Origin of the sequence: Massilia sp. LC238, from assembly GCF_000735635.1 — a bacterium.
GTDB classification, from domain to species: Bacteria; Pseudomonadota; Gammaproteobacteria; order Burkholderiales; family Burkholderiaceae_D; genus Telluria; species Telluria varians.
Map to the genome: position 1 here is coordinate 1 of NZ_JNNN01000037.1, position 110,781 is coordinate 110,781.

Here is a 110,781-nt window from a genome sequence, read left to right on the forward strand (position 1 = left end):
TGGCGTGGCTGGACTGCTGGGTTCGACAGGATTGCTGATTTGATGCTTTCGGCTGTGCATGTTGGGGACCTACCGTTGTACTCTAAATTAATCGGGTAGGTGTCTCAAGTTATATTGGCACAGGGGGATCGCGCATGCTGTCGAGAATCTCGTCTGGAATGTCGTCGTCGTATGGCCCGGGAGTGCCGGCCTGTGTCAGGACTTGTTGAACCTCATGCCTTCCTGAGTATCCGCACGCGAGCGCGAATGCGTCTTGGGTTTTTTGTAGAGGCAGCTCGAGCACCAAAGACAATTTCTTGGCACGGCGGTTGAAGTCGAGAATGTCTGCCGGGCGGAACTTCGCCCAGGCGCGTAGAGGTTCGGGCAGTTCGCCCAACTTATAGGTGCTCATCACGGTTCTCCGTTGTACCGCTTGGTCAAGTTTCGAAGTCCTCCACGCCTGGTGCCGGATTGCCGGGTCATGAGGATTCGAAGCGTCCTTGCGGCACGATTGAGAATGCGTGTCGTCAGGATTACTGCTGGTGCTGCTGGTTCTACATATCGCTCCTGAACTCAGGTTCTGCACGCTACTCGACAAGCGAGCTCCGACGTCAACGAGGGCGTTCCCGTAGCCGGAATTATATGTTGTCTTCTGCCAGCACAGCCGGGAATTTCCGCTACACCTGATAAGAGATGAGGGACGCTATTTCAGTGGCCTGCTTTTTAGGAGATAGACATGCCGGAGAACTTTAATCCTGTACGCGACGCCCAGCCGGGGCCATATGTTCAAAGTCTCTTGAGTTTCCTCGAGGAGCATACAGCCGGACCGAACTTCAAGCTCTACGACTGGCTCCGGACTCTTGACTTCGACATGCTCGCGGCGACAGACAGCCTTATGTGCAGTATCTTCGATATCCTCATTAGTCGAGCGACGCTCACTGCACCGGTACGGGACTTTATCGACGCAGCCTGTCTGGCAGCTGGTGCTGAACGCCCGGCAGCATCACCGGAATCGATCGTAGATCAACTTGCGCAGCTTCTTGAACAGTTCAACAATGCCACGCACACCGAGCTCGATGCACGTGCGGGGTATGTAATCGTCACCGAGCGGATCGGCATCTGGCCAAGCGAGCAAAGAGGCTACCAGGTCACCCAGCGAGGTCGAGCAGAGGCCCAAATGAGTGACTAGCTCAGTGTGAAGGTGCCCTCTGGCTCGCGTTAGTTAAGAAGGCGGCCGGCGCTGCGGACAGGCGTTGCAAGAAGCCTGAAAGTGCGATGCCCGGCGCCTTCCAACTGCACGGGTGGTATGCGCGAAGCGTTCCATATAGAGGCTCTAGCCGGAAGCGGGTGGGTCATCGTTACGGGGCGAATGAGCATCTAGCCGGGTAATCAGGGGCGGTATCAGGTGAGACAGCGGGGTCGGACCGAGGGGGAGGCCGTGAATTGCCCTCGAACACGCGCACTGCTGGGCATGCTGCCAAAGCCGAGGCCTGCGTCAACGCCCCAAAATTGACAAGCTAACAAGCTGGCCAGATACTGTCTGAGTACATAACGACAGACAGAATCTCATGACCATTAAAATCGTAGCCGACATGCGGGAGTCGAGGTCCACAATCATCGCGCTGCTGCAGCGCATGCCGGGCTACGAAATAGCTGTACAGGAGCTGGACTGCGGCGACTACCTGTTGCACGGCGATTTTCCAGTAGAGCGCAAGGCAGCGGTCGACTTCGTGGCCAGCATCCAGGACAGGCGCCTTTTCGAGCAGCTCGCGAAGATGAAGGCTGAGTATGGTCGCGCCACGTTCATTATCGAGGGCGATGTGTATGGCACTCGCAGCCAGATGAAGCCCGAAGCCATTTGCGGTGCTATCTCTTACCTGACCGCGATCGAGGACGCGCGGGTGCTGACGACCCGAAATGCGGCCGACAGTGCCACGCTCATGGCTACCCTAGCACGCCATTTGCAGGAGGGGATTTCGTATGATGTGCCCCTGCGCGCGAACAAACCCAAGGATCTTCGTGTGCAGGCCCAGTTCGTAGTGGAAGGGTTCGTTGGTGTCGGCCCTGGGGCCGCAAAGTCACTTTTGAATCACTTCGGCACGATCGACGCGCTGGTGCAAGCGGACGTCGCGCAGCTGCGCAAGGTGCCAGGAATAGGGGAAAAGACCGCCAAGCAAATTCGCACAATACTGGAAACCGACTATCGAACCCTGGCAGGGTAGCAGCGCGCAACTGCAACATCGGAACCCAAAAGATTTAACTCTGTTGTCAACTCGACATTACATTTTCTAATGTCGAGTTGGCGATCGGTGTAGGTTCTCAGCGTCCACGTGATCGAATAAGGTCAGACAATACCACCGGCTTGCCGCCAGGGACGCCGGCAAGCTGCTGCAGGTCTGCGGCTTCGTCCAGCGCGCACTCGACCGGAAACACCGACGCGCCGTTAGCGAGAAGCCATATCGTTCGCGTGATACCGTCCGTAAAACCCAACCATGGAAGACCCTTCTGGGCGATGATCACCTCCTTCGTAAAAAACAGAAAGTGTCGGCGCTTTTCGATCAGGTCGCTCGTAGAGCGGCCGCAACTTACTTCCGCTAACGGGACCGGATTTTCCGCTCCGCTTGCGAACCCATCTTCAGCCCACTTGTACTTGTAGTCGCTTGGCCACGATGTGGGGTCGCCCAATGCGATATCGCGATGCGAGCTAAGTGGCTGCCGCCACAGTGCTAGAAATCGCGCAGCGACGACCTCGACAATAGCCTTCCGGTCAGCGTTATAGTTAGGCCGTTCAGCGCGCATAAACACGTCGCCCCTCTTGGCCGTCGGGATGCGAAAAACCGCACATTGCTGAAAGTAGATTTCACGATTCTCAGAAAATGTTTGCATGTATTTTATCGATCAGGTTTCAAGAAATTGGCACCATTCAGCGCCCTCTCCGATCGATTGTAGCCACGACTTGGGCACTCGCAAGCTAACGCCGCCAGCCCATCCGTAAGCGAACTTCTTGCTCGACCGCAAGAAAAGTGCCATACTTCGCTGTCGCCATGCGGCATATTTGTTCCCGAAACCCCGCAAATTCCATCCAACGCGTACTTCCGCGTGTCGGCCATCACCTAGCAGTCACCAACTCGTCCGAGCGTTGCTCCAGCGAGTCGTTCACCGGCTCCCCACTTTTTATCGTCGAACATCGACATGAGGGAGAACCCATGCACAGCATCCATGAAACCGCGATTCAAGCGGCACAGCAGCCTGCCCTGGCTGCGCCACAAACCCCAGAGCTTGTCGAGCAGGCAAGTAGCGAACTCAGCCTGGCCGATAAGCTCGGCATCCAGTACGTCACTTCGTTTCCGTTTGCGCCGGACGCCCGGGTTGCCGGGTATCTGATCAAAGCCGACATCGGGCCGACCAGCTACGGCTTCCTGTACGGCACGGACCTACCACCAGGTCGGAACTTCGTTACCTTCGAAGCCATCGGTGTGGACTCACGCGGAGGCTACGACATGGTGCGCGCCGCGGCTGGCGTCGCCTACGTCATTGTGACCTATGCCTCCCACGCTCGTGAGCGCGGCCTGAGTCACTTGAAGGATCACATCGGGGCCAACCCTGACCACTACGCGGCGCGTTCGCTCATCCTGGCCAACCCGTGGCCACATACGCAAGAAATGATCGACCAGCTCGAAGCTGGCTGGAAGCGTCGCCTCGCGCCTGCACAGGCCGAGCAACGCATCGAAACGCTCCATAAGGCTCTGGCCGAAGTGAAGCGTGTCTAACGCAACCCCGCGCTGACTGGTCACCCAGTCAGCGCCCTTCCCTTCTTCTACCGGTTCACCGACTCAACGAGTTCCGTGAGCCTTTTGGCTCCTTCCATTTGTCACGCCGACCTCGGCATCTATTGGAAAGAGACACTATGAAACGACACACGATGGCCACCCTGAAAGCATTCCTGCTCGGCATGCGCGAATTCCGCAGCGACTTCACGACCAACTGTCCTGGTGAAGAAGAAGCGTATGACTGGGGCCGGGAAATCGCGCACCGCCTGACGCTGCGCCGCTTCGAACGCGCCTGATGGAGATCCATAAATCCGGCTTAGGCAGCACTGCCTGGCGCTTCGACGAGCCCGACGCACCGGGATTGTTCGCCCTGGTGTACGACGCCCGAGCCATGACGATCGCAGATAAACCTGAGACTGACCGGCTGACCTTCGTGCTATTTGAAGAAAGCGTCAACAACCCTGTCGGCGATATCGAAATCGATGGCCGGGCTGGACTGAATCTCTGGTACCAGACCCATGTTGGCCACGCACCAGATAAGGAACCTGACGGGCTTCTCCCGATCATGGAGCTCATCGAGAATGTCGCCGCGCACTTGCTGCTGCGGTACTTCGAAGGAGGGCTTCGGCCAGATGAAGAATAACCCTGCAAAGTAACTTGAGCGATCAGGACGTCCACGAAAGTGGGCGTCCTGATGAGTCCCCTTCCCTCCCCTTTCGGTTCACGACATCCGCGATGTCGCAAGCCCTCCCCGGCCGCGCCATTTAGACGCCGATCCTCGGCAATGACTGGAGCGCTTCATGACTGCAACTTCCACGCAACACCAATCCAACGACGCACAGCAGCAACACAACCTCGCTTTCGACCAGGCTGCCAGCGAAGCGTGCGCGAATTCCCCAAACCGTGACCGCATCGATACCAGTTTGCTCGCGGCGAAGCTGTATGCCGCCCGTAGTGCGGACGAAACCATGCTCCCGCAGACGATCTTCCGCACGCCCGATACGTCCGGCTGGTGGCATACCCACTGCCACGCGCGGGTACTGGAAAAGGCCGAGGTCTTCGCCACCGTTCTGCCCGCCCGCTACTTCCAATAAACCTGCAATCGGGGGATCGCTTTCGATCCCCTTCCCATCATCTAGGAGAAGCACATGCAAAACACACCGCCAGCCGACAACGCGCTGGTTGCAGACACGCCGCTTTATGCTCGCGAATTCCCTGGCTTTGAACTCGACTTCAAGCTGCCGGAAGGGTTCGAAGACTCGTCGTGGCACAACAATGAAACGCCCTCCTTCGACAAGGTGCAGCCGGACGGAACGATCCTGAAATTGTGGGTCGATTACGCCGACCGCAGTAAGTCGACTCTGCCTGAGGACGAACCGTACTTCCGTTTCTCGCTCGCGCGCTATAGCGCGGACCAGGACTGGATCGGCCAACTCGCGTTCGCCAGCACGCCTCAAGAGGCGCTGGATATGGTCGCGATGTATGACGGCGTTTAGGAGGTGACGATGAGCCACGGTTTCACTGCAATTCGCGCGGATCACGTAGGCGGCCACGTCGCCATGGCGTCGGTTCCCTATGTTCCGCACTGGGCTGTACCAGTTGCAGCCAGAAAGCGATTCCAGCCTTGGGCCTGCACCTTCCATACGGGCGATAGCGCCCCGAGCCAGTTCATAGCATTCGGAGGCCAAGCCGGAATGATCGACGCCGTGTACGCCCTTCTAGGGCCTCTGCTGCTCAGGATGCACGGTGGTCTCGTTGAGACGTTGGCCGAGCGGGTGGAATTTGACCTCGACAACACCCCGTTGCAGAGCGCACGGCTGGCGCTGGTCGCCGACGCGCTCGAGGCCTTCATCGCTTCACCATCATTCGTCGTCGACTGCTACCTGGTCGGCGCAGATCCCCACAAGGCGCGGCTCCACCTGGAGACTATGCGAACATCCGTCAAGAACCATCGAAGCCTCGTGCTTTGAGGGTCTAAACAAGCACATGCGTCCGGCCTACAGGCTGGACGCCCTCCCCTGCTGCTCTCCCTGGAACAGCACCACGGTTTACCTCACCTCGTGAGGCAAGCCCGTACGGCACTCCATTTATCCCGCCGGCTTCCGGCATTAACCTGGAACGTACATGAACAATCAAACGGTAGCGAAAGTCACCCTGCACAACAACACCGGCAACAGCGACAAGATCTACGAATGCGTGGTGGTCCGCTCGGGCGACCTTTACCTGGTCAACACGCAGAACGGTCGCCGTGGCGGCTCGATGACCCCACGGACCAAAACGAAGACCCCAGTCTCGCTCGAGGCCGCGATGAAAATCTTCGACGGCCTTGTGAAAGAGAAGAAGGCAGACAACTACTATGTGCTTGAAGGCGACAACGCTGTAGCTACACCGGCCGCCTCCAACGACCCAACTGGCGCCTTCCATCAACCCCAGCTGCTGAACGATATCGATCGTGATGCAGCGCTGGCGCTGATCGAAGACGACGACTGGGTGATGGAAGAAAAGATGGACGGCAAGCGTATCGCCGTGGCCATCAGCCCATCCGAGGTTCGCATCTCCAACAAGTCGGCCAGGGCATGCAGCATGCCAGCGTCGATCGTAACTGCAATCCAGTCGCTGACAAGCGTTGAGTATTTTGGGCCTGTACTGTACGTTGAAGCAGATGGCGAGCTGGTCGGCGGGAAGTACCATGTGTTCGACATCTTTGCGATCGACGGTTCGGACTTGCGGCATTTGCCATATGAGACTCGCGCAGCGCATTACGCCAAGCTGATCAAGCGGAACAAGGCGCTCGCTGGAGGTAATAGCGTGCTCGACGCCATCGAGGCCGTGGAAACCTTTTACGGGACCGCGGCTAAGCGTGCGGCATTCGAGCGCATCGAAGGCAGGAATGGCGAAGGCGTGGTGTTCAAGCGCCGCGATATGGTGTACGCGCCTGGACGTCCAAACAGCGGCGGGCCGGCGCTCAAGTTCAAGTTCAAGGAAAGCTCGACCGCGATTTGCCTGGGCGACAGCAGCGACGGAAAGCGCAGCATCAGGCTGGGTCTGTTGTCAAGCGAAGGCGAGATGGTCAACGTCGGGAAGGTAACTGTCCCGCCGAATCAACCTGTTCCGCAGCCGAATGATCTTGTGGAAGTCCAGTACCTCTATAAGTACCAGGATGGTGCCCTCTTCCAGCCAGTGCTACTCGGCATCAGGGACGACCAAAATCGTTCAGACTGCACTCTCGCTCAAGTGAAGCGCATCAAGACGAAAGTCGACTCCGACATGGACGACGACAAGTAACTCAAGCAAGGGCCGGACACGAAAGTAGCTTTCGTGTCCGGCGCACCCGCCACCGCGGCGGGTATCTGGCCTCTGCGGTCATAGCTATTCGCAGCATGTTGCACCGCTCAGTCCTTCCGGACTGAGCACCTCCCCTCGGATTCCCTTCGCCAGCCGATCGACCACCCTGCTCTATTGCCTCACTGCCTTAGCGCAGCCCGACGGTGCACGTTCTCACGTGATCATGACGCACAGCTACGGTCACCGGGCACCGTCCCAATGGTCTCACTAAGTCCCGCTAAGTCCCGATTAGGCCCGAATAGACCCGGAACGACCCTTAAAGACCTTGAAAGACCCTCCGTTTTGCGATAAAGTTTGCGCGTAGTCAATATCGTTATCCGCGCACGTAGGCGGCAATCTTCATCACGAGGGATCGGCACATGGGCAACAATTCGCAGAAAGAAACGCAACTGGTAGTCGGGCTTGACGATGGCCACGACACGAACAAGGTATGTTACGGCTGGGACGATACCGCCAAGAGCTGGCGCTACGGGTACCACAAGTCCCGTGCGGTCGAAGGTCTCCAGCAGGTGATGTCGATGGGCAGTGCCGACACCGCCGGCGGCGCATACGAAACGGCTGGAAAACGCTTCACCGTTGCCGGGTCTCAAAACCTCCTGCAGGCCCTGGATACTCGTATGGCTGGGTATCCCCTGTCCGATCTGAACCGGACTCTCGTCACGCACTCACTGGCCGCGTGCGGCTTGGGCGACACTCCGGTCTACCTGATCACCGGCCTGCCGGTCGACCAGTATTACAAGAACGGGGCCCCGAACCAAGAGCTGATCGCGAAGAAGATCGACAGCCTGGCCACTCCCGTTGCCCGTATTGGAAAAGGCCCATCGCTGGCCCTGATCGGCGGCCAGAGCGTCGTGAGCGAAGCAACCGCAGCGTTCTATGACGCCCTCATCCAGCACGACGGTGAATACGATGCCGGGATCGAGGCAATCATCACACGCCGCCCTGTGGCGGTCATGGACCTGGGTGGTAAGACCACTGATCTGGTTGTGGTTGCCGAGAACGTCAGCTCGGTCTACAAAGATCAGAGCGGCACAAAGGACATCGGCGTCCTCCAACTGCTCGACCAGGTGGCCGAACAGATCAAGTCCGAGTTCGGCCTGAATGACAACCCGCCGCTGCCATATGTCGAAGAAGCCTGCCGCACGAAGAAGTACGAGCTGTTCGGCGAGAACGTCGATGTCTCCCATATCGTCGTGACCGCGTGCGAAGCGTACCTGGACAGGGTGAAGAACTTCTTCGTCTCCAAGCTGCGTGACGGTTCAACTGTCGGCGCCGTGATCTTCGTTGGCGGCGGCACGGCCCTCATTAAAAGCGCATTGGGCGATGATGCGTTCGCATGCATCTACAAGGGCAAGCGTTTCATTGCCAAAGACCCGGAATTCGCAAACGCACGCGGCATGTGGAAGTTCGGGATGTACGTTCTGGATCCGGCAGAGCGTACAATTCAGGTCCCGGCCGCAACGAAAGGCGCGCAACCAAAGGCTGCGCGTGCCAGCACGGTCGAACCTGTTTAAGAGGATGAGTTAATGGCGAAGGGTGATCCGAAAAGCGTGACGGTACAGTACAAGGTGCATCTCAAGCCGACTGAGATCGGACGGCTCGTGATCGAGAGGTTGGCGCGTCCACATCTCGACGTAAGTCCCGAGCTGCGCCGCTTCATCGAACTCGGATACGCGGCCGAACGGGCAGGGTTCATCCTTGACGGTACGGTCCTTCGCCACGCTGGACGCGCATGGGAAACTCAACCGGACGTTACCGTTCAGCCACAGCCCGAGGCCGCCCCCCCCGATGCTAAACCTGCTGGCGCACCTGAGCGTTCGCCGGCTCCACGGGTGCGGAAAGCTGATTCCGACACAGCAGAACCTGGTGGGAATCAGGTCCAGCCTAACGCGGCGTCCGAGATCTCAGAAGTTACTACGACCACCACTCCGTCATTGAAAGATAAGCTGCGTGGACTATCAGGATGACGTCTATTGCAGATGCACACAGGGCGGCCTACGGGCCGCTTTTTTGTTCGGGTTCCACTGCGGCGCCGTTCGTGCGAAAAATTCATATTATGAATTTTTGAGTCCGTGGCCAGTGTGGAGTTGGTCGCCCCCCGAGATACACATGGGAAAATTCATAATATGAATTTTTTGGCACGCAGCACGCTGGCGTTGGTGTGGCGGCCAGGATGCAGGTCGACGTTCATAATATGAATTTTTGGCACGGGACTGTTGCCAACTGCGCACAGGCTAGGCCTGGCCTATGCTCACGATCGACACGATTAGCGAACCCGTTTGGTACCGGCCAAGCTCGTCGCTAGCACGACTACTGACAGCAGATACATCCCGTGGATTTCTGGAATCAAACCTCCACGAGGTTGCCAGCAGCGACGCCCTTGTACAGTCCTTCCATGTGACAGGCCGGATACGTTTCGCGTACTGCACCGCGAGTGACTTCTGCGAAGCCGTCGTAGAATCGAACGGTCATGTCGCGGCTGACATGCCGGAACGTCTTGAACCGGCATGCATTGGCGATAGCCGCTAAGCGGTCGCTAGCGGCGATTGAAGACGCATTTGGCTGCATCTTCATGCCACTAGGCTGTCGCGCCGTAGGGCGCGATTCAACGCTTCCAGCAGCGTTCTTCAGCTTACGCGCTACATACGCAAAATCATCCCCAGAGTTCAGCAAGGAACGCAGATACTTCACGGCTCGGCCACCAGTGATTCCAGAGTTCACCAAGAGGTGACGTTTTGCGATCCAGACGTCCTGGAGGCGTTGGCCAACTTGCTTTGCTAAAGCCATCAACGAGAAGATGCCGAAGAGATCGATGCCGAGTTCCCGCTGCAATGGCCGGAGATCGGCTGGTAGGCCTTTTGGTTTTTCAGCTTCGTTGTTAAAAGAAGCTTCTTTTTTAGAAAGGCAGTTGTTAACCCCTATACCGTGAGACATTTCGGTCTCTGATTCAGCTGCAGGGCTGGCTTTTGCTGGAGGTGGCGCCGGCGGATCTTCGGCGTCCGACGACGGTCCCTGATCATCGACAATTGGCAGCCCGATAAGCTGACGCAGCGGCGTTGCGACCAGGTAGCGCCTGGCTGAGAACTTGCCCCAGCGGTTACGACCGTCGTGGAGTGGGTCTGGATCGAACCAGCCGCAGTCGAGGCAGAGCGAGATCGTACGCGTCACTGTTTTCGTGCTAACGCCTAGTTCGGACGCCACCTTCTGCACGCTGACGCTGATCTCCTTCGCTGGCTTCCGAATCCGGGTCCTCGCCACCAGGTCAATAAACACCCGCATGAATGACTTGGTAAGCCGTGCGCGGATATCGGGGTGAGTCTCAGCTCGAAGAAGATAAGGGCGTATTGGGGCAGGGTACTCCGCATACGCGCTAAGCATGTCGTTATAGGTGAGCTTAAGCATGCGAACCTCCACTTAGGTGTCCACATACCAGTGCTTTTGGAAATACGGGGTCCTCCGAAGGGACCGGATAGTTAAAAATCAAGCGCACAGCCGCTCCTGTGGTGCTTTGCACCGCAAAAGTGTTTGACTACCGTGCTGGAGGGGGCTAAGATGAAGTTCTCTAGGCGTCACCTTAGTCCACACTGCAAGCGCGGGACTAGAAAAGAAAAACCCCAGCTCAGCTGGGGTTTTTTATTTAGCTCATCACATTCCGAGCTCCTTTGTTTGTTGAAGGCGTTCCGGTCTTCTGGGCGCGAGTCGGGCCCGATCGCATTACATTCGGTTCAGGTAATTGCGAGTTCGAAAAATTCATAATATGAATTTCTTGCGGCCTGTTCTGATCGGAGACAAGAAAATTCATAATATGAACGTGCTTCTGAGCAAAAGCCTCAAGTGCGTTCATATTATGAATTTTTTTGTAAGCTGCCAAAGTCGTGCGGGCAGCACGAATCACCAGGCGCTGACGCGATTGTCTAAAAGAAAACGAAAAAGCCCTACCGACTGCCGGCATCGGCAGGGTAGGGCACGTATATTCGGTGTGCTTAGGGGTCATTGGGTGGCGCCACCGGTTTCGTCAGCTGCTGAGCTGCTCACTTCTTTGGCCTGAACTTCAAGCCATGCCTGGAGGTGCTTTTCGAACGCTGCAATATCCAGATCAGGCACCTTGCAGTTCACGACGACCGAGCGCTGATCGGCGCTGATTTTCGTCGTGAAAATTAGCCGACGTCCGTTCGTGATCAGGTTTGGTTCCGCGCCCCCGCGCTCAGCCTGCCCTTTGATCGCCTGGAGCACCCACGACTTCAAAGAGTTTTGGGCGGCGCCTTCCGTCAGGCGCTGCACGCCACGCTCGATGTCGGCGAGGTTGTCTGGGTAGTCGGCACAAAGTTTTTTGATCACCGCACCAGTTTGATACCCGAACAGGTCAGGCTTAGCGTCCAGCATCCGGACGATCTTCGGTGGAAGTTTCAGCATATCCAGGCAACCGCTAACCTTCACGGTGCTCTGCCCAAAGTAACTTGCAACTTCACGCTGCGTTTTGCACAAGCCCTCCTTGAGTGCTGTTGCGAACATCAAGGCATACTCGTAATCGGCGAGGCCGACGCTTCCGACAGCTAACAGCAAGGTTTTCGCTTGCGCTTCTCGATCGGTCAATTCCTCTACATACGCGTCGATCTCCGTCCAGCCTAGCGAACGCGCAGCGCGAATACGACGGTGTCCACTGATGAGCTCGTACTTTCCGTTGACCATACGGACCTTGATCGGGTCCGCATGAGCCGCCGTATCCATCGTTTCAGCCAGGCGATCGATTTCCTCGGGGTCGTACTTGAGGCGAGGCTGATACGGAGAGTCGACAATATCTGCTACAGGAATCTTACGCGCATCTTCACGTGCGGCCGCAGGGCGATCCGCACTGCGCGATGGGGAAGGGGCGCCATCATGCGAAGGTTCGTCGCGAGTCGGCAAATCAACAACCGACGGCGCCGCCGCTGGCCGTGCGGCTACCAACGGCTTGCGCTGGTCTTCGCCGTCTCGAGCTGCGACCTTCCCCGCAGCGACCAGGCCGCTAACTTTAATACCCGCACGAGTCATGCGGCCCTCCCTACGCTTGCGAGGGGAGCCAGGCTGTTGACGTCTGCGAGCTTGATGTCGTACATGCGGATAAGCGACTTGGTAAGGTCCAGCACGTCGCGAGCGCCGACCGAGTTTGGCTCTTTCTCAAGCACCGGGCCGTTGTTCTTCTCATCGAACGCATCGTTCTGACGAACGAAGCCGATGAAGTCGCGCACGATCGTGTCGTTAATCTGGGTAGGATAGGTGCTGACCAGCTTCGACAACGCGTCGTTGTGAGGCTTCTTCGTCTGATTATAGCGGTTGACGATGACGTGATAGTCGAGGTTGAGACCAGCATCAGCGAAAGCCGAGTTCAGTTCGTGGACGTTCGAGTCCAAGATCTCGAGGGCCTTGGTACTTGGGCCCTCGGGCACAACAACCGCCAGCAAAGTCTTGCACGCAGTCATTAGCGTATTCGTCAGCAGCGAGGTCGACGGTGCCGAGTCGATAAGGATGACGTCGTACTGTGCGAAGACTTCGACATAGCGTTTGAGCAGCCGCGAGAAAACGAACTCGCGATTTGTCGCGCCCATCAACCAGGAGTCGGTGTCCGCGAGCGTGATGTCGGCAGGGATAATGTCCAACATGCCGCCAGCGTAGATAGGCCAAATCGCAGCCTTGACATCGACGAAGTCCTTTTCCTTTTTCTCGTTCCGGTTCATCAAATCACCGATATGGGTGATGCTTTCCGAAACCCAGTCGATGCCAAACAGACCAGTCAGAGACGCCTGCGGGTCGCCATCGATCATCAAGACCTTGTGGCCCATCATCGCAAGGGCCGAGGCGACATTTCCACAGATGGTGGTCTTCCCCGTGCCACCTTTAGCCATACGAAAATTCAGGATCGGCGGGACAGTCTTTTCCCGCGATGAATCTTCAGAAAGCGACAGCATACTCATCCGAATCCGGCGAATGTCCTCCGCGGTATAGATGCGATGGTACTGGCCCTTGTCGGCGACGTTGTACTTCTCCCTGAATGCCTTGGGCGAACCGGTAAAGCCGCACAACTCTTGTGCCAAGCGGGCCTTCACGCCGAATGCGCGAGCAGACATGAAACCTCCTGAATATAGTGTCAACTCATCATACAGCCGGCAAGGGAACATTGCAAACGAAAACCAAGGAAAATGTACCGAGCGGCCATCAATGTGATTACGGGTGAATGTCGATGCGGGAGGTAGGATTGCGCTTGGCCGTCGCAGAAGTGACGGGAAGCGCGACGAAAAAAGGAAGGTATCACCTCCTGACCAAGCGTTCTGTTCAAATACTGACAAAAAAACGCGACTATTCGTGCGGCGGGGCGTACACGAGCGGAGCCGTGGCCGCTTGTAGCTTTACGGCCACACCGCGCGCTTCAACGAATGGAAGTCATGGACGCCATCCGTGCAACGAGCGAACGGATATCCGCGATTTGTAGATGTGGTTCATTGGCGAGCATTTGCCGATAGAGCAGGGCGACGATCTGGATGGTGTCCACCGCTCGGAGCGGCAGCGCCACCGCTGGACGGCCGCGCTGGAATACGCGCACGAAGTAGTGCGAGTCCTGGAAGTCGATGTGAAGGGACTTGTCGTGCGCGCGGCCGTGGCCATCGAACTTCACGCTCGGGATCAGGTTCTCGAACAGGGCCAGGCACAGGTACGCCTCCTGCACCGTCAACTGGACGATGATCTTGTTCCGCCAGTCGAATTCCCGGCGAGCGCCGCCACCACCCAGCGCCAGCGCCCCTTCGATCTGGATCGTGTGCTGGTTAGTCGAGCGTGTGCGCGCCTCGCTCACACACAGCGCCGCCGAGCTGCCGAATATCTTGAAGCTGTAGTAGGGCGGCTCGACTGGTGCGGCCGGTGCCGGTGTTGGCGCCGCGGTGCGGGTGGCCACCTGCAGTCCAGCGCCCTGGAGGTAAGCGACAGCCCGGGCCCGGTTGGCGGGGTTTGCATTCGCAGACTGGATGGTGTCGAACGGCGTCGATCCGTCGCGCTTGCCGGCTGCGATCAGCGCAGCCAGGTCGAACCGGAAGCCCAGCTGCTCGACCGTGCCGCGCACGGCTGGCGCCAGCGCGTGCACGACGGCGGCCAGCTGCTCGCGGCGTCCAGTCTCGCCGGCAGCGAACCATTTCAGATCGTCCGCAAACGCTTTCCCCTCGGCGGTGCCGACCAGGTGCCGCAGCTGCTCGCTGGTGACGGATGGCAGCCGTGCGGCGGCGAGTGTTTCGAGGATGGTGGACAGCTTCATTGCGGATCGTCTTTGATGCGGGTGAACTTGTAGTCGGCGGCGGAACGCTCGAGCGCCAGGCCGAGCACGTCCTTCAACTCGTCGGGTCTGGCGCCGGCGTCCAATTGTGCCTTCGCGAACGTGTTGCGCAAGGTGCGACCGCCAGCCCGGGAAGTGTCCAGGCCTGCGCGGGCGAACGTCGCTTTGATCTGCTTGTAGACCGTTTTCTTCGTCATCTTCGCGCCCTCGAGGTTGGCCGGGAAAACGAAGTCGCCCTTCATGGCCAACTCCAGCACCATCCGACTGCGCTCGTCCAGCCACGGCCGCAGCTCGGCCACGCCTTCGCGGGGCAGGGGAGCGATGTGCTCATAGCTGGTGTCGTGCTTTTCTTCTGGCGTGATGGTCAGGTCGATCGAGCCGTCCAGCGCCACCTGGTTGCCGACCTCGTGCACGAGAAGTCCGATCGCCTCAGACACGGTAAGGCCTGCCCGGGCGATCACGACCTGCATCGCCCGGTCGCGCCGGTGATTCCAGCCGGAGAATTGGACGACGCGCTTGCCCCGCGGTGGATCCGCCGGCAGCGCGTCGAAGAACCGCTGCAGCTGCTCGGGGGAGAGTGCCCGGCCGGGATCGTCCTTCGGCAGTTCCGCTCGGTCCTGGGCCAGAATTGCCTGCTTCGCTGGATTGGGGGTGATGCCCAAGTGCTGGTAGCAGCGTTCCAGCAGGCGCAGGTAGCGGTACCCGATCTTGCTGTTCAGGACCGGCTTGCCGCCATCGACGCGGCTGACGAAGCGCACCAGGTCGCCGGAGGTTACGGTCGTGAGCGTCTTCCCCTGCTCGGTGATCCAAGCCACGACGTTGGCGAACATGAAGACGTACGTCTTGGCCGACTCCTTCGACACGGACTTGAGCGTGCCGTCGGCGCGCAGGCGCTGGGCGGTTTTCGCAAAAGAGTCGGTGACGACGAATTCCTTGAAGGCCTGGACCGGGTCGGTGTCCCACGAAGTCAGGTTTTTCATGAGGGGGAAAGGAGCGTGGAGTTGTCGCCAAGTATAGCATATTGGGTAACTAACCCACCTGTGCTTAGCGCTACCCCAAGGGTGTTCTACCGCCGCCGTCTCCGGTGGGGGCCGGGGACTCTCTCTGCTCTCTTTTTGCTCTTTTTGCTCTCTAGGCTCTTTTAGCACTGGGGCCGGTCGAGCCGCCACGGACGTTCGGACGTAGAGCAGCCCGAGGCGTATCTGGAGGGAATGGTTGGGTCGTCTAACGGTGGATTAGTTACCCATATTGCAGCGTGCTGCCCTGCTCTATATGGAGGGCGAGCGAATATTGCCCGGGTCGGTCTTGGTCAGTGGGATGAATGGGGAGGGAAATGCGGCACGATTCGTTAGGCCGCTGGCAGGGGGCGCTTCCATACTCTCGGCTTTGGTTTCTACGGCGTCGTGCGACGTCGACCTGGAGCGCCTATGTTGAAACGAAGACAGGCAGCGGACATCGCTGCCGAGATTGCCGCAGCGATTCGGCTGCACCGGTTGAGTCCTTCCGCAGCTGGTCGCCACCGGCGGCTCAGCATCTACTATCAGTGCGATGAGATTCGATCGCTTTCGCCGGACATGCACGGGGAAATTTACAGCCAGGCGCTGGCCAACCTCCGCGGCACGCACGCCTACAATCAACTTCTTGTTGCCGCGCTAATCTCGGTGGCGGCTGTATGCCTGCTCACCCCTATGGACTTCGCGAGCACGCTCGCCCTGGCCGCCATTACCTTGGCTACCTGCACAGCGACTCTGCTTTTCTGCGTCGTATATCTGCGCCGGGCTATGAAGCTCATCGCAGCTGAACTGGCGAAGCTGGGGTGCTGATGGCCACGCTCTCACACCGAAGGCACTACATGCGTAGGCCGGTCCTGCTGACCGGCGCCATCTTCGCCGTCCTGGCCGGCCTGCTGCTGCTCAACCATTACGGTGCGCGGTTCGTTTTCGATCATGCTGCTGCCTATCAGGGCGCCGGAAGCTGCCTGGTGCTGGTCTGCTCGCCCTACGTCTTGCTGCGCATGAAGCGGTCGCAGGTGTTCGCGGCTGAGTTCGGCCGGCGCTACCCGACGTCTTGGCTCCGCCGCTGGGTAGCCATGCCGCTGTCGGCAGTCGCGATCGTCGCGGCGCTTGTTGCTGCCCCGCTCGGCTGGCTTTTTGCGGTGGCGGCATGGGCCGGTGGCGACGCCGAGAGGGTAGGGGCAGTGGCGCTCGAGGTCGAGCCTGCGGTTGAGCGTAAAGGCTGCAATCAGCCAGCAGTGTTGGAATTAGAGTCAGTTGAGAAGGAAACCTGCCTCGATAACCTGAATCCGCCCCGGTCGTGCGCGCTGGCCAGCAGCTCGGCGTCGGGATCGAGCGCTTCTCGTTCGGCTTCTTGATCCTATCGATCGCGCCGAAGGGCAGGGAAGAACGGCCAACGATGGACACGGCGTCCATCGGCCAAGAACAATAGGCCGTTGATTTCTAGGAGATTTTGAGATCCGGCCTGCAAAAACGAAACCCTGTTTTTGCCGTTCGCGAGGCGCGCAACTCAACGCAGTTAATGCTAGACACCAAAGATAAGTTGCTGTAAATTAACGCTGTCGGCCTCCGGCATATTTGTACCCCTGCAGAAAAGCTCCTTTGTCTATGCCCTGCATTGACAAGTGACGCTGCCACTTACTCCTTTTTTAACCCGCCATGCGGAATTTATTAGGAGTAGTGTATGAAAACCATCTTGAACCAATCGGCAATCGCAGCTCACCAGGCCATCCTGGATCAACCACAAGACGGTCAGCGCTACTCCCTCTACCCGGTCCATGAGCTCGAGTTTTGGCAGCGCCTGTTCGCCTTCGCAAAAAACCCCGCCACCGCCCAGCAAGTGCTGGACGAAATTGGCGAGATCGAAAATGAACCTTGCATCGAGAATGATCGCGTCTTCCGCAACGTGCAGCAAGCACGGAAGATGGCAAAGCTCGCTTTGCTGAACTGATCAGTGCAGGTCAAGCACTAAGCATTTGGCGACAGGAACCTGGGAACCCAGGGTCTTGTCGGCCATTGCCAACGCCATGTTGGCCACGTCCACAAAGCCCTTGGCCTTCGCCAGAGGGTCTGTCTCCCGCATCGTCTCGCTGAACAGCCTTACGATGTTTTCCTCGTTCGGCGTGGTCGTGTCGAGATCGATTCCCATCTGCTCCGCCCACCGCGCGTAAGCCTCGTCGCCCATCGCGTTCAAATCTGCTGCCATATAGTTCCCTCAAGTAATAATGTCCCCATTGTAGGCGCCCGTCAGCGCCGCGCAAGTCTCCTTCTCGCATCTCACGTATCTGCCCTGCGCAAGCGCAGATCCTTCTCAGGACACCTCTTTCTATTGCCGCCCTGCGGCATTTACTGGAGGTTCTATGTACCCAACAAACCCAGTCGCCTCTAAAGGGCTGGCTGTGGTCCTGCAGGCAAACATCTTCGGCGGTGTCGATGAAATTCCTATCAACCCACCGAAAGCCAGCAAGGCAACGCCACCTGGCCCGGCACCGCTGCACGACGCTCCTGCGTCGCCAGCAAAAGCTGTCAAGCCTGTCAAACCTGGACTGGTCAACCAGCCCAAGCCAACCCTCTCGGCTTCCGCGCAAGCGCTGCCGGCCGCCGACGAGCTGCTTGTCGATCCCGACGAGCCTATCTCAGTGGATCTGGAAGCAATCGAGGCGAGCGACACGCCGGAAACCATCCTGGCAAAGCGCATGTTCCTGCGAATGATGTGGGACATCGAGGGCAAGTCCGAAGACGTCGAGCCTGACCTGTTCGGGCAAACTTCCATCGCCAGCGACAAGACCAGCCAGTCGGACCTGAACAGGCTTGACGCGCTGATCTGGCTCTACAGCCTCAATCCAGACGGAGGCCTCGTAACCATCGAGTGGGTGTGCGATGTGCTCGGGTTCGACCCGCACCGCGTGCGCCGCATCGTGGGGCGCAGCCTTCGCAAGGAGCTCAAGCGCCTGGTGCACCTTCTATCCACGATCGTCGGCGCCCAGCATGCGCAGGTATGCGAAGACAAGATCTCCGACTACCTCGACATCTCCAACTGGAGCTTTAACTGAAACAGGCGTCCTGCCCCAAACCCGGACCTACCCACCCCATCCCCCTGAAAGCTACCCATGACCACGATCCTCTCGGCGTTGTTCGCCCAAGCTCCCGGCCTGGCCGACTCGTTCAACGACATCTTCAAAGCAGCGCCAGCTGCGCCCTCGGCGCCTCCGATCCCAGCGCCTCTGCCAACGCCAACCGACGTGTGGCCAACCACCTTTTAAGCGAGTTCATACCATGCAAGCATACGGACACAAACGCAGCTACCGCATCGAAGCCGACGCAATCCACGCTGGCCAGCCCGAGCCGCGCAAGCAAGCCCCGAAAGGCTGCGACAGCGCACGTCGCAAAGCTGCCCGCCAGGCCGCGCGCAGCGACATCAAAACGGCGATCTTCCACTGATCCGCTGACTTTCGAATTCACGGCCGCCCCCAACCGGGGCGGCGGCAGCACCCAACGTTCATCCGTGCCACCTGCATCGATGAGCCTTCGCGCTCTCCCCATTTACACGCCGAGCTTCGGCATATTTGGGAGAATCTATGTTGAAAATCCTGCACGCCTCGGACCTGCACTACTCCCCAGGCAATCTGGTTGAAGCGGATCGATGCTTCGGCCATGCAGTTGAACAGGCAATCGCCCAGAACGTCGCTGTTGCGATGATCACGGGCGACTCTACAGACCACGCGCTGGACGGCCACTCGCCGGCATTGCTGGCGCTGGCAAAACGCATCAAGCAGCTGGCGGATCACTGCCCGGTGTTCCTGCTGCAGGGGACCTTCTCGCACGAGCCGGTTGGCCTGCTCAAGATGCTGGAGATGATCGGTGCGCGTCATCCGATTATCGTTTCGGACAAGATCGGCATGATCGGTCTGTCGGAAGGGAAGTGGCTTGAATACGACCCGACCTACACCGACGTGAAATACGACCTGGTTATTACCAGCGTGCCGACCGTGAACAAGGCTGAACTGGCCTTGGTCGTCGGCGCCGACAACGCAAGTGTCGAAATGGGGAATCACATCGCGGCGCTTCTCGGGCTGTTCGGACCAGCTAATGCTGCGCTGCGCCGCCGAGGTATTCCCACGGTACTTGCAAGTCACGGCACCGTCGACGGTTCGCTCAACGAAAACGGCGTGCCGATGGCAGGCCTCGACCACGAGTTCTCGATTGGTGCGCTGTTCTCGGCCAACACCTGCGCGACGATGCTCGGCCACATTCACATGCACCAGCAATGGACGCGTGAACATGATGGTCGCACGCAGCGCATCGCGTATCCGGGCTCGATCGGGCGCTATCACTATGGGGAGCTGGGGGAGAAATACTGCCTCATCTGGGAAGTCTCAGCCGACACGGCCGACTTCACCCCGGTGCAAACGCCGTCGAAACGCATGATCGAGATCGCCTTCGAAGGGGTGCCGAACCTGGAGCAGCTGGCCACCGTCGCGGAGCAGTGCCGCGGTGCCTTTGTTCGGGTCAAGTACTCGGTCGATGAAGAGTTCGTGAAGACCGTCGATCGGCAAGCCATCAAGCAGATCCTGGGCACGGCCGCCGAAGTCAAGATCGAGGGCGAAGTGCTCACGATCCAGCGCCAGCGCTGCGCCGGCATCTCGACGCTAACCTCGGTCGAGGAACGCTTCATGAAATGGTGCGATTTCACGAGCACGCCAAAAGATGGATTGGCCGAACGGCTCTCCATGCTACAGACGATGGCGCCGGAAGATATCGCAAGCGCCTTCGCCCTCACAAACAAACGCCCCGGGCTCCCGGCACCTGAACCATCAGGCCAGCCAGCCCCAGCAATCCAGCCGGAACCGGAACTCGAAGATATCGGGTTCTAGAACCTCACCCCAATGCAATTTATGACGCGGCCGCCTCGAGCGGCCGTTCGTTCATCAGGAGAAAAATTATGGTAACGCACCGACTTACGTTTGAACACGAAATCGACGCCGATAGCCCGGAAGATGCGGCTCTCAAGCTGGCCAGCCTTCTGCGAAGCGGCAAGCTGGCGCCAACGGTGATAGTCGATGTCGCGGGCGGCAAGGTTGCAGTCGAAACCGAAGAGGGCAACGAAAGCGTCATCCGCGACGACCGCAAGCGCATCGGCCCTGTGGTCATGCGCCGAGAGGGCCCGACCGGTGTGATGACCTCGCCCATCATGGCCGAGTTCTGCGAACACGACAGCATCGACAGCAGATCCGATCTCGAGCAGATCGACGGTAAGTGGTTGCGTCTGCGGGGTTTTGGCCCCGAAGCCTACTACGTGATGGTCGACGCGGACGGAACTGAAAGTGAGCCGTTCGCGGTCATCACGGTCAACCGCCTGTTCGCGTCGAACGACACGCATCCGTCCACGCATCTCGCGCTGGCCGCCTACGCACAAAACGCACAACACTAAAAGCCGCACTGCGGCATCTACGAGGAAATCATGATCCAAGCAATTATCGAAGCATTCAAGCGCGAGATCGCCAAGTACAACCTGGAGTTGCTGCAGCGCCACCCGAAGGATCTGGAAATCGACATGGCGATGCTGGAACGCTTCGCCACGCCGGGACTGAAATATGCCTGGATGGTCGGCGATAGCCACACCCACGCGGCGCCACTCGGCATCCATCAGACGCTCAACGAGCTTCCGACCTACGTGACGCGGCTCGCCAACAACGACCGCTTCTACCTGCTGTCGGTCGGTAACGGCCCGGAGCAGTTCACCCTGAAAGAAGTGGATCGCGTAGCGTTCGCAGCGTTGGTCAATACGCCGATTCCTTACCGGATGGTCGGACCGATTGATTCGTTCTGGCTGTACCGAAACGAGTCGCGCGTCGGCACCTGTGTCATCACCCGCGAGGGAACGTTTGAAAAGCCGATCTACAAAATCGCGCTCACGCCGATGGCTGGCATCAGCAAGATCGATCGCGAAGCCCTGCAGGAATGGGGGCAGCAAGCGGTGACCAAGAAAGCTGGCTCGCTCTTCGCATACAGCCGGGTTGAATGGCTGGAACCGATCACGCTGGCGCTCGCCGCCTAAAACACGCCACCCGACACCTCTCCCTCATGGGATTGGTGCTCGGGCGTCGTCTTCAAAGTTACTTGCTTTTCGATGCCGCGCATCGATGAGCACAGCTCAAGCTTTTTCCCCGCCGGCTCTCGGCATCCATCCCACGCCTCGCGCGTTTCCCATCCTGCAACTCGCCGTTCTACGGCAGAAACTTGGAGCAACTCATGTTCGACAAAAACGACATCGACCTCATCGCTGCTGTTATTGGCATGCTCACTACGATCTTCACCGCGCTCGCTGGCCACGCAATCATGGGTCGCAAGCGGCTGCAAGAACAACTGGACATCGCTCATGCGGACATCGCCTATCTGCTCGCCGTTGAGCAGGCGCATTGCGAGAAACACAAAGAGCTCAACCGTGCCAGTTTCAAGCTCCGCATCCGCAAGGAAGTGAACGCGTCGGGCCTGGCCTGGAGCGGCCGCTTCACTCCGGGGCGGGTTCGCTCGAACCGTGGTGGCCGCGCACTGTCGACGACGATCAGCGCACGCGTCATCGTGCTGACGAAGTTGGTCTTGCGCGCCGTGCTGCATGCGATCGCCTACCTGGTGGACCGCGTGCCGCGTTGGTTCGACGTGGCCTTGGTCACCGTCGAGAACGGCGTCACGAAAACGCTCGCTGACCGCCTCGCCGCAATGCGTAAGGCCTGATAGTCCTGCAACAGATTGACCCTGCAACGGCCCGCCTCGCGCGGGCCGATTTCATTCACCGTACTCACGGAAACAACAAGATGAACAACGCCCTTCAACTCGCAGCGCCCGCCGGCGCAACCCTGCAAACCGCAGCACCTGCCGTTGAGCCGCCGGTCGAGATCTTCGACCGTTATGCGGACTCGATCATCGGCTGCTACGCGCACCAATACGATGCCGTGGAAGTTCATGGCGTGCGCAATTTCGCATCCGGTACCGACAACGGAACCTGCTACGAAATCGACAACATCACACCGACGTCGTTCTCGGTCTATGTCCACCTGAAAGAGGGCGGCCTGGACTGCGTCGGCGACTTCGGCAAGTACGACGATGCCGTCCAGTACGGCGCTGAAGTGAGTGCCGGATACGGGTGGCCTGTACGGAACTACGTGCTCGACCAGCATCGCATTACTCGCTTCCCGAAACTGCAATAAGCCGCCCACCCGCCGACGCCATGTCGGCGGGTGCAGCGGTCTTCCCTTGATTTGATGCAATAAGCTGCTATCATGGCGCTGTCGCCCTGCGGCATTGTTGTACCTTCCACTCTCTGCTTCCCGATGCATCCATCGGCAAGCTGTTCGCCAGCTGACTCCATTACTAACACCGCAATGCGGGATGGAGCTCAATTGAAACCACTGAAACTATCACTGCAAGGCTTTACCGGCATCTTCGCTGCCTTTGGCCGTGACAGCTTGGTACTCGATCTTCAAACAATCCCTCAAGACGCAGCACTCGTCGCCCTGGTCGGCCCCAACGGCGCCGGCAAAAGCACGATCCTCGACTCGCTCCACCCATACCGCGTCATGCCTTCGCGCTCGAGCACGTTGGGCCCGGGCGGTTTCTCGTACTGGACGCAGATTCACGGCGCCACAGCGATGAAGGAACTGCTTTGGGAAAACGATGGCATCCGCTATCGGACGCTCTTGTCGTTCAAGACCACCGGCAAGACCCAGAAGTCCGACTGCTACCTGTACCAGTGGGATGCGGGGAAGGGCGACTGGACACCGGTACAGCTCGCTGATGGCACGCTGTCCGATGGGAAGTCGTCCACCTACGATCACCTGGTGGACGCGATCCTGGGGCCGCCTGAGAAGTTCTTCACGGCGCATTTCAGCGCGCAGGGACGCAAGACCATTGCATCTTATGGGGCTGGAGACATCAAGTCGATTCTGGCTTCGGTGCTGAACCTGCAGGGCTACCGGGAACTGGCTGCGAAAGCAGGGCAGGTTGGCAAGTATCTGCGCCAGCAGCTCGATGGACTCAACAGCGAACTGGCTGAAGCCCGGGACCACGACAACACTGCCGCTGTGCTTGAGCGCGAGGTCATTGAGGTCGACGGCCGCATGCGCGCCGTTGAAGCCGATGAAGTCGCGGCACATGCGAACGTCAACGGTGCGCGTGAGGCATTGGCTGGGCTTCTGGCCAAGCGTGATGCACAGGCAAACACCGCCGAGGAAGTTCGTTTCCTGAACGAGCAGATCGGCTCGGTCGTGACGAAGGCTGCCAGCAGCAAGGCAAGTGTCAGCACCCAGTTCGCACGGGATCAAGACCGCCATCAAGCCGAGGCTACCAGCGCCAGGGCTGCGATCGCAACTGCGCAGAACAGCGTGCAGTCAAGCGAAACCGAAGTGCGCAGGCTCAACGCCGTGCTGGCCGACAAGGATGCGATCGCGCAAGCGGTGGCACGCCTGCCGGAGCACAAGTGCCTGATCGAGCAGATCGACGCTTCGGTTGATGCTGACCAGGCCACATTGGCTGGCGCTGCCGCGCTGCGCACCGAGCTGAACGTGCTCATCGCACAGCAGGCCAAGCTCTCCAGCGAGGGGCAAGCAAAGACCATCGTCATCCAGAAGCTGACGGAAACCGCAGCGCTGGTTGAAAAGGTGCCGTGCAAAGGCTCGGAGATGCAACTGTCGTGCCCCTTGATGGAGCAGGCAAATAACGCGAAGCGCGATGTCCCGGCCCACCAGGCCGAACAAAGCGCCAAGCGTGCGGCCTACCAGGAGATCGCCTTGAAGGTGAAGGACCTCCAATCCAAGGTGGCCGGCTTTGACAAGATCGAGGCGGAAGTGCGTGACGCGCAGAAGAAGCGGAGGACCGCGGCTACTGCACTTGACGCCGACAACCGCGTGGCTGCGCGTGCACCTCTCATTGCTGATGCTGAGGCGCGCCTCCCGGTGCTGGCTCAGTCGATCCAGGAACAGCGGCAAGTCATCGCCGCGGCCACCGACCGCCTGACGCAAGCAACGAACGCGCTGGCTGCGATTGAATCGGAGAAGGCGCAGGCACTGGCCCTCATAGAAACGAACGCGCTGGCCGAACAACAGGTGCTGCAAGACCGGCTTGCGAAGCTCGAGAAGCCCGTAAGCGACGCCGAGGTAGAAGCTTACCAAAGTGCTGTCTCGCGGACTGGCGCCGCACTGGTCGAAGTTCAGGCCAGGGCGCGTTCCCTTACCGAGCAAAAAGTAAGTTTGATCGGGAAGCTTGAGGCCGCGCGTGCGCTGGTTGCGCGCTCGGGACAGGTGAAAGAGCAAGCCGAGCGCCTGCAGGAAGAAATCGCAAAGTGGAAGCTCGCTGAAAAGGGCTTGGGTAACGATGGCTGCGTTGCGCTGAGTATCGACGACTCAGGGCCGGAGATTGCCGCCATCTGCAACAGCCTGCTTTCGGACTGCTTTGAAGGGCGTTTTATCGTACGCCTCGATACGCAGAGCGAGACGAAAACCGGGATGATGAAGGAGACCTTCGATGTGAAGGTATTCGACGGACACCGGGGCACTGAAAAGAGTCTGGGCGACATGTCGGGCGGCGAGGAAATTCTCGTCAATGAGTGCCTGACACGCGCTGTGGCGCTGTATGCATCGCAGTCCAGTACGACACGCTGCGAAACCCTGTTCACCGACGAAACTGACGGTGCGCTCGACCCGGAAGCCAAGCGCACGTTCATGCAGATGAAGCGTGCCGTTCTCAAGCAAGGCGGCTATGAACGCGAGTTCTTCATCACCCACACGCCGGAACTGTGGGAGATGGCAGATCACAAGATCATGGTAGCCGAACTGTAAATCCAACACCCCGGCGCGAAAGCGCCGGGTTTCTTCTCCCATCCTGGACAGACGACTTCTACTTTACAAAGATTTCCTGTAAGATATTTATGTCGGCCTCCGGCATAGTTGTACCCTCCACTCCAGCTGTTCGATACGCACGTATCGGAGAGCTATCAAAAAGCTCACTCCTTGCTACCGCCGAATTTCGGCATTCTCGGAGAATCCCATGAGCCTCAACCCCCAGGCCCCTAAAAAGCCGGGAGACTTAGCATTCACACTGCTGACCTTCCCATTCGACACCCTTGAAGCAATCGGCAGCCGCATCGCCAACGCCTTCGCCAGTAAATCAAAGCAGCACCCGAAAAAAGCACCACCGCCCCCCGCCGGCGAGCGTTTGCCAGATATCACCCCGAACCTGCAGTACCTGGTCGCTGACCGCGTCCACAGCGCAGAAGTGCGAGGACGCAAAATCAGCTTCTACCAGTACCACTCGGCCCAGGTCATTCGCATCATCTGCCGCGAGCTGCGCCACTTGAAGCCTATCGATTTCACTCCCGCCATCGCCGACGGCGCTGCGCTGGTGTACGACATCGATGGCGCAATCCAGTGGGTACGGCAAAACGGACTGGAATCCGACGCTGCGAAGCGTGCGGCATCGAAAGCCCCAAATCGACCAGCCAAAGCGTCGGCTAAAGTGCCGGCGCCGGAGGTCGAAGAAGAACAGGTGAAGCCCAAGCCAGCAGCGCCGGCAGCCTCGACCGCATCGCTCAACATCGTTCCGGCGACGGGCAACAAGAGCGTTCCCTTCACCGGGAAGATCGTGTCGTTCGGAACCACGCAGATCAAGAGCGAAGGCCGGAAGCCCTACACCACTTATGCGATGACCTTGCGCTCGGAAACGGGTTCATACGAGAAGCAATTCATCGGTGAACACCTTGCTGACCTGGTCACCGACATGGACCTGCGTGAAGGCCAGTTGGTGCGGCTCCAGCTGCTCGGCAAGCACCACTTTGAAGTCGAAGTGAACGGCAAGATGGAACCGCGCAACCGCAACCACTTCGCAATCGAAACACTCTAAAAACTCAGGAAAACCAACATGGCATCAGTCAACAAAGTAATCGTCTTGGGCAACCTCGGCCGCGATCCAGAAATCCGTTATATGCCGAGCGGCGACGCGATCGCGAACATCGCTGTGGCCACCTCGTTCAAGTCGAAGGACCGCAACACCGGGGAGCAGAAGGAGCTCACCGAGTGGCATCGCATCTCGTTCTTCGGCCGCCTGGCTGAAATCGTCGGCCAGTACCTCAAAAAGGGGTCGTCGGTGTACGTCGAGGGCCGTCTGCAAACCCGCAAGTACACGGACAAGGACGGTATCGAACGTTACGCGACCGACATCATCGCCGAGAACATGCAAATGCTCGGCGGTCGTGCCGGCGGCGGGGATGACGGTGCGGGCGATCACGACAGCGGCTACGAGCAGCAGCGCCCGGCTCCGCGCCCGGCGCCACGTCAAGCGTCACCAACGCCAGCGCCAGCATCTCCACCGCAGCCGCGGCAGGGAACTGGTGGTGGTGCCGGTGGTTCGCCTCCGAATCCCGGGCCGCGTCCTGGCTCGATGCACAACGATTTTGACGATGACATCCCCTTCGCGAAATCGGCGTGCGCAATGCAAACGATCGAGTTTTAACCCGCAAGTACCTGGTGCCGCCTTCGGGCGGTACCAAGAAAACCTTCCGGTTTTCTTGAGATGCCCATGTCTCACGAAAGCCTCTATCGACAGAGTGCCTGACCCTATTTTTATTCGCCACAACGTGGCAGTGAGGGCATATGGGAATCGACTTTGCAAAGGTGGACTGGGAAAAGAAACTGGTCGCCGCAGGAATTGACAGAAATTGCTTGAGGTTGAACAAGGCAGGCCCATGCCCGCTCTGTTACGACGGCAAGCGCGGGGGCAAGCGCTTCCGCTTCGACAACAAGGGTGGCCTGGGCACCTGGTATTGCCAACAGTGCGGCGCCGGCAACGGCTACACGCTGATCGAGCGGTACACAGGCATGTCCAAGGTCGAGATCCTCAAGTTCCTCGACGATGGAACTTGCGGCATCAGCTCGGATACGCCAATCAAACGCTTCACGTTCGAAGACACCGACTTCAGTCCGGAGCAGGTGAAAAAGAACCGCGGCAACCTGGTACGGGTCTCTGCTGGCTGCCTCGCGCTGACCGGAACCGATCCCGTCTCGCTATACCTGCGCAAGCGGGTACCAGGCTGTGACCTTACAAAGATCAGTCCGGACATCCGCTTCCATCCTGGCCTGAAATTCTTCGAAGAAGACGAGGGCGGCCGCTTGATCAACCGCGGCACTTTCCCGACGATGGTCGCTCGGGCCGTCGATGCAACTGGTCATCCGATCACGCTGCATCGCACGTACCTGACATCGAAAGGAGAAAAGGCGCCACTCGAAGACCCGAAGAAGCAGATGAAGGGGATTCGCAAGCTCGACGGCGCTGCAATCCGCTTGGTCGATGTGCCGGAAAGCCGGACGCTTGGACTGACGGAAGGAATCGAAACCGGGTTGGCTGTCGCAACCGGGTATCGCTACCGCATCAACGTCTGGTCGCTGCTTAACTGCGGAAACCTGGCGCTGGCCGACATTCCCAAAGGGCGATTCGACAAGGTCATCATTTTCGCGGATCACGACCATCTTGATGTGAAGAAGGACTACCGGCCTGGCGAGCACTTCGCGCTGCTGCTCAAGGAGCGGCTTGAGAAGTTGGGCTATGTCGTCGAAATCAAAATCCCGCCAAAAGAGGGGACCGATTTTGCGGACGTCTGGCTTGCGATCCAGAACCAGGAGCCTCGGGTCGCTCCGCAGGCAACGAACCCACCGACCGCAGCCCGGCCGGTCATGCAACCTGCGCCTCTCGTACGCCAGCAGTCGCCGGCGTATGCGTAGCCAACCAGTTTAACCACCGGACAGACCCTTTTTTTAGGGTCTGTCTGTTGCCCTGAGGAATATTCGGTGTACAATCAACATCGTCGGCTTTCGGCATATTTGTACAAGCATCCAGTGCTCTTGTTAGCACTTCAAAAATCGCGGCACCAGCTGCGCCACGTACCGCAAACCCCGCGCCTTCGGGCTGCCAAAGTAACTTTCTGCTTACCGATCCATATCGGCAAGCTGCTTCCGCTTACTCCTTTTTCTCACCGCCTCGCGGGATTTATTAGGAGCATTTCATGAACAACAATTACCAACTGGCCGGTAATCTTCAAACCACCGGCTGGCATCCAAGCTTTGATGTCAACGCCAAGAACGACTATGGCATGACTCCAGCAGAAGTAGCACTGCAGGCAGGCAATCTGGATGAGTTCGTGGTAATTACCTCGCATCCTGACTTCGAGCCTGCAAAAATGGGGCGCGTGGGCTTATTCATGGACATCTGCCGCCGTGAGTCCGAGAGCCACTACAAAGCGATGAAGCAATTCCTCGATGCAAACTTCAAGTTCGACACTTCGGTGCGAGCTTTCGTGAAACTGGCTTAATCGCCAAGCTGGTGCTTCACTCCGATGCACCAGCATCCTCCTGACTCCCTTCCGCTTTCCAGACCCACTGGAAAGCCGTTACGGCTTACTCCTTTTATCCCGTCGCTCTGCGGCATTTATTTGGAGTAGTTCACATGTACAACAGCATCGACCTCAGCAACGAGCAAGACTTCCTGCAATACTGCGATTCGATCGATCTGACCCCGTTCGCCGGCGCCACCTTCGAGGTCGGCTCGGAAGTCACGGGCATCGTCGAAGCGCAAATCCCCCGCAAGACCTGAACGAACGAGCCTTCCAGCTCGTTCGCGCTTCAACTGCATCACTACCACAAGGACACCGCCTCGGCGACATGTCCACCTTTGCACAACTAACCTTTTAAGGGAAATCATGAAAAAGCAACCAAGCAATCTCGAGCAGCGTTACACCTCCGTCGTCTCCTTCCTCCTGGCGCTGCCCATCTGCGCTGTGATCTGGGTTTCGATGAAGATCGTCTGGCCGATTTTGCGCTTTTGTGCAAAGGCCGCGTTGAAGCAACTTCGCAAGGCTCTGACCCGTACCAAAGTCGTCAAGCCTGTCGCGCAGCTGCCGACGCCTGAAATCTTCAAGGGCGCTCCGAACTTGGCACCAGCCAAGTCGATCCGCTTCTAAGCGCAATATCCCCCGCAACGGCCTATCGATCTCGGTAGGCCGATCTATTTCTATAGAAAGGCATCACATGAAAAACGTTTTCTCGCTGGCATTTCTCTTCGTCGTCGCTGCAGCGGCTTCGTTCAGTGCACATGCGAAAGATGTACTGGCCAACATCACTAACGTCGTTCCGGTGTACGCGGAGCGTGTGCAAAACCAGCAGGTCTGCGACATGGTGTACAACGACCAGCCGCAGCAGGTTGGTGCGGTGAACTCGGGCAGCGTGATCGGCGGCATCGCCGGCGCTCTCCTGGGCAGCCAAGCAGGCGGCGGTAACGGTAAGCTCGCCCTGACCGCGCTCGGCGCAGTCACGGGTGCGATGACCGGCGACCGCCTCGCTCAGCAGCGTTCGGCCCAGCCGCAGCAAGTCTGCCGGTGGGTCCAGCGTTCCGAGCAGCACATCAGCAGCTACCGCGTGACGTATGAATACCAGGGCGATACTTTCGTATCGAACCTGCCATACGACCCCAGCCGGGGTGGTGCAGTGAAAACTGTTCCTGTGCAGATGAGCCTGAGCTTGCGTTAAGCATCTCGGCCATCTTTGCCGACTTCGAATATGCCCGACCTCTCCCGCAAGGGTAGGTCGGGCATTTTTCGTTTACGAAGCCCTAAACTAACTTTGAAGTGCCCGATCGATCCCGCGTGGGACGCTCGGGCATTTTATTTGCCCATCGCAGCTGGCCTTGCAGCCAGAACGGCCATCCGCAAATGGCGAGTTTAATAGCCGTGCATTTGGCCGAATTCATCACAGCCGGCGGGATAGGATCGCTCACTGCAGCAGGCACCACCTGCTTCTACCGCTGACCGGCCCTGGCCACATTCGACAGATTTGCATGACCACCACAAACAGAAAAGCTGCCGCACTCTTTGATGGCCTCACAGCCGTTTGCAAGCGCATTGTCGCCTCGGACGGCCAAATGCCGACCGTTACGATCAAGGAGACTTCCTACGTTCTCACCGGCCGGACGTACACGCTCAGCACCGCACAGGGCGACTTCTCCTTTTGGTTCGGAGCCAATGGCCCGCGCCTGTTCTTTATTGCCTACGTGGCCGGCCTCGAACCGAACAAGGCCCAGGATGCGTTTGCGTTCTGCTTCGGTGGCGCTGCAAAGGTCGGCTGGCAGCTAAATTACGAACCTATCGAAAACGGTGTTTCGATCTGGGCGACGTGCATGACCGATGAGAGCAGAACGCTCGTTCAACCGAAGGCAAACTGCACCACGGGGCTCTCCGCGGAACCGATTTTTGAAATGACCGAGTACGGGTCGTTCTGGGTCACCGACATCGCAATGATGGTGCAGTCGTTCATTCGCACGAGCGAGCGGTGCGGGATTGCTTGTCACGCCATGGAGCCAGCACCATTATGAAAACCGTCCTCATCACTGGTGGCGCGAAACGCCTCGGCCGTGCCCTCGTTGAACACTACGCCGGAGCTGGGTGGCGCGTGCTGTTCACCTCCCAATGGTCGCACCAGGCTGGAATGGAATTGGCCGACTCGCTGGGAGAGAACGTCCACTGTCTTCGAGCGCAGGTATCGTCGCGCAGCAACGCGTCGTTGATCCAACAGTGGGCCGAACGACATACCGATCGCCTCGACCTGGTCGTGTGCAACGCCTCGACGTTCAACCGCATTGCGCTGCAGGACACCACGCCTGACCAATTCGCCGGGCTGCTCGAATCCAACCTTCTCGGGCCCTATTTCCTGATCCAGCAGTGCCTACCGATGCTCCAGAAGGCGTCCGGATGCGTCGTGAACATCGCCGACGCACAAGCAACGGCTGGCGTTCCGTTTTTCTCGGCATACGCAGCAGCCAAGGCAGGGCTCATCTCGATAACGAAAAGCTTGGCAGTCGAGCTGGCCCCGATTGTGCGCGTCAACGCAGTGCTCCCTGGAACGCTGCAATGGCCAGTCGATGAGGCGACCTACAGTGTCGAAGATCGCGCCGACACTGTAGCGAGAACGCCGCTTAAAAGGATCGGTGACTGGAGCGATGTGGTGGGCGCTGTGGACTATCTAACGTCCGCCCCGTTCGTGACCGGTGCATGCCTGCAGGTCGACGGCGGGCGTCACGTGGCAGCCTGAAATTCAGTCCGGTACCACTGCCGGTAGTCTGGCGGGGTGCAAAGCCGGCATCCTGATACAAAAAAGCCCCGCGAGCAATCTGCGGGGCTTTTTCGGTCATGGCGCCGTTTACTTAAGCGAGGCATTCCGAGCACGTATGGCGAACAAAGTGCGACTCGACTAGGTGCGGAATCTTGCACTTCCGGCAACGCATAACCTTCACGTTCTGGTATGGGAACTTCGACGCGCCGCCACGCGGAATGTCACGCCACCCGATACTGAAACCGTTACCGGCCAACAGGGCGAATCGCTCTGGACTGATTAGCGCCTCACCGCGGCATACGCCGAGGTAGTTGCTGTAGCTCAGGGTGAAGGCAATGCCATGTGCGTCGGGCAGCGGCTCATGCTTTTCACGATAGGCCGCGTACATCAGCAGCAGCATCGCCGAATGCAGGCGCAAGGTACGGCTCTGCAAAAACCACTCATGGTTCGTCGGCGTTTGCCCCGATTGAGACTGGTTGCCGGTCACGCTCTTGTAGATAGCGCGCGAATCGGCAGGCTTGGTGCGTGCAACCGAGGTCAGCGTGACTGCCCTTGCGCCCATCGCTGCGTTTGCCTGAGCGATAGCCACCTTCGACGCATAGGCGAGGCTAGCTTTGTGATCCAGATTGCCTGTCGTGTTCTGCATGGTCGACGGTTACAGTGAGGTGATTGGAAGTTGTTCGGAATAGGATTCGAGCAGAGCGCGGAGCAGGGCGTCCTCGCTGCCCGATCCCTCGAGCGCAGCCTTGAACTCAGGACTGGCGATGTGCAGCAGGAAAACAGGCAGGCCCGTCATCAGCAGCGCGTTTAGCTTCGCCTTGTCCATGCTGGCCAGCTTCTTGAGGGTTTCTGCGCTTGCGCCGAACACGGCCGGCGCGAGGGGATCCTGATACTCGACCATGGCCACCAGTGCCTCTACAACGGCGAAGTTGGCGGCTTCGATTTTCTTGCGCACGAAGCTGTGCGTATCGAAAATGGCCTTTGCTACTGGGATGTTGTCGTTCACGATTCCTCCTATGAACCCGCTTTGGCCAGCTGCTGGCCAAACAGCATGAACGTTTCACCGAGGGATGCGATTGCAGCCTTCACGTTCGGGTCTTTGTCCGAGAGGGATTTCAGCAGCGCGATCGGGAATTGGGCGATCAGGGTATCGGCCTGCTCTTTCATCGCCAGGAACTGCGAGGCGCCGGCGTTCGCTTGCTGGACGGCCTCCTGGAGCTTCTTCTGCTGTTCGGTCAGGGTGCCGATGTCGGCGGTGACTGCATCGCGCTGCGCTGTTAGTGATTCGAGTTCACGGTTCTTGGCACTGATCGCTTCCTCGACGCTCGCATAACCCGGCGGCACGATTTGCTTTTCTTCAAAGCGAATCTGCGTTTCTTGCGAGCGCAGCTTCGTGATCTCGTCTTCGAGGTCTTTACGGCGCTGCTCGGCACGACGCAACAGTTCTGCCTGGGCTTCCAGTTCGCGCTGGTTGCGGGCACGCTCGACTTCACGCTGCGTCTGGAAGTCGGACAGTTCACGCGTCTTGGCAGTCAGGTCGGCCTGGGCGCTTGCGAGCTGGGCGACTGCGTCAGCCTCGGCCGCATTCATGACTTCCATAACCAATTTGTGGTCGATGGTCTTGCCCTGCGACGCCAGTGTGCGCAATTCTTCGACGACGTCCGTGTCGGTGGTAGGAGAGAGCAGCGCCAGCGCCTGTTGGGTAAAGGCATTCGCCTCTTTCACGTCGACCTGGCCGTTGACCATGAAGTGCGTCGTGAGTACCTTGTTGATGTGCATGTAGCGCGAGATCGTGCGTGGCGACAGGCCCAACTCACTTTCGACAAAGCCGCGGAAGCGGTCGCCCAGGATGTCGCGCATGAAGCAAAGCTGCTGGGTCATCACGAAAAGCTCGCCAATGAGGCGACGCCCGGCCGAGCGGAATTCGCTTACCGCCATGCTCAGGCGCATCTTATCTTCCGCAGGCAAACCACTCAGCAATTCAGACGTTTCAGTGCGCAAGGCGCCTACATCCGAGTGTAGTGCTGCGGGAGTCATCATTAACATAGCGTGTCCAATTAACAGTTCAAGAGGCGTGAAAAAGTATGCCTCATTCCCCCGAGGCAACATTTATGAAACGGTTGGACTTTCGTGTAGGACTCGCTGAACAGCGCAGTTACAGCTCTTTGTATTGGAGCATTTCCATCGAAACCGTACCAAAAGAAACTGAACAAACGTTTCTTTCTAGACCGCAAGCGTAGGTGTGTTCCTACGTGGCGTCAACGACAAAATGTATCCTTGGAGAAATTGTGTGTCTGAAAGCGTCGTTTTTTTGCCAAACATTGCTACCCACTTGGCAAGATCCGAAATCCGTAGTATGCACGTCAACTTTGTTGACTAAAGAGCATTTTTGCGCACGGGAGAAGCAAAAACAAGGCGCGAGAAATGCAGGCCGTTTTCGGTTTCACTATACAGATCAGCTACTTACGCTTTTTTGTTGCTGGACATCATGTCCATGCAAAAAAAGGGAGCGCAGCGTTCGATCTCGGCAACAGGCAATCCGCTCTCTCCATGCCGACGAAAATTTCGACTGGTTGAAATAATCTGTGAACATTCGTTTGTGAGAGCCAGAGACGGGCCAAGATAATTCCAGCATGGATAACATGCTGCTCCCCATTTCAAGTTCCGAGCTCATCGCCAGCTCGCACGACGCCGTCGATGCGATCAAGACTGCCGCTGGCCTGACTGACGCCCAGTTCACTGCGCTATGTATGCCGGTGCTGCGTGCTTACGCAGACCATGTACAGCGGCTACCGCTGACGTCTTCCGCTTTCGCCTCTCCGCGAGGCGCGTGGGAGTTTGGCCTCACTGCGGCGATGGTCGCCTATCGCTACGCAGGCACAGTGATTTTCTACCCCGCGCTAGGCGCGGAAGAACGGCGAATGCTCGAACCCCAATGCCGCTACATGGCATTTCTCGCGACGCTCTCGACCGCGGTAGCAACAGTCGCGGAAGCCAGCAGTCTGAGCGCCGGCGACGATGAATACCACCCGCTCAGCGTGGAAGGAACTTTTGTCAGCTGGCTCGCGGAACACCCCGGAGCAAAGTTCACCTGGCGGACCTCGGCCGCCCCGTTAAGTGCCCAAGCTTGCGCAGCGATTGCAGCTAACTTCGTACCCAAGCGGCTGCTCGCGAATTTCGACTTGCGAGCCGTGCTCATGATGTACGAAGCCATCAACCCGAAGACGACCATGAATGGCGTCGAATCAACCATGGCGCGAGTGGTTCGGCAGGCAGCACAAGGGGTCCTGGATCACTATCGGGCCAAGCAGGCGGGCACGTTTATCCCCGAAGCCAACGTCGCGAGCGTATCGCCGGTTGACGCGGAAAAGGTGGCAGGCAAGATGATCGCCGCTGCCAATCCCACGATCCTGGCCAACCCGCTCGAGATGATGGCGCCTGCATCCGCCGGCCAAGCCCAAACGACAGCGCCAGCTAACGCGACACAGGACGCGTCGACAGCACCCGCGGCCACCGACGCAACCCATTCCGCATCGCCCACCCCGGCAGCTTCTCCTGCCGCGGTTGCAGCGCCGCCGCAATCCGACTCGCCGCAATCGGCGATCGGTGCGATGAACGATGGTGAGGAAAAGCTTGCACGCGCCAACAAAGTTCTGCGCGAGTGGTTCAGCGCACTTAAGCAGCATCAGCAGTTCCATGTCTTGAAGGATCAGCTGGTGATGAATAGCGACGGTATCGAAGTCCCTGTTTCCATGCTCGGCATGTTCGGAGTATCAGGCGCTTCAATCCGCAAGATGATGGACGATGCCGAACTCATTATTGGGAGGTCATCCAATGCGCGTGGCGTGATCCTTCACCCTGGATTGCGTGAGCGCTTCATCAGCCAGTAACCCAAGTAACTTTTCAATCCGCCCACTTCTCCTATGTCACGTACCTATCACGACATGTTCCGGCCAGTGTACGAGCTGCCGTCTTGCCTGTCCTGGGCAGCTTCCTCGGCCTTGCTGGCAGCGCTTCATCCACCAATGTGGCCGGTAGCAGCAGCAGCAGTCGTCGGTGCTGCGGCATACCGAGGCAAGCAAGCCATCGACCTCTATCGCTTTCGCGCGTCACTCTCTGCGTTGCGGGTCGAAACGATCACCGTCGCAGACGCCCTCACAATCTCACGACGCCACCTGAAAATGGACGGCGCCAAGCGGAAAGAGTCGGACGGGAAGGGAGGCTTCTGGCTCGGTCGTGGTTTTCGCTGGACGCAGCAACACGCGGAAATTTCGCGTCAGATCATGTACCGCAGCCCCGGCGAAATCCAAGGCCCGCCGAGCTGGCTTCCGCCGCCAATTCTCAAGGCAATCCAGCCCAAAAACTTTGTTCCCTTGAAAGCTGACAGTGTCGGCGTATCATGGATTCATGGCATCAGCCCTGATGAAGAAGAACTGACGTTGCCGATCGAAGCGTTGCCTGGCCACACCCTTGTGGTCGGCACCACGCGGGCCGGCAAGACCCGTTTATACGAGCTGTTGACGACCCAGATTGTCCACGCGAAAAAGATCCTGATCATCATCGATCCAAAGGGCGATAAAGACTGGGAGCAGCGAGTGCGCAAGGAATGCGAACGCGCCGGCCGGAAGTTCCTGTACTTCCATCCGGCCCATCCGTCGAAGTCGATTCGTATGAATCCGCTGGCAAACTGGAACACAGTCGCGGAAGCAGCGACGCGCATCGGCCAGCTCGTCGACGCCGAGGGCACGTTCGGCGCGTTCGCTTGGAAGACACTGTTCCGAGTGATGCGCGCCCAGGTTGCCGATGGCGTGCGCCCGAACATTCGCACTGCGAAAGAATATGTCCAGAACGGCGTTGAGCCCCTTCTGGAAAGCCTGCTCAAGAAGGCGCTCTACCAGCGCTTGGGCGGTGCATGGGATCAGGACCTGGACACGTTCGTCGAAAAGCAGCAGCGCGGTAAAACTTCGCCGTTCAAGTCCGAGCGCCTGGAAGGTATGACCGGAAAATTCCTCTCCTTGAAAATCAAGGACGAGGCGATCGAGGCATTGATCGCGATGGTGAACCACTCGAAGGAACACTACAGCAAGATGATTCAGGTGCTGGAGCCGATCCTGGAAATGCTCGGCTCGGACGAACTGGGGCAGATGCTTTCGCCCGATCCTCTCGACCTGAACGACACGCGCCCGATCTACGACACGCAGAAGATCATCGAAGAGAACGCCGTGCTGTACGTCGGCCTGGACTCCCTCTCCAACAAGATCATAGGCAGCGCGATCGGCTCAATCTTGTTGGCGGACTTCGCTAGCGTGGCCGGCGCGATCTATAACTTCAAGGACAAGCCCGAGGACATCTACCTGTTTATCGATGAGGCCGCGGAGGTCATGAACGAGCAGGCCATCCAAATTCTGAACAAGGGTGGTGGCGCCGGCATCAAGGCCTTCATCGCCACCCAGACGATCGCGGACTTCGACGTCGTCTTCGGATCGAATGCGCGAACCGGCCAGGCCTTGGGCAACCTGAACAACGTTCTCTGCTTACGCGTCAAAGATCCGCAAATGGCTGAATGGATCGCCACCTCGTTCGGCAAGACAGCTGCGCGTGATGTGCGCGTGACGCATACGACCGGCAGCGGCTCGTCGAAATCGTTCACAGAATTCAGCGGTTCAACAGCAAGGGCCCTTAGCGAAGTGGAGATACCCTTCGTAAGTCCTGATTTGCTTACCCGGCTACCAGGTCTGCAGTACTTTGCATTCTTAGCGGGGAGCACTCTCTACAAAGGGCGGCTGCCGTTGTTGCAATAAGACGAACAAGAAACTAAACACACCGAACGGCACAATTTCCTACAGACAATCTGGCAGTATAATGCAATGATTGCCAAAGTATAAAGAGTCTCACTGGAGGACCATATGGATAAGAAGCAGATATTAGCTGAGGCGGTCAAAGCCGCCGGCGAACAGTCGAAGGCAAAACACTTGTGGGTCATGGACTCCATGATCGAAAACATCGCTACAGCGTTCGCTGAATACGTTGGAATGGTCTCGATCGGTCCAGATGGAAAGCCTTTGCTCGTGGGCGCAATTAAACGGGCGATGGACGCCTATGAAGAGTACGAAAACTCGCCGCGGGCAGCCCGAGCTGCATTCGTTCGTTCACTGCTATCGAACAGCCAGGAAGTGTTCGCGCAGCAAGTAATTGTCGAGACTCCGCGCGGTGCGATTGCATGGATGCCTTTCGTGTCGAGCGTCACCGACTTTCTGACGCTCTACCCGGGCGCCGAAGTCGAGGTGGAGCGGCAACAGTGCCAGATCGCAGAGCCGATCACCAGCACTTTCCTGATGACGAAAATTATCCCGGCCTCACTGCTTGACCAGGCGTCACTAGCAGAGCTAATCGGCGATCCGACGCAGCTGGCGTGATGTCATGGCTATCCATCCGGTAAGTGTCCAAAATTCGTTCGGTAGCCACTTCATCCTGTGGTCGTTCTTTTTGCCAATCCTGGCTTTAATATTCGTGCCGCTGGTCGTTCCTGACCAAACCTTGACGCAGTCCGAGGTCGAAATGGTCGCGGCCCTGGGCGTGGACGTGGCAGCAATGACGCAGACGGTCGATCAGCGGTTCGCGTCCCTGTTTGTCGAGAACGGCTTCATGGCGAAAACACAGCAGTTTTTCGGAACTTCGAAAGGCGGAATCCTCGACTTTTCGAATTCGTGGATTCATGGCGTCTGGCTCATGCTCTATAAGGCAACTTGGCGCTTCTTCGCGCTCAAGTCGATTTTCCTGCTTCCGCTACTGGTCCTGGCCATCCCCGCCGCCGTGGATGGATTCATGGTGCGTGCGACTAAGAAGTACCGTTTCGAAAATTCGAATCCTGTGTTCTTCTATTCGTCCATGCACACGATGGTTTTGATGTTCGGCATGTTCGCGTTTTTACCGCTGGCGCCGTTTAGCTTGTCCGCGATTACACTGTTGACGATTATCGTCCTGCTAATCGGTGGAATCTGGCTGACAACATCAAACTTCCAAACCGGAACGTAATAAAAAAGGCGCTCTCGATGAGCGCCTTTTTTATTGGCCCAGAATCCGTCGTCTGGCTAATGCACTTTGCGCAGCTTCGGAAAAACTCATCTTCGGGTTGACCTGAATTTCCATCGCTATCAGGCGATCTGATTCACGCTCGGCCTCGCCACACAAGCTTCGCAGTTCTCTCAGCACTGCGAGCTGCTCCAAGCCTGATACCTCTGGCGCCGAACGAACAGCCAGCGTGTCCGATCCCAAGCTTTCTTCTTCGTTCTCCTCTTCACCCTCGCCTGCTGAAGAGATGCCCCTGATTCGTCCCCATAGCAGGTAGATGGCCACTCCGATAATGAGCACTGCCGCTGTCAGCATACCAGCGAACGACCCGTCCGCCGAGTAACCGAACAGCTTTAGTAGAACAAGGCCAGGTAGGAAACATACGATCATACGAAACCACAGACGCTCATCCATCATCGAAAGGAATTCGACTAAATTCTTTGGCATTACAATTTCCTTACTAAAAGCGCTGGTTAGGCGCGGGATTTACGGGATCTTTTAACAGTGAACGTAAGAGACTCGGCATACCGTTTGAGCTCCTTGTCCTTAAGGGACGACGCAAGATATGGCACATCCAAGAGATTTATCTTACCGGTACTTGTCACCACTGCGAATACCCGCAATAACATCGATGCGAGCGCCACGGAATTCATGTTATATGCTTTCATAAGGGCATCCCACATTGCTTTCTCGCCCTCGATCATTGTGAGCTTGGTTGTGGTCTCGGATGCGGCCGCAGTTGCCCACCGCTCCGAATTTAACTCCTTGAGCCTTTTGATCAGTGCGATCTGATAATGCCGGGAAAAGGTGTACCCGGCGGCTTCCAAGGCCACGACAATCGCACCGGGCTTAGGCTCATAATCGAAGCGGTCACCGAGCTGGATTAGAAGCGCTTCGGTGGTCTTTTCGCGCTCGGCACTGAGCATGGTGCGGAACAGCTTGACTCCCCTGTCGGTAGGCTGTGCAAGGCCTGCTGCCGTGAACGCCTCTCGTATCTCTACGTCCGTGACGACCAACCGCAAGTCCTTACTGAATTTGCCCAATACCTGCTGCAGCTGAGCAGGCTTATATTGGTTCAAATGATTCATGTGATTCTCTGGTGAATGAAGCGGCAAACCATGACGTTGAGCTTAGTCTGCCAGGCCCGACATGCAAGCCGGAACGGTAGAGCGAGCCTCCACTGGCCTAAGCTGATCTGCTGGCATGGCAGGGTGGATAGAGGGCAGGGTGCGCGCCAGGCGTAACTGTAGCGGCTCAGCGCCACGTACGGGCGCGGAAAGCCGAAAAATAGTTGGCATGAGACAAGAATTACGTTACAGTGGCGTCGTCGCTATGCGGCATTGTTGTTCCCCTGCGTCACCTCATACTCTGCAGTTCCGCTTCTCTAATGCTCCGACATTAGCGAGGCTGTCACACAGCCTTACCCATTTCATACAGCCGCACCGCGGCAAGGAAATGGCATGCTTCCCACCCTTCTCAAGTGTCCGAGGGTTGGACACAAAACATTCGAAAATTCCCTCCCAAGCATCACCGTTGGCGACGCCAACACCCCAAGCCAGATCTCGAAAGTCATCCGTTCGCATTCTTGCGTCCTGGACGAGTTGCAGATGCAGTACCAGCCCGGCGAGCTGCAAAAGGCCGACCTGGTAGCCGCATCGACGATGTTCACGCATCGCCGCTTCGTGCTGCAAACCTTCGAAAACCACAAGCAGTTGTTCAAGCACTCCGCGTGCTGCATCTTCCAGTTCCAAACCATCACCGGCTCCGGTGAAAACTTCGTCTTCGGCATTTTCATCACCGATGGCGACCGCAACCTAATCGACTACTGCGTTGACACCGCGCTTGCTCACAAGCGCCGGCCCGTCCTGCATCGCCTCATGCGTGCAGTCTGCACCGCTACGTCCGTAGCTCGTCGCCTCGACCACTGAAAGCTTTACATCATGCACATGCAATCCCCCCAAGGCCTGACCCTGGCTGATATTCCAATGGGCTTCTTCCCCGACGATTCCATCGAGGCACCTTCAGCGAGCAGCCCGACTTCGGTGCCGGCGCCGATCGCAGATTCGGCCCCAGCGAAAGCCGCGGGCCCGGCCCAAAGCCGCGCGTTGAAGATCGCTCGTGCCAAGACCGGTGAGACCGAACTCCGCCTGCTCGCTGAGCAAGACGGCGAAACGGTGCGCTTCGTCCTGGTGAGCTCGACCATCGCTCCTTACGCTACCAAGCGTGAAGTGCTGGTCAAGCCGGGCCGCCGTAAGACTCCCATGAACGAACAGCAAGCCGTCGAGGAATTCGAACGTCGTGTTGCACTGGCCTATCCACCGGAGACGCTGCGCAACAACAAGACCGTCGCAATCCACCTCAACCTCATCTAAAACTTACCTCGGAAAAACCAATGTCCCATCTGCTCACCATTACCAATTCCGGTACCGCTGAAATGGCCTTTGCAGGCGAAACCCCCTGGCATGGCCTCGGCCAAATCATGCTGCCGGGCGCGTCCATCGATGAATGGCGCACCGCTGCTGGCATGGACTGGGAAATCAAGCGCACGCACGTCCAGTACACGAACGGCGAGCTGCACGACTGGAAAGCGAACGAGGTCCTGTACCGCAGCGACACGAACGCGCCACTGTCGATCGTCTCGCCCAAGTACAAGATCGTCCAGCCCCGGCAAGTCCTGGAGTTCTTCCGCTCGCTCTGCGAAAAGAATGGCTTCGAACTGGAGACTGCCGGCACCATGAAAGGCGGCCGCCGCTTCTGGGCGCTGGCTCGCACCGGCCTCGGCGGCGAAGTCGTTGACGGCGACCAGGTCAACACCTACCTGCTGCTCGTTACCAGCTGCGACAAGGGCCTCGCAACGGATACGTTCTTCACCAGTATTCGCGTGGTCTGCAACAACACGCTGCAGATGAGTTTCCGGGAAAACCACGGCAACCGTGTCTCTGTGCGTCACAACACCGAGTTCAACCCGGACGACGTTAAAGCCGAACTGGGCCTGAATGCGATCGACGTCTACACCGACTTCATGGAGCGCATGAAGGGCTTCGCAAATACTTCGCTCACCGGCTCCAAAGCCGAAGAAATCATTGAAGCGATGTTCGCAAAGAAGGGCGTCACCGTTCCCATCCGCACCACCAAGGGCTTCAAGTCGGTGATGCAGCTGTTCAACGGTGTCGGCAAGGGCTCCCGGCTCGATGGCGTCGCAGGCACCGCCTGGGGCCTCGTGAACGCTGTTACGGAATACTCGGACTGGCACGTTCGTGCTAAGAACCAGGAATACCGTCTGGACAGCGCATGGTTCGGCGCCGGTCGCTCCCTGAAAGAAAATATTCTGGAACTTGTGGCAGAAGTCTAAGCCACGGCCTCACGGCCAAAACCCCATCCGGGGTTTTCTCATGCGGTGCGTATGCGAAAGCCCAAAGTAACTTTTCCGGTACCAGTCTGCGCGGCAGATTAGTGCCACAAGCACGCGACCTTCTGACGCCTCGAACGAGGCATTAAGTGGATTGGCAGGCATATGCCCGCCACTAACTTGCAACGGCGAACGCCGCGAAGGAACCGCAATGAACGCACCAATGAAATTCTCTGTCCTGTCCACCCGGGCAGCCAACACCGACCAGCAAGTCCGCCTCGGTGGAAAGATACGCGCTGGCATCAAGGTTTTGACCAAGGCCGCGCAGAACAACCCCAAGGCAGTTTCCATCTACAACGACGGCGTCGAAAAGCGCCAAAAGTTCACCGACATCGAAAAGCGCATCAAGGATGCGACCGGCCTTCCCAACCCGATGTTCCCCCGCAACACCCCGTTCTTCAACGTCGCAGCTTCCGATTTCGGCATGCCTGAGATCGCGGCGCTCATCGTCGACACGTACGGCGAAATCCGCAGCGAGCACAGCGACAAAAAGCAGCTGTACCGCTTTCCTGTCGTGTTTCACTCGGATGACCTGAATGAGGTCTATCCGAATCAGTTCAAGCGTCATGGTTTCGAGCCGCACTACGAGTCGCACTACGGTGAGGACGGCGAGCGTTACTGCCGCTACCTGCCCACGGTGTCCGACGAGCAGGCAGCGCAGATCCGTGCGCGTCGCATCAAGAAGGTGCCCCGCCGCGAGAAGGTGATTCGAGGCGTGTGCGACCCGGGCTCCTGCCATGAATTCGGACAGGGCCAGTGCAAGTTCCGCGGCCGCCTGCTGTTTTACGTGCCGGGCATTCCGACCACTGGAATGCTTGGGATGGAAACCAGCTCGGAGTATGCGGCCGAGGGTATCTGGTCGGACCTGGAACGAATCCGCGATGCGCTCGGCACCATCCCGCGCTGGAATCCAAACAAGCCGGGTGCGCCGATCTTCTGGATCACCAAGTCACTGGAGCCCCGCACGTACTTCGATGAACACGGGAAGAAGCAAAGCGGCTTCCAGTGGGTACCGAAACTGCAGGCCGACATCGACATCGGTGCGCTCCTGAGCAGCGGCAAGGTCTTGGCCCTCCCATCAGCCCAGACACCCGTTGCATGGTTGTCGCAGCCGAAGGGGATGCCTGAGGCGGTCTTGTTGCCGCCGGCAGAGCCCACACCAATCCAGTCGGAAGGGCAGGGCGTCCCAGACGCCAACGACCGGCTCGAAGCGCTGGCCGAAGCGATGGGCCTCAATCAGGATCTCGTGATGCAGTATTTCGACCTCAAAATCGCGCAGTCCTGGGAGAACGACACGGCCCACGTGGAAACCGCCATCAAGATGCTCGAGCAACTCAAGCGCCTCGGTAACGAGTGCGCGGCCAAGCTCATCGGCTTGTCGATCCGCGTCGCGCAGATCGGCATCGACTCCCGCGACTTCAACGCCTACTCCTTTGCCCGGTATGGAAAGGGGTACACGACGAAGATCGATGTGCTCGCGCGCATCGAGGCGGAAATCGAAGAACTGGCGAAACTGCCACGCGACGCAGCAATTGCACACGTAAAACAAATCGACACCACTGCCCAAGCAGCGTAAGCAAACAGGCGACAGAAGGATCGTCCATTCAACGGCGCCACCGTGCTCCGGCACGGTGGCGTCCTTCGAAGCCGCCTCACCGAATTCAAGAACATGTACACTCAAGTTAAACGCACACCGAAACCGTCCACCCCAGTATTCGTCTTAGCGGGCGACCCAGAGCCATCCACGACCTTTGTCGCAGGCAGATGCGTCTGCAAGACCTGTCGGGCGAATGACCTGACCTTCTACCGCTACCTTGATGACGCCAAGTGCGACGACTGCGGGCAGTGGCAGAACGAAGATCCGATTCCGGACTGACTTACGACCCTTGAACCGATCCGTTGCTGTGGCCCCAACCACAGGAACGGATCGGTTGCAAGTGGTCAACTTTTGGGTTAATCTTCGGTTGTCGCCCTGCGGCATATTTGTTCCCAGTACCCCATCAGCGCTTAGCCGCTCACCAATACCGACTTTCTTGTGCTGCCTGGCATAAGAAAGTGTGTGTCACCACTCCAAATTTCCCTCGCCGGTATCCGGCATCATTTGGAGATTCCCCCCATGCAATTATCTGGCCATATCCAGCCACTCGGCGGCGCTGTGTCGCCTGCAGTCGTCAACGAAGCAATTACCAACCTCGAAACCGTCGCAGCACCTGGAGCATCCGTAGCACCGGCCCCCGCGGCCAAGCGCGTTGCACCGGAAGCGGCAAAGCCTGCAGCCGAAGCGCCTCGCTTCATCAAGCTCAAGCACATCCGCGAGGGTAACAACCCGCGTACTTACTTCGATCCGACTGAGATGGCCGAACTGGTTGCCTCGGTCAGCGAACACGGCGTGGCGCAAGCCATCCTGGTTCGCCCGAAGGATGGTGGCTACGAAATCATCGCCGGCCATCGTCGTTACCGCGCTGCCCTCGAGGCGCACGGTGAAGAGTACGACATGCCTGTCGTGGTTCGCGAGTGCTCCGATGCAGAAGCTGAGGTATTGGCCAACGTCGAGAACACCGTTCGCGCCGACATGTCGCCAATCGAAGAAGCCGTCTCGGCCGCTTCGGTTGTGGGTCGTGTCAAAGGCGATCGCGAAGAGGCGGCCCGGCTCCTGAGCTGGTCCCGCGGCAAACTCGACTCGCGCCTGGCGCTGATGAACTGTGCTGACGTCGTCCGCACGGCTCTGAACGAGCGCAAGATCTTGCTCGGCCACGCTGAGTTGTTCGCTTCCCTGGCAAAGGATCGTCAGGAAAAGCTGCTGCCGGCGATTCTGGAAAAGAAGACCTCGGTCGCAGAGTTGAAGGCCGTCATCGAGCAGGCGTCGTCCAAGCTCGAGTCGGCAATCTTCGATAAAAGCGACTGCAACGGATGCGCGCACAACAGCACCGTTCAGGCAAGCATGTTCGAGCAGTCCATCACCGATGGCAGCTGCACGAATTCCGCTTGCTACAAGCAGAAAACCGAAGATCAGCTGCAATCGATCGCCGTGTCGCTCAAGGACGAATACCCGGTCATCCGGATTGTTCGTGTGGGTGACAACTCGACGCTCGTGAAGCTCTCGGCCGATGGCAAGGCGGGCGTGGGTACCGAACAGGCAGAAGCATGCCGTTCGTGTGCAAACTTCGGTGCCGCTGTCAGTGGCCTGCCGCAAGGCATGGGTAAGGTCTTCAAAGACCAGTGCTTCGACACCGTCTGCAACTCGCAAAAGGTGGCCGCTCGCATCCAGTCGGAACAGCAGGCAGCCGCTGACGCCGCAGCAGAAGCCGCAGCGCAAGCAGCAGCCGCGGCCAAGGGCGCTCCAGCAGATGGCACCGCGAAAGCGGCGCCGAAGGCAGGGGCAGCACCGAAAGCAGCTCCAGTCGTGGTCACGGTGAACGAAGGTGACCGCGTCAAGGCGTACCGCGAGAAGGTGTGGCGTGCAGCGATGCAGAAAGAGATCGCGGCTTCGCCTGACCTGTCGGCCCGCTATCTTCTGGCGTTGTGCCTGAACGAAAGCGCCCGCCACATCAGCGGCTCCAAGCTCAGCAATGCGATGAGCAAGCTCACCGATCAGACGAAAGCGACCGACTTGGGCGGCATTGCTGCACAGGTTTGCGCGTTCGACGACAGCGTCGCTGACCGCCTGACTGCGTTGATCGCCGTTTCGGCGATCGACAACCTGGAGGTGAGTCACCTGCAGCGCCTGGCGAAATACCACAAACTCGACCTGACGAAGCACTGGAAGCTCGATAAGGAATTCCTCGAACTGCTCACCAAGAGCGAGATCGGGGTGATTGCCAAGTCGGTCGGCCTGGACAAGGCCATCGGTGATGGCTTCGCGAAGCTCGCAAACGAAAAAAAGGACGACCTCATCAAGAAGCTGCTCGGGGTCAAGGACTTCGACTACTCCGCGACGATCCCTCCTGTCCTCATGTACTGAAATCCCTGAAAGCGCCCTCGTGGCGCTTTTTCTAAAATTCTTAGGAAACCACCATGTTCACGCAACTCGATTCCATCATCACGGAAGAAACCTCCCTGACCCTCAAGCTTTCGCGCGGGGCAAACGGCACCCTCAAGGTCTGCGTCATGCCGACCACCTCCAGCAAGAACCCAGCCCTGGCTCAGCCGCTCGCGATGGCAGCGACTCCGGCCGAACTCGACGCCGGCTTCGCTGACTTGATCACGACCTACCAGACCAACCGCCTGAGCCTCACCGCCCAAGTGGCTGCGACGGCGGCGATCCTGGGCGAGGCCACGAAGAAGGCTTCGGACAAAGCAGTGAAGGCGCTCAAGACCACCAGCACCCCGAAGCCAGCCGCGCAAGCGACCGGCAACGACGGTGAAAGCGGCGAGGGCGAAGATCACGACGATGCTGTCGGCGACACCCTCGACACCTCGGCCAACACGGCGAGCGAAACGGCACCGGCTGCAGGTTCGTCGGATCAGAATGACCTGCTGGCGCTGCTGGGATAATCATCATGGCAATCGAAATCCAAAAGCTCACCCGTACCTTCTCGTTCAACGGCGTCAACCTGCCCGATCCGGGGCCGGACTTCACGCCAGAAGAAGTGAAGGACGTCTACGTCAACATGTACCCTGACCTGAGCACTGCGGTGCTGCAGGAGCCGGAAGTAACCGGTGACCAGGTGGCATACAAGTTCGTGCGCAACGTCGGCACGAAAGGCTGAAGTGCTTCGTCACCAGATCGATTCGATTCTGCGTGGCGAAACCCCTACCTGGCTCCAGCCGGGTGGGGGGCGAGCCGTGATCCTCGTCGACGAGCAAATGACCAGCTGCTCCACGGCAGTAAAAAAGTTACTTGCACCCTCGACCAGGACGGCCCGGCCACTGCAGCTGGCTTCCTCGCAACTACCGCCGATTTTCTAGCGGTTCCTCCCCCGATTTATCGGGGGCTTTCTTCTGCCCACGCATAAGAAAGCCCTCTGGCTTGCTCCTTCTCTACCGCTATGCGGACACCGTACAGGAGTAGCAATGCAACTCAATCCAACTGAAATGAGCGTCCTCGCAGAGGTCGCCAATATCCCGCAACTGCCTTCTCTGGCATTTCAACTTCCCTCCATCAGCGCGGCCGTGCCGCACTTCGCAGAGATTGTCGTGCGCGAGGTCGATTACGCCTCGTTCGCGCGGGCACTCGTTGACGCCGGCGTGATCACGCCCGAAATGATCGGCCCAAACGCAAGCACGCCAAAGTGCATCCTCGAACACGGTCTTCGGGCCTGGTTCAAGGAGCGTACCGACCGCATGCAGTACCTCAAGTTCGACGTCCGTGTTTTTGATGCTGTGGCGGCAGGCGAGATCCATTTTGGATACGAGCATGAGCCGACGGAGTACAAGAATTGGGTGTTCGGCCTGAGCGGCTACGAAACGTCTGAGGTTCGCGTCGCCGAGCCGGTGGCGCTGGCACTGGAAAAGAAATGCCCCGGTCTTTTTTATTCCGCGTTTTCCGAGATGGAAGGCGCCGGATGGAAGACCGCCGACATCCTGACTCCGATGATGGTCATCGATCAGACAGCGTCGTACCAGCTATGGGACGGCGACTTTTCCGAAATGCCCACCGACGAAGACGCCATGGCTGATCTAATCGATCGCTACGGCGAAGAAGCGCACCGGTATCTTCCCAGCACGCTGATGAAGGTGTGGGGGCAGGGCTTCTGCTTCCCTCGGAAAGGCCAGCGTGCGCTGGGTAAGCGCAAACTGCGAAAGCTCACCAAAGGGCGCGACAAGCAGGTGGCAGCCGTCGCACGCCAGCTCATCAAACTTCTCGACGCCAAGCAGTACGTCGAGGAGTGCGGAGCGCAATTTAGCGGCCCCGGCGGCGAGCCCTTGTTCACCGCGTGCTCCATCGGCTTTAACCGCGACGACCGTTACACCGAATTCATCGACTCCCATGTGAATGGTGTTTATGAGTCGGGCGAGTATTCGGAATTCCTCTCCATCAACGAGTTTCCATCCGATCCGAACGAACTCGACAGTTTTTTCATAAAACTCGACGCACTGTTTCGGCTCATGGCCGAGGTAGACGCGCTCATCCCACTTCTCTCTATCGGCGACGCCGACATGTAAGGAATCTGCAATGTACGACTTTTCAATCCATGCAGGCGACACCCGCCTGAAACTGACCGGGGCACTGCTCCTGTATTCGAATCCGAACGACGCGAGCACGATCACGTATGTGACCAAGAATGAAGTGCGTGATGTTGGCACTCCCGAGGCGCCGAACCAGCAAATCATGGGCGGCAGCGCCATCACGGCCGAGGCCTTGATCGCGATGTTCGAACAGCTCACCAAAACCCATTCGCTGAACACTGACATCCTCCCGGAGAATGTCGTGAGCATTTCAGCTGAACACATGGTGTGGTGGCTGCCCGAGGGCAAGCGCCGTGCATTCTTCAATTGCCGGGAACTGGGCCAGCGTTGGGGCAACCTGCCTCATCCGCCGCTCCTGTTCGTGGTCGTGAAGGAGTCGTGGTATATCTTCGCACTGCCAAAAAACGAGCGTCCTAGCGGGGAAACAGCCCTCTGTCACGCTCCATACTTCAACGTCAACGACAACCATTCGATCTGCACCGGCACCGCAAACATCCCCCGCAAGGCGGCTGTCTCAGCGATTCCGGACTGGGAGGACGGTTTCTTTGATTCCGAGTTCACGCACCCCAACGGCCGCATCAAGAAAGCGTCGCACCCTCGTGGTGAGTATGCGATGTGGAAGGAACTGCTCGATGGTGGCGTCTATGAGACGTTCCCCATGCAGTACCTGGTACCGGCTGAAAAAACGCTCAGCGACGTTATGGTCGAAGTGCGCAAGAAGCTGGGGGCAAAGTGATGGACAAGCGCGATGTCGTACTCCAACGCGTCTGCCCGATCGTGGCCATGCCGAAGTTTTCGCCGCTCGAGCCGCTGGCTCAAAACGGCGAACGCATCGTGATGGCTGCTAACGGCACGTTCCTCGAAGTGCGCCGCAGCTGGGCGCGCTTCGTTCGCAAAGTGGGGGAGGTCAACACTGTGGTTCCCTTCGGCACGCTGGAGGAATCCACGACCTACTTCACGCCGAAGCTTCCGCGCGAACTTCTCCAGGAGTTCATACAGTGGGCTCGGCAGGATAGTCATGTCGAAATCGGCGCCAACATCGTCTGGAATGAAGTGTCGCAGCAGTTTCGACTGGTTCGCTCGGGCACGGTGCATGGCACCCGCTCCAGCCTCGACTACAAAATTCCTGACCTCGATCCGAACGAGCAGATCGTCATCGACTGCCACTCGCATAGCACTGGCAAAGCCTTCTTCTCATCGACCGATAACAAGGACGATGCGGACGCGGTAAAGATCGCCTTCGTAGTCGGCCACTGCCACCTTCCGCAACAATCCGTGAAAATGCGCCTCTGCATCAGGGGCCAGTTCACGATCCTACAATTCCAACTGGACACCCCATGAAGATCACCCACACTGCAAATCCACGCCTGTTTCGCCAGGCTGTCAGCGTTACCGTCGTCGGCGCCGGCGGCACGGGGTCTGCCCTGATCCCGCGCCTGATGCAATTACATTTCGCAATGCTCGAGCTCGGCCATCCGGGCGGCCTGAACGTCACGCTGTGGGACGACGACGTCGTCTCCAAGTCCAACATCGGCCGCCAGTGCTTTTTCCCGGCCGACGTTGGCCAGCACAAGTCCTCGCTATTGATCAACCGCCACAACGTGGCGTGGGGAACGGAGTGGAGGGCTGTGACTCGCAGGCTGGAGCCGAGCCACAAGATCGAGTCCGACATCGTTATCGGTTGCGTAGACTCGCGCAAGGGTCGCGCTGCAATCCTGCAAGCAGTTCGTAGCCAGCACTGCTACTACATCGACAGCGGCAACGGCGAAGATTCGGGACAGGTCGTGCTCGGCGAGATCTTGCCTCACTACAGCAATTCTCCGCGGCTGCCGCACGTGGCCGATCTCTTCCCAGAGATGGTCGACGTTGCGCTCGACGCAAAGGACGACAGGCCAAGCTGCTCGGTGGCCGAAGCCCTGCAAAAGCAAAGCCTGGTCATCAACAACGCGATGGCGCAGGAAATCTTCAATCTGCTGTGGATGCTGTTCAGGCATGGCAAGCTGGATTACACAGGTCGTTTCGTCAACCTGAAAACCGGCATGTCCAACCCTATTCGCGCCGACACGGAAGTGTGGAAACGTATGGGGTATGTCTCCGAGCATCCCTTCGTAAAACCGCAGCCGGCTGAAAAGCTGGCAGCTTGAACCAGCGCCACCCTTCGCGGGGTGGCGCGGTTTCTTCTCCCCGCCTTATCCCTGCACAGCAGAGCTAAGTCACCTGACTTCTCCGAATTTTATCGCCGGCCTCCGGCAAGGAATTGGAGAAAAGTATGTTTGAAATAGTCGCTGAAAATGAAACCGACGTGCTCGATGCCATCACAGACAGCACGCTGGAGTTTGACCTGCACAGCTATTCTATATACGCCCTGCAAATGTCAGGGGGCAAGGATTCGGTCGCATCTCTTCTTGCCCTGCTTGAAGCCGGTGTGGATCCTGCAAAAATCGAATTGCATCACCAGCTCGTCGACGGCCGCGAAAGTAAGTTGATGGACTGGCCAATCACCGAAGGGTACCTGGTCGCGCTGGCCAAGGCATTCAACATGCCGCTCTACAACAGTTGGCGCGTTGGCGGCATCGAAGCCGAAATGCTGCGGTGCGAGTCTCGCACCGGTGCCGTTTCCTTCGAAATGCCTGATGGATCGGTGCGTACGGTTGGCGGCGACGGCGGGAAGCTGGGCACGCGCCTGAAGTTTCCGCAGGTCGGCGCTGATTTACGAACTCGCTACTGTAGCGGGGTGGCCAAGATCGATGTCTTCGCACGCGTCATGACGAACGACCCACGATTCCAAAACACGCGCACCTTGGTAATCACTGGTGAGCGTGCAGAGGAATCGTCCAACAGGGCGAAGTACAAGACCTTCGAACCGCACAGGACAGACTTGCGCAACGGCTTGAAAGTCTGGCGCCATGTCGATCACTGGCGTCCAGTTCATTCCTGGACTGAGGCGCAAGTGTGGGAAATCATCCGCAAGCACCGGGTAGCTGCCCATCCTGCCTACCACCTTGGCTGGGGTCGGACTTCGTGTCGAACTTGCATTTTCGGCAACTCCGATCAGTGGGCAACGATCCGCACGTACATGCCCGACGCATTCGAGCCGATCGCATCGTACGAGCGCCAGTTCAAGGTGACGATACATCGCACCCGGACGGTGAACGAGCAGGCAGATTTGGGTACCCCATACCCATGCACGTTCGAAATGCTGCAAATTGCTGAAAGCCGCGATTACCTCGGCCCGATCATCCTCCCAGAAGGCGAATGGAGGCTTCCGATTGGGGCCTTCAAGGACGGATGCGGCCCGACCTGATTTAACCTGCAAACAAACCCACGCCGCCCCTCCCGGGGCGGCCGTGCCATCAATTCGCTTGCCCGCCGGAAATGACGTTGCTACAATGCGTTTGTCGCTCTGTCGGCATATTTGTACCGCATCACCCCATCGCACGCTGCTCAACCGGCGCACCACCTCCCGAAATCTCCCACGTTGCGACTCAAGCTCGCTCGACGTTCCCACGCCATCTATCAGCTCATCGTTGTAACGACCGACGAGCCCTTGCTCAATCCTTTCATCGTCGCATTGCGGCATTGATTTGAACGCCTTCACAGGCCCCTTCAACAACCTCTACCTGGAATCAACCGGAGAAAGGATTTTTTTAAAAAGGCGGTACAAAATGAGCAAGAAAAAAGACCCTTGGTACTTCATCATCTTCGAACTAGCAACCCACTTCGTTGTGGGCATCTGCTGGTTCCTGGCCGTGATGCTACCTGCTGTCATCATCTACAAAACGAACGAGTGGCTGGCTGCATTCGGCATTAAAGGCATCACGATGTGGGTGCTGTACGTGCTGGAAACCATCCTGCTCTTGTTTGACTTTTACTGCGCTTGCAGGTACATTTATCGCAAGACTAAAGGCCATTAAGGAGTAGGACATGAGCGCCCTCATCCAGCACATCGCGAAAGTAGCTGTCGCAGACACCAAACTGTACTTCGAACCGTTTGTGGCTGTGTTCAAATTCATCAAGAATGACTTCAACCGTAGCCCGGTGAAGAACTGATGTTCTGACAAGATTCTGAGACTTTTGTCTCTGCGTGCGAACGGCCCTTCTCTTCGGAGTTGGGCCGTTTTCCTTTCCACTCACCTTCCTCCCGCTTCTCAGCGTCCAGCTGACAAGCCCTCTCGGGCACCTCCATTTTTCCCAGCCGCACAGCGGCATGAACTTGGAGATGCATATGCAAACCGTACAAACACCCCAAGGCATGATTACGCCTCGATCGGGGCTCCCCAGCAACAACACTGAACTGGACGACGAGCTGCTCGCCCTGGTCAGCGCAGCACGCCCCCGCTCAGCAACGATGGCGGCAGCACCTACAGCAGCGCCGGCACCTATGCCAGAGCCAGCACCAGTGCCGCAGCTGGCGCCAGAAGCAGCGGCAGTGCCGAAGTCCCGCAATCAAATCTTTACCGCATACCTGGAATTCGAACGTGAACTGAGCAGGATGTCAGACGATCAGGCCCACCTCCAAAAGTTACTTTTTGGGGAGGACTGGTCTACCATCGTCGATCGGCCAAGTACGCAAGGTATCTACCGCGTGGCCGAGCAAGCCATCACGAACCTGATCCAGATCGCTCAACACCGCTTCGCTCCGGCCGGCGTTGTTCTCGACATCAGCAAGCATGAAGTCCTGGAAGCGACTGGCATGACCCGCTGGAGCGAAGAATATCACCGGCCTAGCCGGCGGGGCGAACGAAGCGAAGTCGATTCGGCACCGCCTGTCGACCTGGACAAGCTGTGGAACTACCTCGAGGCAACCTACGGTGGGGATGCAGGCATTCAGCGAGCACATCGCCAGAATGCTAACTTCATCATCAAGGAACTCAGGCTGGACGGGGAGAGCGAGATGAAGCGCACTGCCAGTTCAGTGTCATGCTTCCGACGCATTTACGCCAGCAAGAAGGACTACGGCCGGGACATTGGTCGATACGACTTTGGCCATAGTTCGCGCGACTGGCTGGTCCAGCTTTTCAAGGGCCTGGCCTGTGCGTTCGAATGGACTGAGATGGATCAGCTGTCGATCGAACTGGCACCGGTCCGCCACGGAATCTGCAACTACGACTTCACTTTCAAGCCCCGCGATCGCCATAGCTTCACCGGGCTGGATATCGTATTTTTCAAAGAGCAGATGGAATTCAAGTGGTCACACGCAGCCGCTGAGAAACTGATGCTGTACCTCGGCACCTTCGGACAATCCTAACCCTTCAACCCGCATCGTTCGATGCGTTCCAAGCCCCTCGGGGCTTCCCTATCGATCGCCGATAGGCAAGCTCTACGCCTGCCAGATTACCCCGCCAGCTACTGGCACTGACAGGAGATTTCATGCAATCGCAATCGCAACAATGGTATGCACCCCTTCGCAATCTGGCCAGCCTCGGCAGTCTCCGCTCCAAGATCCGGCATATGGGAGATTTGGCGGAACAGCGCCGGCAGACTCTCTCGCAATACTTCACCCCCGATGACGTCGCATCCTGGATGTGGGCGTTCATCGGCAACCTCGACATCACCTCGATCCTCGACAACTCGATCGGCTCGGCACGCTTGCTGCAGTTTGCAGAACCGGGCAAGCACAAGATATTCGGCGTCGACGTGCACGCTCCAACGGTCGATGAAGTCAGGCGCGTAGTTTCCGAAGCTGGCTTCGAGTGCGAGATCCTTTGCGCTGGAATGGAAAACGTCCGACCAGTCGGCATGGATTGCGCGCTGATCAACCCGCCATTCAGCATCTCGCTGGAATCGGTTGGGCTCAAGGCTGAGGAAGGCTTCACGCGCATGGGCAGGCTTGGACCGGACACCACTGCTACCTCTGATGAGTACGCAGTGATTCAAGCCCTCAAGGCCGCTCGCGTCGTCGTGGCCCTGCTGCCGCGCTCCAGTGCCGACGCAATTCGTGCCGGCGCTGGTTGCTGGGCGTCGAAGAAAGTGCAAACGCGCCTCCGAGGGGTGTTCGACCTGCCGGCCGCAACCTTCAAGGAGGAAAATGCCAACGTCCTCACTTCAGTTGTGGTGTTCGGGGAAAGCGCCAACAAGCGCCTGCCCATGCACCGCGCGGTGGAATCTTTCGACGAGCCGGTACCGGACCTGGGCCTGCTCGATCCAGAGTTCAAGAAGACCCGCCCGGCCGACCTTCGCTACCAGCTTCTCGATGCGACGGAACCGACTATCACGCTGCCAGTTACGGGAAACCGTACCGTGCAGATCGCGCTCGATGGACGAAAAGTCCGACTGCGGTATTTCTGCGGCCTGACACAAGCCATGGTTGCAAACGATGTGCTCGACAAGCGAATCTATTCGACCGAGCATCACAGGCTTCCAAAAGGCGTCCAGTTCAACGGACAGGGAAAGCTGGACGTGGAAGCCTATCTACTCCAGGACGAGCCCATAGCCGCGTTTCAGGGCTTTGTGGAGGCAATCCGTGCAGCAGGCGGTGAACCGGTCGTGCAGCCTGGCGTTTTCGAGACGCTGGAACGCAAGGTCCGGCGCCACAGGAGGGCGGTCATGGCCATGAAGCACACGATCTACACGAAGGGTGCATCGAGCATGGCCAGCCTCGTCGGCGTTTCGAAGCGCACGCACAACGTCAATCCAACGAAGTGGCTTTCGCCTGTGATCCAAGCAGGCGAAGAGGTCGAGTTCACGCGGGCAGAGCAGGGCGGCTACGAGTACCAGAAGAACGGCAAAAGCTTCCTCATCAATACCGACGAGCTTGAGGCCAACTACGTGCTGCAGGGCGCCAGCGAAGGCTGGCAGATCGTGCACGAGGGTCTGCTGAAAGCGTATCCGCTCGAGGCAGCTCGGCTCCGCAAACGTGCAATCGATCTTGGTATTCACCACTGGCTGAGCTGGGATTTTCAGCTGGATGACTTGATCGAGCTAACCATGCAGCCCCATGGCGGAATCGCGGCATGGCAGCAGGCCTGCGGGAAAAGTCGATTAAACGCTGCGCTGATCCTGCTGTCGGGGGTGAAGCATGGCCTGATTGTCGTAGAGTCGCGCCTGATCGATGAGATGATCGGGCAGCTGGCACGCATCGGGATCGCAGGCGAAAAGGTATGCGTGATCGACGCTACAGCGAAGCTGTCGCAACTCAAACAGATCAACGTCATCTCGTATGAGCGGCTGCGCATGCTGGTCGATGAAACCGCCTCCAAGCGGCTGACGTACGCCCACAAGCTGCGACGCAAAATCGGCTTAGTATGCGCCGACGAAGGCGAACGCCTTGCCAACTTCGACAGCGACCAATCACGCGCGCTTTTTCAGCTCGCAGCACGCAAGCGATACATCTCAACAGGGACCCCGATCGCTAACTATCCGCGCGACATTCATGGGCTGCTGCTGTTCACCATCGGTGACGGCACGGCGGCCCAGCGGTACGGCTTCCGTCGAGGTTACGCAGAAAAATGGTGGATCTCGAGCATGCAGCACTCGTGCCGCGGCGTCGACAAGATCCGCGATGACTACCTGGTGGTCGAGTGGGTCACGCACGCATTTTCCGAGACGCTGCGCGAAGGTGCTAAGCGCGAGATACCGAAGATCGCGAACGTCGAGAAGTTCCGGGAATGGCTGGCGCCGCATGTCAAGCGCCGGCTCACCGCGGAGCCGGAAGTGGCTAAGCATATCCAGTTGCCGCCGGCAGTTTTCGAAACTGTGAACGTGGAGTGGGACAGCAAGCACCTCGCTTACTACCTGCAAGCCGCCGACGACTTCGCACAGTGGTACCGCGATCGCAGCGACAGCGAGAAGCGAAACAACTTGGCGGTCCTGCTGGCGAAGCTTCAAGCAGTCCAGATCGCCCTGAACATTCCGCAGCGCGGAGTCGAAGGCCTCGGGGCGTACACTGGGATGACTTCAAAGCAGCGTGCGGCGGTGGACTACCTGGTCGGGCTGTCTGCCGAAGGCAAGAAGGGACTGCTGTACTGCGAGAACCCGGACACCATTCGGCTCCTTCACAGGGAGCTGGCGGCCAGAGGAATCAAGTCGGTTCAGTTCCACGGTGGGATCAGCATCAAGCAACGCGTGAAGGCGAAGGACGAACAGTTCATCGCCGGCGACGCTGATCACCTGCTTGCCACAAAGAGCAGCGCCAAGGCCGGATATAACCTTCCCTGCACAGATGTTGTGATCTTCTACGATCGCTCCTGGAGTGCAAAGACAGAGGGTCAAGCGATGGCACGACCACGGCGAGTAGAGCGGAAAGAACCGGTCAAGGTGGTGTACTTCCATCTCGCCGGCTCGCTCGATATCTACCAAGACCAGATGGTCGCATTCAAGCAGGACAGCGCAGATGCGGGCCTCGACTGGGCAACACCAGTTAAAGAAGATGAGGAATTCCTGCACCTGTCGACCGTCCTGGCCAACTTCGTGGATGACCTCGCGAAGCTCAACAACCTTTCCGCGCACGAGATGCGGAAAATTCTGAAAGCAGCATAGGAGCAATATGGAAACTTCTACCGAAGCAAATGTCCACCTGGGCGAAGGCATCGTCGTCGTGCGCCGGAAAGGATCATCGTCGCCGGCGATCGCCAACGTCCTCGGCAGCGTGCCAACCGAAACTGGAACCCTGCTGTATCTGGATCGGTTGATTCACAAGCCATACGAAAGTGAACTCGGCGGCTACGCGATTAAGGGAGCAATCTCGAGCATCGTCATAGTGCCGAACGAACTGATCGCAGCTTGAAGCAAAAGCACAGAGGAGGCAGTCTGCCCCTCCGTGCATCGCTCGCACTTCGCGAGCCGAACTACACAAACAAAAAGGCCCACTCTCATGTTTGAGGGTGGGCCTTTTTTTTGCCTGTACGGCGAGTCGCCGCGAACGCCGGCGATGCGCGTTACACGGTCAAACCAACCAGCCGCACGTTCTTTGCGATCGGACCGCGCGTCGACGTCGCTGGGTCGAATTCAACCTCGGCGCCGGTCGCCGGTGGATCGCCTTTTACATAGTTCGCGTTGAAAAAGTAGTCATTGCCTTCGCGGTCCTTTATGAAGCCGAAGCCCTTCTCGACGTTGAAGAACTTGACCTTGCCTGCCTTGCGCGTTGAGTCCGCGGCAATCTGCTGCGCGGAGGCCTGGCTGCGAAGCGCCGCACGCTGCCCCACTTCGGCCCGGGCTGCCGCTGCCGCGCTCTGCACTGCCGCATCGAGCGCACCGATCGACTGCGCACGCTCTAAATCCCGGTGCGCGGTCGGCGTCGCGACACTACTTTGATCTGCTGCGAACGCCTTGAGGCGGTCCGCCATGCTCTTAGCGACGCCATCGGCCGAAGCCATAGCAATGATGCTGCGGCGGCCGTCCTTGCCGAAGACAACCGACACGATATCCGTGACCCAAACGCGAAGCGTCGCATCCTCGATGCGGGTAAGCGTCGAACTGGATTGGGTATGGCCCTTGAACTGGTTGCCGATTGCGATCTTGCTGGTTTGGTAGGTACCACTGGTTTCGATCCAGTAGATTCGGGACTTGAACTGCATGCGCGACCACAAAAGATGGGCGGTCTTGTGGCATAACACCACGACCAGGCACAGCGCAACTACCACGAGCATGACGCGGCTGATTTGCATGCGCTGCATCGTCTCGAAGTTCGACGCGTAGTAGGCAGCGATCGAGCTAGCGGCGGCCGCACAGATCACACCCCAGGCGCCCAGCGCCAGCAGCAGGCGGGAAGAAGTTACTTTTACTGCCTCGCCCCAGGTGCGGAACTGCGTGGTGCTGGTTGGCACGGGCTGCGTTTCCTCAACGATGTAGCCGCCGAACGATCCGCGCTCGCCTTCCGATACATCAGGCGGGATATTGGCATAAGCACGGTTCGGAATCGAGCGCTCCCAAGACGACTGAAAATCGCGGCTGATGGTCGTCCAGAGCTGCGCTGGCGCGCAGTTCATAGCGATCGTGGTCTGCTCGCACGAAACGTCCGTATGCGAAGCGCGGTCGAGGCGGGCAGTGAGTGCAAAGAAGAACAGCAACGAGGCGATCAGCGAGCCGACCAACAGGAGGGCAGGGGCGATCCACATAGGCGGGATGGATAGCGCCGGCAGCACGCGAGGGATGACCACTGGCGCCATGATCGAGAAGAACACCAGGCCGACCAGTTTCCACAATGCTCCATTCGCGGTGCTGGCCTGCGCCTGTGCATCGGGCGTGGCGTCCATGCTGAGGCGATCTTGCTGCATGAACGGAGTCAAAAGCGACAGGCCCGACATAGGCAGGAAAAGCCAACTTGCCACACCTTCGTGCGGAGTGCCGGCGAACACGAAGTACGACACGGTCAACGACAGCAGCAATGCCGCCATCGACAGCAGCGAGTGGAAGTGCAGAACAGCCGCGGCCTGGATCGGCGTGGGCGACGTGATCAGGTCTTTGACCAGCGAGTAGAGGACGCCGTTGAGCGCACCCTTCGGCTCAGGGAAATCCAGAGCACGGTGGCGCATCGTGTCGAGCAGTTCTTCGGTACCCACTCCCACGCCACATGCTTTTACGGGAAGCTCACCCGCAAGCCCGTTGGGGAATTTTCTACCGAGCCAAAACCGGACTTGAGACAGGGCCTTGATCAGCATCTTCACCGACACGCCACCCAGCACCATCGCCAGTCCCAGGGTAACGGCGGCGAGGGTGTCGCTCTGTGTTTGGAAAAGCTGCTTCGCAGTCAGGGTAACGTGGATTGCGCCGACCATCAGAATGGCGGCCGTCACGAACATGAACGTGTTGGTGAACTTGAATGGGTTGGGAAAATCGTTGAGCAGACTGTCCGCGCTGTTGAATTCGTAACTCATGGTATGGTCTTTCAGTGGTTGGTACTATCACCATTAGACCACTGAAATTCCACAGTGCAACTTCGTTTTTATCCGATCTTCGCCAACATTCTTCCAATCGCGGCTTCGCGCGTGGTGTCGTTCGCGACGAACACACACCGCCTGGATCGGCGCAGGGCGGAAATTAAACCGGGAAGGGCAGCTTCCCGTTCGGAATGCAGGCCCGGTGTCCAAACGCGCTTCGTGGTCTCGCTACGGCGCTCTAGTCGCTGCTGGCGCAACTGGGCTGGCGTCCAGATGACGCAAAATATCGTGTCTGCTGGTAGGAGGTCGATGTGCTCGACGCAGGACGGGAAGCCATCGAGGATCGCCTTGGGCGGCTTGGTGGCGTACTCGACTAGTTTCCTTGCCGTCGACGTGCTCAACGCAGTGCCGGCGCGTTCGCGCCGCATCGCCATCATCAGCGCAGCCGGAACGTCTGAGGGGAATTGCCCTGCCTGCGCCAGCCGACGAAGCATCCCGACGCTGGCGTGCTGAAAGCCATGCGCGATCATGTCGGCTCCGATCGTGGACTTGCCGCTACCATGCCGGCCCAAGAGGCAAAGGAGGGTCATCTACCCACCTATTTCTTCAAGCGCTCGCCAGCCAGAACCATGGACTCGCGAGCGGAAGTAAGGTGCGTGGTTGCCAGTGCAAGTTCCGGCTCCAGCTCAGGGAAGCTTTTCAGCACCCGCCTGATCGAACTGACGCATTCCTTGATGTTGTCCTGACCATCGGCCAGGTGTTCTTTAGCGACGTCTGCGCCGATGGGGCTAGCCATTTTGTTCTTCCTGCTTTTTTATAGTGGTACTGGGATTTAAAGATTGCTTGATTGCGGTGCCGATCTGCTCAATGACCGAGAGCGCCATACCTATCGTCTGGATCGTGTCGGTCGTAGCCAGCACGCAAACCAATCCAAGAGCGAAGATACCTGCGCGAAGCCCGAGCATCTTTGGCGACCGGCGCCGGCGGCGCCCGAACTTCATTTGGCATCACCAATCAGTTGGACATCTACCTTAGCGGTATCGGGTTGCTTCTCACCTAGGCCGACAGCTGCCGGCGACGGTTTCGCCTCGCTCATCAGGACCACGCTTACGAGGCTTTTTGACTCTTCGCTGGACTGGGGTTTCGGTCGGGCCGCGGGCCGCGCTTCTGGAAGCGGGAGCGCCGGCCCAATAGGCTCGGGCATTGGCGTGAACCGTGGGGGAGCAGGCGCAACAAAGGCTGTGGGTGCGCCTGGCGCAGCGCCATCAACCATGGCCGGCGAGGAAACTGGCCGATTGTCGAGCTGGACTTGAAGCACATAGAGATCGCGCTTGAGCAGCGCAATATCGGCTTTCGAGTGGCTCACCGTGTCCAAAACGTCGCGAACTTGCCGATAGCACTCGTTCGTCACCAATACGAGCGCGACGATCGCCGCAGCACCAGCTGCGCGTGGCAATAACCGCTCTTTGTTCACGACCCCTCCTTTTCTGATGACGGGACTGTACCAGCGGAGCTAAAAATTGCCACAGCGAAATGTCACACAAATTTAGTCTGAATCGAGGTCGCGCCCTCTGTCACGGGTATGGCGGCAAGCCGACAGACTGAATTCCTGCGAAAAATCGTGGGGGTTTCGTCGCTGGAAGGTATGAAAGGCACGGCAGCATGTTGCTTCCGAACACTTTTTTACCCCGAGGCACACATGGACATCGCTGAAAATGGATTGAGCAGTACCGAAGCACGCAACACGATCGCCGAACTCGACATGGCGTCGAACATGGCTGAACAGGCACTGGACGATACCCGCCCTGCGCCGGCTGCGAACACCGTCGACGAGCAGGTGCTGGGCGCCGTGTCGGCCGCCAACGTCGACATCCTGCGCAACAAGGCACGTCGCCAGCGTGAAAAGGGTATCGAGAACCTGGCCCGCCGCCACGAAGGTGTCGCGTCGCTCATCACCCGCGCCGAACTGAAAGAACGTGTCGTCGCCTCGGCGTTCGAGCGCTACTTCGCCACCATCGAGACCGGCATCCACGTCATCCACAAGAGCGGCGCCATGTTCGTCGGCGAAGCAGCCGCAGCGAAGCTGGAGCAGTCGATTGTCGATCGCATCGCCAGCATGGAAGAGCGCATCGACGGTGAGCTCGCCCGCATCCGCGTTTCGCTGGCGGTGCACGAATCGCGCGCTGACTGGATCAAGCCGACCTACACCCGGGCCGCGGCCGACCATGAAGTCCAGCTGCGCACCCGCCTGGCCAACCGCGTCCTGCAGGTCTTCCGCAAGCAGGACGAATTCGTCGTCGTGCTGAACCAGCTCTGCTGGAACGACGAAGCCGAGAGCGACGCCATCGAGATGGAAGAACTCAACATCAAGAAGGAAATGCGCGGTCTGGCGCAATTCATCAGCCGCACGCTGCGCGGCATGCGTAACAAAGTCCAGCCGAAGGAAACCACGGCGGACGCCTCGCAAGACAACGACGGCGCACCTGCGAGCGAGAAGCTGGCAGCGTGAACGACATTCTTTCGGAACTCAACCCCCAGCAGCGCGAGGTAGCGCTGCATGTGGGTCATTGTCTTTCGATTGCATGTCCGGGGTCAGGCAAGACAAAGATGCTGGCAACGAAAGCCGCAACGCTTCTGAACGAAGGCGAGAAGGTCTGCGCCGTGACGTTTACCCGCGATGCTGCCCTCGAGCTGCGCGAGCGCACGATGAAGCTTGCCGACCCTCGCACCAAAGCCAACCTCCTGGTTGGCACGTTTCATAGCGTGTGCATGCTCATGGCATCGCCACGCAAGCACAAAGGAGAATTTGGGCGGGCGATCCTGCAAAAGATGCAGTCCCCGTTCACGGCGCCGTGGAACCTTGTAAAAGAGGGTGTCCGCATAGGCTACGTGATCCGAGCGATCCGCGAGAGCGGCTTGAAGATCCAGGCGCGTGACGCCACTCCAATAATTGAGCTGGCCAAAGAGGCCGGCAGCATCCCTGAGAGCCTTGACCCTGAGCTTCAGGAGATGGTGCGTATCTACATCAAGCTGATGGAAGAAGCGCACGTCATCGATTTCCAGGACATTATCCTCAAGACCAACCTGGCGCTGCGCGACAAGTCGATGTCGCCTCTGCCCGTCGACCATCTGCTGGTCGATGAATATCAAGATACCGACAAGGCCCAGTACGAGTGGACGGCGCATCACGGCCGCGCCGGCGTGGCGCTGACAGTCGTTGGCGACGACGACCAGTCCATCTACGCGTTCCGCCGCGCCTTGGGCTACTCCGGCATGGAGCGCTTCGCCAAAGAGTTCGGCGCCCTGCAAGTACAGCTCGGCATCAACTACCGGTGCCGGTCTGAGATTCTGGGGGCCGCAGAGACGCTCATCAGCCGCAACACTGAACGAATTCAGAAGCGCCTTTTTGCCCAGAAGGGGGAGGGCGGAGTGGTCACGTGGGAACGCTTCAAGGACGCCTCTACCGAGTATGCAGCGGTCGCCGAGGAAGCCGCCGGCGCCCTGGCCGAAGGGGCGTCGTTCGCTGTCATCTCGCGTACCAACGACGAGTTGACCCTGCTGCAGGCGGCCATGCACACCCGCGGCGTCCCGCACCGCAAAACGGACGGACGAAGCATTTTCGACTGCCCAGAGGTGCAGGTCTATGCCGCACTGCTTCGTTCGCTCATCAAACCAGCGAGCAACGACCTGGATCAGGTACTCGCATGGGCGGGTATGGATAGCGAAGACGCCGGCAAGATTCGCAGGCTGTTCGGGACGAGCATCATCATCGGCAGCAAAGAAGACTTCCAGAACGCCGGCATCTCGGAGCGGGGCATTGACATCTGGCGCACATTCGCCAAGCGGCACGCTGCATGGACAGCTCAAAAGCAGCAAGGCCACCTGGCCACCGTCAACTACGGCGTCTACGAGTGGCTCGGGGAGACGCTGCAAAAGCCGCACAACCCGGCTGTGCTCGACGCTGCGCACCAGATGTACGAAGTGGACGGGTCAACGCTTGAGGATCACCTTGCCAAGATGCGATCGCGGGAATTGAGCCAGAGTCAAGCTGACAAGAAGGAAGCCGAGGACCAGGACGCCGGACCAGTGGCCATGCTCACGACTGCGCACGGCTCCAAGGGGCTTGAATTTGATCGTGTCTGGATTGTAGGTCTGCAGGCCGGGTCGTTCCCATCCGAGAAAAGCTCGCTAGAAGAAGAACGCCGGTTGATGTTCGTGGCAATGACTCGAGCCCGCGAGGCGTTGTTCATCTCGGGTACGAAAGACAAGAAACCGAGCATGTTCGTCATTGAGGCTGGCATCGCAACCAGCTAAAACAGGGTTCAATTCTTGCAGGCCGTTTTCGATTTTCTTTTTTAGTTCAGACACTTACATAAAAACACCGATGGACACCGTGTCCATCGGAAATTTTCCTGCGGCAACAAATAGCCTCGAAAATTGCCGTGCTTTTGCGAAATCGCAACTCGGCATGTACACCACAATCTAGCGATGCTGAAAACCGAAGAAATTCAAGCCGTCCTCTCTGACCAACTTCGGCCGGTCAAGCCCTACATGGATCGGAAGGACGTAACGGAGTTGATGATTAACCCTGGCGGCCACGTGTACGTGGAAGCCAAGGGCATCATCACCTATGAAGGCCAGCTTCTCACGTCAACCGCGATCGACATGGCGCTGACGGCGGTGGCCAAGTTCGTAGGGCAGGATGCTCTCGCGGGTTCCAAGTCGGCACTCGTTGGCGCCAGTATCGACGACATGCGTATCGCTGGCGCGAAAGCGCCAACGTGCCCGGATGGTTCATTCCTGACCATTCGAAAGCACCAGGACAAGGGCGACCGCCCGACGCTTGAGCGACTGATTGAAATGGAAGCACTTACCGCAGCGCAGGCTGAAAAGTTAGTTTCGCTCGTCGTTGACCAGCGCCTGAATTGCATCGTGGCCGGCGCTACTGGCTCCGGCAAGACCACGCTGCTCAACGCGCTTTTGAGCCGCATTCCAGCCAGCGAGCGCCTTATCACGATCGAAGACTCGCGTGAAATGCAGCTGGCCGTGCCGAACGTGATCAACCTGCTGTCGAACCCGTCGAACAACATTCACGCCCGGGACCTCGTGCAGCTCGCGATGCGGCTCCGCCCTGATCGCCTCATTCTAGGCGAGACACGCGGCCATGAGACCTATGACCTGATCAGGGCATTCAACTCTGGCCACCCTGGCTCTGTATCGACCATCCACGCTGACTCGGCTGAGCAGGCGCTGGATGCGCTGGAAATGCTTTACCAGATGAGCCTGCCGCCGAACGCCTCAATGCCGCCGGAGCTCGTCAGGAGATACATCGCCAAGTCCGTCCACCTCGTGGTGTTCGCGGGCCGGCGCAATGTCCCACAAGGGAACGTCATCAACGTGGTTCGACGCATCGAACAAATTTGCTTAGTTAAGGGAGTGGAAAATGGAGAGTATGTTTTTGAAGATGTCGCGTAAGGTAAAAAAGCACCACGCGTTCCTGTCGCATGCGTATCAGAACATGCCGCACAAAGCCAAGGCCGCCGTGAAGACCGTCGCCGTTGGCGCGGTGATGATGACGCCGCAACTGGCGTTCGCTGCCGGCGCCACTGACTTCTTCTGCTACATCTCGGAATACTTCAAGAGCATCGTCGGCGGCGCTGCGCTGGTCGCGCTTCTGATGTGGGCCATCGAGCACATCTTCGGGGTGGCCAAGCTCCACGACGTCGTGATCAAGGTCGGTATCGCCGCCGCTATCGTCATCGGCGCCACCACGATCATCGCCAAGTCCGGCCTCACGCCGCCAGGCTGCGGGCTGGCACTGGGCCTGTGAGGGTCTCGGTAGTAAATAGGGCGCTGCTGGCGCCCCGCCTGAACAACGGCGTCACTAACAAGGCTCTCGGGCTTTGTTGGGGGCCTGGCGCATTCGTCGCCTTCCTCCTGGCGTCCGAGGTCGGCATTTGGTGGGCGGCGATCCCCCTAGTCATCTCTGCCGCCATCCATGCTGCCCTTAGCTGGGCGTTCAAGAAAGACCCGCGGATTTTTTCCATGTACACGCAGTACGCGATCATGGCGAAGCGGTACCACCCCGATTCCCGGGAAAAGCTCCCTGCACCATTCGAGCGGCCACACAAGGTCGCTCGCGGTCTGCGAATGTAAATATGCTGAAAATTAGATTTCGTGAAGAGGACGGAGCTGACGTCCACCCGCTGCAGGCGCTGTGCCCGTGGCTCAATCACGTAACGCCTGGACTGGTCTTGAACAAGGACGGTTCGCTGCTCGCGGCGTTCGAATACCGCGGCGTCGATCCTGACGATCTGTTCGACGCTCAGGTCGACTCGTACACCGAACAGATGCAGAAAGTGTTCTCCCGGCTCGATAGTCGCGTGACCGCGTGGTGGATCGTGGACAAGCGCCGCGATCCAAGCTACGTGCCAGGCGACTTCCAGAACCAGACCGCCGCCGATCTGGACGAAATCTATTCCGAGCGCTTCAAGAGCGGCATGCATTTTTCGACCCGCTACACGCTATACCTGCTCTACACCGGAAGCACAGGCAGCGACAAGTTCTTCGACCGGGTTGCACGCATCCAGTCGGAAAAGGGCGTCGCCGTGGCGGCCGCGCTCATGGGAGCACTCAAGGAATCCCTCTCGGGCCGAAAAGCGTTTGCGCGCGATGTCGGCACGCTGCGCGATAACATCATTTCGTTTGAGCGCACGATTGCCGGTTTCATCAACGCAGCGCCGATCAAGATGAAGCGGCTCGAGGCCGACGATTTCACGTCGGCGCTCGGCGCCGTACTCAATCGCGCCAGCAACGCGACGCGCATGAAAAAGCCGGAAAGCGCAATGCTCGACGCCTACCTGCCGCGCAACTATGTCGCGGCCGGCCCAGACCTGATCAAATTCGAAGGCAGCCAGCGTTCCACCTTTGTCGGCGTGGTCGGCATCAAGGGCTGGCCACCGTCGACCTCGCCGATGCTCTTCGAAACACTGGCGGCGATGGACATGGAAATGACGATCTGCCAAATTGTCCGGTTCCTTGACGCTGGCGAGAGTGCCGCGACGATCAATCCGGCCATCGAGTATTACCATCTGACCCAGTACGGCCTGATCACGCACGCGATCGCGAAAGCCAGTGGCAGCGAGCCAGAGGCGAAGCCCGGAAAAGAATCGATGCTGTACGCCTGTAAAGAGGCGCAGGAGCGTATTGGCGCCGAAGGCGTCACCTACGCCTACATGGCCATGTCGGTCTTCGTCTATGGCGACACGAAGGGCGAACTCAAGCGCAGCTGTGACCGCGTTATCACGAACCTCGAAAACAACGGCTTCACAGCCGATCGCGAGCGCATCAACGCGATGCCAGCCTTTGCCGCGCTGCTGCCTGGCCAATGGGCCACTCAGTCGCGCTACGACTTAGTGTCGGTCGAGAACGTGGCCGACGCGTGCCCTATCTACACGATGGACGAGGGCCGGCGTGAGCACGCCTTTTTCTCGAAACAGGTGTTCCGCAAGCCAGTGCCGCAGCTGGCCGTTTTCGGCAACCGGTACGGTGGCCGCTTCAACTTTAGCTCGCACGTCGACCAGGTGGGCCACATGCTCATCATCGCCCCGACAGGCAGCGGAAAATCGACTTTCGTGAACTTCTGCCTCTCGCAGTTCCAGCGCTACGGCAGTGACGTTCGCACGATCGTTTTCGACCGCAATCGAAGCTGCGAAGTCGTGACGAAGCTGCACGGAGGCCAGCACATCGATCTCAAGAAGCGTAGCACGCGCCTGAACCCTCTGGCCATGATGCGCGACGGTACCGACGATGGGCGAACCTGGGTGCGCGAATTCATCCTCAGGCGTTTTGCCGAGGGCGGCTTTATCGCCGACACCGACGACCGCCAGAATCTGGACATGGCGCTCCAGCAGCTCGCAGACGGCGACGGGCCAGTCAGCATGAGCAAACTTGCGGTGCTCGTATCCAAGCGGCTTGAGGCGCAGCTTGCAGAGTGGCTGCAAGGGCGGCCATACGGAATGTTCGACAACGAAGAAGATGACCTTTCGCTGTCGAACTGGACGACCATCGAGATGGCGTCGATCCTTTCGGTCGACCGCATTGCCCGCGCGTTCATCGACCTCGTGTTCCGCAAGATCTTTACCCAACTCGATGGCAGGCCGACCTTCATCTACATCGAGGAAGCCTCATTCCTGGTGAACGACCCACGCTTCGCGCCGATGATCGCGGAGTGGCTCAAGGCCATCCGGTCGCGAAACGGCTTCTTGTGGATGACGATTCAGTCGCCCGAATCGGTCACGAACGCTGAGATGTCGGCAACGATCCTGGACAACATTTTCTCGTTCCTGCTGCTCCACAACAAAAAAATCGAGTCGCACCGACACCACTACCGCGACAACTTCGGCTTCGAGGATCATCAAATCGACATGATCGCCGCGCTGCAGCCGAAGCGCGACTACCTGCTGATCCAGGACGGTCACGCCCGTGTGATGACCACTGAGTTCACGCCGGCAGCGCTCGCATATCTCCGCTCCGAGAAGGCGGTCCTGAATGTCTTCGACAAACACGAGGCCTCCAACGAGCCGGAGTGGAAGCGCGACTATCTCAACGAAGTTCGTTCGATGTAACTACAGCCAAAGGGAGAGCTTGATGAACATGAAAAAATATTGGAAGCACATCGTCCTCGGCGTAGCCGCCTGCACCATGAGCTTATCGGCCTCGGCGATTTTCGGTAGCGGCGTCGTCTGGGACCCGACCAACTGGATCCAGAATAACTCGCAGGCCATTGCCGGGGTCCAGACCGAGATCAATACAGCCAGGTCCTTGATCCAGCAAACCCAGACTGCGATCGCCATGGCGCAGTCAGTCAAAGGCATCGCTGACATGGACGGCCTCGCGCAAGTGCAAGAGGCATTGAAGCTGTACAAGGAATTGCAGTCGGTGGACAGCCGCCTCGAGAAAGACTTCCAACAGTCAGCGGAACTTACCGAGCGAGTAACGGCAAAGTACGGCGCTTCTGACATGTCATGGGAAGAGTATGTGAACTCTCGCAACCAGCTCGAGCGCCAGCAACGGGATTCGTCTGCCGCACGCTATCGCGCCATCAACGCATCGATCGAACAGACCTCGCGCCAACGGCAGGCGATCGTCAACAGGCTCGGCAGCGTGCAGGGCCAGACCGAAGCGATGCAAACGCTGGGTGCGGCTATCGACGTTCTGATCGGGCAAAACCAGCAAATTATTTCAATCCTGGCAGCCAACAACAAAGTCGCGGAAACGAGGCAGGACCTCGAGACGGCAAAATCAGTTAAAAGCGACAAGGAAGCTGCAAAAGTGGTCAACAGCTACCAGCAACGCATGCGCGACGCCGCCAACAAATACTGATCACTGCCGCACGCACCCAACAACTTACGCCTTGCGATAACAAGATGAATTTCCTCAAAACGATCGTCCTCGCTTTCCTCTTCGCGCTGATGACGATGCAAGGCGCGAGTGCGGCCGAGCCAGCCCCGGAACAACCAGTGGAGGCAGGCGGCTTCTTCGAAAAGATGGACGGAGCAGTTCGCGTGGTTGGGCAACGGGCGGGGCGGGATCTCAGCGAGACATTGTCGGCCTCCGGATACGCAATCGCTGCGACCATGACTCCGACCGCACTGAACATCGCTGGCGCCCTGGGTGTCGTCTACCTGCTTTACGAGGTGATGCAGTTCCTAAGTGGCCGGACGAAGTCGATGCTGCAGGTGCTGTTCGACGTCGGCATTCCATGTTTATTCGCGGCCGCGTTTATTTCGCAGTACGCCAGGTTGCTACCTATGTTCGAAGGCTTCCTCGACGTCTTCCGCAATCTGGCGGGCGGTCTCTCAGGCGGCTCAAGCGACCCGTTCACGGGCATCTTGAACGTGTACACCGCTGTCATCGGCAAGATCACCGATGCAGTACAAGCGGCGTTCACCGCCGCTCGGGGCGCGATGAACATTTCAGATGGCCCTACTAAGTTCATGGTGACGCTGGTCGACCTGCTGCTTACTGTGTTCTTCGCCCTTGCGATTCTGGTCCTGCTGCTCATTGGCGTTGCCGAGGTCCTTGGCCTGCTGCTGATTGGCCCGTTCCTTTTCGCCGTGGGCGTGGCATTTGGCCCAATCATGATCGCCGGGCTGGTTACGCCGTGGACACGCGACTATTTTACGAAATGGTTGCAATTTCTCGTCATTTCTGCGGGGCTTACCGGCGTAATTAACGTTATCTTCACTATCGCCAAGCAGCTAATGGATAAGGTAGCGGTTGCGAACGATACCGGCGAGGCAACAGCGGTTGGCCTGATGATCGTCGCGATTCTGATCCTCACAATTAACAGCATGATCAGCCAAGCGCCAAGCATCGCCAGCGCACTGTTCCCAGGTCATGTGGGGGTATCGAAGAGTACTGGCGGGGCAGTTGCTTCCGCAGGGAAGAAGGCCGCGACCGGCATGCAGAACGGCGCCAAAGGAGTGCGCGGCACCATGAACGGCGTGATCGGAGCTGGCCAGAAGAGTGTTCAGTTCGCAAAGTCGAGAATGGCAGGCAGCAAGTCAACACCATAAAGGAAAGTTCGAACACATGAAGTTGAAGAAATTGAAGCTCGCATTCGTGACCTGCAGCATCGCTGCCATGATGGCCGCGTGTTCCACGCCGGCGCCTACCGCGGTAATCGGTTTCAACTACGAGATCGACAATGCCAAAGCAAACGGCATTGTCCAGGTGTTCGATCTGAGTGGGAATACTGTTGTCCAAGTTCGGGGCTTGAACCCGAAGAAAACGCAGTTCCTCGACGCGAAGAACACCCCGATCGCGTTCAAGGTCGTTGGTGAAAACGTCGTCCTCTCTGGCATGTTTTCAAGCTTTACTGTATCGACTGCTACAGCAGCATCGCGTGTAGTCCGCAAACCCACTGCGCCGCTGTCGGAGCCGGTAGTGGCGGCAGCGCAGCCGACTACCGAACAGGTCAGCGCCGCGGCAAATACTGACGCTGCTATCGTGGCCGAGATCGCACGCATGCGAAAAGAACTATCGGAGCTTAAGGCCATTCTCGCGGCGGCCAGCGCAAGCGACGCAGCACCAAGTGCGCCTGCAGTTGCAGTTGCAGAAGTCGGAGCAGGGCAGGGCGCAACCGTAGAGCCCAGCATGGTGATCGTCTCGTTCGCAAACAACAGCCGGCAGTTCAATCCAGGCCAGGAGCAGCGCGAACGCCTGCTCGCGCTGTCGCAGAATGCCGAGCATATTTCGGTCAGGGGTTTCACGGACAGCGAATTCGCAACCCGGGGAAGCGTGGCCCTGGCGAAAGCACGCGCCGAAGCCGCGAAACGCTACCTCGTATCGATGGGCGTCTCGCCAACCAAGATCGTCGTCGGATTCGATGGCGCTGGCAAGTTCATTGCCGAAAACCGTTCGCCGGCGGGCCGAGCAGCCAACCGACGGGTCGAAATCGGCGGCAGCTGATCGACAGCAGGAATGTGCGCTACCCGCTGCGGCGGGGTTTTTTTTTGAGTGCGAATCGCGTCAATTTCTTCTAACTACTCACGGCTTGTCGGCTGGAAACATTAGAGAAAATGACGGGATGAAAAAGCCTACTCCCCCCACAAAGCAATCGTCTTCTGGCGCGCAGCCGCCTGACTTCGCACCTGGCCCGCTTTCGAAGGACACGACGCTGGAACACTTCGAGCGCGGGGCTCGACCATCGCTTGAACGCAATCGGTGGTTCCTGATTGCTCTCATCCTTGCGACCGGACATGTATTCAACGGCATCGGATGGAACTTCGCATTGCCGTTGAAAACCATCGAGACGTTCCAGGTGAACAGAGCCGAGGGCGGCCGCCTTGTCGCAGATGGCACTCCGGTCGGCGCCTGGGTTCCGGACAGCGAGTCGATTATGTACTTCCTGAACCAGTGGGCAACGAACGTGTTCGTGGTGGATCGAGCAAATATTGAGGGCACGCTGACCGCAGCCGGCGAGCGTGTAACTGGTGCGGCAAAGGCACAGCTCGGCGAAATGCGACGCAAGGACAACCCGCTCGTCGCCCTGCGCGACTATCCGCAGTACAGCCGCGGCTACGAGTTCATCACCTTGAACTTCGTTAAAGACGACGTTGCGCTGCTGCGCTTCCGCACCATCGAGCGTCTTTCTCCAGAGTCGAGGCCGAAGATCGTCACCTACGCGATGACGATTTCGTTCACGCGAGTGAAGCCGACGACACGCGCCGAAGTGATGAAGAACCCCGCTGGCCTGTTCGTTACCAACTTCAACCTCACCGAGGAATCCGTTTCACAATGAAGCTCAATATGATTGCCGCGTGCGTGGCGTTGATGATCCCTGCTGCTGCGCTGGCAGCGGCACCGAAGACGGTCACAGTGGACGTGGCGGCTCAAGCTATCCCCGCCCCGAAAGAAAATCGGATCGTTCGCTACACCTATTCGCCCGACGTAATCTTCCGTGTTCTATCGGTACCCAACCTTACCACTCACCTCGAGCTGGGAGAGGACGAGGGCGTGAAGGAGACTCCGGCCATCGGCGACCAGGCACAATGGATGGTCACAGGTGGCCCACGCCACCTGTTCATCAAGCCGCTGCGCTTCGACCTGGAGACCTCGCTCACGGTCGTCACCAACAAACGCACCTATCAGTTCCAGCTGATTTCCGGCAGGTCAGCTGGCTCGCAGGTCTTCCAAAAAGTTAGTTTTCTTTATCCCGACCGCGAGATGGAAGTAAAACTGCGTAAGGAAACGGAAACCGCCGTTGCCGAGGCCGAACAGAATCGACTGGCAGGTCAGGTCGTCGCCTCCAATGTCGATCCTGCCTCGCTGGACTTCAGCTTCAAGATCGAGGGCGAAGCCGCCTTCAAGCCGACCGCGGTGTATACGAACGGTAAGTTCACGTTCCTGGTAATGCCAAACAGCCAAGACAGCCCGGCCATCTTCCTGCTTGACGATGAAGACAACCCATCGCTCATCAATTACCAGGTCAAGTCCAACATGATTGTCGTCGAGCGCGTTGCAGCGAAGCTGCTGCTCAAACTCGGCAGTGCCGAAGTGAAGATCAGCAAGCGCGGCCCGGTCGAGCCCAAGCGGAGGCGTTAACGCAATGGCGAAAGATCCATTCTCGAGTCTCCCTGAAATCGACCCCGCCGACCAGGTTGAGCACGGCGCTGCGGTAGCGCCAGATCACGTTGACGTAGCTGCCGACGTTACCGCCGGCACACCGCCGCGCACGCTGCTCCAGGGCGCCCAGAAATGGGCAGTGCCGGTGATTGGCGTGGCCCTTGGCATCTGGCTTTTCCTACCTGACGACCAGTCGCCCACACGTCGGCCCGCCAGTGCGCCCGTGGAGGTCGATACCACTCGCCAGGCCGATGAAACGGCCGCAATGATGAAGGACATGCGCGAGCAAGCCGCGAAGAAACCGCCTATCGTAGTTCCGGTAATGCCGGGATCCCAACCGGTCGCTGCAGCTGGTCAAGCAACCGCAGGTACCCCAGTTGCTCCGCAATCGAGTGCAGGCGCTGGAGCGACTGCGACGGGCGGCTACACGCCCCCATCCGCACGGCCTCCACTTCCTCCCGGCTACGGCGGCGTCGCAGGAGCGCCCACGCCAATGCCAGTTGGGGAGGTCGACGAAAAGGCGGCAGAACGTGCGGCCCAAGCCTATGCGGCAGCGGTCGCGCGGCAAGAGGAAATCCGTGCGTCCGCGATCGAGGTTACGAAAGTTAAGCTGCTTGGCCAATCAAGTAGCGGCACCGCTGCACAACCGGGCGCACTGGCAAACCTGCAATCCGATTTGGCCGAGGCCGAGAGGGCAGCAGCAGTCCGCTCGCAAGAAGCAATGCAGGAACGCCTCCTGGCAGCGATAAACCCGAAAGAGCCGGTCAGAAGCAAAGGCGCGAACGACGAATTCCTCGCGACCAATGCTGCCGCGGCAGCGAATGCACCGCAGCTCATCCGCCAGATGGCACCGCAAGCACCGGTGGTCGTGAACGAAGGCCATGTGATCCGCGCCGTACTCATGACCCGAATCAACAGCGACCTCCCGGGGCGCATCTTGGCCCGTGTGACGGCCGACGTGTACGACAGCCAGCAACGCCACATCGTCATCCCAAAAGGAAGCCAGCTGATCGGCACGTACAGCAGCCAGATCGTCGTGGGGCAGGAGCGCCTGCTGATGGCGATGAACCGGTTGATCCTTCCGAACGGCAGCTGGATATCGCTTTCCGGCGCTGGCGCATCCGACATGGCCGGCACCTCCGGCGTACGCGCGGACGTGAACAACCATTTCTGGAAAATGTTCGGCAGCAGCCTGGTGCTGGGCGCGTCGACGCTTCTGCTCCCTCGGGAAGATACCACTGTCACCACACTGCAAAGCGCCGCTGGAAACGCCACCCCTGGAACTGCAGGATCAGTCTTCGCAACGGCCCTTAACGACGTGCTGAAGACCCTGCTGGAGCGCAACAGACAGATCTCCCCGACGCTCGGCGTGCAAGAAGGCGAAGAGTTCATTTTCATGGTCGCTCATGACATGGCCATGGTGCCATACCGCCCCTAACCTGATGGACACGGCGTCCATCGGGAAATATGTGCAAGCCATTGATCCGTATAGGAATTCGCAAAACGCAGTGCAAAACGCGAACCCTGTTTTTGCAGTCTGCGCTCTGCGTGCGCAAATCCTGAGATAAATCGCCGACTAATTGACGCTTGGCAACAACTGTCGTGACTGACAATTAGCCGTACAACCCAATGCCCAAAATGAAACCAACTCTTCTCTTCGCCTTCGTCGCGCTCGCAATGACTTCGTGGTCTTCCGCTGCTGCGGCCACACCCGATCGCAGCTATTACGTGACAGAGCTGGCGCCCCAGCAAAAGTTCGACGTGTATAACGACGGCCGAAACACGTATCTCGAGTCGATTCCCGGCCTGGTCGTTACCGGCGCTACTGCAGATGGGGAACGATACATCGTGAACGGGGTGCCGCAGCAGATCCGTGGCTTCATGAACGGCAAGCCGATCACGGTCGTACGCGGCACGCCGCCGGTGCCGAAACCGGTTGCGCCCGATCCGGCTGTGGTGAACGCTCAGATCAAGCAGCTGACCGACAAGCTCGACGCGCTCACTGCCAAGATGCCAGCTAAGCCAGCGCTAGCCGCCGGGGCGGCGGCGGATACTAGCGCCACGGCAGTCCTGGCACAAAACGGCGCGGCCCCCGCCGCGCTTGCTGCCGGGGCCGCTGCAACCGCGTTAGCGCCCCGTCGTGCGACCATCGCCGACGTGTACACCTATCGAATCTCCCCACATGACGAAAATTTCCGTCTGCTGGTCGATCGCTGGGCAAAGGCGGTGGGCTGGAAGGCAATCTGGGACGTGGACAAGGACATCCTAATTGGTACTCAGGGTGAGAAGGCCGGCGACTGGAAAACGGCAATCCGCTGGGCCTTGAGTTCGACCAAGTTCAGCGACACGCCGGTCAAGCCATGTTTCTACAACAACTCCGTGATTCGCGTCGTGCGCGAGACGGTCAAGTGCAATCCAAACGATTAATTCCATGAACAAGCATTCCTTTCGCCTGACTGTCATCGCTTCGGCACTTCTGACCACCGGCTGCGTCTCCACGCAGCTGACCGCCGAAACGCGCGGCAACATCGCCGCATCCAGGACCGCGGTAGAGCAAAACTTCGAGAAGGCAGTGCCGCCTTCGGTGTCGAAGCAGGCCTACGAAAAATCGCAGGAGGTGGACGCTCCATGGATTGCTGGCAAATCCGTGCCGCTGGCCCGCTCGGTGACGTTGCCGCCTGCTCTGCAAAAAGACGTGCAGACCTCGATGGTGTTCAAGAACAAATGGGTATCGCTGAGCGCCGCTGCTGAGCGGATCATGCTTGCGACGAACATGGTTGTCACAATCGCTCCGGACGTCTACCTCGATAGCGCTGCGCTGCAGCGCAAGGCGCTGAAGGAGGGGGGTACTGCTAGTGCACAGGCAGCGCAGCCAGCCTTCGCGGCCATGCCAGTTGGAATTCCTGTCGCGACCACGCCGATGCCCTTGCCGCTGCCTGGCTCGTACGGCACCGGCAATGGCGCCACAACGCCGCTCACCCCAGTATCGTCGGGCAGCGCCGGCAACGATCAGCGCGGTCCCGAATCGGCCAACGGCTTCGACATGCCGAGTATGAACGCGCCACTGGCCCAGATCCTCGACATTATCGCCACGAAACTGTCGATCAAGTGGAAGTACGACGAGGCGACGAACAGTATCCGCTTCTTCCGTCTGGTGACGAAGACCTGGGAAACGCCATTCCGCGCATCGAAGTCGAGCTACAAGTCCACGCTCGAGGGCGAGACTTCACAGTCGAGTAACGCGAATGCACTGACGAACAACTCGCAGGACAAGCCGCCTGTCGAAGACGAACTGCGCGACATGGTCGAACTGAATGCGATGAAGGACAACGTAGACAGCATCATGACGAAATCCGGTTCGATCTTTGCCAACCCTGCCACTGGCACGATTACGTTGACCGATACCACCGACGTGGTGGAAGCGGCCGACGCTATCATCGCCAACGGCGTACGCTCGCTCTCGCGCATGGTGCGCCTGCGCCTGCAAACGATCAAAGTAACTTCGAAGGACAGCGGCGAAGCCGGGTTCGACGTTTCCGCTGCGGTGAGCCGTGCGCTCAGGAATGTGCCTGATTTCAGCGTTTCGCTCGGCTCGGCCGCGAACCTAGCTTCGACAAACGCAGGCAGCCTGGGTCTGCAGGTCTTCTCGGGCTCTGCCGCTGGATCGAGCGCAATGCTGAAAGCTCTCGCGGAAATCGGTGACGTCGAGACGTCGACCGAGATCCCAATCGCAACCCGTAACCGCCGCAGCGTCTATTACAACGTCCGTAATACCTTCTCCTACGTCGCGTCCACGACGCCTGCCGCTGCCACGACCGGCGGCACGGGCGGCACACCTGGTATTACAACCGCACAGGACTCGGTCGGCTTGAAACTGTTCATGCACCCCGAAGTGACGGGAAAAGACACCGTCATGCTGAACATGTCGCTGGACCAAAGCACGCTGAAAAGCCTTGAAACGTTCTCGTCGGGCACCGGGGCGAGCATGCAGTCGGTGCAGCTGCCGAACGTCGACGGCGAGGGTAGCTCGCAATACGTCCCGATCCGTAATGGCCAGACTGTGGTGTTGACCGGGTTCGATACGAAATCGAACCAGTATGACAAGCGCACCCTGGGCAACAAGATCCCATTGCTCGCCGGCGGCTCGCTGCGCGCAAGTGAGACCCGCTCGACTACGATCGTGCTGGTGACGGCCGAGATCGTCGACGGAGTTACGGATTAAGAGAGCGCCATGATTACTGAACATAACGGCAAGAGGATTGCCTTTGGATTGAATTGGAAGTCGCGCTTGTCCGAAGGCGACGTCCATGGCGATGCCCGCTCAGTCAAGTCGAAGTATTTCTGGTACGCGGACAAGGCCGTGTATTTCGGCACACTGCCGGAAGTCGAGACCACGAAGAAGCAGAGGGCGTCTCTCAAATCCTCTTTCGCCAGCTTACTCAAGAAAAAGCAAAGGTCGCCACTCTACGCTGGCGCCGTCGCATTGCTGCACCGTTACCCAGATGTTCCTAACCTGGTCATGGTGCTGGAAGTTCCGAAGGACGATCCAGCTTACCAGGACGGCGGCTACATCGTCTGCGGCATCCACCAGTCGCGTCCTCGCAGCGGGTACGACAAGATCCTGAAGACCGAGGTCGAAGTCTCGGAAGCGCTCAAGGCGTTCAAGCAGTTGTGTGGCAGTCCGGGGTTTGAGCTTTTCGGCGACGTCAAGATCAGCGGTATTACGGCGGCGTCATGGGACGACGTGCACAAGGGCGCCGACCAATCCGCCCTGATGCGCAAAACCAAGAGTGCGATGGTCAACCCGCTCGTGTTCGGCATGGCGGCCGCCATTGTCCTCAGCACCTTCGGTTTCGCTTACAGCAAATACAGTGCATACAAGAGAGCCGAGGCGCAACGCATTGCGATGGCGGCACAAAAGAACTCGCAGCAACTGTATGACGAAGAATTAATGGCCCGCCGCCTAGACGGAACTGTACTCGCGCAGAACGTGAACGCTGTGTTAGCGCCTTTAGGGAAAATGACCTACTCCCTCGGCGGATGGCCACTCAAAAAAGCAACTTGCAATCTGCCACCTGATAAGCAGATGGCGTGCACGTTCGACTACGTGCGTCCGGAGAAAAGCAAAGCGACGTACGAAACGTTCCTCGCCGCTGCCAAACAGCAGTTCGACAACGTCGAGTTCGCCGGCAGAACCATCAAGGCCTCGAAGGCGTTCAAGAACGTGGCGTTTACAGAGCAGGGTAAGGCAATCGATGCGGGCAAGAGCCAGCGGGAAGAGGTGGTCGAATTCGGCTCGGCGCTCCAGCGCCTTGAGCGATTCGGGAAGCCTAAACAGGACGAGTTCCAGCCTTTTGCCATGCCGCCTGGTGCGAGTACAGCCGAACTCACATCGCCACCGATTCTAACTGCGGCTTGGGAGTTCACAACACCGCTTCGAAACATGAAAGAGCTGGCTTCCTTCCCCGGCTACGCGACTGTTTCGCAGTTGGCCGTCGCCTACTCAGACAGTCCCGCGTACGAACTGGATTCGTCAATGGCCATGGTGACCGTGACCGGAAAAATCTTCTCCAAACCTAACTGACCTGATTATCGATGAATCGAATCTTCACTATCATCCCGCTCCTCGTTTTCGCATCGACTGCATTCGCACAAGAGTCGATCAAGGTCGGCGACCTGGTCGACCTGGAGGAGCGCGTCCTTTACAAAAAAATGGCCGACGAGCTGAGTAAGCCGAATCCAAATGCTCCGCCGCCACCGCCGCCTGCCATTGTCATGCCGAAGCCTCCGAAGATCATCCATCGGACCGAAACCCTGGCCGTGTACGGCACTAGCGCCACGTTCTATGAAGGGCAGCTATCCATGGGCGGCAAGGTCTACACCGTCCGTAATGGGACGCCAGTCCAGGACTACGTCGTGACCGCGGTCTCACCACACGGCATCACCATGGTCAAGAACGCTCGCGGCAACGGCCGCGGCCGTACCGGCTCGGCCCACACGCTGTTCGCACCACTGCCGGCGCAGTAACAACATGTGGGCCCGAGATGGCCCTGACTCAAATAAAAAAAAGGTAAAGCATCCATGAACTTCGATTGGCACCACGATCCTGCGCCGGGCACTACGCCAATGCCGGCACCATCCCCCTTGGCATCGGTTACCCCGATCGGAAGCCGCGTTGGGGAGCCTGCCGTGGTTGAGCACGCAGAGGATCTTCCAGCATTCTCGCGCAAGCTCTACGACATTATCGGAATGCAGCCATCGCTGAAACATCGCCTCTGCCCAATCGATGTGAGCACGGATGCGGCGCCCCAAACCTTCGCCTTGGTTCTCCTGCATGACGAGCTCAACACCGAGCTGACGGAGGACCTCGTGAAGCAGCTCGGCTTCAAGGGCTGGACGCTGGCTCCAGATGGCTACTACATCGCGCCCCAGACTGTCATGGTCGACCTGGCGCGGGACGGTATCAACGAGAACCGGAAAGAAGGGAAGGGCGGCGCCGGCGCAAGGAAGCACGACAGCGCCCTCTGGACTATGTTCGAAAGTGCTGCCAAGTTCGCACTCGAGAACGATGCATCGGACATTCACGTCGAGATCGACCGCACTATGGTGGACTCGCAGATCAAGTTCCGAGTTGACGGCCGCCTGACGAAACCGCGCGAGTTCCAGATCGAGACCTTCAAGCTGCTCGATATGGTCGCGTACCTGTACAACGTACACAGCAACTCCGGAAGTGAGAACACGTTCAACGAGAACCAGCCACAGCAATGCCAGATCGCGGCGAAGATAAATGGCCAGAAGCTGCTGTTCCGCTGGGCCTCCAACAAGAACGCCACTGGTACCAAAGTCGTCATGCGCGTTATCAAGCAGGACAGCGCAGAGACCATCAGACCGCTCCCGACACTCGGGTACCTGCCACCCCAGATCGCGATCTGGAATCGTGCGATTTCCCGTCGCGGCGGCGGCGTCCTCGTCGCTGGTGTCGTTGGCTCCGGCAAGTCCACGACGCTTCAAACGGTCATGTCAATGTTGCCGGACTGGATGGCCAAGTACACGGCGGAAGACCCGGTTGAAAACCTGATCCCGGGTGCATGCCAATTCTCTGTTTCTCGTTCGCTCACCGCCGACGACGAAGATCCATTCCTGGCCATCAAGCGTCAGACCAAACGAATGGATCCAGATGTCGTCATGATCGGTGAATTGCGCGATAAGGAAAGCTCCAGCCTGTTCCGCGACATCGCAGAATCCGGCCATCGTGCGTTCTCCACCGTTCACGCGCCTTCGGCGATCGACATGATCACACTGCGCCTGGTATCGAGCGAAATGGGTATCCCGCGCGACGTTATCGCCACTCCGAATTTCCTCAACCTGCTCGTCTATCAGGCGCTCGTCCCCAAGCTTTGCCCATGCTGCAAACGGGACGTAACTGATGTTTACGACGATGCGTATCTGGCGCGGATTGAACGATTGTTTGAGATCAATCGCTCTCGCATGAAAGCCCAGAACAACGACGGTTGCGACCAGTGCCGCCGCAAGGGCCTGCCCGAGCTGAACGGCTCCAAAGGCAGGATCGTGGTTGCAGAGATGATTGAGCCAACGCCGAAAATGCTGCTGCTGTTCCGTGACTGCAAAAACTTGGAACTCAAGAGCCATATCCGCAGTCTGCGAACGGCCAAGTTCGATGAACAAGACTCGACCGGAAAGAGCGTAATGGAAGTGGCGATGTACCACGTTGCGCAAGGCATCATCGATCCGCGCGAAGTCGAGACAATGTTCGGTTCGTTTGAGCAGTACGAAGCCGAGCGCAAGGAAGAAGCCGCCAATGAGGCCCGCGAGATCCTAGACCGTCGATAGAAGGGCAGAGAGCTCACGGTGAACGGTTGATTTGCAATCGTACCGTTTTCGCCAGTGCTTTCCAGCAATACGCCGATGAGCTCCGCCTTATAGTACAGCCAACACCGAGCCTCATCTTCGAGGCGGGCACGAACCCAACAAACCAATCAATGAAATCGTCTGTCAACTGGAAGCTAAAAAACGCTGCCTTCGACTTCAAGTCGAAGCGTGGCAATTTTTACCTTGACCTCGCCAGCGTTATGGAAGCGAGCCCAGGCGAGTCCGTCACCAAGCTTTTAGCGAAGTATGCCGAGCGCTACAAGAAACAGTCGATCGGCATTCTCTGCCGTCACTGGCTCGACCGCTTTCAAGAGGTTGGCACGTTCTCGGAGTCGCTCCGCGGCACCATCCCAACTGAAGACCTTGCCACATTGTCGGCGTCCGAGGCGGCCGGTGATCTTCGGGTCGGTCTGGAGAAGCTTGGTCAGAACATCATCGCGATGGATGCCTGTAAGGGCGAAATCATCAAAGCAATGGTGGGGGCGCTAATGCTCATCCTAGTCCTACACGTGTTCATCGGCATTCAGGCCTTTATGGTCATGCCCAAGCTCGAGGCCGCAATGATCGGCAAGGTGGACATGGCACAGATGGGGAAAACCGCATTCCTATTTGGCAGCGCGCAGTTTATTCGCAGCTGGTGGTGGGCTTACGCAGTCGGCGTTGTCGGCCTTACTGCGCTCGTCGTGTGGGCACTCAAGAACTACACCGGACGGTATCGCCCATGGCTCGACAACAACATCCTGCCATTCCAGATGGCCCGGGACTTCAACGCGGCGGGCTTTTTCAGCACGGTCGGCTCGATCACTGCCTCACGTAGCGGCCACGTCGTCCAGCTGCACGATGCACTGATGCAAATGCGGCAGAACGCTTATCCGTGGCTGCGCTGGCAGACGAAGCTCATCCTCGACAATTTAGCGGCTCACCCCAACAGCAAGGGGGAAATCTTCGACACAGGGATCGCCAACCGCAAAACGTACTACCGAATTCTCGACATCGCGGACTACTCAGAGGTCCCGGTAATGCTTCAAAAGATCAGCGGGATCATTCTGACGACCGCTCCAGCGGAAATCAAAGCCCGGGCAACCCTGTTGCGAGTGGTGCTAATGGCGGCCTGTCTAATCACGATGCTGGGAATCTATGGGGGTACGTTTGCCCTAATTGAAGCGTTCAAAGCAGCCGCGCAAATGAAAGCGCTTACCTAAATTTAATTTCAACCTGTCCTAAACCTGGAGATAGAAATGCAACTCGTAGCACGCAAACCACGCCTGCCAAGCAAAAAATACCAAGCCGGCGTCGGCATGGTTGAAATCGGCCTCGGCCTCGTCATTGGCGCAATCGTCATCGTCAACGTCGTGAACTACTTCTCGACGAATAGCACCGCAGCCCAAGCACAGCAGATGGGCAGCGACCTGAGCATGCTGATGGGTAAGGTCAAGTCCGCTTACGGCGGCCAGTACAACCAGGTCAACAACGCGCGCCTCAACACTGGTGGTTTCTTCGCCAAGCTCCCATCGTTCAACAACAACGCGGGCGTCGTTACCACTAGCCTGGGTGGTGGCCTCCTGACCGTGGCTTCGGGCAACGTCACCGTAGCCGGGGATAGCGTACGCTACACCCTCACGCAGGTGCCGGACGATGCATGCCTTCCACTCGTCACCGCGCTGGCCAAGACCGCAACGACCATGCAGGTCGGCGCAAACAACGTCAAAACTGCCGGCAATCGCCCGGACCCGTCGCTCGTCACCTGCGCGGGCGACAACACGCAGATCGTCATCCAGGTGCAGTAACCGCAGTGGCTGGGCGCCCTAGGGCGCCCCGGCCGATTCCCCTTGCGATGACTTACCGTTCTTCGCCATTACCTGAGACTTTCCCCGATGTCGCGCATAGCCCATGCTTCCCGATTCCGCCGCCAGCTTCGCCGCAAGAACGAAGGCGGCTATCTGCTATTGGAACTCGCGCTTGTCCTGGCCGTTTCCACGATCCTGCTCACCGGGCAGATCAGTCAGATCATTAATGCCGTCGACGAGGGTAATGCGATTTCGACGGCAAAGTACCTTCAGGTGCTTCAGGGCGGCGTCAACAAATACCATCAAGATAACGACGTCGCGCTCAAAACTGTGGGCGCCACTATTACCGGTTTCGCCAATCCTTTGCAGCCGACCGTCGCCGAACTCCTCGCGCGTGGCTATCTGGAAGCAGGATTCCCAGCACGAAGCCCGCTTGGCCTTGCCTTTCAAAGTAGGCTTACTCGATCCGGCACCTGCCCGAGCGGCCCGGACTGCCGCGTGTCCGGTTTTGCCACGTCGACCGCTCCGTATCGAGATGGGGAAGGGCGCCTGCGGCTCGACCTCTTGACCTCGGCAGTGACCTACATCGGCCTCGACGCTGGAATGTCGCTCCCTGAGTCGCCGGCACTGCTGACCACAGTCGGCGGCGCGACGGTAGCAAATCCTGCCGGCGCCGTCGCTGGCACGCTAGCGATTCGCATCGGTCACGGCTCAGGATTACTGCCGCTGCTGACGCAGTATTACAAGCTCGACGGCTCCCGGCCACTCGCTGGGGCGATGAACGCGAACAGCAACGATATCAACGCCGTACGCAACCTGCAGGTTACCAACACAACCACAACCGCAACGGCCAATATTACGGGCGACACGATCATGAGTGGTGTTGGCGGGACGCCTGGGGCCCCGTGCAATACGCCCATGGCCGTGCGTAGGAATGCAAACGCGACAGGCCTCGTTATCTGCTCAGGCGGCGCGTATCACTTAATCGGTAACGTTATCGCCGGCATCGCTGATGGCGCACCATGCGCCGTGGCTGGCCAGTTGGGAAGCAACGCCACCGGTTCAGGATTCGTGTGCAACGGATCTTATTGGACAAGCGTGAACACGACGGCCTCTGCCGGCGACACCTGCGCGCCAGCCGGGCGCATGGCGACCGCCGTGAGCAATCGCGAGCAGCTCGTGTGCTCGAATGGCCGCTACGTCCGCTTGGCCAACATGTTGTCCCGCCAGGTCGAGATGTCTCGTGTTCTCGTAACGGACGGTTCGACCGTGGCCAAGCCAGCCTGTGAAACGGGCGGTACCGGATCGTACTCCTTCCACCTTACCCAAACCGTTGTCGATGTTTCGGTCACGCCACCACGCCAGGCCATGTATATCGCAGCTACCGATAATGCCCCCGGGTCGAATACCTGGAGCGTACGAATCAAGGTCAAGGACAACACCGGTGCAGAGGTCACGGCGAACAACTACTCAATCTCGGCTGTTATGAAATTGGAATGCGCGTACTAACACGCAAGGATTGAACGAGTCCTCCGACACCCTTCCGTCGTATATTGAACTGAAGCAACTCCGACCCGCGCGTGCGGGTCGGCTTTTATCTAATCCTCACTTTGAAAAAAGGGGAAATGTCCTTGAAGATTGTCGCAAAATTCATGGCCTTGCTCGCATTCTGCGTAAGCGGGACCACTCTCGCGCAGACAGCGCCAGCGATCTGCACGCCATATAGCATCCCAATCCAGTCAACTGTGACGGAATGCGGCCCTGGAATGGTCGGGTCGAAGTACAAAACGTCGACGAAGACATGCCCTGATGGCAAGGTTGTCGAGTCGCTGGAGTTCGACACCAGCAACTGCATGACGGTGTCGACTGGCACCAATGGCGTCATGACAGCCGAGGCACGTTGCCGGCTGACGCCTGGCGCGTGCGCCAACGCACCGATCGCGGCGAACTGTCCCGCCGGCCGGAAGTGGTCGCTGATGGGCTCGGGTGTCGCGCACTGTGTCGATTTGGATCCTGCATGCGTTGGCGGGACCGTGAACCATGACTCTCTGGGCAATCCGACGAACTGCCAAACATCGGCCACAAGGACGCGAAGCTGTGGTACCGGATATACAGGTAGCATCAGACAGAGGCGTGCCGTGTACAAGTGGATGGACGGAACGACAACGTATGGCACGTGGCGAACTTATAGCGATACCTGTGACGCAGTTCCACCACCACCACCGCCAGAGCCTGAACCAACACCTACGCCTACGCCTACGCCTACGCCAAGTCCTACTACTTGCAGCGCAGGCTCGTCCACGGAGTCGGCGCAGTGCACCGGCGGGCGTGGCGGCTCGATGACCCGTACCGTGACCACGAGCTGCCCTGGAGGCTCATATGGCTCGCCAAGCACGAGCTACGGGTCTTGGGACGAAAGCAAATGCACGGCTACGTGCAGCCCGAGCTCGTCTACGTACAGTACTGCATGCGGTACCGGATACACCGGCACGAAGTACATCACGACGCATTACACCTGCCCGAGTGGCTCATACAACACCACGAACGATGATGGATGCGGATGTGCGAATGGGGCTACCAACTACCCGACTTGCACGCCACCTTATCAGGAACCGGCACCAAAACCGCAACCGCCGTCGGGCTGCCTGGACATTTACGGAACCTATCTTCCAGTCGGGACCATTGCCAGCAATTGCGACGTTGGCGGGGGTAATCCTTATCCGAGAGGAAGGACTTATCGCTGCACGTCGAGTGGTTGGGCGACCGCGAATGCGGGTAGCAGTGTCTCTGTGTACTGTGAGTAAGGTTCCGAATCGACCGAGGAAGCGCACAGACTGATTCTTGACGACGCGGCAGCCCAACCGGCACCCTTACTTAGGTAGTACGCGAAGTTACTTTTAGCCCGTCTTGTACGGGCTTTCTTTTTGCCTGCAAGCGTAAGCTCTCAGGTGAGGTTACCGATGCACAAAGAAAAACGCCCGGCTACACAGGCCGGGCGTTTCGTCTATTCAGCCGCAAGCGCACACAAAGCACACTTGCGGATCGAGATTATGAGCGGGTGGTGAACTTCCACTCTTTGTTCACCAACACGTTGTTCACGCGGCCGGAGAACTTGGCCGTGTAAGTAGTGTTCGTTTTCAGCGGTGCCTTAGCCACCAGGAAAGCGAAGTTCGACGGCAAGTAACGGTTCGGGTCGTTATCCTTAGTCATCAGCCGAGCATCGAGCGGCGCTGCGCTGCCGGCTTCCGTCAAGCTGAACGTCAGAACTTCAAGCGTCGTGCCTTCCTTGGACATTACCGTTACCGGATACCCGGTCTTGGTCGGGAAATCCGCATTGGCGGTCGACAGATCGGGGAACGGGTTCGGCGATTCGACGCCAGTATGCAGCCCGACGCCCGTCTGATCAGCCGCGGGGTACACGCCAAAGAAGTCGCTGGCGTTCGACTGCGGCTTTTGGTGACCAGTCACATAAACAAACGTCTGCGAGCGGTCCTGGCCTACAGCGATACCGATTTCACGCTTCGCTTCAAACATCAGGCCGGTACGGTGATAGATAGTCGAGGCCACGCTGTCGAAAGCGGCTTGTGCACCTTTACCGCCACCAAAAGCGCCCTGCTCGCCGACGCTCGTACCCGCGTATCCAACCGACTTCGCGCGGTCCATCTCTTGCACGCCAGTGAACAGCGGCTTGTCGCCCTGCTCGATGTGGAACCATGCGCGGCCCGTCACTGGATCAACCGAGTTCATGTTGACGGTGCCACCGGTATTCACGTCATTTTTCAGGACGTAGGCCAAGTGATTACCTGCGGCTTTGTCCAACAGCGGACTTTGCGCCAGCAGGCCGAGGCCAACTTGAGCGCGGAACTGGTTGTACAGCGTCACGAACTTGTGTTCTTCACTCGTCACAGCGTAGGTGAGGGCAGGAACGCTGGTCTGAATGTCAGCGGGCGTCACCACTGGAGCAGGCGCCGGAACCGAAACTGGCGGGGTAGGAGTCGCGCCGACAGGAGCGGTCGCAGGAGCATCGCCACCACCACCGCAAGCGGCGAGGAACAGAGCAACTGCAACTGCGGAAACGGAAGTCTTGAATTTCATCATGGTCTTGCCTTTAGGTAGGGTTGAGTGCGTTTCTTTGCTGAAACTTATAACCATGATATAGCAGGAAATGTCACATGCAAGCCGACAATAAGACCCGAAATCCTAACGATTTGAGCGTCGCTTTTAGAAACTTGGCAGAACACGATATTGGTACAGTGCAACATATTCTTTCCAACTGGAGTGTCCTGATGAGCCGTACCGTGATGTCAAACGCAACCCGCCGAGCTGCTATCGCAGCCGCCGTGGCAACAGCCCTGGCCCTGTCCGCGTGCGGCGGCGGCGGTAGCGGTAATACTGTGAACGAGAAGCCTGGTGTTGCACTGTTCACCAATGCGGGGTCGGCAGTCACGGTCACACATGGCTCGGTTGCCGAGTACAGCATTGGTGGCGGCGATCAGAAGTTCGTGAGTTACAGCGCATCGTCCAGCGACACCAAAATTGCGACCGTCACCGTCGAGGGCACCAAGCTCAAGATCACCGGTGTAAGCGCTGGCGAAGCAATCGTCACCGTCACCGACTCGGCTGGCGCTAATGTCAAGATCACTGTCAAGGTGCCAGGCGATGCACTTGGCGAGCTGACCGTGAACGCACCGGGAGAAGTCACCCTGACGCCTGGAATGTCTTCGCAGTACCGCGTTACCGGCGGCGCTGGCACATACTCCGTCGCTGTCAGCAATCCGAACGTGATCGCTGCAGCGGCCGCAAACGGGGTCGTTTCCATCACCGCTGCTAACCCGGGTACTGCTACGGTTCTCGTGTTCGACGCGGCTGGCGGCTCGGCAAAGTTCGATGTGACCGTTGCCGGTGCCGGCTTCGGTGTGGCCCTCTATACAACCGCGCCGGAATCGATCCGCATGGTCGGCAAGACCAGTAGCGAATTCGTCGTAGCGGGCGGAACCGGCCCGTATGTGGTCACGACGTCCAACTCGCTGGTTGCGACTGGCTCAGTTAGCGGAAACAAGCTCACAATCACGGCCGGCAGCTTTGGCAGTGCCATGCTGAATTTGCGCGATGCAACCGGGACGCTGCTCGTGGTGACAATTACTGTCTCCGGTGAAGTGCCAGTACCCCTGTACTCGACCGCTCCGGCCAACGTCACGCTCAATGCCGGGAGCACCCCGACTTATCAGATCGAGGGCGGGACCGCACCTTATATTGCGTCCACCAGCAACGCCGATGTGGCCCAGGCCAGCATCGTCGGTGGCAACCAGCTCCAGATCAAGGGCATTTCGGCAGGCGTAGCGGACGTCATCGTCTTTGACCGTGTTGGCGCATCGTTCAAGGTCGGCGCCACGGTTGGCGGCGGTACCGGCACGGTTCCGCTGTATAGCACGGCCCCGGACGCGATCACGGTTGCCATCGGCGCCGAGCCAACGTACAAGATCGCCGGCGGCGCAGCACCGTACACCGTCACCAGCAGCAATGTCGCTGTTGCTACTGTGACCCAGACCTCGAATAGCTTCTCCGTCAAGGGTGTCGCAGCAGGTCAGGCCACCGTCTCGATCCGTGATGCCAACGGCACCGCCGTGAACATCATCGTCGAAGTCCGCTAATCCAGCTGCACCAAGGGCCTGCGCCGAACCACGCAGGCCTTTTTCTTTTTAAGAGACCGAATCCATGCGTATGTCCCTTTTGCGTAGTACTGCTGCTGCAGCGATGTTTTTCGGCGGTCTGGCCGCCGCCTCTGCTGCGCCCGCCGCACCCGAAATGCTCGCCAAGCGTCTCGCTCCCAAGCTCGAACCGATCCTGGGGCCAAACATGGTCGAGAAGGTAATGCCATCTGCGCATGCCGGCCTGTATGAAGTGCTCACGCCTCGAGGCATCGTCTACACCGACAAAACCGGCTCGTTCGTAAGCTTCGGCCCGATCGTCGATACGGCAACCAAGGTCAATCTGACCGAGAAGCGCCTGCAGGATTTCAGCAAGTTCGTTTTCAAGGATCTGCCTTTCAAGGACGCCATCAAAACGGTCAAGGGCGACGGATCACGTGTCATCGCGACGTTCGAGGATCCGAACTGCGGCTTCTGCCGCAAGCTGATGACCGAAGTCGAAAAGCTGAACAACGTGACGATCTATACGTTCCTCATCCCGATCCTGGGCCCAGACTCGGCGGCTAAATCAACCGCCCTCTGGTGCGCGAAGGACCAATCTGCTGCCTGGACTGGTTTTATGAGCGGGAAGGCGCCGCTGCCGGCCGCGCCAACCGGGCATTGCGACACACCGCTCGAGCGCAACACCGCGCTGCAGGGGAAGCTGCGCATTACTGGCACGCCGGCGATCCTGTTCCCGGACAACACCAAGACGCCTGGCTACGTCACGGCAGACGTCATCGAGGCCAAGTTCAAAAAGTAAGTCGTTGCTCCATCTCGAAGAACGATGCTTTTCAACCGCAACAGCAAACCCACGTTCGCCGCTGGCGCCGCTCTGGCGCTGGCGCTTCTCGCCCCGATCCCGGCCGCCGCCGACTGCTTCGACGATGCCGCCCAGTACCACAACGTCAATCCCTGGATTCTGCGTGCCATAGCGGCGGTCGAATCCAACTTCAATCCAACGGTTGTACATCCGCGCAATACCGATGGCTCGGTCGACGAAGGCCTGATGGGGATTAACAGCATCCACGCTCCGGACCTGGCCAGGTACGGCGTAAGCACTGGCGACATGCGCGACGGCTGCAAGTCAGTTTATCTAGGCGCTTGGCATCTGCGAAACAGGATCAACGAGCGCGGCAATACTTGGCAGGGTATCGGCACCTACCACAGCAAGACGCCGAGCAAGCGCGACGCTTACGCCGCGAAGATCCGGCGCATTATTGATTTCTGGATCGAGCGCGGCATCATTCCCCGATAGGGAGTGCTGGACGAAAAAAAGGGAAGACATCGTCTTCCCTTTTTTCATTGCGTGCGCCCGGCAGGGCGCACTTACTTGGAGGTGAAAGTCCTCTGCTCGCCCGACAAGGGGAAGAGCTAGCGGAAGGCAAGGGTGTCGTGGGTGACTGCGAATCTGGAGGAAGCCGGAAGCAAAGCGCTGGCCTGACGAACAGGAAGCGGATATGAGGCGACGCAGCCGGGTGAGATGGCGTAATTCATCAAAGCCCAATACTTGTACGGAAAGCTACGTCGTATATCCGACAGGCATAAGCGTGAAGGTAGGTGCGCAATACCCGGGGAGATCTGCACATGTGCCACTGTGCTACTGGCACCGCGAGGTGACGGGATGCATGTGCAGAAGTCAGCAGAGGGCATAGTAAGTCGAGACAAGGACGAGGAGTCCGGAGAGCTTGGCTGAAGGCCTGAACATTCAACAACGCGAGTAGGACATTCGACCTCGATGCGATTCGATGAAACAGCAAGGCAGGCCACTGCGCCAGAGATGGAGAGAAGCGACCGGATGTTGCCGAGTGCCGTCTCTGGAGTCGAGGATTGCACGGCGGCGAATGAGCGAACGAAAGCGGAAGGACCACGGCAGATGGAGGTCGTGGTTGAACGTAACAACCTCTGGCGAGCGTATGAGCGGGTCATGCGGAACAAGGGAGCGGCAGGAGTCGATGGGCTCTCGACCGCCGACTTCAAGGCATGGCTGCAACAGCACTGGCCAGCTGTCAGAGAGGCGCTGCTGAAGGGCGAATACATGCCGATGGCGGTTCGCAAAGTGGAAATACCGAAGCCGAACGGCGGGGTACGGCTGCTGGGCATTCCGACGGTACTGGATCGCCTGATTCAGCAGGCCCTGCTGCAAGTTCTACAACCGCAGTTCGAACCCGGATTCTCCGAGCACAGCTATGGCTTTCGTCCTGGCCGCAATGCGTGGCAAGCAGTAATGCAAGCGCAAAGCTATGTCAGGGAAGGCCGCCGCTGGGTGGTCGATGTCGATCTGGAGAAGTTCTTCGACCGTGTGAACCACGACATCCTGATGTCGCGCGTCGCACGCAAGGTCAGGGACGAACGGGTTCTGAAATTGATCCGACGCTACCTCGAAGCGGGTCTGATGGATGGCGGTGTCGTCAGCGCGAGAATGGAGGGCGCGCCGCAGGGCGGTCCGCTGTCGCCGTTGCTGTCGAATATCCTGCTGACCGATCTGGATCATGAACTGGAGCGTCGGGGCCATCGGTTCTGCCGCTACGCCGACGACTGCAATATTTATGTCGGCAGTAAGCAGGCAGGACAGCGTGTGATGGATGCGATGACCGGCTACCTCGAGCGCCAACTCAGGCTCAAGGTAAATAAGGAAAAGAGCGCCGTTGCACGGCCTTGGGAACGGAAGTTCCTCGGATACAGCTTCACATGGCACAAACAGGGACGTCTGAAAATCGCGGAGGCAAGCCTGAAGCGACTGAAGGACAAGGTAAGGGAAATCGTGACTGGGAACGTATCTCGCAACTTGATCACGACGATCCACGAACTGAACCCGGTGCTGCGGGGCTGGATGTCCTACTTCCGACTGACCGAGGTAAAAGGCGTGCTGGAGGACTTGGACGGGTGGATACGGCGCAGGCTGCGCTGCATCTTGTGGCGGCAATGGAAGCGTCCCGCCACCCGTAACAGAAAGCTGCAAGCGAGGGGACTGGACGCGAAGCGAGCGTGGAAGTCGGCCAGCAACGGACGTGGCCCTTGGTGGAACGCCGGCGCGAGCCACATGAACGCCGCTTATCCGAAGGGATACTTCGATGCACTAGGGTTGGTTTCGCTGCTTGCTACACGACAGCGCTTCCAGTTTGTTGCATGAACCGCCGTATGCGGAACCGCACGTACGGTGGTGTGAGAGGGCGGTGAGGGCGACCTCACCCCCTACTCGATGGCGACCGCTCTAGCGTTTCATCTCGCGCACCACCGAGTTATGGGCAGCGGCCAGCAAGCCTTTCTGCTCGATGTCCGCGGCGGTTTGCGCTACCGAGTGCGCAAAGCCGAGCCTGGACAGGGTCAGGCTGTGGTGCAGAACGTGGAACGAATACATCGCACGCTCGAGCGTGGCGCCCGGCACGACAGCCATGTAGACTGCGCTGTACAGGTTCCACCAGGTGGTGCGGAGATCGCCCTTGCCCGCGAGGTAGGCCCGAACCGAGCGTGGATCGTTGCCGGTGACATCCGTACCCCAACCGCTGGACGCTGCCGCCGGCACGCGCGGCGCACGGCCAGCGTGCAGGGAACGAAGAAGGGTAGCGCGATCGCGCTGTGCCCAGTCGTGCTGGGTGATGTCGGCGTTGGTGGACTTCCTGTTGAACATGCTGTGCTCCTTTGGTGGTGTAAGCCAAGAGTAGCAACAGAAACGGGCGGCGCAAGTCGATCCGAGACTACGATCAGGCTCGCCGCTTCTCCAAATGTTCCATCAGTTTGTCCCGAAGGGCCGGCTCCAAGGTCGGGACCACGCGCCTGAATTCAGCCCCAATTCGTGCGTCGGTGACCCACGAAAAGCTGAACCCGCAAGCCACCGAGATGATGCCTCCCGCGATGAAGAACCCTACCGCAAGTCCGGCCATCACTCCACGCCATCCGGTCGGAGGACCTGCGTTGCTGGATTGGGTGCGGGCTGCCTCGCGAATGGCCTTCGTGATCCTAGCGTCCAGCGCGTCAGCACGCTTCTTTTCGTCGACCGCGGCCGTCCGGGCGATGGTGCCAGCTTCGACTGCCACCTTACGCGCCTCGTCGACGACCTGCTTCACAGCTTCGCCGGCCTCAGCTATTTGGCCTACCGCTTCACGACTCGCCTCGCGCATTGTGTACGCGTAGAAGAGGGCGGCCACAATGATCGGGTCGTCCTCGTCTACCTTTTTACCGGTAGCAGCAAACACAGCCGTCACTACGGCTCGCCGCTCAGCACTATGATCCATATCAAGCGATGAATGCGTCGAGCTGGTCAAAGAGTTCACGCCGCACTTCGGCAAAGCGCTGCCTTTCCGCGAGCTTAAACTTATGGTCTGGAATCGCATCGAACGTGAGCTTATTGCCCAAGAGCGTCGAGAAATCCATTCCAAAAGTATCGGCGGCGCGGGTCTTCACGTTCACGACGCCTAAGACACGACTCACATACTTCTTATAAAGCTGCGTTTCGGTAACTGGCTTGCCGTTCAGTTCTACGGCGCCAAAGTAGCCGTTCAGCCAGATAACGACTTCAACGTCCGTGCATTCCAATACCTTCTCGAGCGCAGCCAGTGTTTCTTTTACCGCTGACCCGCCAACGAGTGGAACATGGACTACTACGCGCACCCCTTCTTGTTTCAACGTGTCGAAGGTGCGCGCTTCCGTCACGTAGCTCATCAGCGGGAAAAAGGTTGTCGATCCCGTGTCAATAACGCTGTAGCCCTCATGCTCCGCAATGTTATCCACCAGGTCATCAAACCGCTTACGGTCGATTTGCATTTCATCGTTCGCAATATCAATATATTGCACTTGCAGCGCGGAATATCCTGCAAAGGTTGGATTGCCAGGATCAGTGTCTGCGCAATACATGGGGTAGCCTTTCGACACACCGTACTGCGCAATAACCCACGAAATAAATGACTTGCCGACGCCACCTTTGCTCATGAGAATAAGATTGCAAAGTTTCATATTTTCCCTCTTTAGAAGTTAGACCAGTCTTTATTTAAGAATTCTTGACCCTTCCACCGGAATGGCTGGGTCTGGGGTTGCTCTGCAGTTATGTTACCTATTTGGGAAGATGCCTCTTCGGTGAGAGTAGTCGATAAATCGCGCTCTCTCGCATTACCATCTTGTGCAGTCGCTGGTGGGGCTACCGGTGGCCTGTCGGGCGCTATCGGTTGTACCTGGGACTGCTTGCCTTCCCGGCGTTCTTTGCGAAGCAGCCTCAACACCCGGTGATAGTAGGTAATGGTGATGTTGATCCCAAGTGAAGGCAACGCGGCATGCATTACGGCGTGCGAGTAGCCCTGAGCAAGCCCTTCTTCGATCTGCGGTAACAGATCCTCCAGCTGCCGAACCATAGACCTCGGTGGAGCGGCCGCGCCGCTCGTGAGTAAATTTGCCATCCTTGAAAGGTCTTTCAGTACAAAAAAAAGAAGTAGGGGCTTTATTCGTTGTCTACGCGTTGTCTATCCTTTGTCTACGCGTTGTCTATTCGTTGTCTACTGGCTGTTCACCGTAGAGTAACGAACTAGCTCCTAGCCTCGAAAGTAAATGCACAGCAATATTCCTTACGAATCGGATTGACGTTAGACCTCGACGCGAAGATAATTCGTCGGTCGCTATGCGGCATAGTTGTAACCCTCTACCTTTTCCGTTCTCCGGAATCGAAAAGCACCAATTAGTACGCCGCCTTCGCGGCACGCCTCCTGACCAGGGAAGTTTGGCCTGGCATCATTACTTCAATTAGTTCTCCGTCCTTCACGCCCGTGGCCATCTGCGCCACTTTTTTTTGGCACAGTGCAGGAAATACGGTGGAACACAGAGTGTCGACGAAAGCTAGGCTACATCAGCGTTTCGAGACAGTTAGGAACACAGATTTCCCACAGATTGGAGCTGCCACCTACCCGGCGGCGTGCTCCAAGGGTTATCGGTGCCCCAGCAACAGCAGCTCGACAGCAGCTGCGCCCATGGTCCAGGTCCGGACCGCATCAACTCCAAGAGACGAAGAAAGGCGGATATCGGGATGCTCCCCGACGCATGAATCGCTGGCCCCGTGGTCAGTGCCAATGCAGCCTCCGCGACACCTGCGGGTGTGAGAAAGACCAACTGGTGATAGCGCCACCAAAGACCTGCCCATTGGGCGGGAAGCGCTACGTGAGAAACCGCGTGAGAGTTCAGGGCCTGGCGGCTGTTAGTCAGGCGATCGGTATCCGAAAGGTGCCGGCATGTTGCTTCTTTGCCAAGAGGGGAAGTAGCATGAAATTAGTGTTCTTACGTTTGGGTCCCTCTCCCCGGCAAGTAGCAAAAGTAGTCATAAAGGCATCTGGCACTGAGGCTGCGTCCCTTTGCGTACATCGGCGTATGTAAAGGGACGCGGCTTCCCGGGCGCGTCATTTCTGAATATGGAGATTATTGATGGACACGGTTTTTACCAAACTCAATGCACTGCTGGCGAAAAATGCACCTACGCGAGTAAACGGCTCGGTCGCAAGCGAACGGACGATGACCGCCGCAGGAGATTCTCTACACGCGAGTTTTAAACGACTTATAAAGCTGGGCTATCGCCTCCAAGATCCGGAAAACCTCACGACGAAACATATCGAGGCGCTCTGCAAGGACTGGTACAAGGAAGGATTCAAGCCTAAGACAATCCAGGGGAACCTGTCTCACCTTCGAATCTTCTGCCGCTGGATCGGAAAAGGCGAAATGGTAAAAGATGCGGCGCATTACCTGCCTCAGGTGCCGCGGGAAGAACTTCGCGTGAAAACCATCGCTGAGAAAAGCAAAAGCTGGGCGGCCAACGGAATTGATGTAGCCGAGAAAGTGCGTGAGGCCGATGCTCTCGACTGGCGATTTGGGATTATGCTGAGGATGGCTGTCGCATTCGGGCTGCGCCGCATGGAAGTCATTCAATGCATTCCGTGGAAGGTGGACCGAGGCAATAAATTTTCCGCTTACAAAACAAAAGGCGGGCGTCCACGCGATATCTATATCGATACCGACGAGCAGCGGAAGGTGCTCGACCATGTAAAAGCGTTGTTAAAGCCGAACGAGCGAATGGGCTGGCTGACGCAATGCGATGGAAGCAAAGCTACCCTGGAATACTCGCTCGCGAAGTGGAATAAGATGCTGGCGAAAATCGGAATTACGAAACAGGCGAGCAACTGCACAGGGCACGGCCTGCGCGCACAGTATGCGGAGAACGCTGCTTTAATCGCCGACATGATTCCGCCTACGTTGGGTGGATCGGGCGGACAGATGCCTAAAGCAGTATTAGACCTCAAGCGCATCCAGGTGAGTGAATTGCTTGGCCATTCCCGAAAGAGCGTAACCGGTGCGTATTATGGGAGTTTCGGTCGCGACGATATCCCAGACTCGCCAGAGCGTACAAAAGAGGCGATCGCGGCCGCGGTCCCGTTAATCCCAGCGGAGAAGCTGAAAAGCGTTTCGCAGGAGCGTATGAACGACTGCATCCGCCTCACTGCCGAGTTGATGACTGCCAGTGCATTCGTCGAACCGAGTGTGACGCAGGCTCTGTGGGAATATCACAGCAGCCGGCACTGCACCGATTGGCTGGCGCCCGGGGTGCACAATATTGCCGCGCTTGAAGCTGCGGCAAACCACTTCGCCGGCGCTCGATAAGATAGTTATAAAAAAATGCCTGGGATTAGCCAGGCATTTTTCCTTTGTGCTTCGTGCACGTTCATTGTCATTCGGTTATGTGCGCGAGCCCGAGCCGATCGGTCGTCGCATTGCGCGCGTCCTCGAGGCGAATTTGACCTTTAGCCAGCATCTTTTCGAGCGAAGAGTTCATCGTGTAGCTGCCGTACGCTTTTCCACTGTTCAAATACTCACGCAGGCCGCTGAGGTCACCGGACTCGACCAGGCGGGCGACTTCAGGGCCCGACGTCAGGCATTCGGTCGCCAGGTGGTAGCAGTTCGCATCCCTCGATGGCAATAAAGCTTGGCAAAGGACGGCGCGCAGTGCATGCGCGAGAGCCTGCGACTGGGCTTCGGAATTGCCGAGCAGGCGCAGCATCTTCTGCAGGCCCATTTCGGTAGAGCGCGCATGCAGGGTGGCCAGCACCAGCGGACCGGATTCGGCCAGGGCCAGCGCTTCCTGCGCGGTCTGTGCGTCCCGGATCTCGCCAATTGCGATTACGTCCGGACGCTCGCGCAATGCATCTAGGGCACCGAGGTAGTAGCTCTCGACGTCGCCATCAATACCGACTTCGCGTTGGGTAATGATGCAACTGCGCTGCGGGATCAAGGTCTCGACGGGGTCCTCGATGGTGATGATGTGGCCTGAGCGGCGCCTGTTGATGTCGTCGAGTATCGACGCGATCGTAGTCGACTTGCCCTGGCAGGTATCGCCAATGATCAGCACCAGGCCGCTCCTGAGCTGAGCGAGTGCCTGCGCGTCGGGCTCGATGCCCAGTTCCGTCAGAAGCAGCGGCTCCTTTGGGAAGCGGCGGATGACGCATCCGAGGCGCTTCTTGGCCTGGAAGGTGAAGCAGTTGGCACGGATACGCGCCGTGTGCAGGTCGAACGAACGGTCGAAGGCGCGATCGGCAATGCGCTCGGCCCAGTTCGGCTCGACCACCTCAAAGAACTCTTCCAACTCCTCCCTGGTGATTGGCGAATCCGTCACCGCGACCAGTCCCTTCGGCTGGCGCAGCATCAGCGGGCTGTTCTGATGGATGATGATGTCGGAAAACACCAGGCGGGAACTGAGCAGGTGCAGAATCTGCTCGACCAAGGTACCGAAGACCGGGTGGTCTTCGTTTTCGATGTACGACAGGGTTGGGATTTGGGAAGAAGGGTTCATTTTCGAGGTCGACCGTTCGGGAGGGGGAAAGTTGGCGCCTTTCACGGCGCCGTCATGCTGAGAGGCGAGTCGATTCAGAAGAACGGAGCAGCCTCACCTCGAGCGGCCGCACCCCGTTGAGATACTGGAGTTGAGGCAGCATAGGGTGCTTTGCGCTGGCGCCGGTATGTTCGCGGTAGTCGCCCATCAGGGCGCGCAACTGGCGCAGGCTGAGCCCAGTTTCTTCGTGCATGCTGATCAAGAGGGATGCTGCCACGGAAACGTTGCGCTTCCGGATTTTGCAGATCTGTGATGGCTGCACGCTCAACCGACTGGCAAGCTGTCGATCGTTGCGCGCACCGAGAAGGCTCATGAGCGTATCGAGCAGCAGGTCTGGGTCGTAGTGAGGGTTGTCCGCTTCCACGGCTTTCGGTTTGAATCGGTACATGCTCAGATCCGGTAGCGGGTCGTCATGCTCTCACGGCGCTGCTGCGCTTCAACGCACAGGGTCGTGGTCGGGCAGATGAGAAGGCGCCCAACGCCGATCATTTCTCCCGTTTCAGCGCACCACCCGAAATCGTCCGTGTCGATCCGATTGAGGGCAGCACGTACCTCGAGCAGTTGGTCCGAATCCCGCGCCCGGGCAGCAAGCGCCAGCTGATGTTCCTCCTCCGCACTTGCACGATCGATTGGATCCGCGCCGGCGGCGGATACCGCGATTTCGGCAGCAGCTTCGCGCGACCTGGCTTGAAGCATTTCTTCAATCGCGACCAGCCGGGCACGGAAGAACTGCTTCTGCGCCTCATCCATGTAGTTCGATTCCGCCATGCTGACGATTTGCATTTCGTTGAGGGCAGGAACGGGCGTGCGGTCGTGCTCCTGGATTGCTGCGGTTTGTTGGGCCATCGAGTCATCCGTTCAATTGTTGCTGGAATTCAAGAATTGTCCCATCCGTGCCTTGAGTGGCGATTTTTAAACATGCGAAAAAACGTGCGCTTTCGCTCTCTGTGCTGGCGCTGAAATTTATGCCGATTTCAACTTACTTTTCCGAACGACAGTTTTGGCAGGCGTGTGACACTTTAGGCTTCGCAACTCGGAAATTTTGATCATGAGCGACGTGCATTCGGTCACCATCTCCCTCAACGGCACTTCGAAAACGTATAGCGCCGGGTTTCAGACCGACGCCCAGTTCCAGACTGGCTGGCAGTCGGTGCTAAAGACAGCATACGGCCGTGCTGAGCTTCGCTGCGGATGCAGGGGCGCGGGAGCCAAGCGACTCGCGGTCAAGTATTACGAGGGCAGTGACCAGTTCTGCTTAGCTCGATTCAGCCTGTCGGGCGCCCAGCACGCCCAGGACTGCCAGTTCTATAGCGCCGGGCCTCTGCAATCGGGACCGGGTGGTGATAGCACAGGTGTCATCGACCAGCGTCCCGATGGCTCGGTGAAAATCCGACTGGAGATTGGGATGCTTGAGCGCGGCGATGTAGCGGTGCCAGCAGCGCCGGCGAAGCCGACAGGGGATCGAATACCGTCTGCGAAGCAGTCCTCGATGAAGCTGTTGGGGCTCTTGCACTACCTATGGGACGAAGCCGGCCTCAATCAGTGGCGAGCGGCGTTCGCAGGAAAGCGCCGCGCATCGCTCGCCTACTGGATGCTGAATGGGGCCGCGGACAACGTGTGGGCGGGAAAGACCAAGCTGGTCGACCAACTCATGCTGCCGGCCTATGGCGCCAACACCCGCGAGGCCGAGCGTAATCGCGGCCGTGCAGCGGTCGCGCTCGAGACCAAGCACCGCATGATTATTGTCGCCCCTCTTGCGGCTTACACCCAAGACCAGGCTGAGGCAATGTCGAAACAGTTGAAGATTGGGGGGTTCCACGGCATGCCCATCACATTCCTGCAGGCTGGACTATGGGACAGCACCATGCGGCGGTATCCCAACGCGGTTTCGGCCTGGCGCAACGGCTACGGGACTATCGCTATCGCCCAGGTCGAACTTAGGCAGGGCGCGAAGGGTATATATGCGTCCGCAATCGACTTGGCGCTGATGAGCATTACTGCTGAGTTTGTGCCGGTCGAATCCAGCTATGAGCGTACTGTCGCGGAGATGCTTGTCGCTCAGGGTCGGTCGTTTGCGAAGCCGCTGCGGTACGATGCGGGCGCCGAGCAGGTGCTGCCCGATTTCATTCTGACGGATACAGTCAGGGAGATTCCGCTAGAAGTATTTGGACGCGATGACGCGGACTACCTGCGGCGAAAAGAAGAGAAGACTGCTTACTACGACAAGCAGTATGGGCGAGGGGGATGGTGGAGTTGGGATGCTGCCGCGAACGGTGCGGCGTCTAGCGTGCCGCCGTTCCCGCCAGCGCGGTAGGCCGACTGGCGGTGGCTGGTCGTGGATCAGCCATTGTAGTTCACGCTGCTTGGGTTCCAGCTTGCGTTCTCGTAGTCGGAGTTGTCGTCTTCCTCGACTTTGCCGGAGCTGCCGCCGCACATGACGAGGACGGCGCCCACGGCCAGGAAGATGTGAACCGGGTTGGTGTTCATGAGAGTGTTGAGAAATTCAGCCATTTTGCGCTCCAGAAAAACTGTTCAGTAAAGTACGATCTATGGGTCTATAGTAACCCGCGAATCTCATGGCGCAAGTCAACAAACGAATCACCCCGAAAAAGCTGGCGCTTGGCGCTGGCGCTCTCATTGCAGCGGCGTTCTGCGCAAACTTACTTTTGAGCCCTCCCGCCGTGGTGCAGCTCGATGCGGCCTCGATGAGTCTTCTGAAGACGGACGGCACGTTCCGGACAGTCCAGGGCAAGGGAGAGCGCACCATCCACGTTTTCTTGAGCACGGAATGCAGCTTTTGCCGAAAGATCGAACCCGAGCTGGAGCGGCTGGAAAACGCTACAGTGGTCCGTCACATGCTTCCTGGGGGGTCGGATATCGGCCGCAGGAGGGCGCTGGACGTGTGGTGCGCGGAGGATAAGGCCAAAGCCTGGAAGGATGTTGCGGCAGGCTTACCGACTACCCCGGCAAAGTGCGATGGGGTGGCGCTGGAGAACAACAGGGTATTGGCTGGGCGCCTGGGCCTGACCAGCACCCCAAGCATCATCTACGAAAACGGGCATGTCTCCGCTGGAATGCTCTCATCTGGAGAAATTGCGGAACGAATGACGAAAGCCGCGAGCCGCTGAACGCCCTTATTCGCCGTCGCCTAACATGTTCATGCCGACGGCGGCGTCCACATACCATCCCTGCACCTGGTCGACCATCAAGGCCCGGGCGAATTCAAACATCGCCTTCGTCTCCACGCCCTCGGCGATCGACTTGATACCCTCCCTGCGCCACTGGCCTACGAGCATGCATAGCATCCGCCGTGCATCTGCGCGATCCATACAGGTCAACAGGAATTCGCGGTCGATCTTGACGGCCGCCACATCGCGGATCGAGTAGAGCCGTTCCAACCCATCCCGGCCGGCGCCGAAGTCATCAAGAGCAAAACGCGTGCCGATGTCGAGCAGCTGGTTCACCTTCGCGGCAATCTCGGCCCGATCCATGTAGCCGGACACCGCTTCGCTCAATTCAAAGGTCACGTTATTCGCGCTCAGGACCTGAGCGAAGGAAATCTCCGGCGTCGCGATCAGGACTTCGTTCGACAGGTTGACGAACATCGGCGGCAGCTCAGGGCGGGCGGTGGAGAGGAAACTGATTACCGACGCATCGACCATGGCCCAATCAGCTGGCCGCGTTCCGCGATACAGCAGCTCAAATGCCTTCACGCGCCCATCAGCGACCTGGACGATAGGCTGCATTTCGAACGGGATAGTAATACCGCTTTCCGCAGGAATGTCCAAATGGTGGAGGATGGGGCGAGCGGTCATATTCATTTCCATGGTGTGCTGTTCGATTGGGCGGGCAAATGTCCGACCATTCGGCGAGGTTTTCTTGCGGCAAAGTCCTAGAATGCAACATCAGGGAGAATAGAACATGCAAGATAAGAAACACATTTCATTACAGGCCAATTTAGGACACCATTTCAGCGACGCAAGCTTGCTGCACCAAGCCCTGTGCCACAAAAGTATGGGTGGAGCGTCGAACGAGCGCCTGGAGTTCATGGGCGACGCGATCCTGAACTACACCGTCGCTGAAATGCTGTTTCAACGGTTCCCCTCGCTACCAGAAGGCGACCTCTCGCGGGTGCGCGCCGCAATGGTCTGCCACGGGTCGCTGGTAAAGATTGCGAACCGCATCGGGGTTGCGGACGTCCTGCAGGTCGACCAAACCTACCGTGTCGAGAAGTCCAAGGACTCGATCCTGTCGGATGCGCTCGAGGCCCTGTTCGCCGCGGTGCAGCTAGACGCTGGCCACGAGACTGCCAAGAAGGTCATCGTGCACCACATGATTCTCCTGCTCGAGCGCAAGGAAGTGGATCTCGGCAAGGACGCCAAGACAGCGCTGCAGGAACACCTGCAAGCGCGAGGCCTGCCAGTGCCGACCTATTCGGTGTTGAGCCAGGGCGAACCCGGCGCACGACTCATCGAAGTGGAGTGCAGCGTCCCGAAGCTCAACATCGCCATCAAGGGTACCGGAGCGAGCCGCAAGCTGGCCGAGAAGGAGGCTGCGGCGAAAGTGCTGAAGAAGTGCGTGGCCTCATGAACCTCCTTCCTGCTACGGGCGAAAACGATATCCTGGTGCCGGGGCGGCGCCGGTTCCTCCAGCAGCTGGCCGGCGCAACCGCGTGCGTCGCGCTGCCGGCGTTCGGACAGCCATCTGACTTCTGGTCCCTGCCGCGAGAGCTATGGCTATACCGCCCGGCCGGAAAAGGGCAGCCACGCGATGAGCAAGTGCGCGTTGTGTACTGGGCCGATGGCAAACTCATTCCAGAGGGGTATCTACAGCTGTGCCAGATCCTGCGGGACGTACAGGCTGGCCAGGCCGTCCAGTTCGACCTGGTGACGCTAGACATTGCCCGAGGCGTTTACGGCTGGCTGCGCGCCAACGGTATCGACAAGCCCCTGATCATCAACAGCGGCTACAGGAGCCCGCGCACGAACGCGAATGAGGGTGGCGTAAGGAACAGCTTGCATACGCGTGCACAGGCGCTGGATCTGCGCATTGAGGGGGTCAGCACCGAGGCCTTGAGCCGCTTTGGTCGCTATCTGGCCGGGGGAGGGGTGGGATACTACCCGTCCAAGAACTTCACCCACTTGGACCGAGGCCGGATCAGAAGCTGGGTAGGGTGATCTAATCGAAGATGTTCACAATTTCTGTGGATAAACATACAAAGCGGCCTTCACCCGTCATAGGTAAAGGCCGCTTTCCTATCGGGCGTGTCAAAAATTAAGCAGCGCTCTTTTCCGGCTCGCCGGCAGCGGGTGCATCGAAGATGGTCGTCTGCTTCGAATGGTCGACCGCGCCGTCGTCCTTGGCCTTCTCCAGCGTGTCCATGATCTCCAGCAGCTTCTCGCGGGTCGCCGCGTTCAGCTTGGCGAAGGCCGGGTCCTGCTTGACGTTCGCCAGCGCGTCGTACATCGCCGGAGCCGAACGCTTGACCGCCTTGGTGAACGGGTTGTTGGGCTTGATGTTCTTGCGGGTGAGCTTCACCGGTTTGCCCTGGGCTTCCTTTTCCGCAGCCGCTTCCTCGACCATCTCCGCGGCCTCGGTGCTGCCGTGCTCTTTCAGCAGCTGGACCGCCAGGGTGACCGTCAACGCCTCGGCGGCGACCCGCTCGCGTAGCTCCTGCGGGGCGGCCATCAGCATCAGCAGGCTTTTGACCCATTCGGTAGAGAGGGACAGTCGCTTCGCAATGTCGCCGTTCGGGACATGCGCGTCGGCCAGACGTTTGCAGGCGAGGGCCATCTCGTACGCCGTGTGAGGGTTGCTCATGTTCGCCTGGATCATGGCCACGGTGAGGTCAGCAATACTGATCGGCTCCTTGCTTTTCTCTTTTTTCGACGGGATAGCGATCACCGTCACATCGACAATTTGAGCAAGGCCCCGGGCTGCACGCTTCGCGTTCGCCAATGGAAGGGCAAGCAGCCGGGTATGGCCATCAAAAATATAGACGACGTTCTTGCCCTCTGCATCCTGCTGAACCAGCCCCTTCATAGGCTCGTGCGGCAGCCAGCCTTCGTTAGCCAGCAGCTCGGCGTATTCCTCGATCTTCGCCTGATACTGGGGCGTCTGCACACGCAGGTTGAAGCCCTCGATGATGCGCAGTTGGCAGAACGGCAGCTTCCAGAGGTCGCCCGACGATGCGCCGGCCGTCTTCATTGCGTCCTTAAGTACGCCAGGGGTGATCGTCGTGTCGAAACTGGCTTCCAGCTGTTTCATGTTGTGCATGAAGGTGCTCCTGAATTTTGAGATACGAGTAGGGTACAGCGACTTTAGGGCTTAGCAAGTGCCAGAAGGTGAGCGCGCACAGCAAAAACAGGGTTCCAAATTTGCAGACCGAATTTGGAATCCCTAGAATTATCAGCTACTTAGAAATTTCTACCGATGGACACCGTGTCCATTCCAGAGCCCTGGCGGTCGCGCTGGCGGATCGGGACCGCCCAGCTCACTCGCTGGCTGCCTCTTGGGCACCGGAACGTGGGCGCCGGTCGTCGAAGTAGTTGAAGACCTCCTTGCGCAAGCCGGTAAAAGAGCGCAGGAAGGGCCCCATATTATCCTCGGCAACCTCGGCCAGTGGACTGTGCATCAGCTTGTGCAGGGCGCGGTCGGCCTTGATCAAGGCATCAAAAAGTAACTCGGCCTCGTCGGAAACGATCCGCATCGTGCAAGTCGCAGCTGGTACACCAGCCGGCATTTCATAAGGGCGTGCCATGTCGGTGAGGCGCTCGGCTTCGCCCATGAGGTCATGCAGCAGGTCCCGCGCACGGCAGCGACGATGATAGCCCTTCGTGAACCAGAACAGCTTCACGCTCGTGAGGTTGAAGTCTCGACGCATCACGCGGCTGAGAACGTGCGTGTATAGCTCGGCATCGCGGCGCTTGTCTTCGCCCTGGAGGTTGATCGACTCGATCCGATCCACACCCTTGATGACGAGAGGGTTGCCTGTCTTGCCAACTTCTGGAGTTGTGTGGATTGCGCCCGATTGAACCTGGCCATCCATCATGCGATCCCTTCGGCTTCGGCCATCTCGCGGGCCAGCTTCTCGGACTGGTTCCGAGCAGAGCAGTACAGTTTCAAATCGGAGAACGCTGATTCGAAAGGATGGGTATAGCCGTGGACCAGGTTCTCGGCCAGCTTGCGGTTTGCCACCGCATGGTTCAACCGTGCAAAAGCCGCATCGGCCTTCTGGAATGCCTTGAACAGGCCAGCTGCGGTAGGCGACACCAGTCGAAGCGGCACTGCGCGACCTGGACCTTCGGGTGGGGCCTCGAACGACTGGCATTCGAGCTCGAGCAGCTCCGCCTGCAGTTGCACTTCGTGCAGGAGGCTGCGCACCTGTTCACGGCCGCCTTTGCGGCGCTCGCGGTGGAACAGCTTCGTGGCGACGAAGTTGAAGTCGCGGCGCACGAGCCGGCAAACCTGCCACGAATGGAAGGCTGCGTCTACGCGATTTTCAAGGCGAACGTTGATGATCTCGACCGCGTCGGTGCCCTTGAGCGCCAGGCCGTCGGCCGTAAGAACGGTTCCGTTGTCGAGAACGGTAATGTCGGGTGAGGTCTGCAAGGGGTCCATACTCGGGAGCTTAATTCTGTGTGGCAATGTCGTTTCGCCGAATGCGAACGATAAAAAGTAACTTTTCCGGTTGGCGCTGAGTGAACAGGGTGAACAAGCGCGCAAAGAGGCAGCTTACCTGTTGCTTAAAGGAACGCAAGTTGCCAATCGCTATCGAAATCGTGCTACTATCAAGTGTCGAAATTTGACGTGGCCGGCTTCCGGCATTGCTTAACCTGCAAAAGGCAGGAACCAGTTCACGATTGACTCCCAGCCGTGAGCTTCGAGCTAGATGATTTTTCACCGCCATGCGGACTTCATCTAAATCACATACTGCAAATCTGAGCGCAATCATCCGCTGCTATATGCTGCCGGACTGAATTGCTTTTGAGCCAAAGGGCTTGAAGGCTGCTTCTGCCATTCTGTACCGATATTTGCTTGACCTGATTAGGACAAGCCGCCCCATTTGCGTCTGCTTACGCGGCTGCAACTGGGACGGCTTGTCCAGACCTTTTTTCGGGAGCATGTGATGTCGAGTACCCCTACCAACAACCAATCGTTGTGCTGGATGTCCGAAGTGGGCATCCCTCCAGAGGACGTGCAGTACCTGCGTACGATGGCTGCCTATAGCAACCATGGCGTAGCATCGGTGCGCGCACGAATCAGAGAGATTCAGGACGCGGCCTACGACGCACTGCTCACCGTGAGTATGTCGCCAAGCCTGCCCCTGGTGCACGCGCAATGAGCGCGCGAATAGTGGCGTGCCACCCTGGCACGCCACCTATTCCGCAGGCGCCGGCTGTTCAACGACCGGCTGCCCGATGCCCCGCGGCATTGGAAAGCTTCATCTCCGTTTTTAACCGCCAGAATTGGCATAGGAGAGAACCATGAATACGACGCTTCACCCCTTCGAACTGTCGAGCCTGATTGCCCGGCTCAACTTCGAAATACAAGAACAGATCATCAACTGCGTGGCTGCAGCAATCGGCCCTGACTGCGTGATCAGCTGGAACAAGACTGGCGACGAAGACAGCCTGGAGATCCGCTGCGACACGAAGATGATCGAGGTCCGTTCGATCGTCGTGCCCGTGGACATGGTCGACAAATCGACCCTCTCGGTTGCACTGAGCGGCGCACGGCTGGAAGTTGTCGGCGCCTGGCGCATCGACAGCGATCACCTCTGGCTTCGCAACCACTGCTTCGGCGATTCCGGCACCCTCGTGCTGGCGCTGGCATCCTTCGAACCTGAACACATCAAAGCTGCTGCGACGACGCTCGCACATACGATCAGCGGATACCTCGCAGCCCAGCTCGAGCCCTGCTGACACCCATCCTGAAAGCCGCAAGGCTTTCTCAATGTCGACCACATTGAGAAGGCATCACGCCTCTACCGAATTTACTGACCGCACCGCGGCATTGATTTGGAGCTTCACATGACAACGCAAGCACCGGCCCCGACCCTCAAGGTCGGCCCCCGCATCTACAAACAGAACTTGACCTGGTCACGCCGGGACAAAATCTTCTTGGGTGATCGCTGCATTGGTATCATCAACCTGAAAAGCAACGACCGGGTTGGACAGACCATCTCGCTCGTATCCCAAGCAAGTGTCGCCGGTCGTCAGATCAGCTGGTGTGTCGAACAATCGACCCTGCCTGAGCGACCTCGACACAAAGATCACATTCAATAGGAACTTCATGACCGAAGCCAAACAAGAAAATCAGCTGGGGTCTACTTCCGTGGACAACAGCAACACCTTCAAAATCGAACTGGATCCGCACAACAGCGCGTTCGGCATCTCTGCCGACACGCTGCGCCTGCTGGCAGCCAGCTACAACGTAACCCCAGAAGCCTTGATTACCCGCGCGGTGACCATGTGGGCGCAAGCAGTGATTCCGGATCTCGATCTGGACTCGCCTTCGCTCACGCCCGAGCAGATCGAGCTTTTGAACCAGCGTCAGCAAACCGCAGATGCAACTACAACCCAACCACAACAAACACTCGCCGATGCTTTCAAAAAGCTTCTCGAGGGTACAGGAGACCAACATGAAAATGACGAATCCAGCCCTCGCGATGGGGGACATTCTTAGAGCTTGGACACCATTTGATGGCCATCCAAACGTAGCCGGTCCGAAGTTTCGACCGGTTATTTTTTTGGGCGAAACGGTTATCAACGGCGTCACGCACTGGGTTGTCGCCTACGGCACTACTCGGATGCAGGCCGGTAAGGAATCGAAAAGCGGTACCGACTTCATCATCCGCTGCACGAACGACAGCAGCATGGTGATGAACAGCGATACGCGGTTCGATTTCAGCAAGCTTTTCGCTATCCCAGCAACGACCGAGTTCTTCTCGGCGAACAAACGCAGCACCCTTGCCCGGATCGCCAAGATCCCGCAGCAGGACCTGCCACAAGCTGCTGCCTGCATGGCGGCCGCAAAAGTCGGTCAGGCACTCGGTCGTTTGGGTGTCCGGCTCTAAAACGGTGGCTTAGTTCGACGATCCTCCCCTTCTGGGGCGGGTTGTCTCTCATGCGTTTTTTCACAAGACCGCATTAGGGACAGCCCGTCCATCAACCTTTTGAGGGAAACAAATCGTATGAACACTTCTACCGCTCCGCACCAACTTCAGTGGATGATCAATGTCGGAGTCAGCCAGGCCGACGTAAGTTGGCTTGCGCGCATGGGCACCTCGATCGAGCTGCACATGCCGGGTAATCGTGAACGTATCGAGCGCATCTATACCGAAGCCTACTCTCGCATCCTGAAGAGCAGTACGCCTGAGCTCTACGTGAAACAAACACTGAACTGATGTACCCGGACGGCGCTCAACGACGAGCGCCGACCACCTCTCACCCTCCAACAGTGCTTCTCGCTGCTCGAAATAAGCGCGACTTCAATCCTTGGCCGTGCGCCGGACAACATCTTTTCGCCACATCGAAAAGATCATCTTCGATTTTTCCCATGCCACCTTCGTGGCAATGATCTGAACTTCCCCTGCAATCAAACGCGCAACATGCGCTCTCCAATTTAACGCCGTCGTCTCCAACCTCGGCACCTCTACAAAACTCACATGAAACCTAACGATCTCTTTTCGCGACGCATCCCAAAGCAATTTTCTGTACTCGATGTCGTTTGCAGCATCGTTGGCCATGCCAACGTAGCGAGTTGCGACACGAACGACAACCACAAGCGGTTCACAATGCAACTAGCTGATGATGCAGCCTTTATTCCACCGTCGTGTGTTCACGAAGAATGGATGAAGGAAATTGGCATCGGTCCGATTGAAAGCCCTGGCAAATTGTTTCTGCCAGCCCTTGATAGTCGTGACGCAGCTCATATCGCTACAGCAGCCCATGAAGCATGCCATGCGCGGATGTTCATGAACGCCAAAGGCAATATCTGGCGCAACGAGAAGATCACAAATCAACTCGCCGCCAACTGGCTACGCAAGAACCTTTCCGGCATGCGGCTTCATGTCGCACTCGAAACAATCACTCAAAGCAATATCAGCTACGGGATTCATTAAGTTGGATCTACGTATCACAGGCACCTGTTGGCCACCGTCTTTAGACGGTCGCCAACAGGCCCTCCACGAAGCAACCAACCGCTCTCGTTTGGCCCTTCTCGACCTATCACCTCGGTACATGTGGGCTTCCCTGGATACCTGATAGGAGCGATTACAGTTGGTGCCCCGTGATAGGCGCCGTTCCTCCACTTTCCCGCTCCGGCTTCTCGCTGCGCTGCAGGGACGAGCACACGCTCAAGCCTTTTCCTGCCTCTCTTGGCAAACATCATCGTGCTGCGTCCTGCCGCACGAACCTCATAAGCAATCCAGTCTGCAACTACCCACGCTCGCCACCGCGGCGGGCCACCTTACGGGAGACACCATGCAATTCAACGAAGCCGAGCTACTGGCCATCCAGTACCCACGCTCGGAGCACTACGGTATTTCGGCCACCTACAGCGCATCGCTCACGATGGGCAACTGCGCACAGATCCACGCCAAGATCGACGCTCTGCGCCGCATCGATGGCACCGTCACCGCAGCAGACGTTAAGTCCGTCTACCTGTCGGAAAATGTCCAACTGGACGTTTGGGCGCACGGCGAAGTCGTGTTCTCCGAGATCGTGGATGAGTTCAACGAGGGTCGGGAGCCCGAGCCGATCGCCGACGTGATCCGCGACAGCCTGACCACCATGACGGTGATCGGTAACTCCGCGAAGCTGTCGGCCCAGCTCGATCGCGTCGACTATGCCAAGGTCAACAAGATCCTGGAAGCCCTCGGCGGCAAGTGGAACAAGAAAGCCGGCGCGCATGTATTCGCTGACTGCGATCCGGAAGAGGTGATCGCCAACTACCTGGAGACGGGCAAGTTGGATAAGCCTCAGAAATTCGGCTTCTTCCCAACGCCTCAGCCATTGGCCAGAGACCTTGTGAAGCGAGCTGGCCTGCAGCCTGGTCGCACAGTCCTCGAACCAGAGGCCGGTGTCGGCGGAATAGCACTTATCTGCGCAGAGATCGTAGGGAAGGACAACATCGTCTGCTATGAACTGCAGCAGAAGAACTGCGATGTGCTTCGAAGCCTCGGATTCAACGTCACGCAGGCCGACTTCCTCACTGTCGAGCCGACTCAGCTATTCGACTTCATCATCCTGAATCCACCATTCGAAAAGCAGGCAGACATTGACCACGTGAAACACGCCTTCAGGTTCTTGGTTCCCGGGGGCACGATGGCTGCGATCATATCGATCGGCGTCACCTTCCGCACCAACAGCAAGACCACGCAGTTCCGCGCCTTCCTCGATTCGATGGGGGCAAAGATCACGATCAACGACAAGGACGCCTTCAAGGAAAGCGGCACCGCGGCGCAAACCGTGTCGATCGTCTTCCAGAAGCCTCACGATTGGCCCATCGAAGCGCCAGCGCGCATCGAGGTCGCTCAACCCGCCCCAGCCCCTGCGCTCGTGTTGGACGACGATCTGGAAGCCGTAGCGCCAGCCCTGGCCATCGTCGCACGGATCCAGCCGCAACCCAAACCGCAACCTGTGCAAGCATCGTTCGCGTTCTAAAACTTACTTTTCACGAAAAACCCATGACCATCCAAGTCTTCTCGCAGGAGCAGGTGCGCGCCTTACGTACCGCCCGTTTCAGCGAGCGTGCACACGCTGTCCAAACCGGCCTGCCGACTGAGCGCGTACGTATCAAGTTCTTCACCGGCGCCTTCAATGCGTTCTTCCGCCGCAATGAATGCCTGTTCAATGTGTACGCCGGCGACGACGACTCGACACTGATCGGCACCTACTACCAAAACGCGCTGACCGACTTCCTGGAATAGCGCACAACCTTCTCCAAAAAATCACCACGCCGAGCTTTGCACTCGGCGTTTTCAATTGCGACACCCTCGCTCAAGGAAAAACTTAATGAAGATGACTGCATCTCTACGAATCGCCCATGCCGAAGCAGGCGTACGCCGCTGCTTCTCAAACCGCAACGCGGGTTCGTACGCTTTCATGTCGCGCCCCGACGCGGTCCGTCACTGCAAGCTGTGGATCACTGCCCTGCGCGCAGCCCGTGGTCAACACTTCAACTAAAAGGACAAACCATGTGGCCTATTAAAGACCCAACGCAACTCCCGGAAGCCATGCGCAAGACGAACGGCTATCCGTACCTCAGCAATTCCTTCTTCCCCCTGTGGCTCGAAGGGCTTCGGGTCACGCACCAGCTGCTCGACGTTCACGAGGAAAATCACGGCAACGAAGTCTATTACCAGGACAGCTTCGGTGCTGACTATATCGCTGCATTGGAAGATCCGCAGTTTGGCACGAGCGGCATTGTGTTCGACGGCGTGACCGATCCAGAAATGACGCACCTGCATCGCAACGACCAGCCAGCTTGGCAGGCGTTCAAAGCCGCCAAGGAAGGCCTCAAAACCGCTCCACGCGGCACTATCGCGCTGTTGAACGATCAGGGCCGCTGGCACATCGCCATCCACGCTGGCGACGCCTACATCAGCGACTGCAGGACGATGCGCAGTTCCGGGCCAAAACCGACTGTGCGGGAGATTCAGGAATGTCTGCTCTCGTACGAAGGCTACCTTGCGCGTTGCCACGCAAAGCGCGAGCGAACGATTCTCCGCAACTTTGCTCGCCTTCGTGATCTGAACCTGCAACCTGGTCAGATCCTCCGCGATGTCGAACTGCTCCACAGAGGAAAACATCGCAAGATGACCTTCAAGATCAGTGCGATCTCGGACGGTGGTTACCTGTCGCTCACTGACGGCACGCTCCGCGGCACCGGTGAGCGCTTCAACGCAACCATCCCCGCCTGCGATGTCAGCAAAGACCAGATGCAAACGCCTGTACCGAAAAAAGTAGCAGCCCCGGTCGACCTCGATACGGCGCCGCTGTTCTAAGTACCCATCCCGGTCCCTGCATCTGCAGGGCCGGGCAGGGCGCACCTCTCCGATGGCGCTTCCCAACGCCGCACGCTGTTCCTCCAACCTTCTGGATTGGATGAGCACGACGCTCAAGCCTTTTACCCGCCGACTATCGGCAACGCAATGCGCGCTCCATGCGAGCCGCAACTTAAATCTCACCTACAAGTTCCGGCTCACGCCGGTGCATATCATCCTGGAGTAAAACCATGGGCGCAACCGTTGTAACCAGCAAGACCGTCGCTGCTTTCCGCAACCCGAAAAACGGAGACGTCATCTACGTGCTGTTCGAGCAGTCCTACGAAAAAAACTGCTACCCGCACACCCCCTCGTGGGATTGCCGCGCGATCGGCACCTTCGAACAAGTCTTCCGTCGCGTCTTCATGTCGGGCTCATCCTGCGAAGGTGGAAGCCTGCAGGTCCGC

The 110,781-nt window shown here is 58.4% G+C and carries 121 protein-coding genes (1 of these 121 only partly in view); 90 read left to right on the top strand and 31 right to left on the bottom strand.

The window, feature by feature from the left end:
- Positions 1-109: 109 nt before the first annotated feature.
- The gene (locus FG94_RS08700; RefSeq protein WP_036209921.1) at positions 110-391 is read right to left on the bottom strand and encodes a hypothetical protein; all 282 of its coding nucleotides are present in this window, start codon (positions 389-391) and stop codon (positions 110-112) included.
- Positions 392-715: 324 nt separating this feature from the next.
- Here FG94_RS08700 and FG94_RS08705 point away from each other — a divergent pair, with 324 nt between their 5' ends.
- On the top strand, positions 716-1,168 hold the full coding sequence (locus FG94_RS08705; protein WP_036209924.1) for a hypothetical protein: 453 nt from the start codon (positions 716-718) through the stop codon (positions 1,166-1,168).
- A gap of 379 nt (positions 1,169-1,547) precedes the next feature.
- Positions 1,548-2,201: an ERCC4 domain-containing protein gene (locus tag FG94_RS08710; RefSeq protein WP_051996354.1), complete on the top strand. Its 654-nt coding sequence runs from the start codon at positions 1,548-1,550 to the stop codon at positions 2,199-2,201.
- Positions 2,202-2,298: 97 nt separating this feature from the next.
- On the opposite strand, the gene FG94_RS25920 is transcribed toward FG94_RS08710, so the two are convergent.
- On the bottom strand, positions 2,299-2,865 hold the full coding sequence (locus tag FG94_RS25920) for a hypothetical protein (protein WP_051996355.1): 567 nt from the start codon (positions 2,863-2,865) through the stop codon (positions 2,299-2,301).
- A 320-nt stretch (positions 2,866-3,185) separates the two neighbouring features.
- On the opposite strand from FG94_RS25920, the gene FG94_RS08720 reads away from it, so the two are divergent.
- The 8 genes from FG94_RS08720 (at position 3,186) to parM (ending at position 8,608) form a co-directional block, all read left to right on the top strand.
- On the top strand, positions 3,186-3,749 hold the full coding sequence (locus FG94_RS08720) for a hypothetical protein (protein WP_036209926.1): 564 nt from the start codon (positions 3,186-3,188) through the stop codon (positions 3,747-3,749).
- Between the two features lie 137 nt (positions 3,750-3,886).
- Positions 3,887-4,045: a hypothetical protein gene (locus tag FG94_RS27635; RefSeq protein WP_161783955.1), complete on the top strand. Its 159-nt coding sequence runs from the start codon at positions 3,887-3,889 to the stop codon at positions 4,043-4,045.
- Entirely contained in the window at positions 4,045-4,392 is a 348-nt protein-coding gene (locus FG94_RS08725; protein WP_036209929.1) for a hypothetical protein, read from the top strand. The genes FG94_RS27635 and FG94_RS08725 overlap by 1 nt, the downstream gene beginning before the upstream one ends.
- A gap of 157 nt (positions 4,393-4,549) precedes the next feature.
- Positions 4,550-4,843: a hypothetical protein gene (locus tag FG94_RS08730; RefSeq protein ID WP_036209932.1), complete on the top strand. Its 294-nt coding sequence runs from the start codon at positions 4,550-4,552 to the stop codon at positions 4,841-4,843.
- 54 nt (positions 4,844-4,897) lie between these two features.
- The gene (locus tag FG94_RS08735; protein WP_036209935.1) at positions 4,898-5,245 is read left to right on the top strand and encodes a hypothetical protein; all 348 of its coding nucleotides are present in this window, start codon (positions 4,898-4,900) and stop codon (positions 5,243-5,245) included.
- Positions 5,246-5,254: 9 nt separating this feature from the next.
- On the top strand, positions 5,255-5,719 hold the full coding sequence (locus FG94_RS08740; RefSeq protein WP_036209937.1) for a hypothetical protein: 465 nt from the start codon (positions 5,255-5,257) through the stop codon (positions 5,717-5,719).
- Between the two features lie 154 nt (positions 5,720-5,873).
- A complete protein-coding gene (locus tag FG94_RS25925; protein ID WP_051996356.1) occupies positions 5,874-7,034 on the top strand; it encodes an RNA ligase family protein in 1,161 nt (386 codons plus the stop codon).
- A gap of 419 nt (positions 7,035-7,453) precedes the next feature.
- Entirely contained in the window at positions 7,454-8,608 is a 1,155-nt protein-coding gene (gene parM / locus FG94_RS08750) for a ParM/StbA family protein (protein ID WP_036209940.1), read from the top strand.
- An 832-nt stretch (positions 8,609-9,440) separates the two neighbouring features.
- Here the strand turns inward: parM and FG94_RS08760 are convergent.
- The 6 genes from FG94_RS08760 to FG94_RS08780 all read right to left on the bottom strand — a co-directional run bounded on the left by FG94_RS08760 (position 9,441) and on the right by FG94_RS08780 (position 15,371).
- On the bottom strand, positions 9,441-10,496 hold the full coding sequence (locus FG94_RS08760; RefSeq protein WP_036209945.1) for a hypothetical protein: 1,056 nt from the start codon (positions 10,494-10,496) through the stop codon (positions 9,441-9,443).
- Between the two features lie 235 nt (positions 10,497-10,731).
- Positions 10,732-11,088 carry a hypothetical protein gene (locus FG94_RS27210; protein ID WP_152570908.1) on the bottom strand — a complete coding sequence of 119 codons (357 nt, stop codon included), beginning with the start codon at positions 11,086-11,088 and terminating at the stop codon, positions 10,732-10,734.
- The gene (locus FG94_RS08765) at positions 11,085-12,125 is read right to left on the bottom strand and encodes a ParB/RepB/Spo0J family partition protein (RefSeq protein ID WP_081925881.1); all 1,041 of its coding nucleotides are present in this window, start codon (positions 12,123-12,125) and stop codon (positions 11,085-11,087) included. The genes FG94_RS27210 and FG94_RS08765 overlap by 4 nt, the downstream gene beginning before the upstream one ends.
- Positions 12,122-13,198: a ParA family protein gene (locus tag FG94_RS08770; RefSeq protein WP_051996357.1), complete on the bottom strand. Its 1,077-nt coding sequence runs from the start codon at positions 13,196-13,198 to the stop codon at positions 12,122-12,124. The genes FG94_RS08765 and FG94_RS08770 overlap by 4 nt, the downstream gene beginning before the upstream one ends.
- A gap of 299 nt (positions 13,199-13,497) precedes the next feature.
- Complete coding sequence (locus tag FG94_RS08775; RefSeq protein WP_036209950.1) at positions 13,498-14,373, bottom strand: hypothetical protein; 876 nt, start codon at positions 14,371-14,373, stop codon at positions 13,498-13,500.
- A complete protein-coding gene (locus FG94_RS08780) occupies positions 14,370-15,371 on the bottom strand; it encodes a tyrosine-type recombinase/integrase (protein ID WP_036209952.1) in 1,002 nt (333 codons plus the stop codon). Before FG94_RS08780 ends, FG94_RS08775 begins: the two co-directional genes overlap by 4 nt.
- 447 nt (positions 15,372-15,818) lie before the next feature.
- Between FG94_RS08780 and FG94_RS08785 the strand changes: the two genes are divergently transcribed.
- The 3 genes from FG94_RS08785 to FG94_RS08795 all read left to right on the top strand — a co-directional run bounded on the left by FG94_RS08785 (position 15,819) and on the right by FG94_RS08795 (position 17,355).
- Entirely contained in the window at positions 15,819-16,214 is a 396-nt protein-coding gene (locus FG94_RS08785) for a hypothetical protein (RefSeq protein ID WP_036209955.1), read from the top strand.
- 29 nt (positions 16,215-16,243) lie between these two features.
- Positions 16,244-16,762, top strand: coding sequence for a hypothetical protein (locus FG94_RS08790; protein WP_152570910.1), 519 nt, complete (start codon positions 16,244-16,246; stop codon positions 16,760-16,762).
- Positions 16,763-17,088: 326 nt separating this feature from the next.
- Entirely contained in the window at positions 17,089-17,355 is a 267-nt protein-coding gene (locus FG94_RS08795; RefSeq protein ID WP_036209961.1) for a hypothetical protein, read from the top strand.
- Here the strand turns inward: FG94_RS08795 and FG94_RS08800 are convergent, their stop codons facing one another.
- Entirely contained in the window at positions 17,356-17,610 is a 255-nt protein-coding gene (locus FG94_RS08800) for a hypothetical protein (protein ID WP_036209964.1), read from the bottom strand.
- A 154-nt stretch (positions 17,611-17,764) separates the two neighbouring features.
- Between FG94_RS08800 and FG94_RS27215 the strand changes: the two genes are divergently transcribed.
- The 17 genes from FG94_RS27215 (at position 17,765) to FG94_RS08875 (ending at position 31,528) form a co-directional block, all read left to right on the top strand.
- Positions 17,765-18,457, top strand: a complete 693-nt coding sequence (locus FG94_RS27215; RefSeq protein ID WP_152570911.1) for a hypothetical protein — start codon at positions 17,765-17,767, stop codon at positions 18,455-18,457.
- A gap of 223 nt (positions 18,458-18,680) precedes the next feature.
- Positions 18,681-18,845, top strand: coding sequence for a hypothetical protein (locus FG94_RS27640; protein ID WP_161783956.1), 165 nt, complete (start codon positions 18,681-18,683; stop codon positions 18,843-18,845).
- A 137-nt stretch (positions 18,846-18,982) separates the two neighbouring features.
- Entirely contained in the window at positions 18,983-20,278 is a 1,296-nt protein-coding gene (locus FG94_RS08810) for a hypothetical protein (RefSeq protein ID WP_152570912.1), read from the top strand.
- A 68-nt stretch (positions 20,279-20,346) separates the two neighbouring features.
- A complete protein-coding gene (locus tag FG94_RS08815) occupies positions 20,347-20,835 on the top strand; it encodes a hypothetical protein (protein ID WP_036209970.1) in 489 nt (162 codons plus the stop codon).
- 30 nt (positions 20,836-20,865) lie between these two features.
- Positions 20,866-21,462: a hypothetical protein gene (locus FG94_RS08820; protein ID WP_036209973.1), complete on the top strand. Its 597-nt coding sequence runs from the start codon at positions 20,866-20,868 to the stop codon at positions 21,460-21,462.
- 194 nt (positions 21,463-21,656) lie between these two features.
- Positions 21,657-22,139, top strand: coding sequence for a hypothetical protein (locus tag FG94_RS27870; RefSeq protein ID WP_200879962.1), 483 nt, complete (start codon positions 21,657-21,659; stop codon positions 22,137-22,139).
- 80 nt (positions 22,140-22,219) lie between these two features.
- Positions 22,220-22,612 (top strand): hypothetical protein, encoded by a 393-nt coding sequence (locus tag FG94_RS08830; protein WP_051996358.1) that lies wholly within the window; start codon positions 22,220-22,222, stop codon positions 22,610-22,612.
- A 192-nt stretch (positions 22,613-22,804) separates the two neighbouring features.
- The gene (locus tag FG94_RS08835; protein WP_036209976.1) at positions 22,805-25,237 is read left to right on the top strand and encodes an SMC family ATPase; all 2,433 of its coding nucleotides are present in this window, start codon (positions 22,805-22,807) and stop codon (positions 25,235-25,237) included.
- A 208-nt stretch (positions 25,238-25,445) separates the two neighbouring features.
- The gene (locus FG94_RS08840) at positions 25,446-26,297 is read left to right on the top strand and encodes a hypothetical protein (RefSeq protein ID WP_152570913.1); all 852 of its coding nucleotides are present in this window, start codon (positions 25,446-25,448) and stop codon (positions 26,295-26,297) included.
- 18 nt (positions 26,298-26,315) lie between these two features.
- Complete coding sequence (gene ssb, locus FG94_RS08845; RefSeq protein ID WP_051996359.1) at positions 26,316-26,906, top strand: single-stranded DNA-binding protein; 591 nt, start codon at positions 26,316-26,318, stop codon at positions 26,904-26,906.
- 140 nt (positions 26,907-27,046) lie between these two features.
- Positions 27,047-28,171: a toprim domain-containing protein gene (locus FG94_RS25930; protein WP_051996360.1), complete on the top strand. Its 1,125-nt coding sequence runs from the start codon at positions 27,047-27,049 to the stop codon at positions 28,169-28,171.
- A gap of 281 nt (positions 28,172-28,452) precedes the next feature.
- Complete coding sequence (locus FG94_RS08855; RefSeq protein WP_036209981.1) at positions 28,453-28,758, top strand: hypothetical protein; 306 nt, start codon at positions 28,453-28,455, stop codon at positions 28,756-28,758.
- 134 nt (positions 28,759-28,892) lie between these two features.
- On the top strand, positions 28,893-29,039 hold the full coding sequence (locus FG94_RS27645) for a hypothetical protein (protein WP_161783957.1): 147 nt from the start codon (positions 28,893-28,895) through the stop codon (positions 29,037-29,039).
- 106 nt (positions 29,040-29,145) lie between these two features.
- Positions 29,146-29,406: a hypothetical protein gene (locus FG94_RS08860; RefSeq protein WP_036209984.1), complete on the top strand. Its 261-nt coding sequence runs from the start codon at positions 29,146-29,148 to the stop codon at positions 29,404-29,406.
- 67 nt (positions 29,407-29,473) lie between these two features.
- The gene (locus FG94_RS25935) at positions 29,474-29,971 is read left to right on the top strand and encodes a glycine zipper 2TM domain-containing protein (protein ID WP_051996361.1); all 498 of its coding nucleotides are present in this window, start codon (positions 29,474-29,476) and stop codon (positions 29,969-29,971) included.
- Between the two features lie 307 nt (positions 29,972-30,278).
- Positions 30,279-30,812: a hypothetical protein gene (locus FG94_RS08870; protein WP_152570914.1), complete on the top strand. Its 534-nt coding sequence runs from the start codon at positions 30,279-30,281 to the stop codon at positions 30,810-30,812.
- Positions 30,809-31,528, top strand: a complete 720-nt coding sequence (locus tag FG94_RS08875) for an SDR family oxidoreductase (protein ID WP_036209989.1) — start codon at positions 30,809-30,811, stop codon at positions 31,526-31,528. The genes FG94_RS08870 and FG94_RS08875 overlap by 4 nt, the downstream gene beginning before the upstream one ends.
- 112 nt (positions 31,529-31,640) lie before the next feature.
- Here the strand turns inward: FG94_RS08875 and FG94_RS08880 are convergent, their stop codons facing one another.
- From FG94_RS08880 to FG94_RS08890, 3 genes are read right to left on the bottom strand one after another with little or no spacing between them, the layout of a single operon-like run.
- A complete protein-coding gene (locus FG94_RS08880; protein ID WP_036209990.1) occupies positions 31,641-32,195 on the bottom strand; it encodes a FlhC family transcriptional regulator in 555 nt (184 codons plus the stop codon).
- 9 nt (positions 32,196-32,204) lie between these two features.
- Positions 32,205-32,555, bottom strand: a complete 351-nt coding sequence (locus tag FG94_RS08885; protein WP_036209993.1) for a hypothetical protein — start codon at positions 32,553-32,555, stop codon at positions 32,205-32,207.
- Positions 32,556-32,563: 8 nt separating this feature from the next.
- Positions 32,564-33,499 carry a hypothetical protein gene (locus FG94_RS08890; RefSeq protein WP_036209996.1) on the bottom strand — a complete coding sequence of 312 codons (936 nt, stop codon included), beginning with the start codon at positions 33,497-33,499 and terminating at the stop codon, positions 32,564-32,566.
- Between the two features lie 683 nt (positions 33,500-34,182).
- Between FG94_RS08890 and FG94_RS08895 the strand changes: the two genes are divergently transcribed.
- The 4 genes from FG94_RS08895 to FG94_RS08910 all read left to right on the top strand — a co-directional run bounded on the left by FG94_RS08895 (position 34,183) and on the right by FG94_RS08910 (position 38,584).
- Positions 34,183-35,439, top strand: a complete 1,257-nt coding sequence (locus FG94_RS08895; protein WP_081925883.1) for a TraI domain-containing protein — start codon at positions 34,183-34,185, stop codon at positions 35,437-35,439.
- A gap of 33 nt (positions 35,440-35,472) precedes the next feature.
- Positions 35,473-37,350 (top strand): conjugative transfer system coupling protein TraD, encoded by a 1,878-nt coding sequence (gene traD, locus FG94_RS08900; RefSeq protein WP_036210002.1) that lies wholly within the window; start codon positions 35,473-35,475, stop codon positions 37,348-37,350.
- A gap of 105 nt (positions 37,351-37,455) precedes the next feature.
- Positions 37,456-37,965 carry a hypothetical protein gene (locus FG94_RS08905; protein ID WP_036210005.1) on the top strand — a complete coding sequence of 170 codons (510 nt, stop codon included), beginning with the start codon at positions 37,456-37,458 and terminating at the stop codon, positions 37,963-37,965.
- 4 nt (positions 37,966-37,969) lie between these two features.
- Entirely contained in the window at positions 37,970-38,584 is a 615-nt protein-coding gene (locus FG94_RS08910; RefSeq protein WP_036210008.1) for a DUF4400 domain-containing protein, read from the top strand.
- A 30-nt stretch (positions 38,585-38,614) separates the two neighbouring features.
- On the opposite strand, the gene FG94_RS08915 is transcribed toward FG94_RS08910, so the two are convergent.
- Both FG94_RS08915 and FG94_RS08920 read right to left on the bottom strand, forming a co-directional pair.
- Complete coding sequence (locus FG94_RS08915) at positions 38,615-39,067, bottom strand: hypothetical protein (RefSeq protein WP_036210012.1); 453 nt, start codon at positions 39,065-39,067, stop codon at positions 38,615-38,617.
- Between the two features lie 26 nt (positions 39,068-39,093).
- The gene (locus tag FG94_RS08920) at positions 39,094-39,708 is read right to left on the bottom strand and encodes a hypothetical protein (protein ID WP_152570915.1); all 615 of its coding nucleotides are present in this window, start codon (positions 39,706-39,708) and stop codon (positions 39,094-39,096) included.
- 372 nt (positions 39,709-40,080) lie between these two features.
- On the opposite strand from FG94_RS08920, the gene FG94_RS08925 reads away from it, so the two are divergent.
- The 17 genes from FG94_RS08925 to FG94_RS09000 all read left to right on the top strand — a co-directional run bounded on the left by FG94_RS08925 (position 40,081) and on the right by FG94_RS09000 (position 56,883).
- Positions 40,081-40,548 carry a hypothetical protein gene (locus FG94_RS08925; RefSeq protein WP_036210017.1) on the top strand — a complete coding sequence of 156 codons (468 nt, stop codon included), beginning with the start codon at positions 40,081-40,083 and terminating at the stop codon, positions 40,546-40,548.
- A 12-nt stretch (positions 40,549-40,560) separates the two neighbouring features.
- The gene (locus FG94_RS08930) at positions 40,561-40,992 is read left to right on the top strand and encodes a hypothetical protein (RefSeq protein WP_152570916.1); all 432 of its coding nucleotides are present in this window, start codon (positions 40,561-40,563) and stop codon (positions 40,990-40,992) included.
- Between the two features lie 20 nt (positions 40,993-41,012).
- On the top strand, positions 41,013-41,972 hold the full coding sequence (locus FG94_RS08935) for a DUF932 domain-containing protein (RefSeq protein WP_036210022.1): 960 nt from the start codon (positions 41,013-41,015) through the stop codon (positions 41,970-41,972).
- A gap of 208 nt (positions 41,973-42,180) precedes the next feature.
- Complete coding sequence (locus FG94_RS08940) at positions 42,181-43,605, top strand: hypothetical protein (RefSeq protein ID WP_152570917.1); 1,425 nt, start codon at positions 42,181-42,183, stop codon at positions 43,603-43,605.
- 540 nt (positions 43,606-44,145) lie between these two features.
- The gene (locus FG94_RS08945) at positions 44,146-45,990 is read left to right on the top strand and encodes a PRTRC system ParB family protein (RefSeq protein WP_081925884.1); all 1,845 of its coding nucleotides are present in this window, start codon (positions 44,146-44,148) and stop codon (positions 45,988-45,990) included.
- A 53-nt stretch (positions 45,991-46,043) separates the two neighbouring features.
- Positions 46,044-46,523 (top strand): PRTRC system protein E, encoded by a 480-nt coding sequence (locus FG94_RS08950; protein ID WP_036210028.1) that lies wholly within the window; start codon positions 46,044-46,046, stop codon positions 46,521-46,523.
- A 5-nt stretch (positions 46,524-46,528) separates the two neighbouring features.
- Positions 46,529-46,738: a PRTRC system protein C gene (locus tag FG94_RS08955; protein WP_036210031.1), complete on the top strand. Its 210-nt coding sequence runs from the start codon at positions 46,529-46,531 to the stop codon at positions 46,736-46,738.
- Positions 46,739-47,042: 304 nt separating this feature from the next.
- The gene (locus tag FG94_RS08960) at positions 47,043-48,134 is read left to right on the top strand and encodes a PRTRC system protein F (protein ID WP_036210034.1); all 1,092 of its coding nucleotides are present in this window, start codon (positions 47,043-47,045) and stop codon (positions 48,132-48,134) included.
- A gap of 10 nt (positions 48,135-48,144) precedes the next feature.
- Positions 48,145-48,894, top strand: coding sequence for a PRTRC system protein B (locus FG94_RS08965; RefSeq protein WP_051996362.1), 750 nt, complete (start codon positions 48,145-48,147; stop codon positions 48,892-48,894).
- Positions 48,894-49,499, top strand: coding sequence for a PRTRC system protein A (locus tag FG94_RS08970; RefSeq protein ID WP_036210037.1), 606 nt, complete (start codon positions 48,894-48,896; stop codon positions 49,497-49,499). The genes FG94_RS08965 and FG94_RS08970 overlap by 1 nt, the downstream gene beginning before the upstream one ends.
- Complete coding sequence (locus FG94_RS08975; protein ID WP_036210041.1) at positions 49,496-50,302, top strand: PRTRC system ThiF family protein; 807 nt, start codon at positions 49,496-49,498, stop codon at positions 50,300-50,302. Before FG94_RS08970 ends, FG94_RS08975 begins: the two co-directional genes overlap by 4 nt.
- A 125-nt stretch (positions 50,303-50,427) precedes the next feature.
- Complete coding sequence (locus tag FG94_RS08980; RefSeq protein ID WP_051996363.1) at positions 50,428-51,462, top strand: phosphoadenosine phosphosulfate reductase family protein; 1,035 nt, start codon at positions 50,428-50,430, stop codon at positions 51,460-51,462.
- Between the two features lie 361 nt (positions 51,463-51,823).
- Entirely contained in the window at positions 51,824-52,072 is a 249-nt protein-coding gene (locus FG94_RS08985) for a hypothetical protein (protein ID WP_051996364.1), read from the top strand.
- A gap of 10 nt (positions 52,073-52,082) precedes the next feature.
- Positions 52,083-52,208, top strand: a complete 126-nt coding sequence (locus tag FG94_RS28450) for a hypothetical protein (RefSeq protein WP_267872334.1) — start codon at positions 52,083-52,085, stop codon at positions 52,206-52,208.
- 175 nt (positions 52,209-52,383) lie between these two features.
- On the top strand, positions 52,384-53,406 hold the full coding sequence (locus FG94_RS27875; RefSeq protein WP_152570918.1) for a hypothetical protein: 1,023 nt from the start codon (positions 52,384-52,386) through the stop codon (positions 53,404-53,406).
- Between the two features lie 122 nt (positions 53,407-53,528).
- Positions 53,529-56,636 (top strand): SNF2-related protein, encoded by a 3,108-nt coding sequence (locus tag FG94_RS08995; RefSeq protein WP_036210046.1) that lies wholly within the window; start codon positions 53,529-53,531, stop codon positions 56,634-56,636.
- A 7-nt stretch (positions 56,637-56,643) separates the two neighbouring features.
- On the top strand, positions 56,644-56,883 hold the full coding sequence (locus tag FG94_RS09000) for a hypothetical protein (RefSeq protein WP_036210051.1): 240 nt from the start codon (positions 56,644-56,646) through the stop codon (positions 56,881-56,883).
- A 151-nt stretch (positions 56,884-57,034) separates the two neighbouring features.
- Here the strand turns inward: FG94_RS09000 and FG94_RS27880 are convergent, their stop codons facing one another.
- The 5 genes from FG94_RS27880 to FG94_RS27225 form a co-directional block, all read right to left on the bottom strand.
- Entirely contained in the window at positions 57,035-58,972 is a 1,938-nt protein-coding gene (locus FG94_RS27880) for a cold-shock protein (RefSeq protein ID WP_036210053.1), read from the bottom strand.
- 68 nt (positions 58,973-59,040) lie between these two features.
- Entirely contained in the window at positions 59,041-59,505 is a 465-nt protein-coding gene (locus tag FG94_RS09010; RefSeq protein ID WP_152570919.1) for a hypothetical protein, read from the bottom strand.
- 68 nt (positions 59,506-59,573) lie between these two features.
- Positions 59,574-59,771, bottom strand: coding sequence for a hypothetical protein (locus tag FG94_RS09015; RefSeq protein ID WP_036210059.1), 198 nt, complete (start codon positions 59,769-59,771; stop codon positions 59,574-59,576).
- On the bottom strand, positions 59,764-59,976 hold the full coding sequence (locus FG94_RS27220) for a hypothetical protein (protein ID WP_152570920.1): 213 nt from the start codon (positions 59,974-59,976) through the stop codon (positions 59,764-59,766). Before FG94_RS27220 ends, FG94_RS09015 begins: the two co-directional genes overlap by 8 nt.
- The gene (locus FG94_RS27225; protein ID WP_036210062.1) at positions 59,973-60,449 is read right to left on the bottom strand and encodes a hypothetical protein; all 477 of its coding nucleotides are present in this window, start codon (positions 60,447-60,449) and stop codon (positions 59,973-59,975) included. The genes FG94_RS27220 and FG94_RS27225 overlap by 4 nt, the downstream gene beginning before the upstream one ends.
- Positions 60,450-60,674: 225 nt before the next feature.
- On the opposite strand from FG94_RS27225, the gene FG94_RS09025 reads away from it, so the two are divergent.
- The 19 genes from FG94_RS09025 to FG94_RS09125 all read left to right on the top strand — a co-directional run bounded on the left by FG94_RS09025 (position 60,675) and on the right by FG94_RS09125 (position 83,292).
- Positions 60,675-61,484, top strand: coding sequence for a hypothetical protein (locus tag FG94_RS09025; RefSeq protein ID WP_152570921.1), 810 nt, complete (start codon positions 60,675-60,677; stop codon positions 61,482-61,484).
- Positions 61,481-63,289 (top strand): ATP-dependent helicase, encoded by a 1,809-nt coding sequence (locus tag FG94_RS09030; protein WP_081925885.1) that lies wholly within the window; start codon positions 61,481-61,483, stop codon positions 63,287-63,289. The genes FG94_RS09025 and FG94_RS09030 overlap by 4 nt, the downstream gene beginning before the upstream one ends.
- Positions 63,290-63,463: 174 nt before the next feature.
- Positions 63,464-64,450, top strand: a complete 987-nt coding sequence (locus FG94_RS09035) for a CpaF family protein (RefSeq protein WP_036210073.1) — start codon at positions 63,464-63,466, stop codon at positions 64,448-64,450.
- 43 nt (positions 64,451-64,493) lie between these two features.
- Positions 64,494-64,805, top strand: a complete 312-nt coding sequence (locus FG94_RS09040) for a hypothetical protein (protein ID WP_152570922.1) — start codon at positions 64,494-64,496, stop codon at positions 64,803-64,805.
- Positions 64,806-65,133: 328 nt separating this feature from the next.
- Positions 65,134-67,602, top strand: coding sequence for a VirB4 family type IV secretion system protein (locus FG94_RS09050; RefSeq protein ID WP_081925886.1), 2,469 nt, complete (start codon positions 65,134-65,136; stop codon positions 67,600-67,602).
- Between the two features lie 22 nt (positions 67,603-67,624).
- Entirely contained in the window at positions 67,625-68,359 is a 735-nt protein-coding gene (locus FG94_RS09060; RefSeq protein ID WP_152570923.1) for a hypothetical protein, read from the top strand.
- A gap of 44 nt (positions 68,360-68,403) precedes the next feature.
- Complete coding sequence (locus FG94_RS09065; RefSeq protein ID WP_036210088.1) at positions 68,404-69,555, top strand: type IV secretion system protein; 1,152 nt, start codon at positions 68,404-68,406, stop codon at positions 69,553-69,555.
- A 16-nt stretch (positions 69,556-69,571) separates the two neighbouring features.
- Positions 69,572-70,450, top strand: a complete 879-nt coding sequence (locus FG94_RS25940; RefSeq protein ID WP_051996365.1) for an OmpA family protein — start codon at positions 69,572-69,574, stop codon at positions 70,448-70,450.
- Positions 70,451-70,568: 118 nt separating this feature from the next.
- A complete protein-coding gene (locus tag FG94_RS09075) occupies positions 70,569-71,282 on the top strand; it encodes a VirB8/TrbF family protein (RefSeq protein WP_036210091.1) in 714 nt (237 codons plus the stop codon).
- On the top strand, positions 71,279-72,085 hold the full coding sequence (locus FG94_RS09080; RefSeq protein ID WP_081925888.1) for a TrbG/VirB9 family P-type conjugative transfer protein: 807 nt from the start codon (positions 71,279-71,281) through the stop codon (positions 72,083-72,085). The genes FG94_RS09075 and FG94_RS09080 overlap by 4 nt, the downstream gene beginning before the upstream one ends.
- A gap of 4 nt (positions 72,086-72,089) precedes the next feature.
- Entirely contained in the window at positions 72,090-73,544 is a 1,455-nt protein-coding gene (locus tag FG94_RS26570; RefSeq protein WP_081925889.1) for a TrbI/VirB10 family protein, read from the top strand.
- Positions 73,545-73,744: 200 nt separating this feature from the next.
- Entirely contained in the window at positions 73,745-74,533 is a 789-nt protein-coding gene (locus FG94_RS25950; RefSeq protein ID WP_152570924.1) for a TcpQ domain-containing protein, read from the top strand.
- 4 nt (positions 74,534-74,537) lie between these two features.
- On the top strand, positions 74,538-76,328 hold the full coding sequence (locus FG94_RS09095; protein WP_036210098.1) for a hypothetical protein: 1,791 nt from the start codon (positions 74,538-74,540) through the stop codon (positions 76,326-76,328).
- A gap of 9 nt (positions 76,329-76,337) precedes the next feature.
- Positions 76,338-77,690, top strand: a complete 1,353-nt coding sequence (locus FG94_RS09100) for a type 4b pilus protein PilO2 (protein ID WP_036210101.1) — start codon at positions 76,338-76,340, stop codon at positions 77,688-77,690.
- Between the two features lie 11 nt (positions 77,691-77,701).
- Positions 77,702-78,133, top strand: coding sequence for a hypothetical protein (locus tag FG94_RS09105; protein ID WP_036210104.1), 432 nt, complete (start codon positions 77,702-77,704; stop codon positions 78,131-78,133).
- Positions 78,134-78,187: 54 nt separating this feature from the next.
- Positions 78,188-79,957 carry a GspE/PulE family protein gene (locus tag FG94_RS09110; RefSeq protein WP_081925891.1) on the top strand — a complete coding sequence of 590 codons (1,770 nt, stop codon included), beginning with the start codon at positions 78,188-78,190 and terminating at the stop codon, positions 79,955-79,957.
- A 149-nt stretch (positions 79,958-80,106) separates the two neighbouring features.
- Positions 80,107-81,198 (top strand): hypothetical protein, encoded by a 1,092-nt coding sequence (locus FG94_RS09115; protein ID WP_051996369.1) that lies wholly within the window; start codon positions 80,107-80,109, stop codon positions 81,196-81,198.
- 36 nt (positions 81,199-81,234) lie between these two features.
- The gene (locus tag FG94_RS09120) at positions 81,235-81,783 is read left to right on the top strand and encodes a type 4 pilus major pilin (protein ID WP_051996370.1); all 549 of its coding nucleotides are present in this window, start codon (positions 81,235-81,237) and stop codon (positions 81,781-81,783) included.
- An 87-nt stretch (positions 81,784-81,870) separates the two neighbouring features.
- Entirely contained in the window at positions 81,871-83,292 is a 1,422-nt protein-coding gene (locus FG94_RS09125; protein WP_036210106.1) for a hypothetical protein, read from the top strand.
- Between the two features lie 1,539 nt (positions 83,293-84,831).
- On the opposite strand, the gene FG94_RS09140 is transcribed toward FG94_RS09125, so the two are convergent.
- A complete protein-coding gene (locus FG94_RS09140) occupies positions 84,832-85,881 on the bottom strand; it encodes a CAP domain-containing protein (RefSeq protein ID WP_161783958.1) in 1,050 nt (349 codons plus the stop codon).
- A 74-nt stretch (positions 85,882-85,955) separates the two neighbouring features.
- On the opposite strand from FG94_RS09140, the gene FG94_RS09145 reads away from it, so the two are divergent.
- From FG94_RS09145 to ltrA, 4 genes are all read left to right on the top strand, one after another.
- On the top strand, positions 85,956-87,434 hold the full coding sequence (locus FG94_RS09145; RefSeq protein ID WP_036210118.1) for a pilus assembly protein N-terminal domain-containing protein: 1,479 nt from the start codon (positions 85,956-85,958) through the stop codon (positions 87,432-87,434).
- Positions 87,435-87,498: 64 nt separating this feature from the next.
- Positions 87,499-88,233 (top strand): DsbC family protein, encoded by a 735-nt coding sequence (locus tag FG94_RS09150; protein WP_081925893.1) that lies wholly within the window; start codon positions 87,499-87,501, stop codon positions 88,231-88,233.
- A 24-nt stretch (positions 88,234-88,257) separates the two neighbouring features.
- The gene (locus tag FG94_RS09155) at positions 88,258-88,728 is read left to right on the top strand and encodes a lytic transglycosylase domain-containing protein (protein WP_081925894.1); all 471 of its coding nucleotides are present in this window, start codon (positions 88,258-88,260) and stop codon (positions 88,726-88,728) included.
- 480 nt (positions 88,729-89,208) lie between these two features.
- A complete protein-coding gene (ltrA, locus tag FG94_RS09160; protein WP_036210124.1) occupies positions 89,209-90,603 on the top strand; it encodes a group II intron reverse transcriptase/maturase in 1,395 nt (464 codons plus the stop codon).
- An 81-nt stretch (positions 90,604-90,684) separates the two neighbouring features.
- Here ltrA and FG94_RS09165 read toward each other — a convergent pair whose 3' ends face one another.
- The 3 genes from FG94_RS09165 to FG94_RS09175 form a co-directional block, all read right to left on the bottom strand.
- Positions 90,685-91,101 carry a hypothetical protein gene (locus FG94_RS09165; RefSeq protein WP_036210126.1) on the bottom strand — a complete coding sequence of 139 codons (417 nt, stop codon included), beginning with the start codon at positions 91,099-91,101 and terminating at the stop codon, positions 90,685-90,687.
- Between the two features lie 73 nt (positions 91,102-91,174).
- Positions 91,175-91,744 (bottom strand): hypothetical protein, encoded by a 570-nt coding sequence (locus tag FG94_RS09170; protein ID WP_152570925.1) that lies wholly within the window; start codon positions 91,742-91,744, stop codon positions 91,175-91,177.
- Positions 91,707-92,423: a hypothetical protein gene (locus FG94_RS09175; RefSeq protein ID WP_036210132.1), complete on the bottom strand. Its 717-nt coding sequence runs from the start codon at positions 92,421-92,423 to the stop codon at positions 91,707-91,709. The genes FG94_RS09170 and FG94_RS09175 overlap by 38 nt, the downstream gene beginning before the upstream one ends.
- A 1,449-nt stretch (positions 92,424-93,872) precedes the next feature.
- Between FG94_RS09175 and FG94_RS09180 the strand changes: the two genes are divergently transcribed.
- Entirely contained in the window at positions 93,873-95,099 is a 1,227-nt protein-coding gene (locus FG94_RS09180; protein ID WP_051996372.1) for an integrase domain-containing protein, read from the top strand.
- A gap of 67 nt (positions 95,100-95,166) precedes the next feature.
- Here FG94_RS09180 and FG94_RS09185 read toward each other — a convergent pair whose 3' ends face one another.
- From FG94_RS09185 to FG94_RS09195, 3 genes are read right to left on the bottom strand one after another with little or no spacing between them, the layout of a single operon-like run.
- Positions 95,167-96,285: a type IV pilus twitching motility protein PilT gene (locus FG94_RS09185; protein ID WP_036210135.1), complete on the bottom strand. Its 1,119-nt coding sequence runs from the start codon at positions 96,283-96,285 to the stop codon at positions 95,167-95,169.
- A 52-nt stretch (positions 96,286-96,337) separates the two neighbouring features.
- Positions 96,338-96,712 carry a helix-turn-helix domain-containing protein gene (locus FG94_RS09190; protein ID WP_051996373.1) on the bottom strand — a complete coding sequence of 125 codons (375 nt, stop codon included), beginning with the start codon at positions 96,710-96,712 and terminating at the stop codon, positions 96,338-96,340.
- A 2-nt stretch (positions 96,713-96,714) separates the two neighbouring features.
- A complete protein-coding gene (locus FG94_RS09195; RefSeq protein ID WP_036210139.1) occupies positions 96,715-97,170 on the bottom strand; it encodes a TraR/DksA C4-type zinc finger protein in 456 nt (151 codons plus the stop codon).
- A 202-nt stretch (positions 97,171-97,372) separates the two neighbouring features.
- Between FG94_RS09195 and FG94_RS09200 the strand changes: the two genes are divergently transcribed.
- Positions 97,373-98,638 carry a DUF1173 family protein gene (locus FG94_RS09200; protein WP_036210141.1) on the top strand — a complete coding sequence of 422 codons (1,266 nt, stop codon included), beginning with the start codon at positions 97,373-97,375 and terminating at the stop codon, positions 98,636-98,638.
- A 26-nt stretch (positions 98,639-98,664) separates the two neighbouring features.
- Here FG94_RS09200 and FG94_RS27650 read toward each other — a convergent pair whose 3' ends face one another.
- Entirely contained in the window at positions 98,665-98,835 is a 171-nt protein-coding gene (locus FG94_RS27650) for a hypothetical protein (RefSeq protein ID WP_161783959.1), read from the bottom strand.
- A gap of 65 nt (positions 98,836-98,900) precedes the next feature.
- Between FG94_RS27650 and FG94_RS09205 the strand changes: the two genes are divergently transcribed.
- Complete coding sequence (locus FG94_RS09205) at positions 98,901-99,452, top strand: DsbC family protein (RefSeq protein ID WP_036210144.1); 552 nt, start codon at positions 98,901-98,903, stop codon at positions 99,450-99,452.
- Positions 99,453-99,458: 6 nt separating this feature from the next.
- On the opposite strand, the gene FG94_RS09210 is transcribed toward FG94_RS09205, so the two are convergent.
- Positions 99,459-100,139 carry an EAL domain-containing protein gene (locus tag FG94_RS09210; protein WP_036210147.1) on the bottom strand — a complete coding sequence of 227 codons (681 nt, stop codon included), beginning with the start codon at positions 100,137-100,139 and terminating at the stop codon, positions 99,459-99,461.
- Positions 100,140-100,245: 106 nt separating this feature from the next.
- Between FG94_RS09210 and rnc the strand changes: the two genes are divergently transcribed.
- Together rnc and FG94_RS09220 are read left to right on the top strand one after the other, a co-directional pair.
- Positions 100,246-100,914, top strand: a complete 669-nt coding sequence (gene rnc, locus FG94_RS09215) for a ribonuclease III (RefSeq protein WP_036210149.1) — start codon at positions 100,246-100,248, stop codon at positions 100,912-100,914.
- Positions 100,911-101,501: a DUF882 domain-containing protein gene (locus FG94_RS09220; protein ID WP_051996374.1), complete on the top strand. Its 591-nt coding sequence runs from the start codon at positions 100,911-100,913 to the stop codon at positions 101,499-101,501. The genes rnc and FG94_RS09220 overlap by 4 nt, the downstream gene beginning before the upstream one ends.
- Positions 101,502-101,598: 97 nt before the next feature.
- Here FG94_RS09220 and FG94_RS09225 read toward each other — a convergent pair whose 3' ends face one another.
- The 3 genes from FG94_RS09225 to FG94_RS09235 form a co-directional block, all read right to left on the bottom strand.
- Positions 101,599-102,600 carry a hypothetical protein gene (locus FG94_RS09225; protein WP_036210152.1) on the bottom strand — a complete coding sequence of 334 codons (1,002 nt, stop codon included), beginning with the start codon at positions 102,598-102,600 and terminating at the stop codon, positions 101,599-101,601.
- Between the two features lie 217 nt (positions 102,601-102,817).
- A complete protein-coding gene (locus tag FG94_RS09230; RefSeq protein ID WP_036210155.1) occupies positions 102,818-103,375 on the bottom strand; it encodes a hypothetical protein in 558 nt (185 codons plus the stop codon).
- Positions 103,372-103,944, bottom strand: coding sequence for a hypothetical protein (locus tag FG94_RS09235; protein WP_036210158.1), 573 nt, complete (start codon positions 103,942-103,944; stop codon positions 103,372-103,374). The genes FG94_RS09230 and FG94_RS09235 overlap by 4 nt, the downstream gene beginning before the upstream one ends.
- Before the next feature lie 866 nt (positions 103,945-104,810).
- Between FG94_RS09235 and FG94_RS09245 the strand changes: the two genes are divergently transcribed.
- The 11 genes from FG94_RS09245 to FG94_RS09290 all read left to right on the top strand — a co-directional run.
- Positions 104,811-105,248: a hypothetical protein gene (locus FG94_RS09245; protein ID WP_036210164.1), complete on the top strand. Its 438-nt coding sequence runs from the start codon at positions 104,811-104,813 to the stop codon at positions 105,246-105,248.
- A gap of 108 nt (positions 105,249-105,356) precedes the next feature.
- Entirely contained in the window at positions 105,357-105,611 is a 255-nt protein-coding gene (locus tag FG94_RS27230; protein ID WP_152570926.1) for a hypothetical protein, read from the top strand.
- A gap of 7 nt (positions 105,612-105,618) precedes the next feature.
- On the top strand, positions 105,619-106,011 hold the full coding sequence (locus FG94_RS09255) for a hypothetical protein (RefSeq protein ID WP_036210170.1): 393 nt from the start codon (positions 105,619-105,621) through the stop codon (positions 106,009-106,011).
- Positions 105,968-106,402, top strand: coding sequence for a hypothetical protein (locus FG94_RS09260; protein ID WP_152570927.1), 435 nt, complete (start codon positions 105,968-105,970; stop codon positions 106,400-106,402). The genes FG94_RS09255 and FG94_RS09260 overlap by 44 nt, the downstream gene beginning before the upstream one ends.
- 117 nt (positions 106,403-106,519) lie before the next feature.
- A complete protein-coding gene (locus FG94_RS09265; RefSeq protein ID WP_036210174.1) occupies positions 106,520-106,732 on the top strand; it encodes a hypothetical protein in 213 nt (70 codons plus the stop codon).
- 261 nt (positions 106,733-106,993) lie between these two features.
- The gene (locus FG94_RS27235) at positions 106,994-107,449 is read left to right on the top strand and encodes a hypothetical protein (protein WP_152570928.1); all 456 of its coding nucleotides are present in this window, start codon (positions 106,994-106,996) and stop codon (positions 107,447-107,449) included.
- Positions 107,450-107,810: 361 nt separating this feature from the next.
- Positions 107,811-108,992: a methyltransferase gene (locus FG94_RS25955; RefSeq protein ID WP_051996375.1), complete on the top strand. Its 1,182-nt coding sequence runs from the start codon at positions 107,811-107,813 to the stop codon at positions 108,990-108,992.
- Between the two features lie 23 nt (positions 108,993-109,015).
- Positions 109,016-109,258 (top strand): hypothetical protein, encoded by a 243-nt coding sequence (locus tag FG94_RS09280; RefSeq protein ID WP_036210181.1) that lies wholly within the window; start codon positions 109,016-109,018, stop codon positions 109,256-109,258.
- Between the two features lie 85 nt (positions 109,259-109,343).
- Positions 109,344-109,514, top strand: a complete 171-nt coding sequence (locus FG94_RS27655; protein WP_161783960.1) for a hypothetical protein — start codon at positions 109,344-109,346, stop codon at positions 109,512-109,514.
- 50 nt (positions 109,515-109,564) lie between these two features.
- A complete protein-coding gene (locus FG94_RS09285; protein WP_152570929.1) occupies positions 109,565-110,335 on the top strand; it encodes a hypothetical protein in 771 nt (256 codons plus the stop codon).
- Between the two features lie 230 nt (positions 110,336-110,565).
- A protein-coding gene (locus FG94_RS09290) for a hypothetical protein (protein WP_036210185.1) crosses the window boundary here: on the top strand, positions 110,566-110,781 show its start. The gene runs 855 nt beyond the window's last position; the window shows 216 of its 1,071 coding nt (coding positions 1-216); the start codon lies at positions 110,566-110,568; its stop codon lies off the right edge, out of view.

Excerpts from the sequence above, each read along its gene's own strand:
- FG94_RS27215 (WP_152570911.1), top strand. The coding sequence starts at position 17,765 with ATGTACCCAACAAACCCAGTCGCCTCTAAAGGGCTGGCTGTGGTCCTG.
- FG94_RS08880 (WP_036209990.1), bottom strand. The coding sequence starts at position 32,195 with ATGCAGAACACGACAGGCAATCTGGATCACAAAGCTAGCCTCGCCTAT.
- FG94_RS25925 (WP_051996356.1), top strand. The coding sequence starts at position 5,874 with ATGAACAATCAAACGGTAGCGAAAGTCACCCTGCACAACAACACCGGC.
- FG94_RS08980 (WP_051996363.1), top strand. The coding sequence starts at position 50,428 with ATGTTTGAAATAGTCGCTGAAAATGAAACCGACGTGCTCGATGCCATC.
- FG94_RS08855 (WP_036209981.1), top strand. The coding sequence starts at position 28,453 with ATGAACAACAATTACCAACTGGCCGGTAATCTTCAAACCACCGGCTGG.
- FG94_RS09285 (WP_152570929.1), top strand. The coding sequence starts at position 109,565 with ATGCGCAAGACGAACGGCTATCCGTACCTCAGCAATTCCTTCTTCCCC.
- FG94_RS08995 (WP_036210046.1), top strand. The coding sequence starts at position 53,529 with ATGCAATCGCAATCGCAACAATGGTATGCACCCCTTCGCAATCTGGCC.
- FG94_RS08820 (WP_036209973.1), top strand. The coding sequence starts at position 20,866 with ATGATCCAAGCAATTATCGAAGCATTCAAGCGCGAGATCGCCAAGTAC.
- FG94_RS09075 (WP_036210091.1), top strand. The coding sequence starts at position 70,569 with ATGAAAAAGCCTACTCCCCCCACAAAGCAATCGTCTTCTGGCGCGCAG.
- FG94_RS08945 (WP_081925884.1), top strand. The coding sequence starts at position 44,146 with ATGCAATTATCTGGCCATATCCAGCCACTCGGCGGCGCTGTGTCGCCT.
- FG94_RS08730 (WP_036209932.1), top strand. The coding sequence starts at position 4,550 with ATGACTGCAACTTCCACGCAACACCAATCCAACGACGCACAGCAGCAA.
- FG94_RS27220 (WP_152570920.1), bottom strand. The coding sequence starts at position 59,976 with ATGAAGTTCGGGCGCCGCCGGCGCCGGTCGCCAAAGATGCTCGGGCTT.
- FG94_RS08800 (WP_036209964.1), bottom strand. The coding sequence starts at position 17,610 with ATGGCAGCAGATTTGAACGCGATGGGCGACGAGGCTTACGCGCGGTGG.
- FG94_RS09140 (WP_161783958.1), bottom strand. The coding sequence starts at position 85,881 with ATGATGAAATTCAAGACTTCCGTTTCCGCAGTTGCAGTTGCTCTGTTC.
- FG94_RS09200 (WP_036210141.1), top strand. The coding sequence starts at position 97,373 with ATGAGCGACGTGCATTCGGTCACCATCTCCCTCAACGGCACTTCGAAA.
- FG94_RS27635 (WP_161783955.1), top strand. The coding sequence starts at position 3,887 with ATGAAACGACACACGATGGCCACCCTGAAAGCATTCCTGCTCGGCATG.
- FG94_RS08935 (WP_036210022.1), top strand. The coding sequence starts at position 41,013 with ATGTCCCATCTGCTCACCATTACCAATTCCGGTACCGCTGAAATGGCC.
- FG94_RS25930 (WP_051996360.1), top strand. The coding sequence starts at position 27,047 with ATGGGAATCGACTTTGCAAAGGTGGACTGGGAAAAGAAACTGGTCGCC.
- FG94_RS27210 (WP_152570908.1), bottom strand. The coding sequence starts at position 11,088 with ATGACCCCTAAGCACACCGAATATACGTGCCCTACCCTGCCGATGCCG.
- FG94_RS09125 (WP_036210106.1), top strand. The coding sequence starts at position 81,871 with ATGTCGCGCATAGCCCATGCTTCCCGATTCCGCCGCCAGCTTCGCCGC.
- FG94_RS08705 (WP_036209924.1), top strand. The coding sequence starts at position 716 with ATGCCGGAGAACTTTAATCCTGTACGCGACGCCCAGCCGGGGCCATAT.
- FG94_RS08700 (WP_036209921.1), bottom strand. The coding sequence starts at position 391 with ATGAGCACCTATAAGTTGGGCGAACTGCCCGAACCTCTACGCGCCTGG.
- FG94_RS09190 (WP_051996373.1), bottom strand. The coding sequence starts at position 96,712 with ATGTACCGATTCAAACCGAAAGCCGTGGAAGCGGACAACCCTCACTAC.
- FG94_RS09185 (WP_036210135.1), bottom strand. The coding sequence starts at position 96,285 with ATGAACCCTTCTTCCCAAATCCCAACCCTGTCGTACATCGAAAACGAA.
- FG94_RS08955 (WP_036210031.1), top strand. The coding sequence starts at position 46,529 with ATGGCAATCGAAATCCAAAAGCTCACCCGTACCTTCTCGTTCAACGGC.
- FG94_RS08790 (WP_152570910.1), top strand. The coding sequence starts at position 16,244 with ATGCGTAGGCCGGTCCTGCTGACCGGCGCCATCTTCGCCGTCCTGGCC.
- FG94_RS09040 (WP_152570922.1), top strand. The coding sequence starts at position 64,494 with ATGCCGCACAAAGCCAAGGCCGCCGTGAAGACCGTCGCCGTTGGCGCG.
- FG94_RS09105 (WP_036210104.1), top strand. The coding sequence starts at position 77,702 with ATGAATCGAATCTTCACTATCATCCCGCTCCTCGTTTTCGCATCGACT.
- FG94_RS09100 (WP_036210101.1), top strand. The coding sequence starts at position 76,338 with ATGATTACTGAACATAACGGCAAGAGGATTGCCTTTGGATTGAATTGG.
- rnc (WP_036210149.1), top strand. The coding sequence starts at position 100,246 with ATGCAAGATAAGAAACACATTTCATTACAGGCCAATTTAGGACACCAT.
- FG94_RS08915 (WP_036210012.1), bottom strand. The coding sequence starts at position 39,067 with ATGCCAAAGAATTTAGTCGAATTCCTTTCGATGATGGATGAGCGTCTG.
- FG94_RS08985 (WP_051996364.1), top strand. The coding sequence starts at position 51,824 with ATGAGCAAGAAAAAAGACCCTTGGTACTTCATCATCTTCGAACTAGCA.
- FG94_RS08770 (WP_051996357.1), bottom strand. The coding sequence starts at position 13,198 with ATGTCTGCTCGCGCATTCGGCGTGAAGGCCCGCTTGGCACAAGAGTTG.
- FG94_RS09115 (WP_051996369.1), top strand. The coding sequence starts at position 80,107 with ATGAAATCGTCTGTCAACTGGAAGCTAAAAAACGCTGCCTTCGACTTC.
- ltrA (WP_036210124.1), top strand. The coding sequence starts at position 89,209 with ATGCGATTCGATGAAACAGCAAGGCAGGCCACTGCGCCAGAGATGGAG.
- FG94_RS08950 (WP_036210028.1), top strand. The coding sequence starts at position 46,044 with ATGTTCACGCAACTCGATTCCATCATCACGGAAGAAACCTCCCTGACC.
- FG94_RS09150 (WP_081925893.1), top strand. The coding sequence starts at position 87,499 with ATGCGTATGTCCCTTTTGCGTAGTACTGCTGCTGCAGCGATGTTTTTC.
- FG94_RS08870 (WP_152570914.1), top strand. The coding sequence starts at position 30,279 with ATGACCACCACAAACAGAAAAGCTGCCGCACTCTTTGATGGCCTCACA.
- FG94_RS27640 (WP_161783956.1), top strand. The coding sequence starts at position 18,681 with ATGCAAGCATACGGACACAAACGCAGCTACCGCATCGAAGCCGACGCA.
- FG94_RS27650 (WP_161783959.1), bottom strand. The coding sequence starts at position 98,835 with ATGGCTGAATTTCTCAACACTCTCATGAACACCAACCCGGTTCACATC.
- FG94_RS09015 (WP_036210059.1), bottom strand. The coding sequence starts at position 59,771 with ATGGCTAGCCCCATCGGCGCAGACGTCGCTAAAGAACACCTGGCCGAT.
- FG94_RS08785 (WP_036209955.1), top strand. The coding sequence starts at position 15,819 with ATGTTGAAACGAAGACAGGCAGCGGACATCGCTGCCGAGATTGCCGCA.
- FG94_RS09205 (WP_036210144.1), top strand. The coding sequence starts at position 98,901 with ATGGCGCAAGTCAACAAACGAATCACCCCGAAAAAGCTGGCGCTTGGC.
- FG94_RS08780 (WP_036209952.1), bottom strand. The coding sequence starts at position 15,371 with ATGAAAAACCTGACTTCGTGGGACACCGACCCGGTCCAGGCCTTCAAG.
- FG94_RS08875 (WP_036209989.1), top strand. The coding sequence starts at position 30,809 with ATGAAAACCGTCCTCATCACTGGTGGCGCGAAACGCCTCGGCCGTGCC.
- FG94_RS25950 (WP_152570924.1), top strand. The coding sequence starts at position 73,745 with ATGAAACCAACTCTTCTCTTCGCCTTCGTCGCGCTCGCAATGACTTCG.
- FG94_RS27645 (WP_161783957.1), top strand. The coding sequence starts at position 28,893 with ATGTACAACAGCATCGACCTCAGCAACGAGCAAGACTTCCTGCAATAC.
- FG94_RS27230 (WP_152570926.1), top strand. The coding sequence starts at position 105,357 with ATGACAACGCAAGCACCGGCCCCGACCCTCAAGGTCGGCCCCCGCATC.
- FG94_RS09265 (WP_036210174.1), top strand. The coding sequence starts at position 106,520 with ATGAACACTTCTACCGCTCCGCACCAACTTCAGTGGATGATCAATGTC.
- FG94_RS09255 (WP_036210170.1), top strand. The coding sequence starts at position 105,619 with ATGACCGAAGCCAAACAAGAAAATCAGCTGGGGTCTACTTCCGTGGAC.
- FG94_RS08775 (WP_036209950.1), bottom strand. The coding sequence starts at position 14,373 with ATGAAGCTGTCCACCATCCTCGAAACACTCGCCGCCGCACGGCTGCCA.
- FG94_RS08725 (WP_036209929.1), top strand. The coding sequence starts at position 4,045 with ATGGAGATCCATAAATCCGGCTTAGGCAGCACTGCCTGGCGCTTCGAC.
- FG94_RS08910 (WP_036210008.1), top strand. The coding sequence starts at position 37,970 with ATGGCTATCCATCCGGTAAGTGTCCAAAATTCGTTCGGTAGCCACTTC.
- FG94_RS08795 (WP_036209961.1), top strand. The coding sequence starts at position 17,089 with ATGAAAACCATCTTGAACCAATCGGCAATCGCAGCTCACCAGGCCATC.
- FG94_RS28450 (WP_267872334.1), top strand. The coding sequence starts at position 52,083 with ATGAGCGCCCTCATCCAGCACATCGCGAAAGTAGCTGTCGCAGACACC.
- FG94_RS09260 (WP_152570927.1), top strand. The coding sequence starts at position 105,968 with ATGAAAATGACGAATCCAGCCCTCGCGATGGGGGACATTCTTAGAGCT.
- FG94_RS09035 (WP_036210073.1), top strand. The coding sequence starts at position 63,464 with ATGCTGAAAACCGAAGAAATTCAAGCCGTCCTCTCTGACCAACTTCGG.
- FG94_RS27880 (WP_036210053.1), bottom strand. The coding sequence starts at position 58,972 with ATGAGTTACGAATTCAACAGCGCGGACAGTCTGCTCAACGATTTTCCC.
- FG94_RS09220 (WP_051996374.1), top strand. The coding sequence starts at position 100,911 with ATGAACCTCCTTCCTGCTACGGGCGAAAACGATATCCTGGTGCCGGGG.
- FG94_RS08975 (WP_036210041.1), top strand. The coding sequence starts at position 49,496 with ATGAAGATCACCCACACTGCAAATCCACGCCTGTTTCGCCAGGCTGTC.
- FG94_RS09010 (WP_152570919.1), bottom strand. The coding sequence starts at position 59,505 with ATGATCGCGCATGGCTTTCAGCACGCCAGCGTCGGGATGCTTCGTCGG.
- FG94_RS08830 (WP_051996358.1), top strand. The coding sequence starts at position 22,220 with ATGAACAACGCCCTTCAACTCGCAGCGCCCGCCGGCGCAACCCTGCAA.
- FG94_RS09230 (WP_036210155.1), bottom strand. The coding sequence starts at position 103,375 with ATGATGGATGGCCAGGTTCAATCGGGCGCAATCCACACAACTCCAGAA.
- FG94_RS08740 (WP_036209937.1), top strand. The coding sequence starts at position 5,255 with ATGAGCCACGGTTTCACTGCAATTCGCGCGGATCACGTAGGCGGCCAC.
- FG94_RS09180 (WP_051996372.1), top strand. The coding sequence starts at position 93,873 with ATGGACACGGTTTTTACCAAACTCAATGCACTGCTGGCGAAAAATGCA.
- FG94_RS09060 (WP_152570923.1), top strand. The coding sequence starts at position 67,625 with ATGAACATGAAAAAATATTGGAAGCACATCGTCCTCGGCGTAGCCGCC.
- FG94_RS08940 (WP_152570917.1), top strand. The coding sequence starts at position 42,181 with ATGAACGCACCAATGAAATTCTCTGTCCTGTCCACCCGGGCAGCCAAC.
- FG94_RS08925 (WP_036210017.1), top strand. The coding sequence starts at position 40,081 with ATGCTTCCCACCCTTCTCAAGTGTCCGAGGGTTGGACACAAAACATTC.
- FG94_RS08960 (WP_036210034.1), top strand. The coding sequence starts at position 47,043 with ATGCAACTCAATCCAACTGAAATGAGCGTCCTCGCAGAGGTCGCCAAT.
- FG94_RS09065 (WP_036210088.1), top strand. The coding sequence starts at position 68,404 with ATGAATTTCCTCAAAACGATCGTCCTCGCTTTCCTCTTCGCGCTGATG.
- FG94_RS27655 (WP_161783960.1), top strand. The coding sequence starts at position 109,344 with ATGAAGATGACTGCATCTCTACGAATCGCCCATGCCGAAGCAGGCGTA.
- FG94_RS09245 (WP_036210164.1), top strand. The coding sequence starts at position 104,811 with ATGAATACGACGCTTCACCCCTTCGAACTGTCGAGCCTGATTGCCCGG.
- FG94_RS08840 (WP_152570913.1), top strand. The coding sequence starts at position 25,446 with ATGAGCCTCAACCCCCAGGCCCCTAAAAAGCCGGGAGACTTAGCATTC.
- FG94_RS09165 (WP_036210126.1), bottom strand. The coding sequence starts at position 91,101 with ATGTTCAACAGGAAGTCCACCAACGCCGACATCACCCAGCACGACTGG.
- FG94_RS27870 (WP_200879962.1), top strand. The coding sequence starts at position 21,657 with ATGTTCGACAAAAACGACATCGACCTCATCGCTGCTGTTATTGGCATG.
- FG94_RS08860 (WP_036209984.1), top strand. The coding sequence starts at position 29,146 with ATGAAAAAGCAACCAAGCAATCTCGAGCAGCGTTACACCTCCGTCGTC.
- FG94_RS08920 (WP_152570915.1), bottom strand. The coding sequence starts at position 39,708 with ATGAATCATTTGAACCAATATAAGCCTGCTCAGCTGCAGCAGGTATTG.
- parM (WP_036209940.1), top strand. The coding sequence starts at position 7,454 with ATGGGCAACAATTCGCAGAAAGAAACGCAACTGGTAGTCGGGCTTGAC.
- FG94_RS09280 (WP_036210181.1), top strand. The coding sequence starts at position 109,016 with ATGACCATCCAAGTCTTCTCGCAGGAGCAGGTGCGCGCCTTACGTACC.
- FG94_RS08765 (WP_081925881.1), bottom strand. The coding sequence starts at position 12,125 with ATGACTCGTGCGGGTATTAAAGTTAGCGGCCTGGTCGCTGCGGGGAAG.
- FG94_RS09195 (WP_036210139.1), bottom strand. The coding sequence starts at position 97,170 with ATGGCCCAACAAACCGCAGCAATCCAGGAGCACGACCGCACGCCCGTT.
- FG94_RS08710 (WP_051996354.1), top strand. The coding sequence starts at position 1,548 with ATGACCATTAAAATCGTAGCCGACATGCGGGAGTCGAGGTCCACAATC.
- FG94_RS08810 (WP_152570912.1), top strand. The coding sequence starts at position 18,983 with ATGTTGAAAATCCTGCACGCCTCGGACCTGCACTACTCCCCAGGCAAT.
- FG94_RS27875 (WP_152570918.1), top strand. The coding sequence starts at position 52,384 with ATGCAAACCGTACAAACACCCCAAGGCATGATTACGCCTCGATCGGGG.
- FG94_RS08815 (WP_036209970.1), top strand. The coding sequence starts at position 20,347 with ATGGTAACGCACCGACTTACGTTTGAACACGAAATCGACGCCGATAGC.
- FG94_RS09225 (WP_036210152.1), bottom strand. The coding sequence starts at position 102,600 with ATGCACAACATGAAACAGCTGGAAGCCAGTTTCGACACGACGATCACC.
- FG94_RS09155 (WP_081925894.1), top strand. The coding sequence starts at position 88,258 with ATGCTTTTCAACCGCAACAGCAAACCCACGTTCGCCGCTGGCGCCGCT.
- FG94_RS09120 (WP_051996370.1), top strand. The coding sequence starts at position 81,235 with ATGCAACTCGTAGCACGCAAACCACGCCTGCCAAGCAAAAAATACCAA.
- FG94_RS25940 (WP_051996365.1), top strand. The coding sequence starts at position 69,572 with ATGAAGTTGAAGAAATTGAAGCTCGCATTCGTGACCTGCAGCATCGCT.
- FG94_RS08905 (WP_036210005.1), top strand. The coding sequence starts at position 37,456 with ATGGATAAGAAGCAGATATTAGCTGAGGCGGTCAAAGCCGCCGGCGAA.
- FG94_RS09000 (WP_036210051.1), top strand. The coding sequence starts at position 56,644 with ATGGAAACTTCTACCGAAGCAAATGTCCACCTGGGCGAAGGCATCGTC.
- FG94_RS09175 (WP_036210132.1), bottom strand. The coding sequence starts at position 92,423 with ATGAAACTTTGCAATCTTATTCTCATGAGCAAAGGTGGCGTCGGCAAG.
- FG94_RS25955 (WP_051996375.1), top strand. The coding sequence starts at position 107,811 with ATGCAATTCAACGAAGCCGAGCTACTGGCCATCCAGTACCCACGCTCG.
- FG94_RS09110 (WP_081925891.1), top strand. The coding sequence starts at position 78,188 with ATGAACTTCGATTGGCACCACGATCCTGCGCCGGGCACTACGCCAATG.
- FG94_RS25920 (WP_051996355.1), bottom strand. The coding sequence starts at position 2,865 with ATGCAAACATTTTCTGAGAATCGTGAAATCTACTTTCAGCAATGTGCG.
- FG94_RS08720 (WP_036209926.1), top strand. The coding sequence starts at position 3,186 with ATGCACAGCATCCATGAAACCGCGATTCAAGCGGCACAGCAGCCTGCC.
- FG94_RS08760 (WP_036209945.1), bottom strand. The coding sequence starts at position 10,496 with ATGCTTAAGCTCACCTATAACGACATGCTTAGCGCGTATGCGGAGTAC.
- FG94_RS09145 (WP_036210118.1), top strand. The coding sequence starts at position 85,956 with ATGCAAGCCGACAATAAGACCCGAAATCCTAACGATTTGAGCGTCGCT.
- FG94_RS26570 (WP_081925889.1), top strand. The coding sequence starts at position 72,090 with ATGGCGAAAGATCCATTCTCGAGTCTCCCTGAAATCGACCCCGCCGAC.
- traD (WP_036210002.1), top strand. The coding sequence starts at position 35,473 with ATGTCACGTACCTATCACGACATGTTCCGGCCAGTGTACGAGCTGCCG.
- FG94_RS25935 (WP_051996361.1), top strand. The coding sequence starts at position 29,474 with ATGAAAAACGTTTTCTCGCTGGCATTTCTCTTCGTCGTCGCTGCAGCG.
- FG94_RS08930 (WP_152570916.1), top strand. The coding sequence starts at position 40,561 with ATGCACATGCAATCCCCCCAAGGCCTGACCCTGGCTGATATTCCAATG.
- FG94_RS09025 (WP_152570921.1), top strand. The coding sequence starts at position 60,675 with ATGGACATCGCTGAAAATGGATTGAGCAGTACCGAAGCACGCAACACG.
- FG94_RS27235 (WP_152570928.1), top strand. The coding sequence starts at position 106,994 with ATGAAACCTAACGATCTCTTTTCGCGACGCATCCCAAAGCAATTTTCT.
- FG94_RS09050 (WP_081925886.1), top strand. The coding sequence starts at position 65,134 with ATGCTGAAAATTAGATTTCGTGAAGAGGACGGAGCTGACGTCCACCCG.
- FG94_RS09210 (WP_036210147.1), bottom strand. The coding sequence starts at position 100,139 with ATGACCGCTCGCCCCATCCTCCACCATTTGGACATTCCTGCGGAAAGC.
- FG94_RS08895 (WP_081925883.1), top strand. The coding sequence starts at position 34,183 with ATGGATAACATGCTGCTCCCCATTTCAAGTTCCGAGCTCATCGCCAGC.
- FG94_RS08970 (WP_036210037.1), top strand. The coding sequence starts at position 48,894 with ATGGACAAGCGCGATGTCGTACTCCAACGCGTCTGCCCGATCGTGGCC.
- FG94_RS09095 (WP_036210098.1), top strand. The coding sequence starts at position 74,538 with ATGAACAAGCATTCCTTTCGCCTGACTGTCATCGCTTCGGCACTTCTG.
- FG94_RS08890 (WP_036209996.1), bottom strand. The coding sequence starts at position 33,499 with ATGCGCCTGAGCATGGCGGTAAGCGAATTCCGCTCGGCCGGGCGTCGC.
- ssb (WP_051996359.1), top strand. The coding sequence starts at position 26,316 with ATGGCATCAGTCAACAAAGTAATCGTCTTGGGCAACCTCGGCCGCGAT.
- FG94_RS08965 (WP_051996362.1), top strand. The coding sequence starts at position 48,145 with ATGTACGACTTTTCAATCCATGCAGGCGACACCCGCCTGAAACTGACC.
- FG94_RS09080 (WP_081925888.1), top strand. The coding sequence starts at position 71,279 with ATGAAGCTCAATATGATTGCCGCGTGCGTGGCGTTGATGATCCCTGCT.
- FG94_RS08735 (WP_036209935.1), top strand. The coding sequence starts at position 4,898 with ATGCAAAACACACCGCCAGCCGACAACGCGCTGGTTGCAGACACGCCG.
- FG94_RS09235 (WP_036210158.1), bottom strand. The coding sequence starts at position 103,944 with ATGGACCCCTTGCAGACCTCACCCGACATTACCGTTCTCGACAACGGA.